Raw genomic sequence first — 115,343 nt, forward strand, 5'->3', positions numbered from 1 at the left:
CGGTGGCCCAGTTCGTCTACCGCCACTCCCTGCTCGGGGTGCTCGTCTCCCTCGCGCTGTGCTTCCTGCTGGTGCGGCACCGGAGCCAGTTCGCCGCCCTCCCCGACCCGAGGAGCCGCTGGAGGGCGCTGGCCAACTTCGTCCTCCTCGGTGCGGGTTCGCTCGCGCTCGGCCTCGTCGTCGTCAGCGTGCACCCCGGCCGGGTCGTGGGGAACCCGTCCATCGCCGACCGGCTCCAGCACGTGCTCTACGGCCTGTTCGGCCTGGAGGGACCCGTGGACTACGCCGGGGCGACCTCCTGGACGGTGGCGTACTCCCTGGGCGCTCTCGGCCTGCTGACCGCCGTCACCACGATCTACTTCGCCTTCCGCCCCGAGCACCCGGCCGCCCGCCTCACCGAGGACGACGAGGCCCGGCTGCGCGCCCTGCTGGCCAAGCACGGGGGCCGCGACTCGCTGGGGCACTTCGCCCTCCGCCGTGACAAGGGCGTCGTGTTCTCCCCCAGCGGCAAGGCCGCCGTCTGCTACCGCGTGGTGTCCGGGGTGATGCTCGCCGGAGGCGATCCGATCGGCGACGTGGAGGCCTGGCCGGGTGCCATCGAGCGCTTCATGGACGAGGCCCAGGCGCATTCCTGGACCCCTGCGGTGATGGGCTGCAGTGAGACCGGCGGCGAGGTGTGGACCCGGGAGACCGGACTGAGCGCTCTGGAGCTCGGCGACGAGGCGGTGGTGGATGTCGCGGATTTCTCCCTCGCCGGGCGTGCGATGCGCAACGTACGCCAGATGGTGAAACGCATCGAGCGCAACGGTTACGAGACACGCGTCCGGCGCGTACGCGACATCGGTGACACCGAACTCGAACGCATCCGCAGGGCTGCCGCCGACTGGCGCGGCACCGACACGGAGCGCGGCTTCTCCATGGCGCTGGGCCGGATCGGCGACCGGGCCGACGGCGACTGCGTCATCGCCACCGCCCATCTGGCGGAAACCGGCGCGGAGGAATCGCCGTACGGCGATCTGAAGGCAGTACTCCACTTCGTGCCGTGGGGCGCGGACGGTCTGTCGCTGGAGCTGATGCGACGCGACCGCTCGGCCGACCCCGGCATGAACGAACTCCTGATCGTCGCCTCCCTGCAGGCCGCCCCCAGGCTGTCCGTCGCACGCGTATCGCTGAACTTCGCCATGTTCCGCTCTGCCCTCGCCCGCGGTGAGCGGCTGGGCGCAGGGCCCGTGCTGCGCTGCTGGCGCGGGCTGTTGATCTTCCTGTCGCGCTGGTTCCAGATCGAATCGCTGTACAGGTTCAACGCGAAGTTCCAGCCCCGCTGGGAGCCCCGTTTCGTGGTCTTCCGCACCAGCCGCGACCTGCCCCGGATCGGCCTCGCCGCCCTGCAGGCCGAGGGCTTCGTGAGCCTCGCGCTGCCCCGCCCCTTCCGCTCCCGCCGCCCCCGCCCCTGCGGCCACCGGCCCGAGCAGCGTGCGGAGCGCGGCGTCCGCGCGGCCTGACGGACCCGTTCCCGGGCCTAGGCTGGTCGTATGAGTACGTTGCGAGGACGGGGCACAGTGCAGGGACTGCCGGAGTGGGACCGCTGTGCGGTCATGGGGGTCGTCAACGTGACGCCCGATTCCTTCTCCGACGGGGGCCATTGGTTCGACACCACAGCCGCGATCAAGCACGGCCTCGAACTGGTGGCCGAGGGTGCCGATCTGATCGACGTCGGCGGCGAGTCGACCCGCCCCGGCGCGAGCCGGGTGGACGAGTCGGAAGAACTCCGACGGGTGATCCCCGTCGTGCGGGAGCTGGCCTCCGAGGGCGTCACGATCTCCGTGGACACCATGCGGGCCCGCGTCGCCGAGCAGGCCGTCGCCGCCGGCGCGGCCCTCGTCAACGATGTGAGCGGCGGCCTCGCCGACCCGGACATGGTCCCGGTCGTCGCCGCGGCCGGTGTGCCCTTCGTCGTCATGCACTGGCGCGGTTTCAGCGAGTCGATGAACAGCAGGGCGGTGTACGAGGACGTCGTCGCCGAAGTGATCGCGGAACTGCGCACGCGCATGGATGCCGTGATCGCGGGCGGCGTCGCCCCGGAGAAGCTGGTGATCGACCCCGGCCTCGGCTTCGCCAAGGACGCCTCGCACGACCTCGCGCTCATGGCGCACCTCGGCGAGCTGCGCGACCTGGGCCGGCCGGTACTCGTCGCCGCCTCCCGCAAACGCTTCCTCGGGCACGTCCTGGCCGGTGAGGGCGCCGCCCCACCGCCCGCCCGCGAGCGCGACGCAGCCACGGCCGCGATCTCCGCTCTCTCCGCCCGTGCGGGCGCCTGGGCGGTCCGGGTGCACGAGGTGCGCGCCACGGCCGACGCCGTGCGCGTCGCCCGTGCCGTCGAGGGGGCGGCGTGACCGGCCCGCGCGAGGAGTACGAAGAGGCGGCCGCCGACATCGAGTCCGTCGAGCAGGCCAATACGGCGTTCTACGAGGCGATGGAGCGAGGTGACTTCGACGCGCTCTCGGCCCTCTGGCTGCCGGGCGAGGACCTCACCATCTCCTGCGTCCATCCGGGCTGGCCGGTGCTCACCGGCCGCGGAGAGGTGCTGCGCAGCTACGCGCTGATCATGGCGAACACCGAGTACATCCAGTTCTTCCTGACCGACGTCGGGGTCGCGATGACCGGAGACACGGCTCTGGTGACCTGCACCGAGAACATCCTCAGCGGCGGCCCGGCGGAGGAGGGCAACTCGCTCGGCCCGCTCGTCGGCCAGCTCGTCGTCGCCACCAATGTGTTCCGGCGCACACCGGACGGCTGGAAGCTCTGGTCCCACCACGGCTCACCGGTGCTGGCCGAAACCGACGAGGAGGACGACGAGGAGTCGTCCTCCTGAGCGCGTGGGCCCTCATCGAGGATCGGAACCCACGCACCGGAACCCACGGGCCGGAACCCACGCACCGGAACCCCGAGGGCGGGGCCCGGGGGGCACGGGGCGATCGGGCTCGTGTGATCAGCGGATCACGTTCAATTGATTGAGCCCCCGGATCTCGGGGTATACGCGGCTACCGACCTCCGTGCGGTCCGGCCCGCGTCCCCCGCGGGCGGGCACTGTCCGTGCTCGCAGGTAGATTCGAAAGAAGGCACTTCGCCGCCCGCACGCGGCCGGGTGACCCTACGACCAACAACAGCAGGAGTGATTCGCGTGGATCGTGTCGCGCTGCGCGGCCTCAAGGCCCGTGGGCACCACGGCGTCTTCCCCCGGGAACGGGAAGAGGGCCAGACCTTCATCGTGGACCTGGTGCTGGGCCTCGACACCCGCCCCGCGGCAGCCGCCGACGACCTGACCAAGACCGTGCACTACGGCGTGGTCGCGGAAGAGGTCGTCGACATCGTCAAGGGTGAGCCGGTCGACCTGATCGAGACCCTCGCTGAACGCATCGCGCAGCAGTGCCTCAAGCACGACGGGGTCCAGGAGGTCGAGGTCGTCGTCCACAAGCCGGACGCCCCGATCACCGTGCCCTTCGACGACGTGACCATCACCATCACCCGGAGCCGAACGTGACTGCATTTTCCACCGAGGGGCAGAGCGATCCGACCGTCCAGCCGGTTCCCGCCGCCGTGGTCGAGCAGGTGGACGCAGCGGACATCACCCTCTCCAATCCCAAACGGGCCGTGATCTCCCTGGGCTCCAACCTCGGCAACCGGCTGGAGACGCTCCAGGGCGCCATCGACGCCCTGGAGGACACCCCCGGCCTGCGGGTCAAGGCGGTCTCCCCCGTGTACGAGACGGAGCCCTGGGGCGTGGACCCCGGCTCCCAGCCGTCGTACTTCAACGCGGTGATCGTCGTGAAGACCACGCTGCCCCCGTCCTCCCTGCTGGAGCGCGGCCAGGCCATCGAGGAGGCCTTCGACCGGGTCCGCGAGGAGCGCTGGGGGCCGCGCACCATCGACGTCGACATCGTGGCGTACGCCGATGTGGTGTCCGACGACCCACTGCTCACCCTCCCCCACCCGCGCGCCCACGAGCGGGCGTTCGTCCTCGCCCCCTGGCACGACGTGGACCCCGACGCCCAACTGCCCGGCTCCGGCCCGGTCGCCGATCTGCTCGCCGGTGTCGGACGCGACAGCGTGCTCCCCCGGGCCGACCTGGAACTCCGGCTGCCCGAGTAGTCGTTAGGCTCAACGCATACGGACATCCGGTACGGGCGTCCGACACGGGCAACGGCGGCGAAGGGCGGCACTCTCGGTGAAGCAACTACGGCTCGGGCTACTGGCCGGACTCTTCGCCGGAGCCGGCGTGCTGTCCTGGGGCGCGGCCCGCCTCTGGGACTCCCTGGGGACCTTGCCGAGCGTGCCCCTCGCCGCCCCCATCGTGCTCGCGGTGATCGCTGTCGTCCTGCTCGCCACGGCTCTGTCGATCCGTGCGCGTCTGCGCGCGCAGCGGGAGCGCCGACCCGGCGCGAAGGGCGTCGAGCCCTTGATGGCGGCACGCGCGGTGGTCTTCGGTCAGGCGAGCGCGCTCGTGGCTGCCCTGGTCTGCGGGCTGTACGGCGGCGTGGGCGTCTTCCTGCTCGGCTCACTCGACGTCCCGCCCCGCCGCGACCAGGCCATCTACGCGGGCTTCGCGGTCCTGGCCGGCGTGGCCGTCGTCGCTGCCGCCTTCTTCCTGGAGCGCGTCTGCAAACTCCCGGAGGACGGGGACGACAGCAAGAAGACCGCAGCCGCCTGACGGGCCTCCCCAGGCCTCGGGCGCGCGCTGGGTCGCCGGGCCACGGACCCGGGACAGGCGCCACGGAAACCGGGCCACCGAAGCCGGACCAGGGGCCAGGAAGCCCGGCCGAGGCAGCCGTGCTGCCGCGCAGGTTCGCCGGCGCGGGCTACGGGACCCTGGCCACCGGGTTCTCGATCAGGGTGATCCGGTTGCCGTCAGGGTCGTGGACCGCCGAGAACCGCACACTCCCGGAACCCGGCTGCACCTCTCCCGAGGTGATTCCGCGGTCGGCGAGGTCCGACAGCGCCTTGTCCAGGTCGTCGACGACGAGGTTCACCAGCGACCCGCCGGCGTGCTCGGGCGACTGGAAGACCTGGAGCCAGGCGTCCGCCGAGATGTGCCAGTCGGCCAGCCCGTCCATCGGCCTGGTGTCGGCCGGCCGGCCCAGCAGCCGCTCGTACCATTCGACCGCCGGCTCGATGGCCATCACCGGCGCTACGGCGAGCACGTGTGTGAATGACATGGGGCGTCCTCTCACTGTGGATCCGGCCGTCCGGCCGCTTCCACTCATGTCGACTCCGCCCGGGCCGCGAACTCATCGCACAGCCGTCCGGCCCGTCGGGGCTCAGCGCGCCATGATGAGGCTCATCGCCTCCGCACGCGTCGCGGGATCCCGCAGCTGGCCGCGGACCGCCGAGGTGATCGTCTTGGCGCCGGGCTTGCGGATGCCACGCATCGACATGCACATGTGCTCGCACTCGACGACCACGATGACCCCGCGCGGCTCCAGGATCGCCATCAGGGAATCGGCGATCTGTGTGGTGAGCCGCTCCTGGACCTGGGGACGCCGGGCATAGACATCGACGAGTCGGGCCAGCTTGGACAGCCCCGTGATCTTGCCGCTGGTCGCCGGGATGTACCCGACGTGGGCAACGCCGTGGAAGGGCACCAGGTGGTGCTCACAGGTGCTGAACACCTCGATGTCCTTGACCAGCACCATCTCGTCGTGACCGAGGTCGAACGTCGTCGTGAGGACGTCCTCCGGCTCCTGGTGGAGCCCGGCGAATATCTCCTTGTACGCGCGCGCCACCCGCCCCGGTGTCTCGCGCAGCCCTTCTCGGTCCGGGTCCTCCCCGACCGCGATGAGGAGCTCACGTACGGCGGACTCGGCCCGCTTCTCGTCGAAAACGCCGATCGAGCCCTGCCCGTCCAGCGTCACCGGGTCGGTCATCTGTGCCTCGTTCCTCTGTGCTGTCGCAAGCGCATGGTCGCCCTGACATCGCAGGCATGGCCCGGCCATGTCGCAGGCATACGAAAAAGCCGCGCCCCCACAGGCTAGAACCTGGGGGGCGCGGCTTCCATTCCGGGCCTGGCGGTGCGTCCGTGACAGGGGCCACACCAGGTCGGACAGGGGTACTAGCTCTCGGGACGCTCCTCCGGAACCGCTTCCGTGGAGGTGCCGAGGTCCTTCGACGTGATGTCCTTCGGGGCGATCTCCGCCGGGGTGGCCGAACCGTTGGCAGTGCTCGTGCCGTTGGTCAGTGCCAGCTCCTTGGGAGACAGGACCGGCGGACGCGTCGACGGGGTACGCCGGGCGGAACCGGTCCATGCCGGGCGGGCCGGACGCCTCACGATCGGGGCGAAGATCTCGGCGATCTGGTCCTTGCCGAGCGTCTCCTTCTCGAGAAGCTCAAGAACCAGTGCGTCGAGGATGTCGCGATTCTCTACGAGGATCTCCCACGCGTCGTTGTGCGCGGTCTCGATGAGCTTCTTGACCTCTTCGTCGACGAGCGCCGCGACCTCTTCCGAGTAGTCGCGCTGGTGGCCCATCTCCCGGCCCACGAAGGGCTCGGTGTTGTCGCCGCCGAACTTGATCGCGCCGAGACGCTCCGTCATGCCGTACTGCGTGACCATCGCGCGGGCCGTGGCAGTGGCCTTCTCGATGTCGTTCGCAGCGCCGGTGGTCGGGTCGTGGAAGACCAGCTCCTCGGCCGCGCGCCCGCCCAGCATGTATGCCAGCTGGTCGAGCATCTCGTTGCGCGTCGTGGAGTACTTGTCCTCTTCCGGAAGCACCATCGTGTAACCGAGGGCGCGGCCGCGGGAGAGGATCGTGATCTTGTGGACCGGGTCCGACTGGGGGGAAGCCGCCGCAACCAGGGCGTGGCCGCCCTCGTGGTACGCGGTGATCTTCTTTTCCTTCTCGGACATGATCCGGGTCCGCTTCTGCGGACCCGCCACGACGCGGTCGATGGCCTCGTCGAGCATCTCGTTGTCGATCAGCTTCTTGTTGCTGCGCGCCGTGAGGAGCGCCGCTTCGTTCAGCACGTTCGACAGATCGGCACCGGTGAAGCCGGGCGTACGACGGGCGACCGCGTTGAGGTCGACGTCGGGGGCGACCGGCTTGCCCTTCTGGTGCACCTTGAGGATCTCGAGGCGCCCCTGCATGTCCGGCCGGTCGACGGCGATCTGCCGGTCGAACCGTCCCGGGCGCAGCAGCGCCGGGTCCAGGATGTCCGGCCGGTTCGTGGCGGCGATCAGGATGACGCCGCCCTTCACGTCGAAGCCGTCCATCTCGACGAGCAGCTGGTTGAGCGTCTGCTCGCGCTCGTCGTGGCCGCCGCCCATACCGGCACCGCGGTGGCGGCCCACAGCGTCGATCTCGTCGACGAAGACGATCGCCGGAGCGTTCGCCTTGGCCTGCTCGAAGAGGTCACGCACCCGGGAGGCGCCGACACCGACGAACATCTCGACGAAGTCGGAACCCGAGATCGAGTAGAACGGCACGCCGGCCTCGCCCGCGACTGCACGAGCGAGCAGCGTCTTACCCGTACCGGGCGGCCCGTACAGCAGGACGCCCTTGGGGATCTTGGCGCCGACGGCCTGGAACTTCGCCGGCTCCTGGAGGAATTCCTTGATCTCGTACAGTTCCTCGACGGCCTCGTCCGACCCCGCCACATCGGCGAAGGTCGTCTTCGGCGTGTCCTTGGTGATGAGCTTGGCCTTGGACTTGCCGAACTGCATGACCTTGGAACCGCCGCCCTGCATCTGATTCATCAGAAACAGGAAGACGACGACGATCAGGACGAAGGGCAGCAGCGAGAGAAGGATCGAGACGAACGGGGACTGCTTCGACGGCGAGACGGTGTAACCCTTCTCGATGTCACCGCTCTCGAACTTCTGCTGCAGCGTGTTGGCGAGCTCGACGCCCTGGTTGCCGATATAGCTCGCCTGGAACTTGCTGCCGGACTCGCCCTTGAGCTTCTGGCCGTCCTTCAGCTCGATCTTGAGAATCTGTTCGTCACCGGTGGTCAGCTTGGCCTGCTCCACCTGGTCCTTGCTGATCGCCTGGATCACCTTGCCGGTGTCCACCGTCTTGTGGCCGCCGGACGAGCCGACGACCTGCATCAACACGACCACGGCGAGGACGGCCAGCACGATCCACATGACCGGCCCACGGAAGTATCGCTTCACGTCCATCCATACGGAGCGAAGACGCCCCGTCCCTCCTGCCCGTAGGTAAATGCTGCTGTGAGAAAAGACTGTTCTTCGGACGGTACCCCAGCATTGTCACCCGCGACCGCAGGGGACGTCCGACAAACCGGCCTTCGAAGGCTCCAACGGCGGGAAAGCGACGAGGGTTCCCCAGAGTTCGGCCGGGTTCGGCGGGGTCCGTACCCCTCGTCCGTGCGTCGGTACGCCTCGTCCGTGCGACGGATCCCTACGCCACTTCCGGACACAGGGTCGGCACACCCGTCCGAACGCCGCGTCCGGACGGGGACTCAGCCGCCGTAGACGTGCGGGGCGAGCGTGCCGACGAAGGGAAGGTTGCGGTACTTCTCCGCGTAGTCCAGCCCGTAGCCGACGACGAACTCGTTGGGGATGTCGAAGCCGACCCACTTCACGTCGATCGCGACCTTCGCGGCGTCCGGCTTGCGGAGCAGGGTGCAGACCTCCAGGCTCGCCGGTTCACGCGAGCCGAGGTTGGTCAGCAGCCAGGACAGCGTCAGACCGGAGTCGATGATGTCCTCGACGATCAGGACGTGCTTGCCCTTGATGTCGGTGTCGAGGTCCTTGAGGATCCGGACGACGCCCGAGGACTGCGTGCCCGCTCCGTACGAGGAGACGGCCATCCAGTCCATGGTGATCGGGGTGGACAGCGCGCGCGCCAGGTCCGCCATCACCATCACCGCGCCCTTGAGCACGCCGACGATGAGCAGGTCCTTGCCCGCGTACTCCGCGTCGATCTTCGCGGCCAGCTCGACGAGCTTCGCGTCGATCTCTTCCTTGGTGAGGAGCACCGACTGAAGGTCGGTGCCCATGTCCTTCTCGTTCACCCGCGTCTCTTTCTCTGCCTTCCGGACCCGGGCTGTTCCCCGGGCCGGACCGGCCGTTTCGCCTGCACTTCAGCCGCTTGCGCTTCAGCTCTGCCGAATCACCAGTCTGCCACCCTGCCGCAGCGCTTCGACGCGGCCGGGCAGGTTGATGGCCCCCTGGCCGCGCCAGCCGGTGATGAGCCGGTCGACTTCCTCGATGTGACGGGCGAAGAGCGAACCGGCCGGGGATCCGGCGTCGATCACTGCTCGGCGCAGCACCCGGCGGCGTACAGCGGGCGGCAGGACGGAGAGCTTGGCGCACTCCAGGCGTCCGTCGTCGTCGCGCACCGAGCGGTCGGCCTCGGCCGCCCAGGTGTCGAGGGCGTCGGCATCGTCACGGGAGAGCTGAGCCGTACGGGCGAGGGCTTCGACGACACCTTTGCCCAGCGCCTTCTCCAGGGCGGGCAGACCTTCGTGACGCAGCCGGGAGCGGGTGTAGGCGGGGTCGACGTTGTGAGGGTCGTCCCAGACGGGGATCGACTGGACCAGGCAGGCCTTTCGGGCGGTCTGCCGGTCGAGCTGGAGAAAGGGACGACGGTAGCGGCCCGCGGGACCCGATGCGGCGGCCATCCCGGAGAGCGAACGGATGCCGGATCCACGGGCGAGGCCGAGGAGGACGGTCTCGGCCTGGTCGTCGCGGGTGTGGCCGAGGAGGACGGCGGCGGCGCCGTGGCGCTCTGCGGCGGCGTCCAGTGCGGTGTAGCGGGCTTCACGGGCGGCGGCCTCGGGCCCGCCGTCGCGGCCGACGTGAACGGCGACGGCCTCGACCGGGTCGAGCTGCATCTCGGCGAGGCGGGTGACGACCTCGGTGGCGCGGAGCCCGGAGCCCGGCTGGAGGTTGTGGTCGACGGTGATGCCGCCGGCCCTGACGGGAAGCTTGCGCGACTCGAAGGCGAGGGCGGAGGCGAGCGCCATCGAATCGGCACCCCCGGAGCATGCGACGAGCACCAGCGGGGTATCGGGCCGTTCGGGAAGCGCGGCCCGTCGCGGGCCCGCTCCGGCTTCGGCGAACTCGGCACGGCCGACCTGTTCGGTGTGGCGGTTGTAGTCGGTGACGACGTCGTGGAGTACGCGGCGGACCGCCAGGCGTATCGCCGCGACCGCAGGATGGGGACCCATGTCCGGTGCCCTTCGGTGAGGTTCTGGGAGGGTGCCTCGGAGTGCCGGGACGCAGAGATCCCGTTACTCAGAGTGCGTCGATGGTGACAGAGCCAAGCTGTCCATCGAGCATTGCACGCCTTCCCATGCCCCTATGGTCCCTCGGATGGGTGATTGGAGGGGCAATCCTGTGCCATCGGGCGGGCCATGATCACGAATCTGCCTTACGGTGCACCCTCGCGACCCAGTCCGCCGGTTCGGCGATCTCCGCCTTGGTGGGGAGGGTGTTGGGCGAGGTCCAGACGCGATTGAAACCGTCCATACCGACCTCGTCGACCACGGCCCGGACGAACTTCTCGCCGTCGCGGTACTGCCGCAGCTTGGCGTCGAGGCCCAGGAGCTTGCGCAGCGCCAGGTCCAGACGGCTCGCACCGCGCGCCCTGCGCTGCTGGAACTTCTCCCGGATCTCCGCGACGGAACCCACCACTTCGGGTCCCACCCCGTCCATCACGAAGTCCGCATGCCCTTCGAGCAGGGACATCACCGCGGTGAGGCGGCCGAGGATCTCGCGCTGGGCGGGCGTCTGGACGATCTCGACGAGGCTGCGCCCGCCGTCGTCCTCCCCCTGCTCGCCCTCGGGGCGGCTGCTGCCCGAGAAGGACTGGGCGGCCTCACGGAGGCGTTCCAGAACGGTCATCGGGTCGACGTCGGTCTCGTCGAGGAACGACTGGATTTCGCCCTGCAGATGGTCGCGGAGCCAGGGCACCCCGGTGAACTGGGTGCGGTGGGTCTCCTCATGGAGAGCCACCCAGAGCCTGAAGTCGTGCGGGTCGACATCGAGTTCGCGTTCGACGTGGACGATGTTGGGGGCTACGAGCAGCAGCCTGCCGCCGCCCTTGGTGGAGGCGGGCAGCTCGCGGGTGGCGGGCGCGAAGGTCTCGTACTGACCGAGCACCCGGGAGGCGAGGAAGGACAGCAGCATGCCGAGTTCGACACCGGTCACCTTGCCGCCGACCGCGCCGAGCACCGCACCGCCGGGGCCGTTGCCACGCCTCTCCTGCATCTTCCCCAGCAGGGGACGCAGCAGTTCACGGAAGCCGGCGACGTTCGCCCTGATCCAGCCCGCCCGGTCGACGACCAGGACCGGGGTGTCCTCGGGTTCGTGCCCCTCCGGGATCATCCGGGTGAACGAACGGACGTGCTCCTCCGACGCCTTGGCATGTCGGCGGAGTTCCGCGACGACGGCGCGTGCCTCCTCGCGACTGATCTCGGGTCCCGGCCGCACAAGCCGGGTCGCGGTCGCGACCGCGAGATTCCAGTCGACCATCTCGGCACCACCGACGCTCGTCATGCGTCAACCGTACGTGAGACGGCCCCCCGGTGGTGGGGTGTCAGCCGCTCATCGGGTGCCTTTGGTGAGGGTGGTGGCCAGGGCGTCGAGAGAGGTTTCGGCATCGCGCGGGGATGTGGTGCCCGATGCCAGGAAGGCGAAGGCGAGCAGCCGGCCCTGCGCGTCGACCGCGGTTCCCGCGAGGGCGTTCACCCCGGTGAGCGTGCCCGTCTTGGCCCGGATCAGGCCGGTGCCGCGGGAGGTCGCGGGGTAGCGGCTGCCGAGCGTTCCGCTGAAGCCTGCGACCGGCAGACCGGTGAGGGCGGGCCTGAGTTCGGGGTGGTCCGGGTCGGCGGCGAGGGCCACCAGGGCCGCGAGCAGGCCGGCCGTCACCTTGTCGCCGCGGTTCAGGCCGCTGCCGTCGGCGAGATTCGTGCCGGCCAGCGGCAGTCCCAGCTTCTTCAGCCGGTCGGTGACGGCACGCCTGCCTCCGGCGAAGGATGCCGGTCGGCCCGCCTTGAGGGCGGTCTGGCGGACGAGGGCCTCGGCGATGTCGTTGTCGCTGTTGGTCAGCGCCCGTTCGACGAGGGCGGAGAGCGGCTTCGACAGGTGCGTGGCCACGGTCCTGGCCCCGGCTCCGGCCCGCCCGGAGGAGGGGGCGGACCGCGTGGCGACACCGGCCTCGTCGAGCAGGTCAGCGAAGGTGCGGGCGGCGTCACCGGCCGGGTCGCCGGTACGGGGCGCGGGGCCGCGGTCGCTGCCGTCGAGCCGGCCCTCGTCGATCATGAGCGCGCTGACGGGCGCGATGTTCTCGTTGGGGCCGATGGGGTGCAGAGCGGGGCCCGAGTAGCGGGACGTGTCGTACTTCAGCTCGACGGCCGCGGTACCGCCGTCGCGCAGGGCGTGCGCGGTGTCGACGGCCAGGCCGCGCAGCGCGGCCTTGTCGAGGGTGGGGTCGCCGCCGCCGACGAGGGTGACCGTGCGGGAGTCCGCGGACACCCGGACCGTCGTCGCGATGCGGTGGCCCGGACCGAGGGCGGAGAGCGCGGCGACGGTGGAGGCGATCTTCACGGTGGAGGCGGGCGTCATGGGGGTGGCCGCGCCACGCGCGTACAACTGCTCGCCGGTGGCCGTGTCGACGACGACCGCGGTGCGTACGGTGCCGAGCGCGGGCGCGTTCAGAAGGGGCGTGAGGGCGGCCTTCAGACCGCTCGCGCCCGCCGGGGCGGTCAGTCCGGTCGTGGCACCCAGGGGGGTGAGTACGGCAAGGGCGCTGGGTGCGGGCTCCGGCGCGGTGGGCTCGGACCGCCCGTGATGTGCGCCACCTGCGCGCTCCTGGGCGACCGCCCGGTCCTGCTCGGCCTTACGCTGACCGGAGTCCCAGGGACCGGCGGCCAGCACGGCTCCGGCGGCGACCACCAGGCCGAGCACCGCGGAGCCTGCCACGAACCGCAGGTCGTTCGGCCCGTTCCCTCGCTTCAAGTACGTCAAGTCTTTCCACTTGCCCCACCTGTTCAACGGTTCGTTCGACGGTCTTTCCACCGGCTCGGCCACCGTTGACCAGCCCCTTTCGCGAGCACTCGTCTGCGTGAGGGACACTTAACCACCAGTCGTATGTGTTGATCATGGAGGAGCCACCCGTGGAGTTCGACGTCGTTATCGAGATCCCGAAGGGTTCGCGGAACAAGTACGAGGTGGATCACGAGACCGGCCGGATCCGCCTGGACCGTCGACTCTTCACCTCGACCAGCTACCCGGCGGACTACGGTTTCGTCGAGAACACCCTCGGCGAGGACGGCGACCCGCTGGACGCGCTGGTCATCCTGGAGGAGCCGACCTTCCCCGGCTGCCTCATCAAGTGCCGCGCGATCGGCATGTTCCGGATGACCGACGAGGCCGGCGGCGACGACAAGCTGCTGTGCGTCCCGGCGTCCGACCCCCGGGTGGAGCACCTGCGCGACATCCACCACGTGTCGGAGTTCGACCGCCTGGAGATCCAGCACTTCTTCGAGGTCTACAAGGACCTGGAGCCCGGCAAGTCCGTCGAGGGCGCCGACTGGGTCGGCCGCACCGAGGCCGAGGCCGAGATCGAGGCCTCCTACAAGCGCCTCGAGGCGCAGGGCGGCGCGCACTGACGTGATCCTTCCGGTTCCGCTTCCGGGCGGAACCGAACGGATCGCGGCGCATCGGGCCGATCGGCCCCGCTGACCGTACGAGGAACGGGCGGCGCACCTCTCACCGGTGCGCCGCCCTTTCGCGTGACGGCCCATGTCCGTGCCCATACTGGGCAGGAGCGCAGCCGAGGACATGCGCAGCCGAGCAGGAACGAGGTCGAGTGGTGGCGGAACAGGGCGGTCCGGAGGACCAGAAGCCCCAGTCCGACGAGGCGCGCAGCGCCTTCGTCCCACCTGCCGGGGTGGAGCAGCCTTCGCCCCCGTCGGAGGACGACCACCCCACATCGGAATTCGCCCTTCCGGCCGGTCTGCACACCGATCCGTCGGCGTCCTCCGGACCGGGCCAGGGTTCCGCTTCCGGCTCGGGCGGCAGCGCGGCCGCCGAGGCCCTGAGCTCCGCGTTCGTCCCGCCCAGCGGGTACAACGCGCAGCATCACCCGCCCGTCTTCACTCCGGCGCACGGCATTCCCATGGTCCGGCTGACCAAGGAAGCCCCTTGGCAGGACCGGATGCGCACGATGCTGCGGATGCCCGTGACCGAGCGTCCGGCACCCGAGGGCGTGCAGAGGACCGACGATTCGGGGCCCGCGGTCCCCCGTGTGCTCGACCTGACGCTGCGTATCGGGGAGCTGCTGCTCGCGGGCGGCGAGGGTGCCGAGGACGTCGAGGCGGCCATGTTCGCGGTGACGCGCTCGTACGGTCTCGACCGGTGCGAGCCGACGGTGACCTTCACCCTGCTGTCCATCTCGCACCAGCCGTCGCTGGTCGAGGACCCCGTGACGGCGAGCCGTACCGTCCGCCGCCGGGGTACCGACTACACCCGGCTGGCCGCCGTCTTCCAGCTGATCGACGACATCACGACCACGGAACACGTCGAGGTCTCGCTGGAGGAGGCCTACCGGCGCCTTGCCGAGATCCGCCGTAATCGGCACCCGTACTCGGGCTGGGTGCTGACATCCGCGGCCGGCCTGCTCGCCGGTTCGGCATCGGTGCTGGTCGGCGGTGGTGTGCTGGTGTTCATCGTGGCGGCGGCCGGCGCCATGCTCGGGGACCGGCTGGCCTGGCTCTGCGCCGGCCGCGGGCTGCCCGAGTTCTATCAGTTCATGGCCGCCGCCATGCCGCCCGCCGCGATGGGTATCGCGCTGACCCTCACCCATTCGACCGATGTCCGCCCGTCCGCGGTGATCACCGGTGGGCTGTTCGCACTGCTGCCGGGGCGGGCCCTGGTGGCGGGTGTGCAGGACGGCCTGACCGGTTACTACATCACCGCAGGTGCCCGGCTGCTCGAAGTCATGTACTTCTTCATCGGCATCGTCGCCGGTGTGCTGCTGATGCTCTATCTGGGTGTCCAGCTCGGTGCCGAGCTGAACCCCGAAGCGAAGTTCGTGCCCAACGACCGGCCGGTGGTGCAGATCCTGGCCTCGATGGCCCTCAGCCTGGCCTTCGCGATCCTGCTCCAGCAGGAGCGCTCGACGGTGCTCGCCGTGACCCTCAACGGTGGCGTGGCCTGGATCATCTTCGGGGCGATGGCCCGTACCGGCGACATCTCGCCGGTGGCGGCGACGGCGGTGGCGGCCGGTCTGGTGGGACTGTTCGGCCAGTTGTTCTCCCGCTACCGGTACACGTCGTCGCTGCCGTTCATCACTGCGGCGATCGGCCCGCTGTTGCCGGGCTCCGCGACGTACTTCGGTCTGCTGGGTGTGGCCCAGAACGAGCTGGACACCGGGCTCGCCTCGCTCTCCACCGCGGTGGCGACGGCGCTGGCCATCGCCATCGGGGTGAATCTCGGGGGCGAGATCTCCCGGCTGTTCATGCGGGTACCGGGAGCGGTCGAGGGCCCGACCCGCCGGGCAGCCAAGCGGACCCGCGGCTTCTGATACGCGAACGGCGCCCCGTCCCGTAGCGGGATCAGGGCGCCGTGTGCCTCGCCGGATGCGCGGTCAGCGCTTGGCGTGCCGCCCGCGCTGGCCGGAGGCGCCGCCCGGCCCGTTGCCCTGCCCGTTGCCCTGCCCGTTGTCGTACGGACCCGCACCCGGGCCACCGCTGTACGGACCGTTGCCCGGGCCACCGTTGTACGGGCCGTTGCCCGGGCCGTTGTACGGACCCGCACCGGGGCCGCCGCCGTACGGGCCGTTGTCCGGGCCGCCGTACGGGCCGTTGCCGTACGGGCCCGCGCCGGGGCCGTCGCCGGAGGGGCCCCGACCCTCGCCCCGGTCCTCGCGCCGGGCCTCCGCCGCGGCCTCCTTCTTGGACCTGCTGCGGGCGCGCAGGAACTCGATCGCGATCGGCACCACCGAGATCAGCACGATCAGGATGAGGATGAGCTCGATGTGCTCGTGCACGAAGTCGATCTTGCCGAGAGCGGCGCCGAGCACCGTGACCCCGACGCCCCAGAGGAGGCCGCCGATGATGTTGTACGTGATGAACGAGCGGTAGTTCATCCGGCTCACACCGGCGATGATCGGCGTGAAGGTCCGGACGACCGGGACGAAGCGGGCCAGCACCAGCGACTTCGGTCCGTACTTCTCGAAGAACTCGTGGGCCTTCTCCACGTTCTCCTGTTTGAAGAGACGGGAGTCCGGGCGCCTGAAGAGGGCCGGGCCCACCTTGCGGCCGAAGAGGTAGCCGACCTGGTCACCGATGATCGCCGCCAGGGCGACCAGGGTGCAGACCAGCCAGAGCGGGTACTTCAGGTCGCCGGTGGTCACCAGCAGACCCGTGGTGAACAGCAGGGAGTCGCCCGGCAGGAAGAAGCCGATCAGCAGCCCGGACTCGGCGAAGACGATGAGCAGGAGGCCGGGAAGCCCGAACGTGTTGAGCAGGTAATCCGGGTCCAGCCAGCTCGGGCCGAGCGCAAGCGTATTCAAGGGTCCGGGCTCCAGGATCGATCGATGGCGGCTGCGTGGCCGTTCCAAAGCTACCAACGCTGCGGGGCGCCTCTGGGTTCCAGTGGCGTAAGCAGGGATGCGTGCGGTACGAACCGGGGCAAAGCTGTCCTCAGGAGGTGCCACCCCATGGGCATTGAGGACTACGGCGGCGGACAGACGGCCCGGGCGGACGTGCTCGTCGTCACGACGAATGACGTACCCGGCTACCAGGTGACGCAAGTCATCGGCGAGGTCTTCGGGCTCACCGTCCGCTCCCGCCATCTCGGCAGCCAGATCGGCGCGGGGCTGAAGTCGATGGTCGGCGGCGAGCTGAAAGGGCTGACGAAGACCCTGGTCGAGACCCGCAACCAGGCGATGGAACGACTCGTCGAGCAGGCCAGGGCACGCGGCGCCAACGCGGTGCTGATGATGCGGTTCGACGTGAGCGAGGCGGCCGACGTGGGCACGGAGGTCTGCGCCTACGGAACCGCGGCCGTGATCAGCGAGACCTGACCGGCAGGGTCCGCACGCCCCCGCCCTCTCCCGACCCGCTTCCCGGAGGTTCCCCGCATGCCCACGTCGGTCAACGTCGCCGTCGTCTACTACTCCTCGACCGGCACCGTCGCCACGATCGCCCAGGCCATCGCCAAGGACGCCGAGAGCGCCGGCGCCGAGGTGCGGCTGCGCAGGGCCGCCGAGCTCGCCCCGCAGGCCGCCATCGACTCCAACCCTGCGTGGGCCGCGAACGCGAAGGCGACGGAACACATTCCCGAGGTCTCGCCGGACGACATGGTCTGGGCGGACGCGGTGATCCTCGGCACACCCACCCGCTACGGCAACGTCACCGCCCAGCTCAAGCAGTTCCTCGACACCCTGGGCGGCCTCTGGCAGGCGGGACAGCTCGCCGACAAGGTCTACAGCGGCTTCACCTCCACCAGCACGGCCCACGGAGGCCAGGAGTCCACGCTGCTCGCGCTCTACAACACGGTCCACCACTTCGGCGGCATCCTCGTCGCCCCCGGCTACACGGACCCGTCGAAATTCGTCGACGGCAATCCGTACGGCACCTCGCACGTCGCGGGGCAGGGCGACATCCCGGTCGGTGAGGAGACCCTGACCGCGGCCAGGGTCCAGGCCGAACGCGTCGTGAAGTTCACCCGGGCCATCAAGGCCGGCCTAGCGGCCGAGAACTGAGAAGGACTTCCGCAGATGGCTCTCCACAAGGGTTCCCACGGCAAGGCCCCGTCCGACGAGCAGCGCAGACTCGCCCTGAACCCCTTCTTCGGGGAGGCGGACCCGACCGCACCGATGGCCACCGCGCCACCCAGGCACCAGCTGCCGGACGGCCCGCTGCCGCCTTCGACCGCCCACCGGCTCGTCCACGACGAGCTGATGCTCGACGGCAACTCCCGGCTGAACCTGGCCACGTTCGTCACCACCTGGATGGAACCCCAGGCCGATGTGCTGATGAGCGAGTGCCGCGACAAGAACATGATCGACAAGGACGAGTACCCCCGCACCGCCGAACTGGAACGGCGCTGTGTGGCGATGCTCGCCGACCTCTGGCACGCCCCGGACCCGGAGACCGCCGTGGGCTGCTCCACCACCGGTTCCAGCGAGGCCTGCATGCTGGCCGGGATGGCGCTCAAGCGGCGCTGGGCGGCGAGGAACAAGGACCGCTATCCGGCGACCGCACGGCCCAATCTGGTGATGGGCGTCAATGTGCAGGTCTGCTGGGACAAGTTCTGTACGTTCTGGGAGGTCGAGCCCCGCCAGGTCCCCATGGAGGGCGAGCGCTTCCATCTGGACCCGCAGGCGGCCGCCGATCTCTGCGACGAGAACACCATCGGCGTGGTCGGCATCCTCGGCTCGACGTTCGACGGTTCGTACGAGCCGATCGCCGAGCTCTGTGCCGCGCTGGACGATCTCCAGGAGCGCACCGGGCTCGACATCCCCGTCCATGTGGACGGGGCCTCGGGCGGGATGGTGGCCCCCTTCATCGACGAGGACCTGGTGTGGGACTTCCGGCTGCCCCGGGTCTCCTCGATCAACACCTCCGGGCACAAGTACGGCCTGGTCTACCCGGGGGTCGGCTGGGCCCTGTGGCGCTCGCCGGCCGAGCTGCCCGAGGACCTCGTCTTCCGGGTGAACTATCTGGGCGGCGACATGCCGACGTTCGCCCTGAACTTCTCCCGGCCCGGCGCGCAGGTGGTGGCGCAGTACTACACGTTCCTGCGGCTGGGCCGGGAGGGATACCGGGCGGTTCAGCAGGCGTCCCGGGATGTGGCACGCGGGCTGGCCGAGGCGTTCGAGGCGCTGGGCGACTTCCGGCTCCTCACCCGGGGCGACGAACTGCCGGTGTTCGCCCTGACGACGGGGTCCGGCGTGGACGCGTACGACGTCTTCGACGTGTCGAGACGGCTGCGTGAGCACGGCTGGCTGGTGCCCGCGTACACCTTCCCCGCCAACCGCCAGGACCTGTCGGTCCTGCGGGTGGTGTGCCGCAACGGGTTCTCCTCGGACCTCGCGGAGCTGCTCATCGAGGACATGCGCAGACTCCTGCCCGAACTCCGCAGCCAGTCGGCCCCGTTGAGTCGAAAGCACGGGCCGCAGACCGGCTTCCACCACTGAGGGCGGCGCCGGTCAGCGGCTGAGCCGGGCGAACTTCCGTACGGCCAGCGGGAAGAACAGGGCGGTCAGCGCCACCGGCCAGGCCACCGAGAGCAGTTCGGCGTTTTCGGCAGCCCAGGTCCCCCCGGCGCCGCCCGGGTTGCCGAACAGGTCGCGTACGGCCGTCGCCGTGGCCGACATCGGGTTCCACTCGACGACCGCGCCCAGCCAGCCCGGCATCGACTCCGGCGACGCGAAGACGTTGGAGAGGAAGCCGATGGGCCAGACCAGGATCTGCACCGCCTGCACCATCTCCGGCTTCCCCGCGACCATGGCCAGGTGGATGCCGATCCACAGCATCGCGAACCGCAGGAGAAGCAGCAGCCCCACCGCCCCCAGTGCGGCGGCCCACCCGTTGTGCCAGCGCCAGCCGACGGCGTACCCCACACCGATCATCACGGCCAGCGCGGCCACCGACTGGAGCATGTCCGCGACGCTCCGTCCGACCAGGACAGTGCCGGAGACCATCGGCATGGAGCGGAACCGGTCGATGACCCCCTTGTTGAGGTCCTGCGTGACGGCGAGCATCGTCCCCTCCAGGCCGAAGGCCATGGTGAGCGCGAGCATGCCCGGTACCAGGAACTCGGTGTTGTCCCCGTCGACGCCCTGGCCGCCGCCTACCAGGTAGTTGAACATCAGGAGCAGCATCACCGGGAAGACCAGGCCGACGACCATCTGCACCGGCTGCCGTGCCCAGTGCGCCAGTTCGCGCCGGGTCATCGTCCAGGAGTCGGTCAGCGCCCAGCCGATGCCGCTCGCTCCCGCCGCTGCCGTACTCATAGCGCCACCGCCGCTTCCGTTGCCATGTGCACCGCTTCGTCCGTCCCGGTGAGGGACAGGAACACCTCGTCCAGCGTGGGTCGGCGCACCGCGATGTCCTCCGCCTCGATGCCCGCCTCCTCCAGGGCCCGTACCGTCCGGGTCAGGGTCGCCATCCGGTCCGGAGCCGGGGCGCTGAGCAGCCGCCTGTCCGCGTCCACGCTCACGTCTTCGCCCAGGAGTCGGGCGGCGGCACCGAGCCGGGCCGCGTCGTGGACGACCACGTCGATACGGTCGCCGCCGACCATCGCCTTGAGCTGGTCGGCCGTGCCTTCCGCGATGGCCCGGCCCTTGTCGATCACCGAGATCCGGTCGGCCAGCTGGTCCGCCTCCTCCAGGTACTGCGTGGTCAGCAGTACGGTCGTGCCGCCCGCGGCCAGTGAGCGCACGGCGCTCCACACCTCGGTCCGGCCGCGCGGGTCGAGTCCGGTCGTGGGCTCGTCCAGGAAGAGCACCTCCGGATCCGTGATCAGGGACGCGGCCAGGTCGAGGCGGCGGCGCATGCCTCCGCTGAACTGTTTGACCGCCTTGCGTCCGGTGTCCGCGAGCCCGAACCGCTCGAGGAGCTCGTCGGCCCGCACGCCCGCGCGGCGTGCGCCCAGGTGGTACAGCCGGCCGAACATCTCCAGGTTCTGCCGGCCGCCGAGCTCCTCGTCGACAGCCGCGTTCTGGCCGAGCAGCCCGATCCTCCGGCGGATCTCGGCGGCCTTGTCCCGCACGTCGAACCCCGCCACCTCGGCCCGGCCCTCGTCGGGCCTGAGCAGAGTGGACAGGATGCGTACGGCGGTGGTCTTGCCCGCCCCGTTGGGGCCGAGCACTCCGTGCACGGCGCCCCTGCGGACGGTGAGGTCCAGTCCGTCCAGGGCCCGCTTCTCCCCGTACCGCTTGTGAAGTCCTTCGACGACGATCGCGTCGCTCACGCTCCCACCAGCCCTCCGGATCACGTAGTCAAACTTGACTAGCCTGTCGAAGGTAAGGCACCCGACAGCATTCGTCAAACTTGATTAGACGGAGTCGCCCGGATCGGGGATCCCCGTCGCGTACGGGTTCTCCTGCCCCTCGGACAGCACCCCGACGAAGGGTTCCCCCTCACCCGCGAAGGTGTACGCCCCGCCCTCGATCCGCTCGATCAGGCCGCGGGTCCACGCGGCGCCCGCGTCCGCCGAGTGGATCCACAGATGCATGATCTCGCCGATGTGCCCGAGCGACTCGGGGCCGTCCGCCGGCGTGTAGTACTCCGTGACCGAGGCCCGCCAGCCCTCGATGGCGGCGATGCGCTCACGGAGCAGGGCGACCGCCTCGGACCGCTCGAGGTCGACGATGAAACCGATGCCCGCCGAGAGCACGTCCATGTTCTGGTCGTACGACGTGAGCGCCGCACGCAGCAGGGAGAGGAACTCCTCGGTGCCCCGCTCGGTGATCTCGTACTCGGTACGGGGCGGGCCGCCGACCGTGGAGGGGGCGGTCTCGTGCGCGAGGAGCAGTCCCTGCTTCGCCATCTGCTTCAGCGCGTGGTAGATCGAGCCCGGCTTGGCGCTGGACCACTCGTGCGCGCCCCAGTACTCGAGGTCGTTGCGGACCTGATAGCCGTGCGCGCGGCCGTGCTGACGTACGGCACCGAGGACCAGCAGCCGGATCGCGGACATACCACCCACCCCTTGTATTCAACTTTGACTAGGGTAGCCCGCCTCCTCGGCGACGAGCTGGAGGGCGCTCCTGCCGTCCAGCGATTCGCGGATGATGTCGGCGTGCCCCGCGTGGCGTGCGGTCTCCTCGACGAGATGGACCAGCAGCCAGCGCATGGAGCAGCGCTCGCCCTTCGGGTACCAGGGCGCCTCGGGGAGCGGGAAGGTGTCGTTCATGCTGTCGACACCGTGGATGAAGGCCTCGGTCTCCGCAGCGACCTTCGCCCAGAACTCGACCACCTGGGGAACGGTCTCGTCCCCGACGAGGCGGAAGCTGTCGGCCCAGGTCTCCGCGTCGCGCTGCCTCTCGTTCGGCAGCTGCTGGGCCAACCGCAGCCAGTTCAGCTCCGTCTCGGCCACGTGCTTGACCAGCCCGGACAGCGAGAGCTCACTGACACTGGGCCGGCTTGCCGCCTGCTCCTCGGTGAGCCCCAGCACGGAGCGCCGGACCGCACCGCGCTGCGCCTCGACGAAGGCCAGGAGCGCACCGCGCTCGTCGCCGGGAGCCTCTGAGGAAACGTGAGTGACCATGATGTCTGCCTTCGGTGGTACGTGACGGTATTGCCTACCCCGTCAACGTACGGACCCATCAGGCCGGCCTCCGACCCCAACCCGCGGGTGTCAGAAGGGAAAAACCGTTCGCCCGTGCTGGATCGAGATCCACCTCTGGGTGGTGAAGGCCTCCACCGCGGCCTCTCCGTTCAGCCGCCCCATGCCGGACATCTTCTCGCCCCCGAACGCGACCAGCGGATCGTCCTGCACGGTGGCGTCGTTGACGTGGAACATCCCGCTCGCGATGCGCCGGGCGAACCGCACCCCGCGCTCCGCGTCCGCCGTGTGCACCGCGCCGCTCAGACCGTAGGGACTGTCGTTGACGATCCGTACGGCCTCGTCCTCGCCGTCGAACGGTACGAGCAGCGCGACCGGACCGTATATCTCCTGCTCGAGCAGTGGCGAGTCGTCCGGCAGACCGGACAGCACGGTGGGCTCGACGAGACTGCCGCGAGTGCGGCCCCGTACGAGCGCGGTCGCTCCCGCCGCGAGCGCCTCGTCGACCAGCGCCCTGAGCGCGTCGGCCTGGAACTCGCTGACGACCGGGCCGATCCGGGTGTCCGGGTCGCGCGGGTCTCCCGTCGTGAGCGCGGCGACCGCCGCGGTGAACCGCTCGGTGAACTCCCCCTCGACCGACCGGTCGACCAGGATGCGGTTGGCGGCCATGCTGACCTGCCCCTGGTACAGGAAGCGGCTGAAGACGGCCGCCCGGACCGCGTGGTCGATGTCCGCGTCCTCCAGCACCACCAGGGCGCTGTTGCCGCTCAGTTCGAGGATGGTCTTCTTGAAGAGCCCGGCTGCGGTGGCCGCGACATGGCGTCCCACGCGGTCCGAGCCGGAGAACGAGATCACCTTGGGTACGGGGTGCTCGATGAACGCGTCGCCGATCTCCGCACTGTCGGTGATCACGACGTTGAGCAGCCCGGCCGGCAGCCCGGCGTCCTCGAAGATCTTGGCGACCAGCCCTCCGCCGACGACCGGGGCGTTCTGGTGGGGCTTCACCACCACCGCGTTGCCCAGCGCGAGAGCGGGGGCGACCGTCTTCATCGTCACCAGGAAGGGGAAGTTGAAGGCGCTGATCACACCTATGACACCGACAGGCAGCCGGTAGACCCGGTTCTCCTTGCTGTCGGCGACCGAGGGCAGCAGCCGCGCCGCGGGGCGGAGCGTCTGACAGACCGCCTCACGCAGGAACTCCTGGGCGGCACCGACCTCGTACTCGGCCTTGAACCGCGTGCCGCCGAGCTCGTCGATGATCGCCTCGACGATGTCGTCCCTGCGCTCGCCCACCAGGCGTACGGCGTTTTCGAGAACGGCCCTGCGCTCGTACGCCGTGGTCGCCGCCCACTCGGTCTGGGCACGCTCGGCAGCGCGGTAGGCCCGGTCGACCTCCGCCGCGGTGGCCACCGTGATGGCACCGAGCTTTTCGCCGTTGTAGGGATTGAAATCGATGATGTCCCACGAGCCGCTGCCGGTCAGCCACTCGCCGTCGATGTACTGGTGGGCCAGTTCATTGAAGAAGGACATGCAATCCCTTACTGCAGGCGCAGACTCCTGTCGGTAGCTCATCGTACGTGCGAATCACGTCAGTTGAAGGAGACCGCGAAGGAGATCCCGGCTCTCTTCGGGCCCCGGGCTCTCCTCGTGGAGCCGGGCCATGGCCTTTTCGTACTGGGCGACTTCCTCGGCCTTGTCCAGATAGAGCGCACTTGTCAGCTGTTCCAAATAGACAATGTCCGACAGGTCGGATTCCGGAAAGCTCAGCATGGTGAATGCGCCGCTCTCGCCCGCATGGCCGCCGAAACTGAAGGGCATCACCTGAAGCGTGATGTTCGGCTGTTCCGACATGTCGATCAGATGCCGCAACTGGGCGCGCATCACGTCGCGCTCACCGTAGGGACGGCGCAGCGCCGCCTCGTCGAGCACCGCGTGGAACCGTGGCGCCCGCTCGGAGACGAGCACCTTCTGACGCGCCAGTCGCAGCGCGACCCGACGGTCGATCTCCGCCGCGGGAGCGCCGCGCATGCCGCGCGAGACGACAGCATGGGCGTACGCCTCGGTCTGCAACAGGCCGTGGACGAACTGGACTTCGTAGATCCGGATGAGCGAGGCCGCCCCCTCCAGACCGATATACGTCTGGAACCAGCCGGGCAGCACATCGCCGTAACTGTGCCACCAGCCCGCCACATTGGCCTCACGGGCCAGGCCGAGGAGGGAGTCCCGCTCCGCCTCGTCCGTGACTCCGTACAGCGTGAGCAGGTCCTCGACGTCCCTGGCCTTGAAGCTCACCCGTCCCAACTCCATGCGGCTGATCTTCGATTCGGAGGCGCGGATGGAGTAGCCGGCCGCCTCACGGGTGATGCCGCGCGACTCGCGCAGGCGCCTGAGCTGTGAGCCCAGGAGGATGCGCCGCACCACAGATCCACTCGACTCGCCTGCCGGCACTGGTCCAACCCTCCCCATCGCTTCCCGGACTCCGGGGTCCCCCCGAACCCCGGAGCCGGATTCTGCCACCAAAACGCTTCAGCCCGTACTCATTCGATTACGGAAATGGCAAGAGTTCCGGAAAGCTCCGAAACTTGATGCCGGAAGAAATGAGTCAGAACCGGCACGCTACCGGGCAGGTCCGGCGCGTGCACGTGCATCTGCCCTTGCATCTGCCGTGCGCATTCGGAACCATGGTCCTCGCGCACCTGCGTGCTCGTTCGTGTTGTGCCGCTGTACCCCGCAGTACCGCTGCAACCAGCAGTGCCGCTACAGCCGCGAATCCCGGGAGTGCCTCGCATGGGGACGAATGGATCGACGATGCTCGAGCCGTTACGGCAGGGGCTTCCACCCATCGACCCCTCGGCGGTCGCGGGTTCGGCCTCCTGCGCGCTGCCGGCCCGGTTCGAAGCGGTGGGCGGCGCGCGGAAGTTCACCCGTACGACTCTGACCTCATGGGATCTCGGCGACCGGTTCGACGATGTCGCCCTGGTCGTCTCCGAGCTGGTCACCAACGCGCTGCGGCACGCCCTTCCCGCCGACCTCGCGCGTGAGAGCCAGGACTCGTCCGTGCGGCTGCATCTGATGCGCTGGACCTCACGGCTGGTGTGCGCGGTGCGCGATCCCAGCGACAGGAGCCCGGTGGCGGGCGAGGCCGCCGACTCGGCCGAATCGGGCCGGGGTCTCTTCCTGGTGGAGTCGTTCAGCGACGGCTGGGGCTGGCACCCCTCCCCCGTACTGGCCGGCGAGCAGCAGACGGCGGACGCGCGCCGCGGCAAGGTGGTCTGGGCACTGTTCCGCCTGTCGGACAGGACCGCGGCGGACGGTGCGGTTCCGGAGTGCCCGCTCCTCGGCAGCGCGGTGCCGGCCGAGGCAATTCCCGACAGCGTGTAGGCAGGGCGGCGGAGCGAGTTTTTCAGCCGCCCGTCGCCAGATGGTCGAACTCCCCGTCCTTGACGCCCAGCAGCAGCGCCTCTATCTCGGCCGGCGTATAGACGAGTGCGGGCCCGTCGGGGTGGCGCGAGTTGCGCATCGCCACATTCCCGCCGGGCAGTTTCGCGAACTCCACGCAGGACCCCTGGGAGTTGCTGTGTCTGCTCTTCTGCCAGACGACTCCGCGAAGCTCTGTGGCCGCCATGCCGTTGTACACGTGGTGCACAGGACGCTCCCCGAGTTGCAAGGTGCAAGTGTCAACTAGCTCGGATCATAGCTCTGTTCATATGCCAATGCATGAGCAGATGCACGTGCACGGGGGGTGTGCACGCGATTACAGCTTTTCCGGCCGACCGGTGTGCCCCTGCTGAGAGAGAGACGAACGGCACGCCTATTTGGCTCCCTCTTCCGGAAGTTGTTCCCTTCTCCCCTGGTAGCTTGGCGCGGACTTTTGACCGCGAATCAACAAGGGGGAACTCCACATGGACAGGCTCGTACGTTCCGGCGCCGTCCTCGCCGCCGGCCTCGTCGCCGCTCTCACGCTGACCGCGTGCGGCAGCGGGGACGACAGCGACAAGGGGAAGGAGTCCGGCGCCGGATCCGATGCCGGGCAGAGTGCGACACCCGGCGCCGGCAGCGAGGACAGCGGCACCCCGGGCGCCGAGGCGGCTGCGCTGGACGGCACATGGGCCGGCCTGTCCGACGGCAAGGCCGTCGCCCTGTCCGTCGCCTCGGGCAAGGTGGCGCTCGTCGCCGACCAGCATGTCTGCCAGGGCGACGTGAAGGACATGGGCGAGGTGATGCTCGCACTGACGTGCACCGACGGGAACAAGGACCGCACCATGGGGTCCATCGAGTCCAACGACGGCAAGACGCTCGTCGTCTCCTGGGACACCGGAGCCAAGGACACCCTGACGAAGACCGATCCCGGCAAGCTGCCGACCGGACTGCCGGACGTCCCCGCCCCCTGACGCACCGCCGGCCCCGCATCCTGTCGGGCGGCTTCGGCCGCCCGGTCGGACGTCGCCCGGCCGGCCCTCAGACCCTGCGCTTGCCCTTGGGGAGGTCCAGGCCCCGCGCGAACTCCTCCAGGGCGTCGAGCAGCATGGCGGCCCCGCTGCGTACGAAAGCGTTGGGCGGCGGCACCGCCTCCGGGTGGCCCTCCGGCCTGTCCCAGCCCGCGAGCACCTGGCGCACCGGTTCCCAGTCCGGCACACGGCGCTCCCGCACCGCCTTCGCGCCCTGTTCGCTGACCCGCCGCAGTGTGGCCGCCAGGTCCGCCGCCCCCGGTACCGGCATGGCCGTGGCGGCCGGCAGATGGGCCTCCAGCAGCATCGTGACCCGGCCGAACTGGGCGAGCGCGTGCTGGGCCTCGTCGGCGGAGAGGCGTGAGATGCCGCGGTGGCGCACGGGTTCGTGCCGGGCGGTCGCCAGCGCCTCCTGCCACGCAACGCGCGCCTCACGGGTGGCGAGCAGCGCGTTGCGCACATCGGTGTCGCTCCGGGCCGCCGGATCGGCGTACCCGTCGAGGACGGTCGCCGCGTACCGCGCGTCCGTGATCAGCCAGCGGGCCAGCCGGTTGCGCAGCCGCGGGGTCTCCCAGGCCGGATAGACGGCGTACGAGATCATCGCGAGCATGCCTCCGGCGAGCGTGAGGACCACCCGTTCGGTGACGGTCTGCGACCAGTCCTCCCCCGCCATTCCGAGCAGGAAGACGACATAGGCGGAGACGCAGGCCTGGGCGACCGCGTATCCGCTGCGCATCAGCAGGTACATCAGCCACGCGCAGATCACCGCGAGGACGGCGGCGAGCGTCACGCCCGGCTCGACCGCCTGGACGAGGCCGGTGGCGAGGGCCACTCCGACGACGGTGCCGCCGAACCGGGCGACGGACCGGGAGTAGGTCTGCGAGAAGTCCGGGCGCATGGCCATCACTGCTGCCAACGGCACCCAGTAGCCGTGCCCGAAGGGCAGTGCGGCGCCCAGCAGGAAGCCGAGGGTGGCGACCGCCGAGAGCCTGACGGCGTGCCGCAGGACCGGCGACTCCCTGCGCAGCTCGCTGCGCATCGCCGTCAGCGCCACCGGGACGAGCCGCAGCAGGCTCTGGCGGCGCCGGGTGTCCGCGGCGTGCCCGGCCGGCTCGCGGGTGCCGGCGCCCTCGGCGATCTCGATGACGTCCGCGAGCAGTGCGTCGAGCCGGTCGGCGGCGCGGCGCGGCGGCCCGGCCAGGATCACCTCGTTGTCGGGGGTCCCCAGGACCCCCAGGTCGGTGGCGGCGAGGTGGACGGGCTCCCCGTGCCGGACCGCTTGGGCCGCCGCGTCCAGTACGGATCCGGCCGCGCCCAGCAGCTCCCGCACCCAGACCCGTTCCAGCCCGTCGCCGGGCACTCCCAGTGCCGGGTCCGCCAGTGAGGCGAGGACCGGCCGCAGCCGCTCGGCGACGCCTCGGGCGCCGTGCAGTTCGACGGGAAGCCGACGGGCCTCACGCGGGGTGATGGCGGCAGCGCTGCGGGCGGTCATCAGCGGTACGGGGTCGAAGGGCGCGACCGGGTCGTGGCGCAGCCTGCGGGCGTAGTCGGCCTCGGCGGCGAGCGCGTCGGCGAGCGCGTCGCGCTGGGCGCCCCATCTGCGTACCGGGAACAGCACGATCAGGGCCGCCTGGACCAGCCCCCCGAACGCCATCATCGCGGCGTGCGCGGCGGCTTCGGCGACGGAGCCGGGGAGAGTGATCGTGACCAGCATGATCGCGACGTTGGATCCCGCGAGGATGCCGGCCGTGGGGCCCACGGCCCAGGTCATCCCGGCGGCGAACGTCCAGAGCGCCAGCAGGACCAGGAACACGGCGGGCTGCGTGATGCTGACGTAACCGACGAACGTCGACACGGCCAGGCTGCTGCCGGAGATCAGGGCGAGCACGGGCCGGGGGCGCCAGCTGCGCTCGAAAGTGGCGATCGCCGCCTGGAAGGCCCCGAAGGCGGAACTGGCCGCGATCACCGGGCCGAAGAAGGCGAGGGACAGCCCGACGACGAGGGCGAGGCCCGCGGCACCACGCAGAGCGATCAGCGGTTCGAGACGCTGCCGCTCGATACTCAGCCCCGAGCGAGCGGTCTCCTTCAGCGCCCGGAGCCAGCTCATGAGGGCGAGCCTAACCGCATTCCCCCGCAAGCCCGACTTATTCCGCCCCAACGGTGCTACCGGTCGATTTCGGTCTCTCTGTCGCCCATCCTGGCCCGGTCCGCTGCCGCTGTCCCGTGGGTCCAGCCCTCGGCGTCCGTGACGCCGCGCACCCGGGCGGTGGTGGTCCGCGGGAACATCCGCTCGGCCGTGTCCGTGACCGCGACGTCCCGGGCCGCCAGCACCGGCAACAGACCACCGGAGACGTCGCCGGCCTCCCTTGCCCCTCGGCTGCCGGCGTCTGCGGCCGCCGTGACGCGTGCGGTGTCGTCGGCGAGCCGGCTGCCCAGACGCTGGGCGTACGCCATCAGGAAGGACTGCCTGAAGGTCTTGGTCCGCTTGCGCCCGCCTGCCCTCTGCCCGGCCTCCGCCTTCGTCATCGCGGCCGTGCCCTGCACCAGCAAGGAGGTGAAGAGCAGTTCCACGGCTTCCAGGTCCGGCTCGAAGCCGACGACCGTGGTGAAGCCGAGATCGCTGTTCCACACGGCCCGGCAGCGGTTCGCGGAGGCGATCGAGTCCAGCAGGATCGCCTTCGCGCTCTCGTACGGGGCATCGACCCCGATCCGGCAGGCTCCCGGCGTACCGGAGCTGTGGGTACGGGCGGCGAGCAGGGCCTCGTCGATGCTGTGCCGGGCCATCAGTTCCTGCGCCTTGGTGGTGAGCGCCTCCGCCTCCTCCGGGAAGCCGGTCGCCTCCGCCTTGGCGAGCAGTGCGCGGATCCGGGTGAGCATCCGGGGTTCGCCGTGGGCGGCCGGCCGGTGAAGGTCGTCGGCAGCGGTGCCGGGCGGCGGGCCCACCGGCTCGATCACCGGCAGCGTCAGGAGGAGGCGGTAGAGCTCCAGCAGCCCGGAGGCGTACGTGAAGCGGTCGGGCCGGTTGCGCGGTGCCGGGGCGGGCAGCCCGGCGAGCTGGTCCGCCCAGCGCGGCGGAAGCTGTCCGTAGCGCGCCGTCTCCGCGGTGATCAGCGCGGCGGCGAGCCCGGCCCCGGACTCGTCCAGCTCGCGCCGGACGATCCGTACGACATCGGCGGGCTGCCAGCCCCGCGCCCAGGCGCGCCGCAGGAAGTCCTCGCCGCGGAGGTGCAGCGCGTCGTCGGCCGACGGATCGGCGGCGAGGAGGGATGCCCCGGCGTCGAGTCCGGCGTCACCGTCCGAGTAGAGGGCTTGCGCGCATGCCTGGTCGATCACCGGTTCCATCAGGTCAGGGTAGGCGCGACGGGGCGGCCGGGGCCGGGCGGGACGGGCGGTGCAGGGGCGCCGCGGCTCTCAGTGCGCCCCGGGAAGCAGCACGAGCTTTCCGCGTACGTGACCCGCCTCGCTCAGCTCGTGCGCCCTCGCCGCGTCACGGAGCGCGAACGTCTGCGCGACCGGGATCCGCAGCTCCCCGACCGCGGCCAGTTCTGCGTACTCCGCCAGCCGTTCGGCCTCGTCCGGACGGCCGCCGCCGCCCGCCGAGAAGGCCACGCCGTACTTCGCCGCGTCCGCGTCGGCGATGGTGACGATCCGGTCGGTCGTACCGCCGCGCAGCTCGACCGAGGCGGCCAGCGCACCCTTGCCCGCCGCGTCGAAGACCGCGTCCACGCCCTGCGGGGCGACCGAGCGGACCCGTTCCACGAGCCCGTCCCCGTACTCCACCGGGATCGCGCCGAGCACCCGCAGGTAGTCGTGATTGGCTGGCGATGCCGTCCCGATGACCGTGGCGCCCCGGGACGCGGCCAGCTGCACCCCGGCGGAACCCACCGCTCCGGCCGCTCCGTGCACCAACAGGGTGTCGCCCTCGGTCACCGCGAGCTCGTCCAGGACCCGGGCCGCGGTCGCTGTCGCCACCGGCAGGGCCGCGGCCTCCTCCCAGCCCAGCCCCTCCGGCTTGAGCGCGACGGCGTCCGCATCGGCCAGGACGTGGGCGGCGTACGCGCCGGTGGCGCTCCGGCCGAAGACCTCGTCGCCGGCCGAGAAGCCCGTGACGCCCTCACCCGTCTCGTCGACGACTCCGGCGAACTCACTGCCGGGTGTGGCGGGCAGCGGGGTGGGGAACGCCGCCTCCATCCATCCGTTGCGGATCTTGTAGTCGACCGGGTTGACCCCGGCAGCCCTGACCGCCACCCGGATCTGCCCGGGTCCCGCGTGGACGTCGTCGGTCCGGACGAGGCGCAGTACCTCCGGGCCGCCGAACTCCTCGTACACGATCGCTTCCATCACCTGTCTCCTCCGCACTTCGCCGCGCACCGGGACACGCAGCGCGTCCCCCACCGATACTCGCGGCTGCCCCCCGCGCCCGCCCGGCGAGGCGGGTCCGCCGGACCCCTGTCGATGTCAGTGCCGGGTGCCAGACTCGGACCATGACCGAACGTTGGGCCCTGGCCACCGCGGAGGGGGGCGCCGCCCTCCTGGTGCCGCTGGAGCGCGACGGCCTGCCCGCCGGACCGGTCGTGTCCGAGCCCGACCTCGTCGAGTCCGTCCGCTCCCGCCCCCAGGTGTTCCGCTGGGTCTGGCGGTCGACCGCGGAGATCTACCCCAGGCTGCTCGCGGCGGGCGTGCGCGTCGAGCGCTGTTACGACATGGAATGTGCCGAGCTGCTCCTGCTCGGCCACGAGGGGCGGCTCGGGGAACCCCGCTCCGCCGCAGCCGCCTGGGCCCGGCTGCGGAATGCCGCAGTACCGCCGGATCCGCCGGCCCGCTCCGCGGAGCCCGGTTCCCAGTCCTCACTCTTCGAGCCGCAGTCCGGTACGGACGTGCCGTTCGAGGCGCTGCTCCAGGTCTACGCGGAGCAGCTGCGCCGCCACGACGCGACGGAGCATCCCGACAGGATGCGGCTGCTCACGGCCTCCGAGTCGGCCGGAATGCTGGTCGCCGCCGAGATGAACCGGTCCGGGCTCCCCTGGCGGGCCGACGTGCACCGGGAGGTGCTCCACGGCCTTCTGGGCGACCGCTACGCGGGCGGCGGCGAGCCCCGCAGGCTGGCCGAGCTGGCGGAGGAGGTGTCGGCCGCGTTCGGCAGACGGGTGCGCCCCGATCTGCCCGCCGATGTGGTGAAGGCCTTCGCGCAGGCCGGGATCAAGGTGAAGTCGACCCGGCGCTGGGAGCTCGAGGAGCTGAACCACCCGGCGGTCGAGCCGCTGATCCAGTACAAGAAGCTGTACCGCATCTGGACGGCCCACGGCTGGAGCTGGCTCCAGGACTGGGTCCGCGAAGGACGCTTCCGCCCCGAGTACCAGCCGGGCGGCACCGTCAGCGGGCGCTGGACGACCAACGGCGGCGGGGCCCTGCAGATCCCCAAGGTGATACGGCAGGCAGTCGTCGCCGACGAGGGCTGGCGCCTGGTCGTGGCGGACGCCGACCAGATGGAGCCGCGGGTGCTGGCCGCGATCTCCCGCGACCCGGGGCTGATGGAGGTGGCCGGCCACGACGGAGACCTCTACAAAGCCCTGTCCGACCGGGCGTTCCAGGGCGACCGCGAGCACGCCAAGCTCGCGCTGCTGAGCGCCGTCTACGGTCAGACCTCCGGCGACGGCCTCAAGAACCTGGCGGCACTGCGGCGACGGTTCCCGCACGCCGTCGCCTATGTCGACGACGCCGCGAAGGCGGGTGAGGAGGGCCGCCTCGTCCGTACGTGGCTGGGCCGGACGAGCCCGCCGGCGGCGGGGGCGGGCGAGGACGAGGAGGCGGGCATCCCGCAGGAGAGCGAGGACCCGTCGGCCGGGGAGAGCTCCGGGGAGTACGGGTTCGTCCCGGGGTACGCGTCGTCGAACACCCGGGCCCGGGGCCGCTTCACGCGCAATTTCGTCGTCCAGGGCAGCGCCGCGGACTGGGCACTGCTGCTCCTGGCAGCGCTGCGGCAGACGCTGGCCGCCGGTCACCTGCGGGCCGAGCTGGTGTTCTTCCAGCACGACGAGGTGATCGTGCACTGCCCTGCCGACGAGGCGCCCGGGGTGGTGGACGCGATCCGGGCGGCCGGGGAGCTGGCCGGACGGATCGCGTTCGGTGAGACGCCGGTGCGCTTCCCGTTCACGACGGCTGTCGTCGAGCGGTACTCCGACGCCAAGTAGCGGCCGTTCCCGCCGGGCCGGTGGCCGTTTCTGCCTCACCGGTGGCCGTTTCCCGCCAGGCCTGTGGCCGTTCCCGGTGCAGGGAAGCCGGAAGGCCAGGACCGGGATCCCGGTCCTGGCCCCTGCCGCGTATCTACCCGCGTTCCCACAGCGCGGGGACCCGCGGCGGTTCCCACCCGGCCATGGCCGAGTGTGCCTGGAGGCAGCGATAGGCCACACCGCCGTGGGTGACGCCGTCCCCGGCGCGGTAGGAGGTCCCGACCGCCCACGTACCGCCCGGGGAGCCGGTCGGCGGGCCCGTCGGCGGATCGGTCGGATCCGGCTGCTGGTCGACATCGACTACGAAGTCGAACGTGCCCTGCTTCCCGGATCCGACGGCGCGGACGTTCATCAGCAGCGCAGGATCGTAGAGGGGATCCGTGGTGTTGCGAGGCTCACCGGGAAAGTACAGCTGGGTCGTCAGAACGGACCTGCCGGGCGCCTGGGCCTTCACGTGGATGTGCCGGGTACGTCCCGGATACAGGCCCGCCACCACGGTGGTCAGCGTGAAGGAGCCGTCCCTACCGGTGAACTGGTGGCCACGGAAGGCGAATCCCCGCATGTCGTACGCCCCGTTGGCGTCGGCCTGCCAGAAATCGAGCAGCACTCCGGCGACCGGCCTGCAGGCCCGGCCGAAGACGTAACCGCTCACCGTGAGACGGGTACCCGCGGTGCCCGGGGTCACCAGGACGGTACGGAGCGGTGAGTCGGGCTTGAAGTACGGGCCCTCCATCTGCGGCGGGGTCGGGTCGTCGCCGTCGTCGCAGGCCGGAGTGAGGGCCGAAGGGCTCCCCGCGGAACCCGTGTCACGGGCGAGAGCGACACCACCGCCCGCGATCAGTGGGGCCGCGCTCGCGGCAACGGCCGCTTTCAGGAGGCTCTTGCGGCTGATCCGGCGGTCGCCGGGAGTGCCGTCGGGAGTGCCGTCGAGGGCTTCTGGAGTCATGGCTGGGTCCTCGGAGTTCCTCGGAAGGGGGAAGCGGAACGGGGAAGGCGAGAGGCCGGGTGCGGTGGCCCGGGATCAGAGGCGCTGCCAGAGGGCGGGCACGTTCGGCGGCTGCCACCCCGTCTGGGCCCGGTGGCCCTGCAGGCAGCGGTAGCCGGCACCGCCGTACGTGACCGTGGCGCCGGCCGCGTACGTCGTGCCTGCCGCCCAGGTGCCGCCCGGCTCGGTCGGCGGGTCCGTCGGGTCGGTGGGCGGGTCCGTCGGCGTGCCGCTGGTCATCAGGGTCAGCCCGTAGACCTGGAGCGCGGCGTTGACCGGCTGGAAGTACGTCGTGCCGCCCGAGGAGCAGTTCCCGGAGCCGCCTGACGTGACCCCCTGGGCCTGGCTGCCGGAGATGAACGAGCCTCCGGAGTCTCCGGGTTCGGCGCACACGCTGGTCCGGGTCACCGGGGAGATGGTTCCCTCGGGGTAGGTGACGCTGGTGTTGCGCTGCTGGATCGTGCCGCAGTGCCAGCCGGTCGTCGATCCGGAGCGGCAGACCGAGGAGCCTTCGAGCATCTCGGTGGAACCGGCGACGGTCACGTCCCCCCGGCCGTATCCGTTGACCAGGGCGCGCGGGGTCCAGTTGGCGTTGGTGGCGACCCAGGCGTAGTCCCGGCCGGGGAAGGTGGATGCCTGGAAGGAGCCCTGGGCCTGCTGGTTGACGCCGGTGGTCGTTGTTCCGGCCCTGCCGCAGTGCCCGGCGGTGACGAATCCGTTCTGTGTGCCGCGCTTGACCGGGAAGCCTATGGAACAGCGGCCCGAGCCGTTCATGTAGTACGCGTCGCCGCCGCGCAGGTCGGCGAGGGCGCGGGGCTGTTCGCCGGACCGGTTGACCTTCACCACCGAACGGGACACCCCTGCGGCGGCGAGGAAGGTGTCCGCCGCGGAGGTGTCCGCCGCGTTGACGACGACCCGGTTGGTGCGCACGTCGACGTACCAGGACGGCACGCCCTCGGGGGTGGTGTTCCGAGCCGCGTCGTCGAGGGCTGCCTTGGCTGCTTCGAGCCGGTCCAGGCTGTGGCCGACGACTTCGGCATGGGCGCCGGCCCCGGAGATCCGGGCGGCTTCGGAGGCGTCTGTGGTGGCGACGACGAGAGTGGCGCCGTCACCGCTCACCCGGGCTCCGGCGAAGCTGGCGCCGAGGGACTTCTCCAGCCCCGCGGCGGTGACCGCCGCCCGGTACTCGTTGCCTGTCCGGGCGGCTGCCTCGCCGGCGGCGAGGCCGAGGTCGCGCTGCAGGGCCTCGGTCAGCCCGGGCGGGAGCGTGCCGGGCGCCGCGGCCCGGGCGGCGGCGCCGGCCGGGTCCGCCGATGCGACAGCGGTCAGGCCTGCGAGGGCGAGCGCGCCCACCGTCAGGGCGGCGGTACCTGCGGCGAGTGCGCGTCTGCGGAGCATGGTTCTCTCCACGTAACTCTCCTTGGGGTAAGGGATGTCGAGCCCCCGGCCACGGGGCACTGCGGGGGTGGGGAACTGCCGGAAACGTAGCCGCGCCACACGTCTGCCGAGGAGATCCCGTCCGCCCCCTCCCATCGCGTTATGGGGTGCCCGCGAGCGCGCCCAAGAGCCGCACCCGGACGCGCTCGGAGCCGTGCGCGGACGTGTCCCGAACCGTTCCCCGACGTGTCCCGAGCCGTACCGGAGTACGGTCCGGCGCCCGCTATAGGCTCCGCCCATGGCGACGCACGAGCACGAGATCACCGAGCCCGTCGACCTCTGCCTGCCCGACGGCAAGCTGAATCCGGCAGCGATCGGCTGGTCCAGGCAGCCGCTGCACCGGGCCAATCTGCGTGGCTGGGGCCGGACCAAGCGGTGGGAGTACTGGTGCGTGACCACGCCCACCCACCTGGTGGCACTGACCGTGAGCGACCTCGACTTCCTGGCGCTGAACGCGGTCTATGTCCTGGAGTACGGGCCCCGGGGCCGCGAGTTCGAGTGTTCTTCGATCGTCCCCGCCGGCCGTGGCGTCCATCTGCCGGACACCGTCGCGGGTGCACCGGGCTCCGAGGACGTGGTCGTCGGACCCGCACGGCCGAGCGGCGGCAAGGTGCGGATCGAGCTCCGCGACGAGAACGCCGGCACCCGGCTGCGGGCCCGCTGCCTGACCCGCGACCGGCTGCCGCTGGAGGCCGACATCCTCGTCTCGCGCCCGGCGGGGCACGAATCGCTCTCCGTCGTCGTGCCGTGGAGCGAACAGCGCTTCCAGTACACCTCCAAGCACACCGCGCTCCCTGCCGCGGGCCGGGTCCGCATCGGCTCCGAGATCCTGGAGTTCGGCGCCTCCCGGACGAAGAACGCGGCCGACAACGACACCTGGGCCGTCCTGGACCACGGCCGGGGGCGCTGGCCGCGCGCGGTCGACTGGAACTGGGGTGCCGCGTCCGGCCGTACGGACGGGCGCACGCTGGGTCTCCAGTTCGGCGGCCGCTGGACGGCGGGGACGGTTTCCACCGAGAACGGCCTGTGCGTCGACGGCCGGCTCACCAAGATCGGCGAGGAGCTGGACTGGCGCTGGTCCACCGCCGATCCCCTCGCCCCCTGGACCGTCCGTACGAAGTCGTCCCGCCAGGTCGATCTGACGTTCACCCCGTTCCACAACCGGTCCACCCGCACGGACGTCGGATTGATCGCCAACCGCACCGACCAGTGCTTCGGCCACTACGACGGCCGGGTCCGGACCGACGACGGCACCGAGATCGCCGTGACACAGCTGCTCGGCTGGGCCGAGGACGTCCGTATGCGCTGGTGACTCCCCCTCGCGCGGCGGCCCGGGTAGGTTTCCCTCATGCACATAGGCCATCTGCTGGGCTCAGGACGCACCGCCGATGTGTACGCACTCGACGAGTCCTGGGTCCTGCGCCGCTACCGTGACGGCGCCGACGCCACCGCGGAACTGGCAGTGATGTCATACCTGTCGGCCTCCGGGTTCCCGGTCCCTCGTATCGGACCGCCGTCCGACCCGGCGCTGCCCACGGACCTGGTCCTGCAGCGGCTGACCGGCCCGACCATGGCCGAGGCGCTGCTGGCGGGCACGCTCACCGAGGCCGAGGGAGGCGAGTTGCTGGCCCGGCTCCTGCGGGACCTGCACGCGATCCCGCCGCGGCTCTCCCAGGATCCCGAGGACCGGATCCTCCACCTGGATCTGCATCCGGAGAACGTGATGCTGACCCCGCAGGGCGCCGTGGTGATCGACTGGAGCACGGCCTGCGAGGGACCGCCCGCCCTGGACCGGGCGATGTCCTCCCTGATCCTGGCCCAGGTGTCGCTCGACCCGTCGTTCGCCGGTGAGCGCGTCCGGGTCCTGCTCACGACGATGCTGGCCCGGCTCGCGGACGACGGCGGTGTCCCCTCAGGCGCCCTGGCCCGTGCCACCGCCCGGCGCGCGGCGGATCCTCGGCTCACCGCGCGGGAGTCGGCGGTCCTGGACGAGGCGGCTGAACTGGTCTCGGCGCTCGCGGGCTGACGGGGCCCCGGCCGTCGTCGCCGGGATCCGGAACGAGCGGTTCTAGGGACGGTCCCGGAGATAGGCCAGCACCGCCAGCACGCGACGGTTCGTCGCGTCCGTCAGTGAGAGATCCAGTTTGGTCAGGATCGAGCCGAAGTGCTTGCTGACCGTGCCTTCGCTGACACTCAGCGCCTCGGCGACCGAAGCGTTCGACCGGCCCTCGGCCATCAGGGCCAGCACCTCCTGCTCCCGCGCGGTGAGCCTGGACAGCGGGTCGCGGCGGTGCCTGAGCAGCTGCCGCACCACCTCCGGGTCGACGACGGTGCCGCCGTCCGCGACCCGCTGGAGGGCATCGACGAACTCCTCGACGTTCCCGACGCGCTCCTTCAGCAGATAGCCCACGCCCCGGCCGTCGCAGGAGTCGAGCAACTCCTCGGCGTAGGCCCGCTGGACGTACTGGCTGAGGACGAGGACCGGCAGGTGCGGACGGGTCTCCCGCAGGGCGACCGCGGCTCTGAGCCCTTCGTCGGTGAAGCCCGGTGGCATCCGTACGTCCGTCACCACGATGTCCGGGGTGTGCGCGGTGACGGCCTCGGTGAGCTCGTCGGCGCTGCCGGCACCCGCAACCACCTGATGGCCGAACCGCTCCAGCAGACCGATGAGGCCCTCCCTGAGGAGCACACTGTCCTCGGCCAGCACGATACGCAGCATCAGACCCTCATTCGACCAGGTGGGCGGGGGAACAGGGGGCGTCCAGCCGGAACACCGTCGGCCCGCCGGGCGGGCTGGAGATTAGCAGCTGACCGCCCACCACGGAGATACGGTCGGCCACGCCCTGAAGGCCGCTGCCCCCCGCGGTCCCGGCCCCACCGGTTCCGTCGTCCCGGACCTCGACGGTCAGCCGTTCCCCGTCGGTCCGGCCCGTCACCCGTGCCCGGCTCGCCCCGCTGTGCTTGGCCACATTCGCCAGTGCCTCGCAGACCGCGAAGTACACGGCGGTCTCCACCGGTTGCGGAAGCCTGCCCGGAATCTCGAAGTCCACATCGACCGGCAGGGCCGAGCGGTCGGCGATGTCCTCGATCGCGGCGGCCAGGCCCCGGTCGGTGAGCACCTGGGGGTGGATGCCCCGGATGAGTTCCCTGATCTCCACAAGGGCCACCCCTGCCTCCTCGTGCGCCTTGGCCAGCAGGCTGCCCAGCGGCTCGGCGGGAGCTTCGAGCCTGGCCAGGCCGAGCGTCATCGAGAGGGCGACGAGCCGCTGCTGGGCACCGTCGTGCAGATCGCGTTCGATCCGGCGGCGCTCCGCCTCGAAGGCGTCGACGAGCCGCATCCGGGAGCGCCCCAATTCCTCCAGGCGGCTGTCGAGTCCGCCCGGCCCCGCGGACAGCAGGGCCCGGGTCAGCGCGGCGCGCGCCACGGCAGCCCACCCCAGCGGGTAGGCGAACAGCGGCAGCAGCACCAGCCCGAGGAGCGCCAGCGCGAACGCCTGGGGGTACGAATCGGCCAGCCACAGCTTCATGACCCGCACCTCGTCCCCGCCGGTGACGGTGGCCATGACGACGGGCGTCGCCAACAGCCCGCCGCAGAGGGCCAAAACAGCGCCTGCCACCAGCCCCTCCAGGGGCCACAGCACGAAGGCGAACAGCAGCACATACCCGAACTCCCGCCAGGTGGCCTGCTCCCGGAGCCGGGTGCGCAGCCAGGCCGACAGGCCGGTGCCCTCAGGCGCACGGTGCGAATCGCCGAGGGGAACGGGGTCGATCAGCAGCAGCCTGCGCCGTTCCACCGCAGCCACCGGAATGCCGATGAGGGCGAGCATCAGCAGGAGCGGGATGCCGACGAGTACGAGGGTCAGCGCGCTGCCCACCGCCGCCAGCAGCACGACCGACACGAGGAGGGCGGCACCGATCGGAACGCTGCTCAGCAGGTGGAGCGCCGCGCGCCAGGGCCGGCCGCCCAGAAGGTAGCAGGGCTGCCGAAGGGCCTGCCGGAGGGTGAGGGAGCTCATGAGCGCACGGTAGACAGCGCGGGACCGGTGCCACCACCCGCCTGGCAGGGGGCCGGAGGTGGAGCTGACTCCACCCCGCAGACCCCTCCTCGCTGCGATGTGCGCGCCGGGCGCCGCCGGTTGACTCGACCCCATGAAGAACCAGCCAACTGCCGTCCGGCTCGACTCGGTCACCCGGTCCTTCGGTAACCCCTCCGAGGCGGTCACCGCCCTCGACGCGGTCAGCCTGACCATCCCCCGGGGCTCCTTCACGGCGATCATGGGCCCGTCCGGTTCCGGGAAGTCGACGCTGCTCCAGTGCACGGCCGGACTCGACCGTCCGACGGCCGGCCGGGTGTTCCTCGGCGACACGGACCTGACCGGGCTGAACGAGCGGAAGCTGACACTGCTGCGCCGCGAACGGATCGGCTTCGTCTTCCAGGCCTTCAATCTTCTGCCCGCGCTCACCGCGGAGCAGAATGTGTCGCTCCCGCTCCGGCTGGCGGGCCGCAGGCCCGAACGGACCGAGGTGCGCGCGGTCCTGGAACGGGTCGGCCTGGGCGACCGGGCCCGGCACAGGCCCGGCGAGCTGTCCGGCGGGCAGCAACAACGCGTCGCGCTGGCCAGGGCGTTGGTCACCCGCCCGGAGGTGCTCTTCGCTGACGAGCCGACGGGCGCCCTCGACTCGCAGACCGGCCGGGAGGTCCTGACGCTGCTGCGGACGATGGCCGACGGCGGCCAGACCGTAATCATGGTGACGCACGATCCGGTGGCCGCCTCGTACGCGGACCGGGTGGTGTTCCTGGCCGACGGTTCGATACGGGACGAGCTGGACGACCCGACGGCAGAACAGGTCGCCGCCCGTATGACCGCCCTGGCGGTGATCCCGTGCTGATCCTGGCACTGCGCTCGATGCGGGCGCGCTGGGTCACGTTCGTCGGTTCCTTCGTCGCGCTCGCCCTGGGCGTCGGCCTGATCGCCATGACGGGCCTGGCACTGGCGGCCACGTTCGACGCCCCGGAGCGCGCCCCGGAACGGTTCGCCGCCGCCCCGGTGGTGGTGCGCCCTTCGGAGACCCTGCGGGTCGCCACGCCGGTCGGGGACCGTACCGCCCGGCTCTCCGACCCCCGGCCCGTGCCCAGGAGTCTCGCCGCCGCGCTCACCGGTCTGGGCCGTACAGCCGAGGACCGGAGCTTCCCGGTGGAGCTCGCCGGGGAGAGCCTGACCGGCCACCCGTGGTCCATCGCCGCCGCCACCCCGTACCGCCTCACCGCGGGCCGTGCTCCCCGGACGGCCGACGAGATCGTCGTGACGGGGGGCGGCGCCACGGTCCCGTGCATCGGCGAGCACGTCCGGGTGACCGCGCCCGGGCACACCCGGGCACGGACGGTTGTCGGCACGGTCGCGGACGCCGGCTTCGAGACCGCGGTGTTCTTCAGCGATGCCGAGGCCGCCCGTATCCACCCGGACGTCGACGCCGTGGTGGTGCACGCCGACGCCGACGCCGTACGCGGGCTGACCGGGTCCGTTCCCGGCCTGAGCGTCCTCACCGGCGACGACCGGCGCCGGGCCGACCCCGATCCCGACCGGGACACCGAGGCGCTGACCGCCGTCAACGCGATGCTCGGAACGGCGGCCGGCATCACCGGCTTCGTCTCGGTCTTCGTCGTCGCCTCGACGTTCTCCTTCACGGTGGCCCAGCGCAGAAGGGAGTTCGGGCTGCTCCGCACCGCAGGAGCCACCCCGGGGCAGGTGCGGCGCATGGTCGTCGCCGAAGCCTGCGTGATCGGTGTCCTGGCCGCAGCCGCGGGCTGTCTGCTGGGCGAAGCAGCCGCGCCGCGGCTGGCCGCGTGGCTCGTCGACGAGGGCCTCGCCCCCTCGTGGTTCGCCATCGGGGACGCGAACTGGCCGCTGCACACCGCCTTCTGGACAGGCCTCGGCGTGGCACTCGCCGGAGTGGTCGTCTCCTCGCACCGGGCAGGACGCGTCCGGCCCGTGGAAGCACTCCGCGAAGCCGCTGTGGACAGCGGGCCGATGCCACCGAGCCGTCTGCTGCTGGGGGCGGCGGTCCTGCTGACCGGTCTGGGACTGATCTTCTGGTCCCTGGCGACCGACCCGGGTGACGTACTGAAGCGGAAGACGTACATCCTGCAGCCGCTGTGGCTCATCGTGGGCTTCGCCCTGCTCGCCCCCCTGTTCCTGCGCCCCCTGACACGCCTGCTCACCTGGCTGCCCGCCCGGCTCCCCGGCGCCACGGGCTGGCTCGCCCGGCAGAACACCTCCACCTCGGTCCGCCGCACCGCGGCGGTCGCCGCACCCGTCCTCGTCACCGTCGCCCTGGCCACCTCGCTGCTGGGCACCGTGGCCACGATCAACGGGGCCAAGGCCGCCGAGACGGCGGCGCAGACCCGCGCCGACTACGTGGCCGGCGGGGACGGCCCGCTGGACCCGCGCTTCGTGCAGCGGGTACGGGGCATCCCCGACGCCGTGAGCAGCGCCTCCCGTTCCACGTCCGTCACCGTCCTGGAGGAGGGCACCGCGCTCATCAGGTCGGACGCCAGGGCGGTCGATCCGGCCGCCCTGGCCGCGACCGCGCACCTCCCTCTCGTCTCCGGCCGCATCGGCGACCTCGACGACGACTCCATCGTCGTCAACGAGGAATGGGCGACCCGGACCGTCGGCCGCCGGGTGAGCGTCTGGCTGGGCGACGGCAGAGAGGTGTCGCTGCGTATCGCGGCGGTACTGCGGGTCGGCACGGGAAACAACGGCGTGTACGTGACCCCGAAGAACGCGGCGGGCGCAGCCGTCGACCGTGTCGACATCACACTCCGTGCCGGAGCGGACCGTTCAGCCGTCGGCGCGCTGCTCGGGGAGACCGGGCGGGCCACCGGCACCCCGGTCCTCACGAAGAACGACTGGATGGCTGCGCACCACCCGGGAACCAGCGGGAACACCCGCGCGGGCCTGCTGCTGATCCTGGGGATCGCCCTTCTGTACACGGGTATCGCGCTGGCGAACACCCTGGTCATGGCCACCTCCGACCGGATGCGCGATCTGGCCGTGCTCCGTCTGACCGGCGCCACGAAGGCACAGGTCGTCGGACTGGTCGCGGCCGAGGCACTGATGGTGGTGGCGGTGGGCACCGTCCTGGGCGGCGCGGTGGCCGGGCTGAACCTGCTGGGCGTCAAAGGTGCACTGGAACTGCTCTCCGTGAGCGCCCCGGTGATCGTGCCCTGGGCGGGGCCGGCAGCGGTGGCGGCCGCGAGCGCCGTACTGGCGACGGTCTCCGCCGTTCTGCCCGCGCTCGCCGCGATGCGTACCCGGCCGGCAGGGACGGCGGGCGCCCGCGAGTGAGCCGGTGCCGTTCAGCTGTTGAGCCCGTACGCCAGCGTGATCACCGGGAACGGCCACACCACCGCACCGAGCAGGGCCAGCCTGCCCATCGGGGTCATGCGGCGCAGCGGAGGGGAGCGGTACAGGCCGGTCAGCAGGGCAGCCCCCGCGGCGAGCGCACCGGCCGCGCCCAGCAGGAACGACGTGGGGGACTCTCCGGAGGCCGCTCCCCAGAGCGCCGCCATCAGGACCAGGAAGCCCAGGACGCCCAGGGCGGCGAGGGGCACGCACCAGATGAGGGAGACCAGGACGACCTGTCGGGTGCGTGCGGGGCGGGGGCGGGCCACGGGCCGGGCGGGTGCGGAGGGTGCGGGGGGTGCGGGGAACATGCGCGGCTACCTCTCGACACTGCGGAATACGGGCTTCCACCTTGCGGGGGACGGCCCTGCCGCGGCATGCGCGCACGTACTCAGCCGCACGGTCCACGGCACTCATTCCGCACCCGGTGTCCCCGGCGGAACCGCTCTACTCGCCCGTCACGACCGGCAGTTCCGACGGCCGGCCCCAATCGCTCCACGAACCGTCGTACACGGACACCTCGCGGTACCCGGCGAGTTCGGCGCCCAACGCCAGGACACAGGCGGTGACGCCCGATCCGCAACTGACCACCAGGCGTTCCCGTTCCCCCGTCAACGCCGCGTAGGAGGAACGCAGTTCGTGAGCGGGAAGCATCCGGCCGTCGCGCTTGATCTCCCCGAACGGCAGGTTCAGCGCCCCCGGCATGTGGCCCGGCCTGAGCCCCGGCCGCGGCTCGGCCCCCGTACCGGCGAACCGCTCCCGGGAACGCGCGTCAAGGACGGCGGAACGCGGGTCCGCCAGGGCGGCCGCCACCGCACCGCTGCCGACGAGCATTCCGTCGCGCGGGCGGGCGGTGAAGTCACCGGCACGCTCGGCACCTCCGGGCGACCGGCCCCCCGCCTCACCCGCCTCCTGCGCGTTTTCAACCGGCAGCCCGGCCGCCGTCCACGCGGGCAGGCCGCCGTCGAGCACCGCGACCCGGTCGAAGCCCATGGCCCGCAGCATCCACCAGGCGCGGGCACTGGAGTAGATCCCGGCAGCGTCGTAGACGACCACGGTGTCCGTGTCGTCGACCCCGAGCGCGCGCATCTCCTCCGTGAAACGGCGGGCACCGGGCATCATGTGCGGCAGCGGCCCGGCGCCGTCGGACATCGCCCCGTCGATGTCGAAACGCCGCGCCCCGGGAATCCGCCGCCCGGCCTCGCGGTGCGCACCCACCGAGGCGTCGAGGACCACGAGGCCCTCAGCCGCGATCCGCGCCGCCAGCCAGTCGGCGCCGACGAGCGGCCCCGGAAGGCTCCCGACGTCATCGCTCGTTCCCGCGTGGTCGGTCATGCCCGTTCTCCCCTGGTCGTCCGAAGTCAGTTCTCGTCCGCCATGCGTATCAGCCTCACCACGCGCAGCAGATCCCGGTGATGAAAATACGTGGCCGGGTCATCCCGGTGGGCGGGCGGCGCCAGATGCCGCGCCAGTGCATCGGCGCAGGCTGCCAGGCGAGCCCGCTCCCGCTCTCCCGCACCCCCGTGCGCCTCCAGGCAGTCGGCGGCACAGCGATCCAGGGCGCGGCTCAGTTCATCGGTGCGCCCCGCGCTCCGCAGCCGTACGCGCCAGTGGCCCACGGCGTGCAGCGCCGCCTCGCGCCTCGCGCCGTACCAGTACTCCGGACTGTTCGGATTGCGCTCACGGAGGCCCGGGGTGCGCAGCCCGCGCCGTTTCGCCTCTGCCCGCTCCTCCGCGTACGCCCTCAACTCCAGCTGCCACGCGGCCCTGCTCGTCCCGATCATGTCCAGGGCTCGCAGCAGGGCATCCTCGTCCGTGCGGAAGGGGCCGGCCTCGTGCGCGAGATAGCTCACCGTCGCCTCGAAGCCGATCGGCCGGTACAGCTGCACGCAGGAGCGGAGCGAGACCACTCGGTGCCCGTACGGCAGGGAGGAGTCGCGGACCTTGCGTGCGAAGTTCGTGAAGCCCATCCACGGGAGGCTAACCGGGCCTTCGGGCTTAAGACCGAATTAAAGGCGCCTTAAGCGATCCGGCCTCTGTAACGCTCTCTCAAGTAAGGCCAGGTCAGGGCGATTTCATCGTTAAAACCACAGTTGGCCGAGCCGAGGCATCTGCGTACCATCAGGCTCCGTCGGCGGCGAACACCGTAGGACGAGAGCGCTCTCAGAACACGCTCCCGCACGAGCTCCCGCACATACCCCGCCGGCTCCGCGTCCTGCTCTTCCCCACAGAAAAGGTACGTAGCCCATGGCCGCACATCGCGCACGCAGATGGTCACTAGGCGGAATGGTTCTCCTGCTCTCCGCCGCACTCTCCGCCGCACTCCTGATCACCACGACCGGGCCCGCCGCCACGCCGGCCAACGCCGCCTCCGCCGCCGCGCAGACGTGGGCCGACGAGTTCAACGGGGCCGCAGGCAGCGCGCCGGACTCCTCGAAGTGGACCCTGGAGACAGGAGGTTCGGGCAACGGCAACAACGAGCTGCAGTACTACACCAACAGCACCCAGAACGCGTCCCTGGACGGCAACGGGAACCTGGTCATCACCGCTCGCAAGAGCAGCGGCTCCGGCCTCCAGTGCTGGTACGGGGCCTGCCAGTACACCTCGGCCCGTCTGAACACCGCGAGGACCTTCACGCAGGCGTACGGCCGCTACGAGGCCCGGATCAAGATCCCGCGCGGTCAGGGCATCTGGCCGGCCTTCTGGATGCTCGGCGACGACCTCGGCAGTGCGGGATGGCCGAACAGCGGCGAGATCGACATCATGGAGAACGTCGGCTACGAGCCCAACACCGTCCACGGCACCATCCACGGCCCCGGCTACTCCGGCGGTGCCGGCATCGGCGCCTCGTACAGCCTGCCGGGCGGCAGGGCCTTCGCCGACGACTTCCACACCTTCGCGGTCGACTGGAGCCCGAACGCCGTCGTCTGGTCGGTGGACGGTCAGACCTATCAGACCCGCACGCCCGCCGATCTGAACGGCAACAAGTGGGTGTTCGACCACCCCTTCTTCATCATCCTGAACCTGGCCGTCGGCGGTAACTGGCCGGGTAGCCCGGACGGTTCCACCGCCTTCCCGCAGACCATGACCGTCGACTACGTACGTGTCTCCACCTCCGACGGTTCCGGCGGCGGCACCGGGAAGACCGGCCCGATCAAGGGCATCGGCGGCATGTGCGTCGACGTCGCGGGCGCCTCGAACGCCGACGGCACCCCGATCCAGCTGCACGGCTGCAACGGAGTCGACGCCCAGAAGTGGACCCTGAGCACCGACGGAACGGTGCGTGCGCTCGGCAAATGCCTTGATGTGCAGGGCGGTTCCACCGCGGACGGTGCGGTCGTCCAGCTCTACACCTGCAACGGCACCGGGGCACAGAAGTGGGTCCACACCCAGGCCGGCGACCTGACCAACACCGGGGCGAACAAGTGCCTCGACGCCACGGGCGGTTCCTCCGCCGACGGCACCCGGCTCCAGATCTGGACGTGCACCGGGGCAGCCAACCAGAAGTGGACCGTCGGCTGACCCCAGGAGTCCGGGGCCCTCGCGCACGTAAGGGCCCCGCACACCCCTGAGTCCGGCTCCCGCACACCCCCCTTGAGTCCGGCCCTCGCACACCGTCGGGGGCCGGGCCCTCGCACACCCTCTTGAGTCCGGCCCTCGCACACCCTCTTGAGTCCGGCCCTCGCACACCGTCGGGGGCCGGGCCCTCACACCATCGGGGCCGGGCCCTCATCGTCGGGGGCCGGGCCCCCACAGCTCCCCACACGTACCGCACGAAGGCGAGAACCCTCACATGACCCCCCGCCACCAGCGCAACGTCTCCCGCCGCAAGCTGCTCACCGCTCTTGCAGGAGCCGCTGTGGCCGTCCCCGCCATCGCCGTGATCGCCCCGCACGCCCTCGCCACGGTCGACTCCGACGACTCGCCCGACTCGGCCGACGGCGGTACGAAGGCCGCGGTCGGCGCCCTCCCGCTGACGATCGTCAACAACTCCGGCTCGTTCGAGAACTCCTCGGTGTTCGTCTACATCGTGGGCAACCAGGACGGCAAGCAGGTCCGGGTCACACCCGAGGGCACCCTGGCTCCGATATCCCTCTCGGACAACGGCGCGGACGGCTTCACCGACTACGCCATCGCCCTGTCCGGCAGCGGCGAGACGAAGCTGTCGCTGCCGTACATGTCCGGCCGCATCTACGTCGCCCTGGGCGACCGGCTGAAGTTCAAGGCGGTGGCGGACGGCAACGGCAACGCTGCCCTCCAGTACCCCGCGGGCTGGGTGACCTCCGACCCCAACTACTCCGTGCTGCACGACTGCGCGGAGTTCACGTACAACTCCTCCGGGATGTTCTGCAACACCACCATGGTCGACATGTTCAGCGTCCCCATGAGCATCGGCCTGACCGGCGCCAAGGACCAGACGACCGGCACCCTGCGCGAGGGCGGACGCGCCCGGGCCTTCGCCGCCGTCAGCGCGATCCCCGAGTTCGCGCCCCTCGTGGTGGCCGACCGGCGCATCATCGCCCCCGGGCACGGCCTGGACGCGGGGATCTTCGCCAAGGACTACTTCGCCCCGTACATCGACGAGGTGTGGAGCACCTACACGGGCAAGGACCTCACCGTGACCACCAACGCGGGAGCCTTCACAGGCCGGGTCCGCGGCGACAAGTTCGTGTTCGGCGGCCCGGCATCGGTCTCGTTCAACCGGCCGACCACCCGCGACGTGCTCTTCTGCGACGGCAACCTGGCCGCCCCCAACGACGGCACCACCGGCCCGGTCGCCGCCGTCCTCGGTGCGGGCTTCAACCGCTCCACCCTGGTCAGCAACCCGTCCCAGCCCACCACGGACCCGGCCGCCTTCTACCGGTCCTCGCAGCTGACCAACCACTATTCGGCGGCCATCCACGCGGCAACCCAGGACGGCAAGGCGTACGGCTTCGCCTTCGACGACGTGGCCGACTTCGCCTCGTACATCCAGGACACCGCGCCCACGGGTGCCCGGCTGACGCTGACGCCGTTCTAGACGTCTGACGCCGTTCCGGACGCCGGCAGCCGCTCCCGACCGCTGCCGGTGTCCGCGCCGTCCCGGTAGCGGGCGAACTCCCACGGATCGTGTGCGGAGAAGACCTCGACCTGGTCACCGTGGTCGCGGACCAGCTCGCGCAGCCTGGCCCGGGTTCCGATCCGCAGATCACGGTGCACCTGTGACTGCGTCTGAACGATGTCCAGCAGCGGGTGCGTTTCCCCGGGCTGCCCGATCTCGCGGTGGTAGTAGTAGGCGTCGCCGCAGTGGAGGAGCCACCGGTCGCCGTTCAGGACGGCGACCCCGGTGTGGCCGGCGGTGTGACCGCCGAGCGGGACGAGTCCGATCTCCGGCGGCAGCCCCTTCGGCTGCAGTGCGGTGAATCCGAACCACTGCTCACCGGGCTCGGAATCGTAGGTGATCCAATGCGGTTCGTGTGCCCAGTGAGCGTTCCGATAACGGAAGTTGGGCGCCTCGGAGAGCGCCGCTTCCAGTTCGGAGGCGAGGACGTGGACGTGGGCGTCGGGAAAATCTGGGAGCCCACCGCTGTGGTCCACGTCCAGGTGGGTGACGATGATGTGGCGCACGTCGGACGGCGCGTACCCCAGCCGGGCAATCTGCCGGACGGCTGTCTCCTCCTCGTCGAGCGCCGGTTGTGCCATGTCGACCCAGTCGGTGCCGAGGGTCCCGGCCGGGTCCCGGATGTCACCGAGGCCCAGTCCGGTCTCGACGAGGACCAGGCCGTCGGCGTCGGTCTCCAGCAGCAGACAGTGGTTCACCGCGGGTGCGGGCTCCGGGCCGTCGTAGGTGGCCTCGATCGTCAGAACCGAACCGCAGTTCAAGTGATGAATCTTCATGTCCCCTAGGCTGCAACTTGAACTGCGATTCAAGTCAAGGAGGCGTGGTGGACACACCGTTGCTGGACATCGCCGAGGTCGCCCAGAGGTCCGGGCTGGCGCCGTCGGCTCTGCGGTTCTACGAGAAGAAGGGCCTGATCGCCTCGGCGGGCCGCAACGGCCTGCGCCGTACCTACCGTCCCGACGTGCTCGACCACCTGGCACTGATCACGTGCGCGCGCAGCGCCGGATTCTCGGTCGCCGAGATCGGCCGGTTCCTGGTGGCGCGGCCGTCCGACGCATCGCTGCACGTCCGTATGGCCGCGAAGGCCCGCGACCTCGACGAGCAGCTGGGCCGCCTCACGCGACTGCGCGACAGCCTTCGGCACGCGGCCGTCTGCGACCACGAGCCGATCGTCGACTGCCCGGAATTCAAGCGGGCCGTCGGCAACGTATCCGCACCGGCGATCGGCCCAGCCTGATCCGCTCCTCGCCGCGCTCGCCACCGGGCCGGCTCCTGCGCCGCACCCGGAAAAAGCAAAAGCCCCAGGTCACGGCGAGTGAGTCCTGAGGCTTCCACAGAGCCGCCTTCGGGATTCGAACCCGAGACCTACGCATTACGAGTGCGTTGCTCTGGCCAACTGAGCTAAGGCGGCACCGCTCTGTCGCACCATGGTGCGGTCAGCAGCGACGCCAAGTCTACACAGTTTCGAAGGGTGCTCCGCACCGCCTGCCCCCGCGGCCTTGTCCGCAGGTCAGGAGCACTTCTTGCCGTCCTTGGGCGGGGTGCCTTCGAGCAGGTACGTGTTGATCGCCGTGTCGATGCAGTCGCTTCCCCGGCCGTATGCCGTGTGCCCGTCGCCCTCGTAGGTCAGCAGGGTCGCGGAGGAGAGCTGGTCCGCGAGGGCCACGGCCCACTTGTAAGGGGTGGCGGGGTCGCGTGTGGTGCCGACCACGACGATCGGGGCGGCCCCCTTCGCCTCGGTGCGGTGGGGGGCACCGGTGGCGTCCACGGGCCAGGAACCACAGTTCAGGGCGGCCCACGCGAAGCCCCTGCCGAAGACCGAGGAGGCCTTCTCGAAGGCGGGGACGGCTTCCTCGACGGCGCCGGGGCCGGAGAAGGCGGGGGGCAGGTCGAGGCAGTTCACAGCGGCGTTGGCGAACATCAGATTCGCGTACTTGCCGCTCGGATCGCGCTCGTAGTAGCTGTCGGCCAGGGCGAGGAGCCCGGATCCGTCACCGTGCCGGGCCCCATCGAGTGCCTCGCGGAGCTGCGGCCAGGCGGCCTCGTCGTACATCGCGGCGATCACACCGGTGGTCGCCAGGGACTCGCCCAGTTGCCGGGTCTCGCCGGTCGGCACCGGATTCTCGTCCAGGTCGGCGAAGAGCTTCTTCAGGGCGGTCGCCGCGTCCGCTGCGGACGTGGTGCCGAGGGGGCAGTCCGGCTGCTTCACGCAGTCGGCGGCGAACGACTGGAACGCCGCCTCGAAGCCGGCGGTCTGGTCGCGGTTGATGTCGACCGCGGGGAGCGAGGGATCCATCGCCCCGTCCAGGACGAGGCGGCCCACCCGGTCGGGGTACAGCTCGGCGTAGGTCGCGCCCAGGAACGTGCCGTACGAGGCGCCCACGTAGTTCAGCTTCTCGTCGCCGAGCAGGGTGCGCAGGATGTCCATGTCGCGCGCCGTCTCGACGGTGGAGACATGCGGGAGGATCTCGCCGGACTTCTTCTCGCAGCCGTCAGCGAACGCGTCGAAGGCCTTGTTCAGCTTCGCGATCTCGGCGTCGTCGTCCGGAGTCTGGTCCACCTGCGTGTACGCGTCCATCTCCTTGCCCGTCAGACACGTGACCGGCTCGCTGCGGGCCACCCCGCGCGGGTCGATCGCGACCATGTCGTACCGGGCACGGACGGGGGCCGGGTAGCCGATGGCCGCGTACCCCTGGACGTAGTCGACGGCTGAGCCACCGGGGCCGCCCGGGTTCACCAGGAGCGATCCGATCCGCTTGCCGGGTCCGGTGGCCTTCTTCCGGGAGACAGCCAGCTTGATGTCTCCGTCATCGGGCTTCTCGTAGTCCAGCGGCGCCTTCATCGTGGTGCACTGGAAGCCCTCCACCCCGCAGTCCCGCCAGCGCAGCGTCTGCCCGTAGTACGGCTCGAGGTCCTCCGGGACAGCCGTACCGGTGGCCGACGCACTGGGCGCCGAACCCCCGCTGCTGCAGCCGGAGACGAGGAGGCCGGCAGTGCCGAGCGCGGTGGCGAGAATGCGGAGCAGGCGCCTGGTGTCCATCCCCGGAGCGTAACCGCCGGGTGATGACTCAACCGATTCCCTACTCATACGGATGAATTCGCGCACCCTGCGGGCTGACCGCGGGTGTCAGCCCGCCCGCAGCGCCATCGTCATCGCCTCCACCGCGAGCAGCGGCGCCACGTTACGGTCCAGGGCTTGTCGACAGGCGAGCACGGCCTCTATCCGACGCAGGGTGCGCTCGGGGCCCGAGGACTCGGCGATCCGCTCGAGGGCGTCCCTCACATCGGTGTTGGACAAGGCGATCTGCGAACCGAGCTGGAGCGCCAGGACATCGCGGTAGAAGCCGGTGAGGTCGGTGAGCGCGAGATCGAGGCTGTCGCGCTGTGTACGCGTCCTGCGACGCTTCTGCTTGTCCTCCAGCTCCTTCATCACCCCCGCCGTGCCGCGGGGCATCCGGCCCCCGGCGACGCCGCCGAGCGCGGCCTTCATGTCCTCGGTCTCCTTGACGTCGACCTCCTCGGCCACCTGCTTGGCGTCGTCGGTGGCCGTGTCGATCAGTTCCTGGGCCGCTTTGAGGCAGCCTCCGACGTCATGGACGCGGAGCGGGAGCTTGAGAACGGCGGCGCGGCGGGCGCGGGCCCGCTCGTCCGTCGCGAGGCGGCGCGCCCGCCCGATGTGACCCTGCGTGGCACGGGCTGCCTCGGCAGCACGCTCGGGGTCGATGCCGTCGCGCCGGATCAGCACATCGGCGACGGCCTCGACGGGGGGCGTACGCAGTGTGAGGTGGCGGCAGCGCGAGCGGATCGTGGGCAGCACGTCCTCGAGCGAGGGCGCGCACAGCAGCCACACCGTCCGGGGTGCGGGCTCCTCCACCGCCTTCAGCAGGACGTTTCCCGCACCTTCGGTGAGGCGGTCCGCGTCCTCCATGACGATGACCTGCCAGCGGCCGACGGCCGGGGAGAGCTGGGCGCGACGGACCAGCTCACGGGTCTCCTTCACGCCGATCGAGAGCAGGTCCGTGCGGATCACGTCCACGTCCGCGTGCGTACCGATCAGCGAGGTGTGGCAGCCGTCGCAGAACCCGCAGCCCGGTGCCCCGCCCAGCGCCCGGTCCGGACTGGTGCACTGGAGCGCGGCGGCGAAGGCACGGGCGGCGGTGGACCGTCCCGAGCCCGGCGGGCCGGTGAACAGCCAGGCGTGGGTCATCCTCGACCCCGGAGGCACCGGCTCCCCGGCGGAATTGGCGGTGACCAGCGCATCGGCGTCCCGGGCGGCGGCACCGAGCTGCTCCTGCACTCGGTCCTGTCCGACCAGGTCGTCCCATACGGTCATGGGTCACCGCCCTTCCGGTGGTGTGGTGCTGGGAAAGCCGGTTCCCATTGTGCGGGAAGGGTCTGACAATCCTGACTTTCCGGCTTCCGGGCATTGACGGCTCCGGGGTCCGGGCGGCCCGGGGCCCGGGCGGCCCGGGAGCCGGACGGCTCCCGAGCCTCGGGAGCTCGCGGACTCCCCGGCTCCTGGGCCTCACGGTCTCGCGCTTCCGGGTTCCGGGTTCAGGGCTCGGGTTCCGGGTTCGGGGCTCAGGTTCCGGCCCCGTTCCCGGTCAGCGGCGCGGCCGGCGCCCGTCCCGCCCGGAGGTGCCCGGGTCGTCGTCCTGGCCGCCGAGGAGTTCGTCGGCCAGGGACGGCAGATCGTCGAGCGGCGTCTCCTCCGCCCAGTCGGAACGAGGACGCTTCTTGGCGCCCGTACGGCCCTGAGCAGCACGCCCGGCCTGCGGGTCGTCGCTGACCTGGGGCAGTTCGCGGGTGCGCTCGTTCTCGTTCTCGCCCGGCGCGGCACGGCGCTCGTCCCGGAAGACGCCCGGCGGCACCCGGTCCGCCGGGTCCTCGTCCCGCACGGGCGGCAGGACAGCGGTCTCGTCCGCGTCACGGGCCGGACGGACCGGACGGTCTGCCGGACGGTGCGCCGGACGGTCTGCCGGACGGTGCGCCGGACGGTCCGACGGCTGGGCGAGCGGGACCGGCTGCGTGATCTCGTTCGGATTCACGACCGGGGTCGGAACCGTGAGCTCGTTGTCCGGTGCGGACGGCGCGGACCGCTTCCTCGCGGCCTCGTCCGCCTCGGCCCGGGCAGCCTCGGCCTCCGCACGGGCAGCAGCCTCGGCCTCGGCGCGGCGGCGGGCCTCCTCGGCCCGTACCAGCGCCTCCTCCGCCTTGCGCTGCTTCTCCAGGCGCAGTTCCTCCGCCTCCTGGCGCAGCCTGGCCTCCTCCTGCGCCTGCCTGCTCAGCCGCGCCTGCTCGGCCTCGCGCACCCGCTCCTCGGCCTCGAGGCGGGACCGCTCCTCCTCCGCACGGCGACGGGCGTCCTCGGCGCGCCGGCGGGCCTCCTCGGCCTGCCGCTCGGCCTCGCGCTGCCGCGCGTCCTCCTCCTCGCGGCGCCTGCGCTCCTCCTCCTCGGCGCGGAGCTTGGCGAGCTGCGCCTGCCGCTCGCGCTCCAGCCGCTCCTCCTCCGCCTTACGGGCGGCCTCTTCCTCGGCCTTGCGCCTGGCCTCCTCCTCGGCTGCCCTGCGGGCCTCCTCCTGAGCCCTGACCTCGGCCTCGGAGAGCGGGAGGAGCTGGTCGAGCCGGTGACGTACGACCGTGGTGATCGTCTCCGGCTCCTGGCCGGCGTCCACCACCAGGTACCGGGACGGGTCGGCCGCGGCAAGGGTGAGGAAGCCGGACCGAACCCGGGTGTGGAACTCGGCCGGCTCGGACTCCAGCCGGTCCGGCGCCTCCGTGAAACGTTCCCGCGCGGTCTCCGGGGCGACGTCGAGGAGCACCGTCAGATGCGGAACGAGACCGCTCGTCGCCCACCGCGAGATCCGGGCGATCTCGGTCGGGGAGAGGTCGCGGCCCGCGCCCTGGTAGGCGACGGACGAGTCGATGTAGCGGTCCGAGATGACGATGGCGCCGCGCTCGAGCGCCGGGCGGACGACCGAGTCGACGTGCTCGGCGCGGTCCGCGGCGTACAGCAGGGCTTCGGCCCGGTTCGACAGTCCGGCCGACGACACGTCCAGCAGGATCGAACGCAGCCGCTTGCCGACCGGAGTCGCCCCCGGCTCGCGCGTCACGACGACCTCGTGGCCCTTGGCCCGGATCCACTCGGCGAGCGCCTCGACCTGAGTGGACTTCCCGGCCCCGTCACCGCCCTCCAGAGCGAGGAAGAAGCCGTTCGAGGCAGGCGCGACCGCCGGGTCGCCACCACGGAGCGCCTCCCGCAGATCACGGCGGAGCGGCACCCCGGCGCGGTCGTCCGTCTTGGCGAGGACGATCACGGCGACCGGCAGCAGCAGGGCGCCGATGAGCATCAGCGCGAACGCGGCCCCGCCGTGGGCGAAGACGAAGTCTCCGGAGCCCAGCCGGTGCCGGCCGATGGCGGCGGCGAGGAGCGGGCCGCCCACCGCGCCGAGCGCGACCAGCACCCGGACGACTGCCTGGAGGTGCTCGGTGCTCCTGGCCTGCCGGAACTCCTCGGTCTCCTGCTCGACGATCACATGCCCGACGTGCGCGGCGACACCCGCCGAGTAGCCGGCGAGCAGGGCGATCAGCAGCCCGGTCGCCGTGTCCGGCACCAGGCCGAGCGCGAGGAGCGCGATGCCGGTGACGGCTGTGGACAGGGCCAGCAGCCTGCGCCGCGACAGGGCAGGAAGCACCTTCTGCGCGGTACGGATTCCGAGCGCGGTGCCCCCGGTCAGGACGAGGATCAGCAACGCGAAGGTGGCAGGTCCGCCGCCCATGTCTGCCGCGTGCAGTACGGAGACGGCCGCAGCGGCGGAGATGGCTCCGGCGACCGCGGCGGACGCGGCGACGACGAGCGGTGCCGTGCCCGTGCGGCCCTTGTCCCGGCCCGTTCCGGTGGTCGGCCTGCGCAGGCCCTCCAGCGGAGAACGCGGGCGGGGCGTCGGAATGCCCGGCAGTTCGAGGAAGTACAGGGTCGAGATCGAGGCAGAGAAGAGGCCTGCCGCGACGTACGAGCCGAGGGCGGCCTGGTGGAAGGAGAACCAGTCGAGCCCCGTCCCGAGCAGATTGCCGACCAGTGTCGCGACCACGAGGACGGCCGCGGCCGCGGGGATCGCAAGGAAGTTCGTCCGCAGGGAGAGCCTGCGCAGAGCGTCGAGGTGGTCGGGCAGGGGGCGCACCGTGGCGCCCTCCGGGGGCGGGGCGGGGAGCAGTGCGGGGGCCGCGCTCTCCTTCGCCACCGTCCACAGGCGCTCTCCGACACCGGTCACGAAGACGGTGATCAGGATCATCATGAGCGCCTTGTCCGGCATCCAGTCGATCCACAGCGGCGCGACGACCAGCAGCGCGAGCCGCAGCCCGTCCGCCCCGATCATCAGCCAGCGGCGGTCCACCGGACCGCCGGGCGCCGTGAGCGCCGTCAGCGGCCCCAGGAGTACGGCTCCGAAGAGCACGGTGGAAATAATCCGGGCACCGAACACGGCGGCGACGGCAAAGGCCGCCCCGCGGTATCCGGCCCCGAATGAGCCCTCAAGGACCGCCGCCTGCAGCGACAACAGCACAAGCACAAGAACGGCGAGTGAATCGCCGATACTGCCGACGAGCTGGGCGCTCCACAACCGCCTGAGCGGGGGAACACCCAAAAGGGCTCGTACGGCGCGCTCGCGTGAGTCTGCGGCAAGTGTGTCGGAGGTGGGGCTCACGACCGGTAGCTGCTCGGCTCGCGTCATCCGCCCAGCCTATCGGGAGCGGTGCGGTGCTCGGGGGCCGCGTCCGAACATATGGCCGCCGGCTGCGGGCTGGGGCTCTCGCGGCAAGGCCCGGCTCATGGTGGGCCTGACGCGCGGTGCGCTCGCCCCACCCCCGCCTTCCCCGCCCACGCTTCAGGCCCGGGCTCCCGCCCGGACCCTCCACAGCATGATCTTCCTGAACCCAGGGGTGGAGCTCCAGCCCTTGGGGTTCAGGAAGCGCGGATCAGTCCTCCGAGGACGACGCCGCGGGGGCGGTCTTCTTGGCCGGAGCCTTCTTGGCCGTGGCCTTCTTCGCCGTCGTCTTCTTCGCCGCGGTCGTCTTCTTCGCGGCCGTCGTCTTCGCCGCGGTCGCCTTCTTCGCGGGCGCCTTCTTGGCCGGGGCCTTCTTCGCCGTCTTCTTCTTGGCGGGTCCCTTGGCGCGCTTCTCCGCGAGGAGCTCGTAGCCGCGCTCCGGCGTGATGTCCTCGACGCTGTCGTCGGTCCGCAGCGTCGCGTTCGTCTCGCCGTCGGTGACGTACGCGCCGAAGCGCCCGTCCTTGACGACGACCGGAGCACCGCTCACCGGGTCCGTGCCCAGTTCCTTCAGCGGCGGCTTGGCGGCGGCCCGCCCGCGCTGCTTCGGCTGGGCGTAGATCGCGAGGGCCTCGTCGAGCGTGATGTCGAAGAGCTGGTCCTCGGACGTGAGCGAGCGCGAGTCCGTCCCCTTCTTGAGGTACGGACCGTAGCGGCCGTTCTGCGCGGTGATCTCGACGCCCTCGGCGTCCTCACCGACGACCCGGGGCAGCGACATCAGCTTGAGCGCGTCTGCCAGCGTCACCGTGTCCAGCGACATGGACTTGAAGAGGGAAGCGGTCCGCGGCTTCACCGCGTTCTTGCCGGTCTTCGGGGTGCCCTCGGGCAGTACCTCGGTGACGTACGGGCCGTAGCGCCCGTCCTTGGCGATGATCTGATTGCCGGTGACCGGGTCCGCACCGAGCTCGAAGTCGCCGCTCGGCTTGGCCAGCAGCTCCTCCGCGTACTCCACGGACAGCTCGTCGGGTGCCAGGTCCTCCTGCACATCGGCGCGCTGGTGCCCCTCGGAGTCCTTCTCACCTCGCTCGATGTACGGGCCGTACCTGCCGACCCGGAGCTTGATGTCGTTGCCGACGGGGAAGGAGGAGATCTCCCTGGCGTCGATCGCACCGAGGTCGGTGACGAGCTCCTTCAGACCGCCGAGGTGGTCGCCGTCGCCGTTGCCCGCGTCGGAGGCCGCCCCCGCACCGGCCGCGCCTTCGGCACCGGCGCCGAAGTAGAAGCGCCGCAGCCACGGCACGGACTGGGCCTCACCCCGCGCGATGCGGTCGAGGTCGTCCTCCATGCGCGCGGTGAAGTCGTAGTCGACGAGCCGGCCGAAGTGCTTCTCCAGCAGGTTGACCACGGCGAACGAGAGGAACGACGGCACAAGAGCCGTGCCCTTCTTGAACACGTAGCCGCGGTCCAGGATGGTCCCGATGATCGAGGCGTACGTCGACGGGCGGCCGATCTCGCGCTCTTCGAGCTCCTTGACCAGCGAGGCCTCGGTGTAGCGGGCCGGCGGCTTGGTGGCGTGGCCGTCGACCGTGACCTCGTCGGCGGTCAGCGCGTCACCCTCGGCGACCTGCGGCAGGCGCCGCTCGCGGTCGTCGAGCTCGGCGTTCGGGTCGTCCGCGCCTTCGACGTACGCCTTCATGAAGCCGTGGAAGGTGATCGTCTTGCCGGACGCGGAGAACTCGGCGTCCCGGCCGTCGCTCGCCCGGCCGCCGATCTTGACGGTGACGGAGTTACCGACGGCGTCCTTCATCTGGGATGCGACGGTCCGCTTCCAGATCAGCTCGTACAGCCGGAACTGGTCGCCGGTGAGGCCGGTCTCGGCCGGGGTGCGGAAACGGTCGCCGGACGGGCGGATCGCCTCGTGCGCCTCCTGGGCGTTCTTGACCTTCCCGGCGTAGACGCGGGGCTTCTCCGGGAGGTAGTTCGCCCCGTACAGCTGCGTGACCTGCGCGCGGGCCGCGGAGATCGCGGTGCCCGAGAGCGTCGTGGAGTCGGTACGCATGTAGGTGATGAAGCCGTTCTCGTACAGCTTCTGCGCGACCTGCATGGTGGCCTTGGCCCCGAAGCCCAGCTTGCGGCTCGCCTCCTGCTGGAGGGTCGTCGTACGGAACGGCGCGTACGGCGAGCGGCGGTACGGCTTCGACTCGACGGACCGTACGGCGAACGTGGAGTCGGCGAGCGCGGCTGCCAGGGCCCGGGCGTTCGCCTCGTCCAGGTGCAGCGTCTGGGCGGAGCCCTGCTTGAGCTGTCCGTCGGGGCCGAAGTCGCGGCCCTGGGCGATACGGCGCCCGTCGACCGCGCTGAGGCGGGCGGTCAGCGTCGAGGGGTCGGACGCGTCACCGGTGCGGCCGGTGGCGAACGTACCGGTGAGGTCCCAGTACTCGGCGGAACGGAAGGCGATGCGCTCGCGCTCCCGCTCGACGACGAGGCGGGTGGCGACGGACTGGACACGGCCCGCGGACAGCCGCGGCATGACCTTCTTCCACAGGACCGGCGAGACCTCGTAGCCGTAGAGGCGGTCAAGGATACGACGGGTTTCCTGGGCGTCGACCATGCGCTGGTTCAGCTCGCGCGGGTTGGCGACGGCTGCCCGGATCGCGTCCTTGGTGATCTCGTGGAAGACCATCCGGTGGACCGGGACCTTGGGCTTGAGCACTTCCTGCAGGTGCCACGCGATGGCTTCGCCCTCGCGGTCCTCATCGGTGGCGAGGAAGAGTTCGTCGGATTCGGCAAGGAGCTGCTTGAGCTTCCTGACCTGGGCCTTCTTATCGGCGTTGACGACATAGATGGGCTGGAAGTCGTTGTCGACGTCGACGCCGAGACGGCGTACCTCACCCGTGTACTCGTCCGGCACCTCGGCCGCGCCGCTCGGCAGGTCGCGGATGTGCCCGACGCTCGCCTCGACGACGTATCCGGGGCCGAGGTAGCCCTTGATCGTCTTCGCCTTGGCAGGCGACTCGACAATGACGAGTCGGCGGCCTGCGGTCTCGCTGGTCGGGGACAACTTCGCTCTTCTCTCCGGTCGGCTCTCGTGGGGCATCCGGGCAGCGCAATGACGCTGCTCCCGGTGCTGTCGCTGCGGAGTGTGACGGTACAACCCGCCCCCGTGTCAAACGGCAAAAGCCCGCAACGGCCACTCGAACGGTAACCCGACTTCCGCCATTCCTGCCGCCCGGACTGCCCGGTCCGCGCTTCGCAGCACTGTCGCCTGCGGGTTTCGGGGTGCTGTCGCGGTGCCTGCGGGGCGGTGGCAGGGCCGGTGAGTCGGCCCTGCTGGAGATCTGGATCAGATGCGGGTGAAGCACCACACGCCGAGGACGAGGAAGAGTACGCCGAAGAGCGTGGCGAGAGCGGTGGAGGCGACGGGGCTCACACCGTGCGCCACCGGCGCACGGTGGATGGTGCGCGCCCCTGTCCAGATCAGGAGGGCGGTGCCGAACAGCGCGAATGCCGATCCGGCGAAGACCGCTGTGACGCTCTCCATGTCCCGTACCCCTCGAACTCGTCGCATCGGCTGTCGCACGGGTACCAGGCACCGGCCCGCACTCAGGGGACGGTGCCACGCCGGGGCGTCGCCGATGCGAACCCCGGGTGAACAACACGCCCCGAAGGCGATGTGCATCACGTCGGGAATCGCGCGGCGGCGGCTCCCGCGCTCCCATGCGGCGAGCGAAGCCACGAGCAGCTCACGACTCTCCCCGGCCGCAAGCTCCCCCCGGGGCGCCCGCGGGCCGACCCGCCGACTGCGGCCACCTGTCCGGCGGCTCCGCGGCATGAGTGAGCGGAAGCACGTCCTTGGCGGCCCGCAGGTGCCCGGGCAGGGTGGCGCGCACATTCGCCCCGGTCGGCAGGGCGTAGGGATCCAGCCACATGCGACACGAGGAAGGCATCCCGTCATCGAAGCCCGAGCGCCCGAGGGCCGGCCCGAACGCCGAGCAGCCCGCGGACGCGGCGAGCAGGACGGTGGCCAGGGCCGGGCACCGCCCTGAGCGGAATCCGGAGACCGAGCCGCAGCGAGGCAGCCGTAAGCGTGAAGACGCTGTTCAGCCGGCCGTTGAGCGCATACGGCAGGGCGCGGTCGAATCAGAGCGGAGCGCAGCGATAGGAGCTGAGAAGGGCCGCGCCAGGGTGCCGTACCAACTCTCACGTGCGGTGGCCACGTGCCGTCGGAGACGCATGCTGTGCAGAAGGGTCACGGCGTTGCCGAGCGGATGGAACCGGTCGTCGGCGACCGCGAGCCGTCGCCCTGTGAAGAGGGCCTGCGAGCGCGTCGGCGATGCACAGCAGAAGAAGGGGCGCCGCCGGCAGCGGTCCCGCCGTCCCGAGCGTCTGGACGCGGACGGGCACGGCGGCAAGGAAGCACGCCGGATGCTGTCGCGGCCGCCCTGTTCGCCTCGACTCCTGGGAAATCGCGTTCCTGGACACGCGACTTGAGCCGGGAGGGGTGCCGAGTGCAACGGTCGCGCCGCCCGCAATCACCTCTGCCGGTTGCGCGACCCGTCGGCTCAGCCATGTACCGGGTCGTCAGAAGCACAGTGGTGCCGCTGGTGGGCAGCTCCGCGACGGGGTGCCCGCCTCGTCCGGCTCGATCCGGGCCGCGGGCCTCCACCGCGCTCACGCGCTTCCCCTCACGGGCTCCAGGAAGCCCTCCTCCACCAACAGCCGGATCGCCTGCGGGGTACGGTCGCGCAGCAGCACCGGGTCCTCGGCCATGAGCTGGGCGATGGCGTCCAGGATCCTGCCCGCGGGCAGCGAGCCGTCGCACACGCCCGCGAAGCCGGCCCCGACCGCATCGACCTTGGTGGCCCGTCGCATCCCGCGGTTCTGACGCAGCACCACGTGCTCCGGGTCCTCGGCGCCCGGCAGGCCGACCTGCTCCTGCACCACCTCGGCGGAGAGGGTGAAATGCGCTGCCAGCAGCGCGGCGTCGTCATGCTCACGCAGATAGTCCTGCCGGACGAAATGGGCCTCGACGGCCGGTCCGAGCGGCTGCTCCACGGAATGCGGCCACTCCTCGATCACGACCGACGGGTCGCCCGCAGCTGCGGCAGCGGACTTCCTGAGCGTGATCCACCCGAACCCGACGGCCTTGGTGCTGAGGGCCTCGAACTCGTCCAGCCAGGCCTCGTACCGCTCGGCGTAGGCCGCAGGTTCCGTGCGGTGGTCGCCGCTGTCGCGCAGCCAGAGCTCGGCGTACTGCGTGATGTCCTGTACCTCGCGCTGCACGATCCATGCGTCACAGCCCTGCGGCACCCAGGAGCGCAGCCGGTCCTGCCACTCCTCGCCCTCCACGTGCTGCCAGTTGGCGAGGAACTGCGCGTAACCCCCCTCGTTCAGACGGTCGCCGGCCTGCTGCACCAGCGTCCTGCACAGGTCGTCGCCGCCCATGCCGCCGTCGCGGTACGTCAGCCGGGCTCCCGGCGAGATGACGAAGGGCGGGTTCGAGACGATCAGGTCGTACGTCCGCGTGCCGACCGGCTCGTACAGGGAGCCCACGCGCAGATCGGCCGGAGCGGCGCCGGACAGGGCGAGAGTGAGCCGCGTGAACTCCAGGGCGCGGGGATTGACGTCCGTGGCCGTTACCCGGGTGGCGTGCTGGGCGGCGTGGAGAGCCTGGATTCCGGACCCCGCACCGAGATCGAGGGCGGAGGCGACGGGCCTGCGCACGGTGATCCCGGCGAGCGTCGTGGACGCCCCGCCGACTCCGAGGACGACCGCCTCCTCGTGCGAGCCGATCCCGCCCGCGCCGCCGACAGCACATCCCAGGTCCGAGACGATGAACCAGTCCTCGCCCTCGGGCCCGCCGTACGGCCGGACGTCGACGGTCGCTGTGACGAGGTCTCCCTCACGGATCACCCAGCCGTCCTCCACGCACTCCTCCAGCGGGAGCGCTGCGGCTGCGCGGGCGGCCGGGACGGGGCTCTGCAGAAGGAACAGCCGCACGAGCGTGTCGAGCGGCGAATCCCCGCGGGTGGCCCGGAGTGCCGGGACGGTCTCGCTGCGGGCGAGCGCGGCGTAGGCGGGCGCGCCGAGCCGCTCCAGGAGGCCGTCGGCGGTGAACGCCGCAGAGATCAGGGCCTCGCGGAGCCGGGGGGTGCGGGCGGATGCGGGAAGGCTGGTCGTACTCACCCGCCCATTGTGTCCGCTCCCACGCGCAACGGCAGCGGTCCGGCACCCACGAGGGGCGACCGGACCGCTGCGAGCGCGGTCCGGCGGCGGCTTCTCATCCGCGGCACGCCCCTCGCTCGGAGCCGATTTCTCGTTCGGCTACGACCTTCTTCTCTGCTTCCCGCTCCGCTACGACTTCTTGCTCGCCGAGGCGGAGGGCGACGCCGACTTCGATGCCGAGGGCGAGGCCTTCGCTGCCGAGGCGGACTTCGATGCCGAGGGCGATGCCTTCGCTGCCGAGGCGGACGGAGCGGCCGCGGGCGGGGCGGAGGCCGTCGGCTTCTGGCAGCCCTTCTGCTTCGCCATCGCGGAACCGACCTCGCCGGACTGGAGCTTCTTCAGAGCCTGGTCGCCGTTGGTGCTGATCTTGTTCAACTCGTCGGCGATGCCCTTGAGGCCGTCGGCAAATTTCGCCTGGTCCTCCGTGTCGAGCGCGTCGACCTTCGTCTTCAGGCCCGCATAGGCCACGGAGGAGGCGTTGAGCTCCTTCACGGCCTCCTGCTGCGTGGTCTCGCCATCGTCCACGGGCGGCGGGCCCGCGGAGTCCACGGCTGTGCCCAGCGCCTTGTACGCCTGCGAGATCTGCTGGAAGGCGGCCGAGTCGGTCTTCTGGACGTCGGCGGGCTTGCTGTTGTCCGCCGTCTGCTGCTGGATCGCGGCATTGGCGTTCGCGATCTTCTGCAGCTGCGGCTGGACCTGGTCGCAGACCTTCTTCGCCCAGTCGTTCACCTTGTCGTCGCCGTCATCGCTGCAGCCCGACAGTGTCAGTACGAGTACCGCTCCGCCGGACAGTGCGGCTGCAAGCTTCTTGTTCACCGGATTGGGTCCCTTCCAAGGCTCTCGGCCCCGGAACTTACACGCCAAGTGGGCGACATTCTGGCGCCGGGCATCCGATGTACGTGCTTTTGCAGCCATTTGCACCAAGGAGAACGAGGGAGATACAACTCACCTGAACGCCCGGCCACTCGTGCTGACACTCCCTCGCACGAGTGGAGTCTCCCGAGCACGGAGAGGGGCGGACGGCACATCAGAATGTGCCGCCCGCCCCTGCTCTGACCAGGTGCTACCTACGCGGGCACCCGCCCTTCTCCGTACCGCTCACGAAACAGCAGCAGGATCAGTGGACTTGGCGGGGCGTCCACCGTCGTCGTCGGATCCGTCGTCGTCACCCATGGCGATCCCGCGCCGCTTGGAGACGTAGACCGCTCCGATGATGACGACGATGGCGAACACCGCGACCACCGCTCGCACTCCCGCACTCGCGTCATCGCCGTAGCTGAACTGCACCACCGCAGGGGCGATGAGGAGTGCCACCAGGTTCATCACCTTCAGGAGCGGGTTGATCGCCGGACCAGCCGTGTCCTTGAACGGGTCACCGACCGTGTCACCGATGACCGTCGCGGCATGGGCCTCACTGCCCTTTCCGCCGTGGTTGCCGTCCTCGACGAGCTTCTTGGCGTTGTCCCACGCCCCGCCGGAGTTGGCGAGGAAGACGGCCATCAGGGTCCCGGTGGCGATCGCCCCCGCGAGATACGAGCCGAGCGCGCCGACACCCAGGGTGAACCCGACCGCGATCGGGGCCAGGACGGCGAGCAGCCCGGGGGTCGCCAGCTCGCGCAGCGCGTCCTTGGTGCAGATGTCGACGACGCGCCCGTACTCCGGTTTCTCCGTGTAATCCATGATCCCGGGATGCTCGCGGAACTGACGCCGCACCTCGTAGACCACGGACCCCGCGGAACGGGAGACCGCGTTGATGGCCAGCCCCGAGAAGAGGAACACGACGGCGGCGCCGAGGATCAGACCGACCAGGTTGTTGGGCTGCGAGATGTCCAGGCTCAGTCCCAACTCCCCCGCCTCGGCCCCGACGTCGTCGACCGCCGTCGCGATCGCGTCGCGGTACGAGCCGAAGAGCGCCGAAGCCGCAAGCACCGCGGTGGCGATCGCGATGCCCTTGGTGATCGCCTTGGTGGTGTTGCCGACGGCGTCCAGGTCGGTGAGGACCTGGGCCCCGGCGCCTGTGACGTCACCCGACATCTCGGCGATGCCCTGAGCGTTGTCGGAGACCGGGCCGAAGGTGTCCATCGCCACGATGACACCCACGGTGGTGAGGAGGCCGGTCCCGGCGAGGGCCACAGCGAAGAGCGCCAGCATGATCGATGTCCCACCGAGCAGGAACGCCCCGTAGACACCGAGACCGATCAGCAGCGCGGTGTAGACGGCAGACTCCAGGCCGATGGAGATGCCGGCGAGAATCACGGTCGCCGGGCCGGTCAGGGAAGACTTCCCGATGTCCCGGACGGGACGGCGGTTGGTCTCGGTGAAGTAGCCCGTGAGCTGCTGGATCAGTGCGGCGAGCACGATGCCGATGGCGACCGCGACCAGGGCGAAGACCCGCGGGTCGCCGCCGTGCGAGGAGATCGCACCGTCGGTGACCCCGTCCAGGTCCGCGTACGAGGACGGCAGATACACGAAGACCGCCACCGCGACCAGGACCAAGGAGATCACCGCGGAGATGAAGAACCCACGGTTGATGGCCGTCATCCCGCTGCGGTCGGCTCGCCGGGGGGCGACCGCGAAGATCCCGATCATCGCGGTGAGCACACCGATCGCCGGAACGATCAGCGGAAAGGCCAGCCCGGCATCGCCGAAGGCAGCCTTGCCGAGGATGAGTGCGGCGACGAGCGTCACCGCGTACGACTCGAAGAGGTCGGCGGCCATCCCTGCACAGTCACCGACGTTGTCGCCCACGTTGTCCGCGATGGTGGCGGCGTTACGCGGATCGTCCTCGGGAATGCCCTGCTCCACCTTGCCCACGAGGTCGGCACCCACGTCGGCGGCCTTGGTGAAGATGCCACCACCGACCCTCATGAACATGGCGATCAACGCCGCGCCGAGGCCAAATCCCTCCAGCACCTTGGGCGCGTCGGCGGCGTAGACGAGGACGACGCAGGAGGCGCCGAGCAGACCGAGGCCCACCGTGATCATGCCGACCACACCGCCCGTACGGAAAGCGATCTTCATCGCTTTGTGCGAGACGACGGTGAGATCCTTTTCCGGCTCGCCCTCCGCAGGAGTCGCTTCACGCGCAGCAGCGGCAACACGCACATTGCTTCGCACGGCGAGCCGCATACCGATGTATCCGGTGGCCGCCGAGAAAAGCGCCCCCACCAGGAAGAACAACGAGCGGCCCGCACGCTGTGACCAGTTGTCGGCCGGCAGCAGCAGAAGCAGGAAGAACACGACGACGGCAAAGATGCCGACGGTACGCAGCTGCCGGGCCAGATAGGCGTTCGCGCCCTCCTGGACGGCAGCCGCGATCTCCTTCATCCGGTCGGTGCCCTCACCGGCCGCCAGGACCTGGCGAACCAGCAGCTGGGCCACGACCAGTGCGGCGAGGGCCACGGCCGCGATGACGACGACGATCAGCCGGTTGTCATCAGTGAGTACCGCGGCTGCGAGTGAGGTGGGCCGGCCGGAAGGTACGGAAACGTGCGTCAGTTCTGCGAGTGGGGTGTTGAAGAACTCCGCCATACGTCCTCCTTGACGCTCAGCGCTCAAGACGTGGACGGATTGTAGGGAGCAGAAGCGGATCAAAACAGTGGGTGGTCAATGAAATCGGCTACCGCCCACCCAATGACAAATGATCTCTTCCGGGATTCCACCCGAATACAGTAATGGGACAGCCGCATGGCACCCGTCGGACATTCATAGATCATCGATCAAGCGCACATGAAAAAGGCCCTGCTCAGCAGGGCCCGAAAATTTTGATCACACGTCTCGCAGGAAGCCGCGGCACACCTCAGGGAAGCACGACCGCCGACGCCGTCGGCCACGTCATACGGATCACTCCGCCATCCGTGCCCGAACGGACTTCCACGTCGTCGACCAGCCCGCTGATGACGGCGAGACCCATCTCGTCCTCGACATCGGCATCCGGCTCGTCGAGTCCCCCGGCTCCGCCGCCGTTCGCTCCCGCCGGTGAGGTGTCACTGCCGGGGCCGGGCACTCCGTCGCCGACCTCGATGGAGAACGCCTTCTCCTCCTCGGTCAGAACGACGGTGACCGGAGCGGTGATGTCATGACTGCGGTGCAGCCCGACAGCGCGACTGCACGCCTCGCCGACGGCGAGTCTGACCTCGTCGAGCACCGCCTCGTCGACGCCTGCCCTACGTGCCACGGCGGCTGCCACGAGGCGGGCCGTCCTGACGTGTTCGGGCTGAGCGCTGAAGCGGAGTTCAACGGTTGGCATGCCATCCCCCTCAAACGTACGGGCGTGCTTCTCAGGGGCCCGGGCGTGGCGCCCGGTACCCCTGCTCTCAACTCTCCACCGGAAACCGACGAAGCCGGCAGTCGACCAAAAGGGTCGACCGCCTGCTCCTGGCGGCCCGTCTGCTGCCGCCCGTCGGCCTGTCACAGCCTGCCGACCGGCCTAGGAACGGCCGGCCTGCACCGACGTCAGTCGGTGGCCGCCACAGCCTCGTCGACCGTGGTGTGAATGGGAAACACCTTGGTCAGACCGGTGATCCGGAAGATCTTGAGAATGCGCTCCTGGTTGCACACCAGTCGCAGCGAGCCCTCATGGGCCCGGACACGCTTCAAGCCGCCCACGAGCACGCCGAGGCCGGTGGAGTCGAGGAAATCGACACCTTCCATGTCGACAACCAGGTGGTAGCTGCCGTCATTCACCAACTCGACCAACTGCTCGCGCAGCTTGGGCGCGGTATACACATCAATCTCGCCACCGACCTCGACGACCGTACGGTCGCCACCAGGGCCGGACACATTGCGAGTCGACAGGGACAGGTCCACGGATCCTCCAGCACCTTGCTATCGAGCGGTCGCCCCTCAGTCTCCCCGACGGAGGCCAGGGGACGGATCGCCAGCCGCGATGGCATTCAATCACTTACCAGCAGCCATGCACGACGCCTTGGGACCATTGTCCGTCACGCCAGTGACACACTCGATGCCGATGGCCAAGAATCACCGTCCCAGTCGACCGCCCGCGAGCGGGGGTTCCCGCCCCTCTCCCGACACGGTCCTCGACCGGCTCGCCGCAGGGGCGGGCCGGGCTGCGCGCATCACTCATACGGAGCACTTGCCCCCGCGCGCGGGAACCCATGCCATCTGGCCGGATCGCATCCGGCCAGAAGTGATCGCGGCAATTGCCCGGGCCGGAATCGACCATCCGTGGGCGCACCAGGCCGCCGCCGCCGAGTACGCCCTCGACGGCGAATCCGTCGTGATCGCCACCGGAACGGCGTCCGGCAAGTCCCTCGCCTACCTCGCCCCGGTCCTGAGCACCCTCCTCGACGGCTCACAGGCCCCGAACGGCCGAGGCGCCACCGCCCTGTACCTCGCGCCCACCAAGGCCCTCGCCGCCGACCAGCGGCGCTCGGTGAAGGCGCTCGCCGCACCGCTCGGCACCACCGTCCGCCCGGCCGTCTACGACGGCGACACGCCGGTCGAAGAACGCGAATGGGTGCGCCAGTACGCCAACTACGTCCTGACGAACCCCGACATGCTGCACCGGGGAATACTTCCCTCCCACCCCCGCTGGGCCTCCTTCCTGCGCGCCCTGCGCTTCGTCGTCATCGACGAATGCCACACCTACCGCGGCGTGTTCGGGTCCCACGTGGCCCAGGTACTACGCCGTCTGCGCCGCCTGTGTGCCCGCTACGGCTCCGATCCGGTCTTCCTCCTCGCCTCCGCCACCGCGGCCCAGCCCTCGGTCGCTGCGGGCCGTCTCACGGGCCTGCCCGTCAAGGAGGTCGCCGACGACGCCTCGCCCCGCGGCGAGACGGTCTTCGCCCTCTGGGAGCCGCCGCTGACGGAGCTGCACGGCGAGAAGGGGGCTCCCGTCCGCCGTACCGCCACGGCCGAGACCGCCGAGATCCTGACCGATCTGACCCTCCAGGGAGTCCGCTCGGTCGCCTTCGTACGCTCCCGGCGCGGCGCCGAGCTCATCTCCGTCATCGCCAAGGAACGCCTGGCCGAGGTGGACCCCTCCCTGCCGAAGCGGATCGCCGCCTACCGCGGCGGCTACCTGCCCGAGGAGCGCCGCGCCCTGGAGCGCGCCCTGCACTCCGGGGAGCTGCTCGGACTGGCCGCCACCACGGCCCTGGAGCTCGGCATCGACGTCTCGGGCCTGGATGCCGTCGTCATCGCCGGATATCCGGGTACCAGGGCATCCCTGTGGCAACAGGCCGGGCGCGCCGGACGCTCCGGCCAGGGCGCCCTGGCCATCCTCGTAGCCAGGGACGACCCGCTGGACACCTTCCTCGTCCACCACCCCGAGGCCCTGTTCCAGCAACCCGTGGAGTCGACGGTCCTCGACCCGGACAACCCGTACGTCCTCGCCCCGCACCTGTGTGCCGCGGCCTCGGAGCTCCCGCTCACCGAAGCCGACATCGCCCTCTTCGGCCCCGCGGTGCCCGAACTGCTGCCGCAGCTGGAGGCGGCGAAGCTGCTGCGCAGACGGGCGGCGGGCTGGCACTGGACCCGCCGCGAACGGGCCGCCGACCTCACCGACATCCGTGGCGGCGGCGGTCGCCCTGTCCAGATCGTCGAGGAAGGGACCGGCCGGCTGCTGGGCACCGTCGACGAATCGGCCGCACACACCGCGGTTCACGAGGGCGCCGTCCACCTCCACCAAGGACGCACCTACCTGGTCCGGAAACTGGATCTGGAGGACTCGGTGGCCCTCGTCGAGGAAGCCGTCCCGCCGTACTCGACCACCGCCCGCGACACCACCGCCATCGCCGTGCTGGAGACCGACACCGAGATCCCGTGGGGCGACGGACGGCTCTGCTTCGGCTCGGTGGAGGTCACCAACCAGGTCGTCTCCTTCCTGCGTCGCAGGGTGATCACGGGAGAGGTCCTCGGCGAGACGAAGCTCGACCTGCCGCCCCGCACCCTGCGCACCCGTGCCGTGTGGTGGACGGTCACCGAGGATCAGCTCGATGCGGCCAGGATCAATCCCGAGATCCTCGGTGGCGCCCTCCACGCCGCCGAACACGCTTCGATCGGGATGCTGCCGCTCTTCGCCACCTGCGACCGCTGGGACATCGGCGGTGTCTCCGTACCGCTTCACCCGGACACGCTGCTCCCGACCGTTTTTGTGTACGACGGCCACCCGGGCGGCGCCGGATTCTCCGAACGGGCCTTCCACACCGCCCGCACGTGGCTGACGGCGACCCGCCAGGCCATCGCTTCCTGCGAGTGCGAGGCGGGCTGCCCCTCCTGCATCCAGTCCCCCAAGTGCGGCAACGGCAACGAACCGCTGCACAAACGGGGTGCCGTTCGCCTGCTCACCGAACTCCTCAGAACCGCACTCCCGGACCCCGGAGACGACCGTCCCGAGACGAAGCCCGCCGAAGGCTAGACACTCGTACGGCGGTCCGGGCCGGGCAGGTGGTGCAGGGCTGTGTCGGCGCCCCAGGGCTGTGCCTGCGTTTCAGGGCTGAGCCGACGTTTCAGGGCTGAGTCGACGTGCCGGGGTCGCAGGGCAGAGCAACAGGTCCGCAGGGCCGGGCCGGTGCCGGGTTCCCGGGGCGGTGTTCTGAGCCGGTGGGGGTTCCTGAACGTGGTGGAGTCTCGGGCGGGTCCCGGGCCGGTGGGGTTGCGGAACGTGGGGGCGGAGTCCCGGGGGGGCGAACCGGCGGGCGTTGCGGCACGCAGCAGAATCCCGGGCGCCGCAGAGCTGGTCGGTGTCGCAGACCCAGTCGGCTTCGCTTCTCCGGCCGACGCCGGCGTGGCGGACGGCGGCAGAAGCTGGCCTTACGGCAGTGGCGTGGCAGACAGCGGTGCGGCGGCGGCCGACAGCGGCGGCGGGTTGGACGGCCCGGCCACCGATGGCCCCGCTCGGGACCTGACCTGCGGCGTGTACGGGCCAAAGCGCGCGCGGGCCGTCACGTCGGCAATCTCGCCCTGGATCGCGCACCGCACCACCTCCGCCCCCTGTGCGCCCGCTACACGCCTCGCCGCCCCGCATGCCTCAGATGCGCCGCGCAGCGCGCCGTCCGCCGCAGCGAGGGCCGCCAGGTCCGCCGCACCGGCCGCCTTGTGGCGGGCAGCCACGGCCTGCCCCAGCGCAAGCACCACCGCGAACACCGCGCACAGCGTCGCCGTCGTCATGGCAACCCATACGGTCGCCAGCCCTTGGTCCCGAGGCCTGGCCCTCTCCCCCGGCCCGCGCCTCTCCCCAACCCCCTTCACGCCTCTTCCCCTTTCACGACTCCGCGCCCGCCGGCTCGGCTCCGACCATGTCCTCAGCCGACGCAACCGCTACTGCACTCAACGTCAGAGCAAGCGGCCCCGGCCCCGGCGTCGGAGCCTCCACCCGGACCTGCCACAGCTCCCCGGTCCGCTGCACAGCGACCCGTGCCCGGCCCGGCGCCGATTCCCGCACCGCGGCGAGCACCGCCGCCTCCGGCTCCGAGCGTGCCGCCGCACGCGCCCCGGCCCGTGCGGCGTCCACACATCTGATCTGGTCCGCGGCCGCAACCAGTGCCCACACCAGGGCCAGGGCGAACGCCACCAGCACGGGGATGGCCATCGCAGCCTCCGCCGTCACAGCGCCGCGATCCCGATCCCGGCCCCTGGGTCGGTCCCGGTCCCGGCCGCGGTCCCCGGGTCGGCCCACCATCCGGTCCGACTCAGAACTTCGCATCGAGCGCGTCCTTGATCAGCGACTGCATCGCCGCCAGGACAGGCCCGCTGGTGACCACCTTGTAGAGCACTGCCGCGAACGCACAGGCCGCGATGGTTCCCACCGCGTACTCGGACGTAGTCATCCCTCGGTCCTGCCGGCGGGACCGGACAGACCTGTCCATCCACACACGGCGCACCACGCTCAGCGCTCGACCCATGACGTTCTTTCCCATCTCGGCCCCCGTTGATCTTCGAATTTGGTTCAGAGCGGATGCCCGAACAGGGCACCCGTGACTTCTGTCAATTGCCGTGCAGCAGGCCTGCCGCAAGCCCGATCACCACCGGCGCCACCCCCACCGCCAGAAAGGCGGGCAGGAAGCAGAGCCCGACGGGGGCGGTGATCAACACGCCCGCACGCTGGGCACGTGCCACGGCGGCACTCGCCCGCTCGGCACGCATCTCGTCGGCCAGGCGGGAGACCGCCTCCGCTGCCGGCGCCCCCGTCGCCCCGGCCCGTTCCAGACAACGGGCCAGTGGGCCGGCGCCCGGTATTGCTCCGAACCGCCCCCACGCATCGGCTGGTTCGCCCCCCAGCCGGATCTCAGCCGCCGTGCGGGCCAGCCGGTCGCCGACCGGACCGCCTATGGATTCCCCAACAGCCTCCGCAGCCTCCCGCGGACCGGCGCCCGCCGAGATGCAGGCCGTCAACAGATCTGCCGCCAGGGGCAATTGCCGGGTCACTACCGCGGCCTCGGCCGCCGCTTCCCGAGCACCGGCCTCTCGACCTCGCGCGGATCGCTGCCACCGCCACACCCCGTAGGCCGCAACGAGCCCGACCACCCAGCCGGCCGGCCCACCGACGAGGATCCAGCCGGTCGCCCAGACGCCCAGGAGCATCGCCCACCGCTGGGCACGGCCCCTGCCCCCCACTCGCTGGAACCGCCACACCCGCCGCGGACTTCCGGAGCAGACGGCCAACAACAGCGCACCCCGTCCGCGTATCGCCCGCTCCTGCCGCCTTCCGGCAAGGGCCAGGGCCGCATACACAGCCGCGCCCAGAACCGCTCCGGCAACACCGAGCCGGTGTACCTCTTCGGGGAGCCAGCTCACGGCGCCTCCCCTGCCCGGACGATCCGCCCCGCCCAGAACAGCCCCGCCGCCTCCAGCAGGCCACCTGTCACCAGACAGGCCAGTCCTCCCGGGCTGTGCAGCAGCACCCTCAGCGGGTCCGCACCGAGCGCCGCCCCCAGCCCCAGGCCCACCACCGGCAGCAAGGCCAGCACCACGACCGTCGACCACGCGCCCGCCAGTTGCGCCCGCAGCTCCTCCCGCCGACGCCGCTCGGCCTTCAGGGCCGCTTCCACACGGTCCAGACCGGCGGCGAGACCTGCCCCGCCGTCGACCGCCACCCGCCAGCAGGCCGCCACCCCTGCGAGCCCGTCCAGGCCTGGTCCGGCCGACGCCTGACGTAATGCGCCGGGCACATCACCGCCGAACCGCGCAGCCGCCAGCACCGCGGCCTCCGCCCTGCCCAAAGCCCTCGCGTTCCGTCCGGCGGCGAGCAACGCCTGCCCCGGCTCGCGTCCTGCCCGGAGCTCACCCACCACAGCCCCACAGAGCGCCGCCACCGCTTCGGCCGCCCGCTCCCGCTCACCCCGCAACGCCCGCCGCCGCAGCCATCGCCGCACCAGAGGCACCGCCGCCGCCCCCGCGAGCAGGGGCAGCACCGATTGCCCAAGCACCGCGAGAAACACCACTACAGGGGCACACAGCCATTCACGTCTCGTATCGAAGTGGGTCCGGACCACGGCCCAAACGGCCCCAAGCCCCCACCGCTGCGGTCCTCCCGCCCCGAACAACGCCCGCGCCCGCCGCACTCCCGGATCCCGTAGCACCGTCAACCCGCCCGCCAGGCCCGCGCAGACGGCCATGACCAATGCCAGTGCGTGCATCAGGGGACCCGGGCCGGCAGTTGTCACAGCGCACCCCCGACGAGCGACCCGAGCTGCTCCCAGCCGCGGTCCCGGACGAATCCATCAGCGCTCCAGCGCAGCGCGGGCACCGTGACCACGAGACCCGCCGGATCCCGCTCCAGCACGTGCACTTCGGCGAGCTTCCGCTGCCCCGCGCGGTCCCGTACGAGATGGAGCACCACGGACAGCGCGGCCGCCAACTGGCTGTGCAGCGCGGCCCGGTCGAGCCCCGCGGCAGTCCCCAGGGCTTCCAGGCGGGCCGGGACGTGCTCTGCAGCGTTGGCGTGCACCGTGCCGCATCCACCTTCGTGTCCGGTGTTCAGCGCGGCCAGCAACTCCGTCACCTCGGCGCCTCGAACCTCTCCCACCACCAGCCGGTCGGGTCGCATGCGCAGGGCCTGGCGAACCAGGTCCCGCAGCGTCACCCGCCCCGCCCCTTCCTGATTGGCAGGGCGCGACTCCAGGCGCACCACGTGCGGGTGGTCCGGGCGCAGTTCCGCCGAATCCTCGGCGAGCACGATGCGTTCCTGCTCCCCGACTGCGCCCAGGAGGCTCGACAGCAAGGTCGTCTTGCCCGCACCGGTCCCTCCGCTGATCAGGTACGAGACCCTCGCCTCGACCAGCGCCGTCAGGAACCGGTCACCGCCGGGCGGAACCGTGCCCGCCCCGACAAGCTCCGCAAGAGCGAAGGCCCGGGGCCGAACCACCCGCAGCGACAGGCATGTCGATCCCACGGACACCGGCGGCAGCACCGCATGCATCCGCGTCCCGTCGGGCAGCCTCGCGTCCACCCACGGCCGAGCGTCGTCCAGTCGGCGTCCTGCTACAGCGGCGAGCCTCTGCGCCAGTCTCCGGACGGCTGCCGCATCCGGAAAAGTGACTCCGGTCAGCTCGAGTCCGCCTCCCCGGTCCACCCACACCCGGTCCGGCGCGGACACCAGTACGTCGGTCACCGCCGGGTCAGCCAGCAGCCTTTCCAGTACTCCCGTACCGACCAGTTCGCCGCGCAACTCCTCGGCCGCTCCCAGTACTTCCGCATCGCCGAGCAGGCGGCCCTGCGCCCTGAGGGCGGCCGCCACGCCGGCCGGGGTCGGTGCCTCGCCGCTGCGGGCAAGGCGCTGGCGAACCGCGTCGAGCAGTGCCTCTGTCATGACACGCCTCCCCCGGAACGCCCTGCGACAAGGCCGCCCCCGCTGCCCGGGGCGTCCGCCAGATCCCAGAACGCCGTACAGAACCGGGCCAGTGGACCGCGGGGATCGGACCCCGGCGGCCTGCCACCGTCCTGTGACGCCGACAGCCCGGTTTCCCGGGGCAGATCTCCGACAAGGGGGAGGCCGAGCGCGTGGGCCACCCACTGCTCGTCGAGCCCTGCCGCATAGGGGCCCCGCGCGACGACCCGGAGGTCCTCCAGCACCATTCCGGCCGCCGACGCGACGCGTTTGGCTGCCGCCACCGCCCTGAGCTCTCCAGGCACCACCAGCAGCCCGAGATCCAGTTGTGCAAGAGCCTCGGCGACACTTGCGTCGACCCTGCGCGGCAGGTCCACGACGACCACCCCGCCGAGCCGGCGTGCGGCCGCGAGGACCGCCTGCATGGCCTGCGGCGGGATGACCACCTCGTCGTCCCGCCCCCAACTGAGCACGCGCAGGCCGTGCAGCGCGGGCAAGGACTCTTCCAGTGCGCCGCTGCCGACCCTGCCTTTGGAACGGGCGAAATCCGGCCATCGCATTCCGTCGTTCCCTTCACCCCCGAGCAGTACGTCGATGCCGCCACCCAAGGGATCACCGTCGATCAGCATTGTTCGCCTGCCCGACCTGGCTGCCGTCACCGCGAGCGCGCAGGCCAGCGTGGACGCGCCGGAGCCGCCCCGTCCTCCCATCACACCAACGGTGAGCGCGGGACGGCCGACGCCTTCCGCCGCATTGGCGATCTGGTCGACGAGCCAGGCCTCGGAATCGGGAAGCCGCAGGACGTATTCGGCCCCGATCTCCACCGCCCGGCGCCACACGCCCGGGTCGTCCTGGTCCCGCCCGACGAGCATCACCCCCCTCCTTCGGGCCGCGCCCCGACACCGGAGGGCCGCGTCATCACCCACCAGGACCATCGGGGCCTGTTCCCAGCCGCCCCTCCGTCCGAGGGGACCCTGATGAACTTCCGGCACCGCCCCGGCAGCCGCGCACAGCCTCAGCAGGTCGTCCAGCAACTCCACGTCCTCGGTCACGATCAACGGTCCGCCCCGCCGCTCGTCATCGATCCGCAGACCTTCTTGTACGAGGGATCCAGCCACGATCTCCGCCCCCTTCTCACTGCCCCTTCAGCACGGTTCGCGGCGATCTCGGACCGATCCGAGAAGCGCGATTCCGGAACCCGCGGACTTCGCGGGTGGAATCAACATGCAACTCCTCGGAAAAACATGTGGATCTTGCTCAAAAGCTGTGGACAACTTCAGCGTTGTGAATATCTCGGTAGCTCATACCGGCGACTTTCGCAGCGCATCCCTCCCACTACACAGCGTGACGGGACATGCTTGAGTGAGCCCTCGACAGAGTCCGGGCCCGTACAGGTGCGAAGGGAGGGAAGGCTTGATTCCAGGTGGCAGAAATGCGTCCGGACATGCGACGACCCCCGCCGGGGGGGAGAGCGGGGGTCGTCCCCACGGCCGACTCGGGGGGGGAGGAGTCGGACCGGGTTAGCACGGTCGCGAACGATCCGTGACTTCCATGGTGTACCCGAGAGCCTTCTCAGGCAAACCCACCCGCCGGAGTTTACGCCGAATGGTGGGCCCCTATGCTCACGTTTGTGGAAAACTGCTTCTCGCCGCGCACCGCAGCCTTCTTTGACCTGGACAAGACGGTCATTGCGAAGTCATCGACGCTGACCTTCAGCAAGTCCTTCTACCAAGGCGGGCTGATCAACCGCCGTGCCGTACTGCGCACCGCGTACACACAGTTCGTCTTCCTCGCCGGGGGCGCCGATCACGACCAGATGGAGCGGATGCGCGAATATCTCTCAGCACTCTGCAAGGGATGGAACGTCCAGCAGGTCAAGGAGATCGTCGCCGAGACTCTTCACGACCTGATCGACCCGATCATCTACGACGAGGCGGCAACCCTCATCGAGGAACACCACGCGGCCGGGCGGGACGTGGTCATCGTGTCGACCTCGGGCGCCGAAGTCGTCGAACCGATCGGCGAGCTGCTCGGCGCCGACCGCGTCGTCGCGACCCGGATGGTGGTCGGCGATGACGGCTGCTTCACCGGCGAGATCGAGTACTACGCCTACGGGCCGACGAAGGCCGAGGCCGTCAAAGAGCTCGCCGCATCGGAGGGATACGACCTTTCGCGCTGCTACGCCTACAGCGACTCCGCCACCGATGTACCGATGCTGGAGTCCGTCGGCCACCCCCACGCGGTCAACCCTGACCGAGCATTGAGGCGCGAGGCCGTCCTCCGGGAATGGCCGATTCTCGTCTTCGATCGACCGGTCCGCCTCAAGCAGCGACTGCCCGCGTTCTCGATGCCGCCGCGCCCGGCTCTCGTGGCCGCCGCAGCAGTCGGAGCCGCCGCCCTCGCCGCGGGACTGGTCTGGTACACCAACCGCCGCCGCGCCGCCTCAATCACCACCTGACGGCTGCCACCCCGACCGGACACCGGAAGGAGCCTCACGACGGCTGGGCAGCCACAACCGGACAGTGTCCGACTCACCCTTATTTGAACCTAAAAGTAAAGAAGTGCGGCCAGGACTTCCGCTACTCCCGGTCCTGGAGTACAAAGGATTCAACGGCCCGCGAGACCAAGGACGTCCGAGAGGATGACCTTCGAACGCAGAGTTGGCCCCACGGACCGCGCATGAAAGCCGAGCACCCACGCGACGTCGACCCGTCGATTACGGGCCAGCCGCACCAGGTAACGGGCAAAGCACCTGACCTGATGGGCATATATCGAGGACGCTTGGTAACTGGGCGGACATGCCAGCGGCGGTACCGGAATCGGTACCGCCGCAACCCTTTTCCGGCACCGCGCCAAGCGCGTTCGCCGGGCGCCGGTGCCTTACGCAGCACCTCGCTGCAGTGCTTCGCACACCGCCGTCGACTCCCTGGTGCCCAGCTCCACCGAGCGCCCACAGTGTGCGATCCAGGCGGCCATGCCCTCCGGCTTCCCGGAGAGGTAGCCTTCGAAGCCCGCGAGGTACGCCGCCCGCCCCTGCTCCGCATGGCCCACTTCGGCGGGGCAGATCGACTTCGGGTCGAGTCCGCTGCCGATCAGCACGATCCGTTCAGCGGTGCGGGCCACCAAGCCGTTGTGCGAGCCGAAGGGGCGCAGCGCCAGCAGTTCACCGTGCACGATCGACGCCGTCACCAGCGCAGGCGCCTCACTCCCGGCGATGATCAGCTGAGACAGCCCTTCCAGACGCCCTGCGACTTCATCGGCGTCCGGAACAGGCGCTTCGATGAGCGGCTCGTCCACCGACTCACCCGACAGCCGAGGGCGCCCGACGGCATCGTCACGAGTCGCCCCACCGGCCGCCACCAGATGCAGCCGCGCCAGAACCCGCAGTGGCGACTGCCGCCAGATGGAGAGCAACTGCCCCGCCTCCGCGGTCAGCCTCAAAGCGGCCCCGATCGTGCGCGCCTCGTCCTCGCCGCTGAAGTCCGTACGCCGCCGAACCTCCTCCAGATTCCAGTCCGCGCCCGAGAGCGCCGCTGAGCCACGCGCACCCCGCAAGGCCGCCTCCGCGGTGACCTCGTTACTGCGGCGACGCATGACACGGTGGCCGTACACCCTGTCCACGGACTTGCGTACGGAGTCCACCGCATCGGCGACGCCCGGCAGGGCGCCCAAGGCAGCAAGCGGGTCTGAGGCAGTCGTACTCATAAGTAGGGAGGCTACGCGCCCCCTGCACGGTTCCTCCCCCGGAGTGGCCTTCTTCACGAACCTTGACAGCGGGGAGCGACAACACCGCTACCCTAGGTGAACATGAAGATCGCTTTCGTGGGGAAGGGCGGCAGCGGCAAGACCACGCTGTCCTCGCTCTTCATCCGCCACCTCGCTGCCAATGAAGCCCACGTCGTCGCGGTGGACGCCGACATCAACCAGCATCTCGGGGCCGCGCTGGGCCTGGAAGAGACGGAGGCCGCCGCCTTGCCCGCCATGGGGGCGCAGCTGCCTCTCATCAAGGACTACCTGCGCGGTAGCAACCCGCGCATCGCGTCCGCCGAGACGATGATCAAAACAACACCACCGGGCGAGGGCTCACGGCTGCTGCGGGTCCGCGAGGACAACCCCGTCTACGAAGCCTGCGCACGGACGGTGAGGCTCGATGACGGGGACATCCGGCTGATGGCCACCGGCCCGTTCACCGAGTCCGACCTCGGGGTGGCCTGCTACCACTCCAAGGTCGGAGCGGTCGAGCTGTGCCTCAACCACCTGGTCGACGGTCCGGACGAATACGTAGTGGTCGATATGACGGCGGGATCGGACTCGTTCGCCTCCGGGATGTTCACGCGTTTCGACATGACATTCCTGGTGGCCGAGCCGACCCGGAAGGGAGTCTCCGTATATCGCCAGTACAAGGAATACGCACGGGACTTCGGCGTCGCCCTGAAGGTCGTCGGCAACAAGGTGCAGGGCGAGGACGATCTCGAATTCCTGCGCGAGGAGGTCGGCGACGACCTGCTGGTCGGCATCGGCCAGTCCAACTGGGTCCGGACCATGGAGAAGGGCAGGCCGGCCCCGTTCGATCTGCTCGAGGCCGACAACCGGATGGCCCTCCAAGCCCTGCAGAACGCCGCGGAGGACTCGTACGAACAGCGCGACTGGGAACGCTACACCCGCCAGATGGTGCACTTCCACCTGAAGAACGCGGAGAGCTGGGGCAACGAGAAGACCGGTGCCGACCTGGCCGCCCAGGTCGACCCCGCCTTTGTACTGAAGGAACGCTTCACGGACGTAGGCGCCGCCCAGCCGGCCTGACCGCCGCCCAGCGCCCTCCCTACCACCCAGCCGGCCTGCCCACCGGCGGAGGCGGCCCACCGACCGGCTGACGAACCCTGGACCCAGTCGGCGAGCCCCGGACCCGTCGGTGGGCCCGCGACCCGCCGACGCGCCGGTCGACCGGCCGGGCATGCTCCGGACGAGAAGCCCTATTCCGCGCTCCTGTCGGCGTCTTCACCTGCCGACCGGTCGGCAGGTCCGGCCGGTACGGGGCTGCCAGCGGGCTTCCTCGGAGCGGCCCCTCCGAGGAAGGACGCCCATCCCTGCTGGGGCTCCTGACCGACCTTCAGTGTTCCGAGCCTGGCCAGCGTCGCCGGGTCCTGCGCATCCAGCCAGTCGGCAAGCTGACGGAAGGAGACACACTGCACATCCTGCTGGGTGCAGACGGTCTTGATCGTCTCCTCGATGGCACGCATATAGGTGCCACCGTTCCAGGACTCGAAGTGATTGCCGATGATCAGAGGTGCACGGTTGCCCTTGTACGAGCGAGCGAAGGCCTGAAGCAGACCGTCCCGCATCTGGTTGCCCCAGTACGCGTGCTGGTTCGGGTCCCCCTGCGTCGTGCCGGACTGGTTGAACATGAAGTTGTAGTCCATCGAGAGGGTCTCGAAGGCGCGGCCGGGAACCGGCACGAGCTGGAGGGGGAGATCCCAGACGCCGTCCTTCTTCGCCGGCCAGACCTGGTTGCCGACCCCGCTCGAGTCATAGCGGAATCCCATAGTCCGTGCCGCTGCGACCATGTTCTTCTGCCCTTCGAGGCAGGGCGTGCGTGCGCCGACAAGTTCCTTGTCGTAGTCGAAGGGCAACGGGGCTTCGGTCTTGAGCAGCGGGGCGTTGGTCTTCCAGTTCTTGACGAAGGACTTCGCCTGGCTGATCTCGCTCTTCCACTCCTCGACGGTCCAGGTGCCCACACCACCGTCCGGACCGCAGAAGTGCCCGTTGAAGTGGGTGCCGATCTCGTTGCCGTCGAGCCAGGCGGCACGCAGTTCGTCCAGCGTGTCGCGGATGCCCTCCGTGTCGTTGAAGCCGATGTCGGAGCGGCCGGCCGAATGCTGCGGCGGGTCGTAGAGGGCCTTCTTCTCCTCCGGCAGCAGATACACACCGCTGAGGAAGTACGTCATCTTCGCGTCGTACTTCTTCGCGACACTGCGGAAGTGCGAGAAGAGCTTCTGACTGTCCTCCCCCGCGCCGTCCCAGGAGAACACCACGAACTGCGGCGGCTTCTGGCCTGCCTTCAGGCGCTTCGCCACGGGGAGTTTCGGCTGAGCTCCGGTGTAGGCCGTCGAGCCGTCACCGATGACCTTGACCGCGCCCTTGGGCGCTGCCGCCGGGGAGTGCTCCCCCGCGTCGGCCTCTGACTTCTTTGCGGTGCCGGTACCACCGGCACCGGTACCCGAGCAGCCCGCCAGGCCGGCGATCAATGCAGTGGCTACGGCGCCCAGGGCGATCCTCTTCGTGGCGGCCATCATTACGTCCACCCTCTTCCTTGCAGAAGTCGTGCGTTGAAGTGCCACACGGCGCCGTCAACGTCGCACGCAGCTCTGCGGGAATCAGTACGACAAGCCGGATGAAAAGCTGCTTATTCACTTGAATGAGTGACTCAATGGGCTATCTGATCGAAAACATGGACACAGTTCTTTACTCTCCATTACGATCCGTTTACTGAGAGTTGAGAAATCCCGCCGCTGCACGCCGTGACCCACGGCCGCGTCATCAATGTCCGCGACCGCGCTGCCCCGGAGGAGACGGGAACATGTCTGCCTGCGTCCCCACCCGCGACGACCACACATCCCGCAGTTCGCGCCCGCCCCGAGCCTCGGGAATCAAGCGAACTCACAGCCCCCCACCACCGCCCCGAGGCCGTCGTTTCCGCGTCTCGGGCAACAATCTGTCCGCATCGATCACTGTCTTTCTGATCGCCGTCCCCATGTCGCTCGGCCTCGCCGTCGCCATGGATGCTCCGCTCGAGGCCGGACTGGTCTCAGCGGCCATCGGCGGCATCGTCGCCGGACTGCTCGGCGGCGCTCCTCTCCAGGTCAGCGGCCCGTCCGCCGGACTGACCGTGGTCACAGCCGAGCTGATCCAGATCTACGGCTGGCGAACCACCTGCGCAATCACCATCGGTGCAGGGCTCCTGCAGATCCTGTTGGGCTCGTTGAGAGCCGCCCGCAGTGCACTGGCCGTCAGCCCTGCCATCGTCCACGGCACTCTCGCCGGCATCGGTGTGGCCATCGCGCTCGCCCAGCTGCACATCGTGCTCGGCAGCACACCGCAGAGTTCCGTCCTCGACAACGCCCTTTCACTGCCTGCTCAGTTGACGCAGCTCAGCCCGGCCGCACCTCTCATCGGCGGACTGACCGTCGCTCTGCTTGTCCTGTGGCCACGGCTACCGGGACGCATCGGGCTCATGGTGCGCCGGATTCCGGCAGCACTCGCCGCCGTGGCGATCGCGACGGCCGTGGCCGCCGTGGCCACACCCGGAATCGCCCGGGTCGATCTGCCGTCCTGGAGCTCGCACGCGCTGCCCGAGCTGCCGCAAGGGTCTGCCGCCGCCCTGGCCACCGCAGTCCTCACGGTCATGCTGGTCGCCAGCCTGGAATCCCTGCTCTCCGCAGTCGCCGTGGACAAACTGGCTGCCGACCGGGCGGCCGCCCCGCCCAAGGACGGCACGACACCAGCCACACCCGTGAAGCGCTCCGATCTCGACCGTGAGCTGCGCGCCCAGGGCGTCGCCAACGCGCTGGCGGGAATGTTCGGCGGGCTCCCCGTGTCCGGGGGTGCGGTGCGCAGCTCGGCGAATGTACGGGCGGGGGCGACGGGGCGATCCGCCACGGTGCTGCACGGCTTGTGGGTGCTGCTGGCCGCCATGCTGCTGGTCGCAGCTCTCGAGTGGATCCCACTGGCTGCGCTCGCCGCTCTGGTGATGGTGGTCGGCATCCAGATGGTCAGCTTCGCTCACATCCGTAACGTTCATAAGCACCGCGAATTCCCGGTGTACGGAGCCACGATCACCGGCGTGATCCTGGCCGGCGTCCTCAAGGGCGTGGCGATCGGAATCGCCGTAGCCGTCGTCATCGCCCTGCACCGGCTGGCCCGCACCAGGATCACCGTGTCGAAGCGGGAAGGCAGGTACGTGGTGACCGTCCGGGGGCAGTTGACCTTCCTGGCCGTTCCCAGGCTCAGCCGGACGCTCGGGCGGCTCCCCCAAGGGGCCGACGCGGTCGTCGAGTTGGACGGATTCTTCATGGACCACGCGGCGTACGAGACGATCCAGGAGTGGCGTACCAGCCAGATCGCCCTGGGCGGCCGGATCGTCTTCACCGGGCGGTCCGGGGGCCGGATCGGGGAGCCTGCGTCAGCGGCTCATTCCTGCTGCCGCCCATGGACCCCGTGGCGCAACCACCACTGCCACGACCGGTCCGAGCACACCATCGAGAGCGCAGCCTCCACGGCGACGGCCTCCACAGCCGCCCCCGCCCCGACTGCCGCCAGCGCCGACCGGCGCGGCGCCCATTGGCTACTCAGAGGCCTCAGCTCATTTCAGCGCACCACGGCCCCGCTGGTTCGCGAAGAGCTGGCACGACTGGCCGCCGAGGGCCAGCGGCCCTCCCAGCTGTTCATCACCTGCGCCGATTCCCGCCTGGTGACAAGCATGATCACATCAAGCGGCCCGGGGGACCTCTTCACCGTGAGGAACGTCGGCAATCTCGTTCCGCTGCCGGAGGAGGAGGGCGAAAGCAGCGACGACTCCGTGGCTGCCGCGATCGAGTACGCGGTGGATGTGCTGAAGGTCGAGTCGATCACCATCTGCGGTCACTCCGGATGCGGCGCCATGCAGGCTCTGATGGGGGGCGCGCCGGATGCTCCCAGAACCCCCCTGTGGCGTTGGCTTCGGCACGGCCTGCCGAGCCTCGATCGCATGAAGTCCCGCCACCACACCTGGGCGCGTATCTCCGGGCGGCTGCCCGCCGATGCGGTGGAGCAGCTCTGCCTGACCAATGTGGTCCAGCAGTTGGATCATCTGCGGGCCCATGACTCGGTCGCGCGCCGACTCGCCGCAGGAACCTTGCAGCTCCACGGCATGTATTTCCACGTCGGCGAGGCACAGGCGTACTTGCTGACCGAGGGAGAAAGTTCCGGCACCGGCCCGGACGAGGTCTTCGCCCGCGTCGCACCCGGCCCGGAACCCGGCACCGAGCCCAGCTGGGACCCCAGCCGGGGGCCCGGCCCCGAGCTCACCGCCGAACTCGCCCCTGAGCTCGCCCTTGAGCGCACCCCTCAACCCTGCGGTCCCCCTGTCCGAGCTGCCCACGCCGTACCCGGCACAGCGGTCGACGCCTGAACCGCATGTGTCCCAGGTCCGTGAGACCTTGTGGTCCCGCTTCCACAGTGCACAAACCCACCTGTGGAAGCGGGGCGTGTGCCCCCATACACGAGACACAGGTCTAAACCAATTCCCGGCAGACACTTGTCACCTGGCCTGCGGCCTGATGAGCTGTCCCCCGGGACACAACGGACACCCTGGGAATGGGAGATGTCGTGAGCAACGAAAGCCTGGCCAATCTGCTCAAGGAGGAGCGGCGGTTCGAACCGCCTGCCGATCTGGCCGCGAACGCCAACGTGACAGTGGAGGCGTACGAGCAGGCCGATGCGGACCGGCTGGGCTTCTGGGCCGAGCAGGCCCGCCGCCTGACCTGGGCCACTGAGCCGACCGAAACGCTCGACTGGAGCAACCCGCCCTTCGCGAAGTGGTTCGCCGACGGCAAACTCAACGTCGCGTACAACTGCGTGGACCGCCACGTCGAAGCGGGGAACGGTGACCGGGTCGCCATCCACTTCGAGGGCGAGCCCGGTGACAGCCGCGCGATCACCTACGCGGAGCTGAAGGACGAGGTCTCCCGCGCCGCCAATGCCCTCACCGAGCTCGGTGTCGGTAAGGGCGACCGGGTCGCCGTCTATCTGCCGATGATCCCCGAGGCAGCCGTCGCGATGCTGGCCTGCGCCCGTATCGGCGCCGCCCACTCGGTCGTCTTCGGCGGATTCTCCGCCGACGCCATCGCGGCCCGCATCCAGGATGCGGACGCCAAGGTCGTCATCACCGCCGACGGCGGCTACCGCCGTGGGAAGCCGACCGCGCTCAAGCCCGCCGTGGACGACGCCGTCGCCCGTTTCGACAGCGTCGAGCACGTGCTCGTGGTCCGCCGCACCGGGCAGGACACCGCCTGGACCGAGGGCCGGGACGTCTGGTGGCACGAGATCACCGGCCGGCAGTCCGTCGAGCACGCCCCCGAGGCCTTCGAGGCGGAGAACCCGCTCTTCATCCTCTACACCTCGGGTACGACGGGTAAGCCGAAGGGCATCCTGCACACCTCGGGCGGATACCTCACGCAGGCGGCGTACACGCACCACTCGGTCTTCGACCTCAAGCCCGAGACGGATGTGTACTGGTGCACCGCCGACATCGGCTGGGTCACCGGACACTCCTACATCGTCTACGGCCCGCTCGCCAACGGCGCGACCCAGGTCATGTACGAGGGCACACCCGACACCCCGCACCAGGGGCGCTTCTGGGAGATCGTCCAGAAGTACGGCGTCACGATCCTCTACACGGCACCGACGGCGATCCGTACGTTCATGAAGTGGGGAGACGACATCCCCGCCAAGTTCGACCTGTCGTCGCTGCGTGTCCTCGGTTCGGTCGGTGAGCCGATCAACCCCGAGGCATGGATGTGGTACCGCAAGCACATCGGTGCCGACGCCTGTCCGATCGTGGACACCTGGTGGCAGACGGAGACCGGCGCGATGATGATCTCGCCGCTTCCCGGGGTCACGGCGACCAAGCCCGGCTCGGCGCAGCGCGCACTGCCCGGCATCTCGGCCACCGTTGTCGACGACGAGGCCCGCGAGGTACCGGACGGCGGGGGCGGCTACCTCGTCCTGACCGAGCCGTGGCCGTCGATGCTCCGCACCATCTGGGGCGACGACCAGCGTTTCATCGACACCTACTGGTCACGCTTCGAGGGCAAGTACTTCGCGGGCGACGGTGCGAAGAAGGACGACGACGGTGACATCTGGCTGCTCGGCCGGGTCGACGACGTGATGCTCGTGTCCGGGCACAACATCTCCACCACCGAGGTCGAGTCGGCTCTCGTCTCGCACCCCTCGGTCGCCGAGGCGGCCGTGGTCGGTGCCAATGACGAGACGACCGGTCAGGCAATCGTCGCGTTCGTGATACTGCGCGGCACCGCCACCGCCTCCGAGGAGCTCGTCGCCGAGCTGCGGAACCACGTCGGCACCACGCTCGGCCCGATCGCCAAGCCCAAGCGGGTGCTGCCGGTCGCCGAGTTGCCGAAGACCCGGTCCGGCAAGATCATGCGGCGCCTGCTGCGAGACGTCGCCGAGAACCGTGAGCTGGGCGATGTCACCACGCTCACCGACTCCTCGGTGATGGACCTCATCCAGACACAGCTGCCGACGGCGTCCACGGAGGACTGAGCCGATCCAGTTTCTTTCGTACGGCTCGTAGGGGCATCCGGCAACGCGCCGGGTGCCCCTTCGCGCGTCCAGGGTGAAGATGCGCTTCGATGGGCGACGAGCACTGGATACGTCCATCGGCACCCCGGGTACAGTGACGACCGCGGCCTCTTCGTCAACGGAACAGGCCGACAACCTCATATCAAATTTTCACAGGGGCGCCGGGAAGTCTGGTCGGCACGTGCATCTGCCATGCCATCGCTGCCGTACCCGACCCGGAGGTCTCCCCTCGTGGCCGCGCCTGTACCCCCTTCCCCCCGCCGTACGCTGCTCGGCCGCCTCTCCCTGCCCGAGAGGAACTACGTCGCCGAGGCGTTGAGGGCCGAGACGGTCGGCGGCGTCATCCTTCTGGTCGCTGCCGTCAGCGCGCTGATCTGGGCGAACACCCTCGGTTCCAGCTACGCGGCCGTCAGCGACTTCCACTTCGGCCCCGCATCGCTGGGGCTCGATCTCTCCGTGGCCCATTGGGCGGCCGACGGACTCCTCGCCGTCTTCTTCTTCGTCGCAGGCGTCGAACTCAAACGCGAACTGGTCGCGGGCGAACTGCGCGACCCCCGGGCAGCGGCCCTGCCCGTGGCCGCCGCTCTGTGCGGCATGGCCGTTCCCGCCGTCGTCTACACCCTTGCCGCCGTGTTCGGGAGAGGCTCCGCAGCCGGCTGGGCGGTGCCCACCGCCACCGACATCGCGTTCGCACTGGCAGTTCTCGCGGTCATCGGCACGACGCTGCCGGCGGCGCTGCGCGCGTTCCTGCTCACCCTCGCCGTGGTCGACGATCTGTTCGCGATCCTCATCATCGCGATCTTCTTCACCGAGAACATCAACTTCCTGGCCCTCGCGGGGGCCTTCGCCGGTCTGGCCGTGTTCTACCTCCTGCAGCGCGTGGAAGTCCGTGGCTGGTACGTCTACCTGCCGCTCGCCCTGGTGATCTGGGGGCTGATGTACAACAGCGGCGTCCACGCCACGATCGCCGGTGTCGCCATGGGGCTCATGCTCCGTTGCACCAGGCGCGAAGGTGAGTCCCAGTCTCCCGGCGAACACATCGAGCACCTGGTGCGCCCCTTTTCCGCCGGGTTCGCCGTGCCGGTGTTCGCACTGTTCTCGGCCGGTGTCACCCTCAAGGGCGATGCCCTGGCGGGCGTCTTCACCCGGCCCGAAACACTCGGTGTGGTCCTCGGCCTGGTCGTCGGCAAGACGATCGGCGTCTTCGGCGGCACCTGGCTCGTCGCCCGCTTCACCAAGGCGGAGTTGAACAAGGACCTGGCCTGGGCGGATGTGCTCGCCGTGGCCGCACTCGCCGGGATCGGCTTCACCGTTTCGCTGCTCATCGGGGAGCTCGCCTTCGCGGGCGACGAGGGCATGATCAACGAGGTCAAGGCCGCGGTCCTGCTCGGTTCCCTCATTGCCGCCGTACTCTCCGGTGTACTGCTGAAAGTCCGGGTACGCAGATACAGGGCTCTGTACGAGGCGGAGGAGCTCGACGAGGACGAATCGGGAGTGCCCGACATCTACGAGCAGGAGGACCCGGAGTACCACCTGCGGATGGCTGCGCTCCACGAGAGGAAGGCTGCCGAGCACCGCCGCCTTGCCGAACAGGCGGGGGCAGCGAGCAGCAAGCCGGACAGTCCGGCATGATCTGACATCGGATGTACTGAAGAGGAGAGGGAGTCAGGGATGAGCGACCCCGGCAACTACGCGGGCAGCGCGGACCGTAGTCTCGGACAGCTGTTCGCTTCCGCGACGGCTGAGATGTCTGCGCTGGTGCACGACGAGATCGCCCTGGCCAAGGCCGAGGTACGCCAGGACGTCAAGCGGGGCGTGATCGGCAGCGTGGCGTTCATCGTCACGGGCGTGCTGATCCTGTTCGCGATCCCCGTGCTCAGCTTCGCGGCAGCCTATGGGATCCACAATCTGGGGCTGGGGCTCGCCTGGTCGTTCCTGATCGTGGGCGGCGCGTTCATTCTGCTGGGGATCCTTCTCGCCCTGTTCGGCCTCGCCAAGTTCAAGAAGGTCAAGCCGCCGGAGAAGTCCATCGCTTCGGCCAAGCAGACCGCGGCGGTCCTGCAGGGCGTCAAGCCGCACCCCCGTCCCACCGAACCCGTAGGTGCGATCGGCCGGGCGCCGGGCAGCACGCTCGCGGACAGGGCCATCGAGAGCCGCCCGGTCCAGGACAAGGCGGCCGCTGTGGCACGCTCGTCGACATGACCGACCCCGATTTCAGCGCATCCGGCCCGTACGGCCCAGTGGGACCGTTGGGACCGGCTGCCGGTTCCGGCGGTCCCGTACGTCTCGACGGTCCCTGGACCCACCGCGATGTGGCGGCCAACGGTGCACGCTTCCATATCGCCGAGCTCGGCGACGGGCCGCTCGTGCTGCTGCTGCACGGCTTCCCGCAGTTCTGGTGGACCTGGCGCCATCAGCTGACTGCGCTCGCCGATGCCGGTTTCCGCGCGGTCGCGATGGACCTGCGCGGGGTGGGCGGCAGCGACCGCACGCCCCGGGGCTACGACCCGGCCAATCTGGCGCTCGACGTCACCGGTGTGATCCGCTCGCTCGGCGAGCCGGACGCGGCGTTGGTCGGACATGACATGGGCGGCTATCTCGCCTGGACGGCCGCGGTGATGCGGCCCAAACTCGTACGACGTCTCGTGGTGTCGTCGATGCCGCATCCCCGCCGGTGGCGGTCCTCGATGCTCTCCGACTTCGCACAGTCCAAGGCCGGTTCGCACGTCTGGGGTTTCCAGCGGCCTTGGGTGCCGGAGCGTCAGCTCGTCGCGGACGAGGCGGCGTTGGTCGCCCGGCTGATCCGTGACTGGTCCGGTCCGCGGACCCTGGGCTTTCCCGACGACAAGACGGTGGACGTCTACCGCCGCGCCATGTGCATCCCTTCGACGGCTCACTGTGCGATCGAGCCCTACCGTTGGATGGTTCGTTCGCTGGCCCGTCCGGACGGCGTCCAGTTCAACCGGCGCATGAAGCGCCCCGTGCGCGTACCGACGCTGCATCTGCACGGTTCACTCGATCCGGCGATCCGCACACGTAGTTCCGCGGGGTCCGGCGAGTACGTCGAAGCCCCGTACCGTTGGCGACTTTTCGACGGTCTGGGGCACTTCCCCCACGAGGAGGATCCGGTCGCGTTCTCGACCGAACTCATCAACTGGCTCAAGGATCCCGAGCCCGACCGGTAGCCGACGGGCACAGGTGCCCGACGAACAGCCAATTGCCTGCCGCATAAGCCAATTGGCTGACTCCCACGCGATTACCGACCTTGGGTCACGGGCAGACGTCGGGGTATGGGCTGGACGCGCGACTTCAGTGACGCAGCACGCAACCGCCGCTCGACCGCTCCTGCTGGTCCGAGCACTCATGAGGGGGGCGGCTCTCCGAGCCGGGTGCACGATGTGAGCGATTTCCATGATCTTCGGCTGGGCATTCCGCGTATTCTGCACCGCCGGGCCCGATGGGTCTCGGCGCGGCTGCGGCATCCCCGTGGATGACACAGCAGTCGTCCGACCCGCCACGGCGTAGACACCGGGCGGGCTGTGCCCGCGACGTACCCGGCGCACCTGCCTCGCACACGCGCCGGGTGTCGCGCTACTTCCCGGTCAGAGCGCGCAGCCCTGACTGTCGACCTGCTGGTTAGCTGCCCTGCCGAGCTCGATGTCCTCGCGGATTTCGTCGGCCGTCAGCGCGTAGCCCGTGTCCGGGTCGTCGAGCGACTTGGCGAACACCACTCCGTAGACCTTGCCGTCCGGAGTGAGCAGCGGTCCGCCGGAGTTGCCCTGACGCACGGTCGCGAACAGGGAGTACACATCGCGCCTCACGGTGCCCCGGTGGTAGATGTCCGGGCCGTCGGCGTCGATGCGGCCCCGGATACGGGCGGAGCGTACGTCGTAGGCGCCGTTCTCCGGGAAGCCGGCGACGATGGCGTCGTCGCCGCTCTCCGCGTCGCTGCGGGTGTCGGAGAAGCGCAAGGGCTCCGCGTCGAGGTCCGGGACGTCCAGTACGGCGATGTCGCGCTGCCAGTCGTAGAGGACGACCTTCGCGTCGTACAGCCGGCCTTCGCCGCCGATCTGCACGGTCGGCTCGTCGACGCCGCCGACCACATGGGCGTTGGTCATCACGCGGCGGTTCGAGAAGACGAAGCCGGTGCCCTCCAGGACCTTGCCGCAGCCCGGCGCCATGCCGACGACCTTGACGATGGACTTCTTGGCGCGGGCGGCGACGGGGCTGCCCGCAAGCGCCGGGTCCGGGGCCTTGACCTCGGTGATCGGTTCATTGGCGAAGGGGCTGAAGACCTGCGGGAAGCCGTTCTGGGCCAGGACCGAGGAGAAGTCCGTGAACCACGTGGAGGCCTCATCGGGCATCACCCGGGAGACTCCGAGCAGGACCGAGGAACTACGGACCTCCTTGCCCAGGGTCGGCAGTGACGTGCCCGCAAGTGCGGAGCCGATCAGCCAGGCGACCAGCAGCATGGCCACCACGTTGACCAGCGAGCCGCCCGTGGCGTCCAGGGCGCGCGCGGGCGACCACGTGATGTATCGGCGGAGTTTGTTACCGAGGTGGGTGGTGAACGCCTGTCCTACGGAGGCGCACACGATCACGATCACGACCGCGACGATGGCAGCTGTGGAGGAGACTTCCGACCCGTCGGTCATCTGATCCCAGATGACCGGCAGCAGGTAGACGGCGACAAGACCGCCGCCCAGAAACCCGATCACGGACAGAATGCCGACGACGAAACCCTGGCGGTATCCGATGACCGCGAACCACACGGCGCCGACCAGCAGCAGGATGTCCAGCACATTCACCGTCTATAGCCTCGCAGATTCGTCACCTGGCCCGTCCGGTTCGACGGGGTCCGGGCCAGGCCCGGAACAGCGCAGCACGGGAGTCAGCCTGTCATGCGCGCCAGTCGAGCGGCACCTGCTTGGCCCTGTCCCAAGGGCGTTCCCACCCCGCGTAGTGCAGAATCCGGTCGATCACACCGGCTGTGAATCCCCAGACCAGGGCGGATTCGACCAGAAATGCCGGACCCCGGTGGCCGCTCGGATGGACGGCGGTGGCCCGGTTGGCCGGATCCGTGAGATCCGCCACGGGGACGGTGAAGACGCGGGCGGTCTCGGCCGGGTCGACCACGCCGACGGGGCTCGGCGTCCGCCACCAGCCGAGGACGGGCGTGACCACGAAGCTGCTCACCGGAATGTAGAGACGGGGCAGGACACCGAAGATCTGGACACCGCTCGGATCGAGGCCTGTCTCCTCCTCGGCCTCCCGCAGCGCCGCCCTGAGCGGTCCGGTGGTCGCCTCGTCACCGTCCTCCGGGTCGAGAGAGCCCCCGGGGAAGGACGGCTGGCCTGCATGGGAGCGCAAGGATCCGGAGCGCTCCATCAGGAGCAGCTCGGGTCCGCGCTCTCCCTCCCCGAAGAGGATCAGGACGGCCGACTGGCGGCCGGCTCCGCTCTCGGGCGGCAGAAACCTGCTGAGCTGCTGGGCCTGGACGCTCTGCGCCGCGCTCGCAACGGGGTCCAGCCAGCCGGGCAGCCCTTCAGTGGTGACGGTGACCACGCTGTCGTGGGGCGCCGCGCTGCCGTGGGGCGCACCTGTCTGCGACGCGTCCGTTCGCGTCGTGGCCGCCTGTGTCGTGGCCGCGTTCCCTGCGGCCCGTGTCCTTTGTGCGTGCGTCATGGGCACCCCCGTCGTTGCAACGCCTGTCGTCTGCCATTTCGTTCCGGATACGGGTGGGGCACCCGCGGGGACGGATGGCCGTCACCCGGCTCCCAGGGGTGGGGCGGGCATGCCCGGGTAGTCCGGGGGCGGGCTGAGGCGCTGGCCGGGATATCCGCCCATCTCGTACTTGAGAAGCTTCCTGGCCTTCTCCGGGTCGGTCTCGCCCTCACCGTACGAGGGGCAGAGCGGGGCGATCGGACAGGCGCCGCAGGCGGGCTTGCGGGAGTGGCAGATGCGGCGGCCGTGGAAGACCACGCGGTGCGAGAGCATCGTCCACTCGCTCTTCGGGAAGATCACCGCGATCTCCGCCTCGACCTTTTCCGGGTCCTCCTGCTCCGTCCACTTCCAGCGGCGGACCAGTCGCCCGAAGTGGGTGTCCACCGTGATGCCCGGTACGCCGAAAGCGTTGCCGAGGACGACATTGGCCGTCTTGCGGCCGACGCCGGGCAGCTTCACGAGATCGGCGAGGCGGCCGGGGACCTCACCGCCGAAGTCGTCCCGGAGGGCCGCCGACAGGCCGATCAGGGACCTTGTCTTGGCCCGGAAGAAGCCGGTCGGCCGGATGATCTCCTCGAGCTTCTCGGGTGCGGCGGCAGCCATGTCCTCGGGCGTCGGACAGGCGGCGAAGAGTGCGGGAGTCGTCTGGTTGACCCTCAGGTCGGTGGTCTGGGCGGAGAGCACCGTGGCCACCAGGAGCTCGAAGGGGTTACGGAAATCCAGCTCGGGATGGGCATACGGATAGAGCTCGGCCAGCTCGCGGTTGATCCTGCGGGCACGGCGGACCATCGCGAGGTGCGATTCCGGTTTCGCCGTCCTCTTCGCTGCCGTGGACGCCCCGGCCGGGCGCTTCGCGGCATTTTTCCGACCCCGAACGGGCTGTTCGCCCACAGCGGAATTCTTGTCCTCCGACACCCCATCAGCCCCCTTGGCCTGCGCTCTCACCGGCTTTCCGGACACTCGGCCAGCCTAGGGCCAGGCGCCGACATCCGCCCCGGTCACCGCCCATCCACGCCCAATCGGCCCCCCTGCCGTAGGGTCCGGCACGCCCGTGCGTCAAACTGGTTTGTGATTGATCGCACGGTTTTACCGTCCGGCATCATGGGGACCACGGTTCCCTGAACAGGCCGACAAGGAGAGAACTCGTGGACGACGTTCTGCGGCGCGCCCCGCTTTTCGCGGCGCTCGATGATGAGCAGGCCGCGGAGCTCCGCGCCTCGATGAGTGAGGTGACCCTCGCGCGCGGTGACGCGCTGTTCCACGAGGGCGACCCGGGCGACCGCCTGTATGTGGTCACCGAAGGCAAGGTGAAGCTCCACCGCACCTCACCCGACGGACGCGAGAACATGCTGGCCGTCCTCGGTCCCGGCGAGCTGATCGGAGAGCTGTCGCTCTTCGACCCGGGCCCGCGCACCGCCACCGCGACCGCGCTCACCGAGGTCAAGCTCCTCGGCCTCGGCCACGGCGACCTGCAGCCCTGGCTGAACGCGCGCCCCGAGGTGGCCACCGCGCTGCTGCGCGCCGTCGCCCGAAGGCTGCGCAAGACCAACGACCAGATGTCCGACCTGGTCTTCTCCGATGTGCCGGGCCGTGTCGCCCGTGCACTCCTCGACCTGTCGCGCCGCTTCGGCGTCCAGTCGGAGGAGGGCATTCACGTCGTGCACGACCTGACCCAGGAAGAGCTGGCCCAGCTGGTCGGCGCCTCCCGCGAGACGGTCAACAAGGCACTCGCGGACTTCGCGGGCCGCGGCTGGCTGCGCCTCGAGGCACGCGCCGTGATCCTGCTGGACGTGGAGCGGCTGGCGAAGCGTTCGCGCTGAGCGCCGACGCCCACCGGGTACGAAACCGCCGAGAGGCCCCACCGGACGGTGGGGCCTCTCGCGTGTCCGGGAAGGGCCCGATCACTCGATCAGCCCGTGTTCGACCAGGTACTCCAGCTGGGCCCGCACCGACAGCTCCGCGGCAGGCCACAGCGAACGGTCCACGTCCGCGTACACCGCCGCCACCACCTCCGCCGGTGTCCGGTGACCGGCTTCCACGGCTGTCTCCACCTGGGCCAGCCGGTGTGCACGGTGGGCGAGGTAGAACTCGACCGCCCCCTGGGCGTCCTCCAGCACCGGACCGTGCCCCGGGAGCACCGTGTGCACCCCGTCGTCGACCGTCAGCGAGCGCAGTCTCCGCAGCGTGTCGAGGTAGTCGCCGAGCCGGCCGTCCGGGTGCGCGACGAGCGTCGTGCCGCGTCCGAGAATCGTGTCGCCCGTCAGCACCGCACGGTCGGCCGGCAGGTGGAAGGAGAGCGAATCCGCGGTGTGCCCCGGGGTCGGCACGACCCGGAGCTCGAGCCCACCGGTGGTGATCACGTCACCCGCCGTCAGCCCCTCGTCGCCCAGGCGCAGCGCCGCGTCCAGGGCGCGCACCTTGGTACGGGTGAGCTCGGCGAAGCGCGCCGCACCCTCGGCGTGATCGGGATGGCCGTGCGTGAGCAGCGTGAGGCCGACGCGCCGCCCGGACTTCTCCGCGGTGTCGATGACGGCCCGCAGATGTCCTTCGTCGAGGGGACCCGGGTCGATGACGACCGCGAGATCGGAATCCGGCTCCGCGACGATCCAGGTGTTGGTGCCGTCCAGAGTCATCGCCGACGCGTTGGGCGCGAGGACGTTCACCGTACGGGTGGTGGCCGGGCCGGAGAGGACGCCGCCGCGGGGCTGTCCGGGAAGCGCTGCCGCGTCGCTCATACGGAATCGCCCCCGGCGCCGCCGGTCGGGAGGTGTTTGGTGAACTCCTCGTGCCCCGGCCAGCTCAGCACCAACGCGTCGCCCTCCATACGGGCCTGTGCGAGCACAGGAGTCAGGTCCTGGGAATCCGCTGCCTTCAGCGCCTCTGCGGCCGTTCCGTACGGCCTCAGCGCCCGCAGCGTGGCCACCGTCGGCGGCATCATCAGCAGTTCGCCCTTGTCGTAGCCGTCGGCGGCCTCGCCCGGACTGATCCACACCGTCCGGTCAGCCTCCGTGGAAGCGTTGCGGGTGCGCTGGCCCTCCGGGAGCGCGGCCACGAAGAACCAGGTGTCGTACCGGCGCGGTTCGAACTCCGGAGTGATCCAGCGCGCCCACGCGCCCAGCAGGTCGGAGCGAAGGACCAGGCCCCGCCTGTCGAGGAAGGCGGCGAAGGACAGCTCACGGGCCACCAGTGCCTCGCGATCGGCCTCCCAGTCGGCACCCGTGGTGTCGCTCACGACGGTGTCGGCGGTGGGTCCTGCCAGCAGGACGCCCGCCTCCTCGTACGTCTCACGGACCGCCGCACAGACGACGGCCTGCGCCTCGGTGACCGTCTCCACACCCAGCCGTTCGGCCCAGTGCTCCAGGGAGGGCCCCGCCCACCCCACGAGGTGGTCGTCGTCGCGCGGGTCGACCCCGCCACCCGGATAGGCGTACGCACCCCCGGCAAAGGCCATGGAAGTGCGCCGGCGCAGCATGTGGACGGCCGGACCGGTGGTGTCCGTCCCGGACGGGCCGTCCCGCAGCAACATCACCGTGGCCGCACGCCTGGGGTCCACGGCCGTCAGGTCGCCGCTGGCGAGGGCCCTGATCCGTGCGGGCCATTCCGGTGGGTACCACTGACCATTGGGCATGGCCGGAGGCTATCCGGAACCGCGCCGATGTTCGAGGGCTCCCCGGCTCCGTAACTGCCCCTTACACGCAGCATCCCGCCCGGTCGGAGGGACCGGGCGGGATGACAGGGCGGTGAGGGTACGGCTCAGGCCTCGACGAGCTCGACCTGGACCTCGATCTCCACCGGTGCGTCCAGGGGCAGTACGGCGACGCCCACGGCGCTCCGCGCATGCACGCCCTTGTCTCCCAGGACCGCGCCCAGGAGCTCACTCGCGCCGTTGACCACGCCCGGCTGCCCGGTGAAGTCGCTGGCCGAGGCGACGAAGCCCACGACCTTCACGACCCGGGCGATCCGGTCCAGGTCCCCGGCGACGGACTTCACGGCCGCGAGGGCGTTGAGCGCGCAGGTCTTCGCCAGCTCCTTGGCCTCGTCCGGCGTCACCTCGGCGCCGACCTTGCCGGTCACCGCGAGCTTGCCGTCCACCATCGGCAGCTGCCCGGAGGTGTACACGTACACCCCGGACTGCACGGCCGGCTGGTACGAGGCCAGCGGCGGGACGACGCCCGGGAGCGTCATGCCGAGCTCGGCGAGCTTCGCCTCGACGGCGCCCGCCACTACGGCTTCTCCCGCTTCAGGTACGCCACCAGCTGCTCGGGGTTGTTCGGGCCGGGAACGACCTGGACCAGCTCCCAGCCGTCCTCGCCCCAGGTGTCCAGAATCTGCTTGGTCGCGTGCACGAGAAGGGGCACGGTCGCGTATTCCCACTTGGTCATGAGCCGACTGTAATGCCTGGCACAGGCGGTCTCGTGCGTAGCCTGCCTGCCGACTGGTTAGGCTCGAAGACGTGAGCAGGTTCCAGGTCGTCAGCGGCAAGGGCGGGACCGGTAAGACCACGGTCGCCGCCGCACTCGCGCTCGCCCTCGCGACCGAGGGCAGGCGCACCCTCCTCGTCGAGGTCGAGGGCAGACAGGGCATCGCCCAGCTCTTCGAGTCCGAGGCCCTTCCGTACGAGGAACGCAGGATCGCCGTGGCGCCCGGCGGCGGGGAGGTCCATGCGCTGGCGATCGATGCCGAACGCGCGCTGCTCGACTACCTCCAGATGTTCTACAAGCTTGGCGGTGCCGGCCGGGCGCTGAAGAAGCTCGGCGCCATCGACTTCGCCACCACCATCGCGCCCGGCGTCCGGGACGTCCTGCTGACCGGTAAGGCCTGTGAGGCCGTGCGCCGCAAGGACAAGCAGGGCCGGTACATCTACGACTACGTGATCATGGACGCGCCGCCCACCGGCCGCATCACCCGCTTCCTCAACGTGAACGACGAGGTGGCGGGGCTCGCGCGGATCGGCCCGATACACAATCAGGCGCAGGCCGTGATGCGGGTCCTGAAGTCTCCCGAGACGGCGGTCCACCTGGTGACACTCCTCGAGGAGATGCCGGTCCAGGAGACCGCGGACGGCATCGCGGAGCTCCGGGCCGCCGAGCTGCCCGTGGGGCGGGTCGTGGTGAACATGGTGCGCCCCCATCTGCTGGACGAGGACGCGCTGCGGACCGCGTCGGGGGGCCGCCGCAAGGAGATCGCGAAGACGCTGACCAGGGCGGGCGTGACGGGTTCCGCCGGGCTCGTACGGCCATTGGTCGCACAGGCCGCCGAGCACGCCCAGCGGGTCGGCCTGGAGCGCGAACAGCGCGCGGTGCTTGCCGGGCTGGGGCTCCCCACCGCCGAACTGCCACTGATGGGCGAAGGGGTGAGCCTCTCCGCGCTGTACGAGCTGGCGGCGGAGTTCCGTAAACAGGGTGTGGGCGACGAGACGGTGGACGCGGCGGGGCAAGGGCCCGCAAGGGGCGCGCGGCGCCCCGGACAAGGGGTGGGTTCATGACGCTTGGCACGGACATCGCACCGGGGCTGGACACCGACGCGCTTCTCGACGACCCGGGGATCCGGATCGTCGTGTGCTGCGGCTCGGGCGGCGTCGGCAAGACGACGACCGCCGCGGCGCTCGGTGTACGGGCGGCCGAGCGCGGACGCAAGGTCGTCGTCCTCACCATCGACCCGGCCCGCCGGCTCGCCCAGTCCATGGGCATCGACCAGCTCGACAACATCCCGCGCCGGGTCGAGGACATCGGCGGCGACGGCGAACTGCACGCCATGATGCTCGACATGAAGCGCACCTTCGACGAGACCGTCGAGGCGCACACGGACGCCGAGCGGGCCCGCGCGATCCTGGAGAACCCCTTCTACCAGTCCCTGTCGGCCGGTTTCGCGGGCACGCAGGAGTACATGGCGATGGAGAAGCTCGGGCAGCTGAGGGCGCGCGACGAGTGGGACCTGATCGTCGTCGACACCCCACCGTCCCGCTCCGCACTCGACTTCCTGGACGCGCCGAAACGTCTCGGCTCGTTCCTGGACGGAAAGTTCATCCGCCTCCTGATCGCCCCCGCGAAGATCGGCGGGCGGGCCGGGATGAAGTTCCTCAATGTCGGCATGTCGATGATGACGGGGACGCTCGGCAAACTGCTCGGCGGACAGTTCCTCCGGGACGTACAGACCTTCGTAGCGGCGATGGACTCCATGTTCGGCGGATTCCGTACCCGGGCCGATGCCACGTACAAGCTGCTCCAGGCCCCCGGCACGGCGTTCCTCGTCGTGGCGACGCCGGAGCGGGACGCGCTGCGCGAGGCCGCGTACTTCGTGGAACGGCTGGCCGCGGAGGAGATGCCGCTGGCCGGTCTGGTGCTCAACCGGGTGCACGGCAGCGAGGCCGCGCGGCTCTCCGCGGAGCGGGCGCTGGCCGCCGCGGAAAATCTTGACGGCGTCGGCATTGTGGATCAGACGGCCGGGAAGGCTGGCCTTGGTGACCCGGCGGACCCGGCGGCCGTCACCTCTCCCGAAGCCTCCGAGTCACCGCTCTCCCCCGGGCGGAACGAGTCCACGTCACACAACCAAGAGCCGCACCAGAAGCTGCAGGAACCGCACGCCCAGAAGTCGCATGGCGCGAAGCCGCATGCCCCGTCCAAGGAGCCCGAGCACACGGAGGAGGACGACGCCTCCATCGCCGACGTCGTTTCCGTCGAGCAGCTGACCGCGGGTCTGCTGCGGCTGCATGCTGAGCGGATGCAGGTCGTCGCGCGCGAGCAGCACACCCGCGACCACTTCACCGCGCTGCACCCCGAGGTCCCGATGGCCGAGGTGGCCGCGCTGCCTGGTGATGTGCACGACCTCTCAGGCCTTCGGACCATCGGGGAACGGCTCGCGGCCGGTTCCGTCACCGCTCCGGCCGGAGCTGCGTAGGACCGCCGCCGGGCTCCCCTCACGGGGCTGCCCCGCGCACGGGACTACCCGACGGCTGCGTACGTCTCGTGCAGTTCGTCGTCCTCCAGACCGACCGCCGCGGGCAGCAAGCCCGTGGACCGCTCGTACTCACTGCGTGCGGTCTCCAGCAGACGCCGCCAGGACGTGACTGTGGGCCGTCGGCGCAGCAGTGCGCGGCGCTCCCGCTCCGTCATTCCGCCCCATACGCCGAATTCGACGCGATTATCCAGCGCATCGGCCAGGCACTCGGTCCGCACCGGGCAACCGGTGCACACCGCCTTGGCCCTGTTCTGCGCTGCCCCTTGTACGAACAGTTCATCCGGATCGGTAGTGCGGCAGGCTGCCTGCGCACTCCAGTCGGTTACCCAGCCCATGCCGGCGCCGTCCTCTCCCGAATCGAGGCTCCCCCACGGCGGCAGCGGCATATTCACCGCTGCCAGTTGAGGACGTTACGGAAGCAGGCGACAGCACAACACCCCCTTCGGGCCCAATCTTGAATGGCCCGAACGGACTATGCGTACGCGGCAGATCACCCAGGGGAGTGAGGTGAGGACATGCGGGACTATCCCGGCAGAACTGGGACAGTAAGCCCAAGTCGCAACGGACATTCGGTGACACATGAGGCGAATTCGGGAACGCCTCGGCATGTGGCTGAGTTGCGCTGGGCCGTGCAGGGGGGTTGCTGCAAAACCGGACTGCTGTGACAGTTGAGAGCAGCTTAGGCCAAGGCCTGTATGTGTGTCCGGCGAATGAGAACGTAGCCACCTCGCGTTGTGATGCCGTCAGATTCGCGGGATGCCGGCTCGAACACGGCGCCGTCGTAGAGCCGCTGGTGCCACTCGTCGGCGTCCGGCCCAGGAGCAGTGGCCGACACCGGGCCGGGGCCCGCCTCGATGAGGTGCGGGAGGATCCGGACGACGCCGCAGCTGTCGTCCGGACCGGATCAGGCAGGTCAGGCGACCACCGCCACCTTCCGCGACGCCCGGGCCCGGACTGGCGCCGGCATGCGTCCGGAGCCCACGTGCCCGCCACCACCCGTGAGCGCCGGTACTGCGTCGAGGCCCCGGCCCGCCGGCCGCGCCCGGATGTCACGGTCTGGTACTCGAACGCTCCGAGGAGCCCCCGCCCCTGCGGAACGTCGCCGACTTCGGATTAGGCTGCCCTCATGCCAAAGAAGCGCTCAGGCGGGGGTCTCACCACGACCCAGCAGGCCGCCAAGTTCCTCGGTGTCGCCGCGCTGTCCGGAGCTGTGCTGGCAGGCATCGCTCTGCCGGCCGCCGGAGCGCTGGGCCTCGCAGCCAAGGGGACGGTCGAGGGATTCGACGAGATCCCCTCCAACCTCAAGACTCCGCCGCTGAGCCAGCGGACCACGATCCTGGACAGCGAGGGCGGTCTCATCGCGACCGACTACTCCCGCGACCGGACCGTCGTCCCGCTCAAGGACATCTCCCCGTACATGCAGGACGCGATCATCGCGATCGAGGACTCCCGCTTCTACGAGCACGGGGCCGTCGACCTCAAGGGCATCCTTCGTGCGATGAACCGCAACGTGCAGGCCGGCGGCGCCGCGCAGGGCGCCTCGACCCTCACCCAGCAGTACGTGAAGAACGTCTTCGTGGAGGAGGCGGGCGACGACCCGGACAAGGTCGCGCAGGCCACCCAGCAGACCCTGGGCCGCAAGGTCCGTGAGCTGAAGTACGCGATCCAGGTCGAGGAAGAGCTCGGCAAGAAGAAGATCCTGGAGAACTACCTCAACATCACCTTCTTCGGGCAGCAGGCCTACGGCGTCGAGGCCGCCTCCCAGCGGTACTTCTCCAAGCACGCGAAGGACCTGAAGGTGGAGGAGGCCGCGCTGCTCGCCGGCCTCGTCCAGTCGCCGACCCGGTACGACCCGGTCAACGACACGGAGGAAGCCACCAAGCGCCGCAACATCGTGCTGCAGCGGATGGCGGCCGTCGGGGACATCTCGCAGGACGAAGCCGACAAGGCCATCGCCAACCCGATCAAGCTGAAGGTCAGCGAGCCGAAGAACGGCTGCATCACGGCCGTCGCCGGCTCCGGCTTCTTCTGCAACTACGTACGCCAGATCGTCCTCAACGACCCGGCTTTCGGGAAGACCGACGAGGAGCGGGCCAAGCTCTGGAACCTCGGTGGTCTGACGGTCAAGACGACGCTCGATCCGAAGGCGCAGCGGGCCGCCAACGAGGCAGCGACCTCGAAGGTGAACAAGGACGACAAGGTCGCCGCCTCGGTGGTGCAGGTCCAGCCCGGCAGCGGCAAGATCCTCTCGATGGCCCAGTCGCGCCCGTACGGCCTGGACCAGAAGAAGCACCAGACGATGCTCAACCTCGGCGTCAGCAACAAGATGGGCGGCAGCACCTACGGCTTCCAGGTCGGCTCGACCTTCAAGCCGATCACGGCCGCCGCGGCCCTGGAGAAGGGCATCAGCCCTGCTCAGAGCTTCTCCACCGGCTGGAAGCTCTCGGTTCCGCAGAACTCGTACCGCACCTGCTCGGGTGCCCCCGCCGGCGGTGGCAACTGGGACCTGCAGAACGAGATGGAGTCCGAGAAGGGCGCCTGGGACATGACGGGTGCGCTCGGCAAGTCCATCAACACCTACTTCGCCCTGCTGGAGCAGAAGGCCGGTCTGTGCGAGACGGTCGAGATGGCGAAGAAGGTCGGCTACGAGCGGGGCGACGGCAAGGAGATCGAGGAGCACGCCTCGATCACCCTCGGCGGCGAGGTGAGCACCCCCCTGTCGATGGCCTCCGTGTACGCCACGTTCGCCAACCGGGGCACGTACTGCTCCCCGATCGCCATCGAGGCGATCATCGACCCCGACGGCAAGAAGATCGACGTACCGAAGTCCGAGTGCGCCCGGGCGATGAGTGAGCCGACGGCGGACACGATCAGCCAGATGCTCAAGGGCGTGGTCGAGGACGGCACCGGCACGCTGGCCGGTCTCACCGACCGCGACAACGCCGGCAAGACGGGTACGACCAACGACCGTCTGGACGCCTGGTTCGTCGGCTACACCCCGAACCTCTCGACGGCGGTGTGGGTCGGCGACGACATCGGCGAGAAGACCACCAAGATGTACAACATCACCATCGGTGGTCAGTACTACGACAAGGTCTGCGGTGGCTGTCTTCCCGGCCCCATCTGGAAGATCGCGATGACCGGTGCGCTGAGCGCGTCGGAGACCCCGTCCTTCAACCCGATCTCGGTGCCGCGTGCCAAGCCGAAGGAAGACAAGGACAAGAACAAGGGCCGGGACCGGGACCGCGAGGACGGCGACGACAGGCCGGGAACCGACGACCCGATCGGCGGCATCACCTTCCCGCCCGGCATCATCGGCGGAAACGACGGTGGCACGCGCGGCGGAGGCAACGGCCCCTGACCCCTCAGGCCGGACACGGACATGAAGGAGGGCGCTCCCCGGACCGGGGGGCGCCCTCCTTCGTCACTCCGTACGTCTCGCCGGCTCTCAGCCCGCGAGGAGCTTCTTCACCGTGGCGGCGACGCGGCCGCCCTCGGCGAGCCCCGTCACCTTCGGGTTCACGATCTTCATGACGGCACCCATCGCGCGCGGCCCCTCGGCCCCGGCAGCCTTCGCCTCCTCGACCGCGGCGGCGACGATGCCCGTCAGTTCCTCGTCCGTGAGCTGCTTGGGGAGGTACGCGTCGAGCAGCTCGCCCTCCGCCTTCTCCCGCTCGGCCGACTCGGTCCTGCCGCCCTGCGCGAAGGCCTCGGCCGCCTCGCGGCGCTTCTTCGCCTCCTTGGCGATCACCTTCTGCACCTCGTCGTCGGAGAGCTCGCGGGACGTCTTGCCGCTGACCTCTTCCTTCGTGATCGCGGTGAGGGTGAGCCGGAGGGTGGACGAGGTGAGCTCGTCACGCGCCTTCATGGCCGTGGTGAGGTCTTCCTTGAGCTTGGACTTGAGCGTGGTCATGCGGCGATTGTGACAGGTACGGGGCACCTGCCGCCCGCCGGTTTTCCTCTCGCCGCACCGTGTCTGCGACGATGGGCACATGCGCGCACGCTACGGAGTACCCCTGAAAGTCACGGCAGTCGGCGCAGCGGTCGGTGCCGCCGGCCTCGTGTACGCCGCCGGATTCGAGGCCCGCTCGTTCCGCCTGCGACGGATCACGATCCCCGTACTCCCGCAAGGAGCACGCCCGTTGCGCGTACTCCAGGTCTCCGACATCCACATGGTGAGCGGTCAGCGCAAGAAGCGCGCCTGGCTGCAGTCGCTGGCAGGCCTGCGCCCGGACTTCGTGGTGAACACCGGCGACAACCTCTCCGATCCCGAAGCGGTACCCGAGCTGCTCGACGCACTCGGCCCGCTCATGGAGTTCCCCGGGGTGTACGTCTTCGGCTCGAACGACTACTACGGCCCCAAGCTCCGCAACCCGGCCCTCTACATCCTGGAGAAGATGCAGGGCAAGCACGGCCTCAACGGAAACGCCCCGGCGGTCGGCGTTGTCCACAACCCGTGGGAACCGATGCGGGACGCCTTCGACGCGGCAGGCTGGCTCAACCTGTCCAACACCCGCGGACACCTCAAGCTGGACGGCCTCGAACTCGGGTTCACCGGCCTCGACGACCCGCACATCAAGCGGGACCGCTACGCCGAGGTCTCCGGCGGCCCCGCAACGGGCGCCGACCTGTCGATCGGCGTGGTCCACGCCCCGTACCTGCGCTCCCTGGACGCCTTCACCGCGGACGGCTACCCCCTGATCCTGGCGGGCCACACCCATGGGGGCCAGCTCTGCATCCCCTTCTACGGCGCCCTGGTCACCAACTGCGACCTGGACACGGACCGGGTGAAGGGCCTCTCCAGCCACACGGTCGGCGACAAGCGCGCCTACCTCCACGTATCGGCCGGCTGCGGCACGAACCGCTACACCCCGGTCCGCTTCGCCTGCCCGCCGGAGGCGACCCTGCTGACACTGACCCCCCGCGACTGATAGTGACCGAGTGCTCACAGTGGTTTGGTGGCGACCGAGACAAAACCGGATTTCGCCTCCGGGCACCGGTGGGCTAAAGTAATCGATGTCGCCGGGCAACCGGTGGGCATCGGGGTGTAGCGCAGCTTGGCAGCGCGCTTCGTTCGGGACGAAGAGGTCGTGGGTTCAAATCCCGCCACCCCGACAGCTGAAACACCAGGTCAGAGGCCACCTACTGAAATCAGTAGGTGGCCTCTTTCGTGCCTGGGGGCCAAACCGGGGGGTGGACAGTAGTGGACGTTCGCGGCCATCCAGCCGGCTACGGCACCAGCCAGCCCTTGCCGGCCTGCACGTCGAATCGCGTTCAGGAGGAAGCGGTCAGGCGGGGGCCATGCCGCGAACTTCGGACAGTACCGCCGTACAGGATTCGATGTACTGGATCGCGGCCGCCCTTGTGACCCCGGTGTTCTCGTAGCGCACCTGGTCGCCGAGGTCGATGAGTCTCTGGGCCAGGGACAGGGTCCGTGCCGACACACCTATGCGTCCTAGCGCGCCGATCAAGGATGACTCGGTGATGGAGGACTCGCCATTCATGTTTCGCAGGAACAGGTAGATGTACGACTCCATCCGGGCATGCGCCGTGACGACGGCTGTGGCAGGCAGGTTCTCCACCATCCGGAACGCATCGTCGAAGAGCGGGTCGATCCTGCGGTCCCCTGCCAGGTCCTCGGCGGAGATGCGCTCGGGGACGAGCCGGTGCAGCGTCTCTGTGCCGTCGCCGTCGGGTGCCGCCCCAAGCATCTGCGGGCCTGGCACCGGGTGTGCGCGGCGACGAACTTCGCCAGGGGCGATGCTGCGGGGGCTGCTCTCCTGTACTTCTTCGGCAATCTCCGCCACCTCGCGGATCATGGCCTCGAACTCCGCCGCCCCTCCCAACGTCTCTATGCGCCTCATCCGGGAGAAGAGTTCGCGCAGCTGTCTCCGAAAGGCGAGCACGCATCCCAGCGCTACAGCGGGCCACACGAGGGTCTCCACGTAGGTGCGCACCATCTCGGCGATCTCCATCTCCGCATGATGCACGGACGGTTATCGCTTAGGTAGAGGTGGCTTGAGTCATTTCCAGGGCTGTTCGGCGCGTTTGGAACCTTGCGCATCGGCTGACAGTCGAGGGGGCCCAACGGGGACCAACGCCGGAAGCCTTCCTCGTACTCTCCTGGACGTAACCTTGCGCGCCAGCCTGGGTCAAACGGCAAGCACGTGAGGTCACTTGAGCCCGCGATCGCGTTCGGGCGAAAGAGGTCGTGGGTTCAGATCCCGCCACCCCGACAGCTAAAACAGCAGGTCAGGCCCGGTCTCCTTCAGGTCGCGCCCCTCGACCTCGGCCGGCGGTAGAACTCGTCGACGGGCCTCCGAACCCGGGGTCGAGTTCGTACACGTCCTGACGGACGGGCACGTTCCTCAGCCGCCGCCCGCGCCGATCGGCCAGGAGGCACCAGGGGCACAGACCGCGAACTCCGCAGGTCAGCCCTCATCCGCGTACAAGGCCTTCCGCAATGGGCCCCGCCCTCCGCGTGACCGCGCCCCAGGGATAGCCTGCTCGCCCCTTGAAGGAAACGGGAGGCCCTGTGCACGACGTCGCCTTCTTCGTGTCGGGCCCTCTGCACCTGTATTGCCTCTTGGTCTTCGTGTGGGAACTGGACCGTCAGACCCGTGGCCGGGCCGCGAGGAAGCCGTGGATCTTCTCCGTGGTTGCAGCGATGGCTCTTGCCGAACTGCTCGACGGCTGAGTTGCTCACCGGAAGCCAGCGGCGCCGCACTTGGGCCGCGACGACCGCGACTTCCGGTGGGTCGTCCATGGCGGACCGAGGGCTGCGACGAACGTGCTGGTGCCGTCCCGCCGCAACTCGGTGGCGGACCGAGCGTCGCGTCGGGCAGGATCGCGCGCATGGTCTCGGTAGTGCAGAACGTGGCAATCGACTGTGCGGATGCCTATGAGCTGGCGCGGTTCTGGAGTGAGGCGCTCGGTTCTCCGCTGCATCAGGATGACAAGCCGGGTTCGCCGGAGACCGAGGTGATGCTGCCCGAGGGCCCGGTGCTGCATTTCAACCAGGTGCCGGAACCGAAGACGATCAAGAACAGGTTCCACCTGTGCCTGCGTCCGGAGACCACGCGCGAGGAGGAGGTCGAGCGACTGCTGGAGCTCGGGGCCACCCTCGTCGATGATCGCCGGGAATCCGATGGCGCAGGCTGGGCTGTCCTCATGGACCCCGAGGGCAACGAGTTCTGTGTTCTCCGCAGCGAGACCGACCGCGCAGCGATCTCTTCTTGACGCTCACTCACGCACCGGCCGGATGACCCGTGGCAGCTGGTCAAAGCCATCCGTCGACGGCCGCGACGAGGATGGTCGTCTCGTAGCGCGCTCAGGTCCCTGTGGCGTTCCTCACAGCGAAAGCACCCGCAGTGAAAGCAACTGCACCCTTTCGTCTTTTCTGTCTGTCACAGTGCCGCGGCGCCGACAGGAACGAGTGAAGAAACCGTGATGAGTGATCGTTGTCGCGGCCATACGATCACCTCAAGTCGCATCTGCGTGTCCCATTCCGCTGCGACCCCTTCTTTCTTTTTTCGGACCCCGAAGGGCTCTTGTGAAGATTCGCCGGATTCTTGCCACAGCTGTTGCCGCCACAGTGACCACACCTGCCCTCCTGCTGTCGGTCACCCCCGCGTTCGCCGACGACAAGCCTGCTTCGCATACGCAGGAGAAGCCGTCCATCGCGGAGCTGGAGAAGGCCGCCGCGGCAGCGCAGGCGGTGTACGACGCCGCCGTACTGGCCGAGAAGGCCGCCTACGCGGCTCTGGAAGCGTTCGAGTCCGACACCCACCCGCTGACCGTGGCGGTCGAGGCAGCCAAGACCGCTGCGGCCTCGGCGGCTACGGCCAAGGCCGAGGCCGACCAAGCGGTCATCGACGCCCAGACGGCGATCGATGACCTTCCGGAGACGGCCACCGAGGAGGAGAAGACCGCTGCGGCGACGACTCTCACCGAGGCGGAAAGCGCCGCCGTGACCGCCGCCGGTGCCAAGGCCGCCGCCGATGCCGAGGTCGCCGAAGCCGACGAGGCGCGTGACGACGCGCGGGTCGCCGCGGCCCGGGCAATCGGCGAGGCGCAGAAGGCCACCAAGAAGGCACTCGCGGACAAGACCGCCGCCGACGAGGCGCTGGCCAAGGCGAAGGAAGAGGAGGGCGAGGAGGGCGAGGACTGCGTCCCCGAGGCCAAGCTCACCACGGTCGTCACCGGTCTGCCGTCCACGGTCGTCGCCGGCACGAAGGTCAACTTCAAGCTCCGGGTGACCAACGGCACCAAGAAGACGATGGACGAGGTGCTTCCCTTCGCCTACGTCCACGCGACCGACGAGAGCGGTCTCGACGACATCGACGAACTGGTGCACCTGCAGTGGTCGTCCGCCTCGTCCTCGAAGTGGGAGACCGTCGACAACGAGCACTACATGGACGCCATCAGCCCGCTGAAGGCCGGCGCCCACGCCGACGTGAAGATGCGCCTCACGATCGACGCCTCGGCCCCCGCGGGCAACGGCGTCACCTTCGTCGCCGGTGACTACTTCAACGACAACGGCACCTGCGGCGGGACCCCGGACCTCGAGGGCTACGAGTTCCTGATCGCCGCCGCCGGCACGAAGCCCGGCAAGGTCCCGGACGCCGAGCCCACCACGTCGGACCTCACGCCGCAGACCGGCGCGTCGGCCAGTCCCGTGAACGGCAGCCTCGCCGCCACAGGCGCGTCCTCCGCGACGTCGCAGCTCGCCCTCGCGAGCGGCGCGGCCCTGGCAATCGGCGCGGGCGCGGTGTTCGTCGTACGACGTCGCAAGACCGGCTCCCACGCCTGACGCATGAGCCGGGGCGCCGACCAGGCACCCCGGCTCACGTGCTGACCGCCCAACGGGCCCGACACCGAACGGTGTCGGGCCCGTTGTCGTGACATGGCGGGCGGCCGGCTGCCGGCGGCGCACATCTGCGTGCGCTGGTTGAGAATGGCCCCGTGGAACCCACCAGTCCGATCATCGTTGCCCTGGATTTCGACAGTCGCCGAGCTGCTGAGGCACTCGTCGACCGACTCGGCCACGAGTGCCGTTTCTACAAGGTCGGGCTGGAGTTGCTCACGGCGGCTGGCCCCGACCTCGTCAGGCACCTCGTCGCGCAGGGCCATGAGGTGTTCCTGGACCTGAAGCTCTTCGAGATTCCGAACTCCGTTGCCGGAGCCGTACGTGCCGCAGGCGCACTGGGTGCATCGATGGTGACCGTCCACAGCATGGGCGGCACCGGCATCATGGCCGCCGCGGTCGCCGCCGCACGCGATTTTCCGCGCTTGCGGGTCCTGGCCCTGACCGTCGTCACCAGCATGACCGGCACCGACCTCGCCGACATCGGAATCGGCACGTCTGCCGAGGAGCAGGTGCTGCGCCTGGCGGGGCTGGCGGAGAAGGCCGGATGCCATGGCGTGATCGCGTCGCCGCAGGAGACCGCGCAGTTGCGCGGCCTGCTGGGCCCCGACTCCCTGATCGTGACTCCAGGAATCACGCTGCCCGGTGAGTCCCGGACGGAACACGCCCGCCCCGGTACACCCGGTGCTGTCCTCGCCGCCGGTGCCTCGTACATCGTCGTGGGGCAGTCGGTCACACGGGCGGCAGACCCTGCAGCAGCGCTCCGGCGGGTCCGCGCCGACGCGGGGCTGTAACCCCAAGCACCAGCGGTCCAGGTGCCTTCGGAAGGGGTTCCCGTACGCGTCACGAGGCACACTGGCCGACATGCCCCTCTCGTTGCACCACATCGTCATCGACGCCCACGACCTGCCCGCCCTGGCCCGGTTCTGGGCCGGGGTGCTGGGCTGGCGCATCCTCTCCGAGCGGGAGCGGGAGGTGGTGATCGGGCCGGACGAGTCCGCCCCGGTGGGCATCTGCTTCATGCCGGTGACCGACCGCAAGGTGGTCAAGAACCGTCTGCACCTGGATTTGACCAGCGGCGCGAAGGACCGGGAGGCGGAGATCGAGCGCGTCCTGGCACTCGGTGCCCGCAGGGTGGACGTCGGGCAGAGCGGCAGCGAGTCGTGGACCGTCCTGGCGGATCCGGAGGGGAACGAGTTCTGCGTCGTCCGCCCGAAGGAGACTCTCATCGGCTAGACCCTGGTGCGCCGTAACGGCGAAGGCTGCCGTCGGAATGCGCGTCAGCCGCGCTCCCCCAGCTGTCTGTGTGCGGGTTGCCTGTGGGTTGGAGCCCGCCCGATACGCGACAGCAGGCCCTGGCCTTGCGGACAAGATCTGACCTAATGATTTCCTACGGTCGTGCCATGACACAGACGCAGAAGATTCTTGTCACCGGCGCCACCGGAACCGTCGGCCGTCAGGTCGTCGCCGAACTGGTCTCCCTCGGCCACACGGTCCGCGCCCTCACTCGCGATGCGTCGAAGGCCGCCTTCCCGGCCGGCGTCGAGGTCGTCCAAGGCGATCTGACCGACCCCGACAGCCTCATCCCGGCCCTGGACGGCGTCACCGGCCTCCACCTGATCACCTTCGGCGCCTACTTCGCTCCGCTGGAGACAGGCTCGCGGATCATGGAACTGGCGCGCGCGGCCGGGGTGCGCCGGGTCACCGTGCTGCACGGCGGTGGGTCGTCGCCGCTGGAGGACGTCGTGCGTGCCGACGAGGATGTGGAGTGGACCGTGCTCATGCCGGTCGAGTTCATGGCCAACGCCCTGGAGTGGGCGGGCGGGGTCGCAGCCGCGGGGGAGGTTCGCGAGCCGTTCGTGTCCCGGCTCAGCGCCATGGTCCACGAGGGCGACATCGGCTCCGTTGCCGCGGTCGCGCTCACTGAGGAGGGACACGGGGGCCAGGAGTACGTGCTCACCGGCCCCGAGCTGCTGACCGTCGGCGACAAGGTGGCGACGGTCGCCGCCGCCTGCGGCAGGGAGATCGCCCTGGTCGAGCTGACCGAGGAGGAGGCTGTGGCGCAGTGGCGGGCGGCGGGCCACCCGGAAGAGGTCATCGGCTTCCTGCTCGAGGCGTACGGGAACACCCCGGAGGTGGGCCGTACGGTCGTCGACACGGTCGAGAAGGTCACCGGACGCCCTGCCCGTACGTTCGCCCGGTGGGCTGCGGAGCACGTGGACGCCTTCGCGGCGCAGCCCCTCTCGTCGTAGCCCGGCACCCTGCGGGACGCCGCGTGGTGACCGGCTGACGGACGACGCACAGCTGCGCCGCCCGGCGCGAACGCGGGCGGCGCAGTGACGTGTGAACGGCCGGGCGGCGGCGCGGCATCCTCGGCGTGCCGCCGTCGGGGTGAGCTGCGTCAGGCAGCCGCGGCGGCGGTCTGCTCGGCGACCTGGCGGATGACCTCGGTCAGCGAGGTGACGACCTCGGCGTCGTCGGCCGGGTGGATCTCGGCGAAGCGGGTCACGGAGCCGGGGATGGACAGCTTGGCGTCCTCGAGGACGGCGCCGCCCGCGATGCCGACTGCCTTGCGGGCGTCGTCCTGGGCCCAGACGCCGCCGAACTGGCCGAAGGCGGTACCGACCACGGCGGCCGGCTTACCGGTCAGGGCGCCCGCACCGTAGGGGCGCGACAGCCAGTCGATCGCGTTCTTCAGCACGGCCGGCATGGTGCCGTTGTACTCCGGCGAGAACAGCAGGAAGGCGTCGGCCTGGCCGGCCGCCTCACGCAGTCGGGCGGCTGCGGCGGGGACGCTGCCCTCGACGTCGATGTCCTCGTTGTAGAAGGGCACCTCGGCGAGGCCCTCGAACAGCTCGACGTCGGTGCCCGTGGGCGCGTGCTTGGCGGCGGCCTCGGCGAGCTGACGGTTGTGGGAGCCGGCGCGGAGGCTGCCGACGAGGGCGAGGATGCGTACAGACATGGGGAACTCCTGGGAGACGGAGACTGCGAAGCAAGCGGACCACGGTCCGTTTAAAGTTGTACCACCTAAACGGACCGCGGTCCACTTTTTCTTCCCTGGCGTTACGCTGAGGACATGAACGGTCCCGTCCCTCCGCCCTCCAGGCCGCACGAACCCGGCGAGGAGCGGACACACCTCCCGCTCGCACCGGCCGGTGAGCCGCCGGAGCAGCTGCGGGCGGACGCGGCGCGCAATCGCACGCGCCTGCTGGACGCCGCCTCCCGCCTGCTGACCGGGTGCGGCGCGGCGAACCTCACCATGGAATCGGTGGCCCACGCAGCGGGAGTGGGCAAGGGCACCGTCTTCCGGCGCTTCGGCGACCGCACCGGCCTCCTCCTCGCGCTCCTCGACCACCGCGAAGGGCTGCTCCAGGCCGCCTTCCTCTCAGGACCGCCACCCATGGGCCCGGGCGCCCCCGCAACGGAGCGGCTGCATGCCTTCGGCCCCGCTGTCATGCGCCACGAGCGAGATCACCATGAGCTGATCCTGGCCTCCCGCACCGATCCGCTGCGCGCCTACGCCGTCCCGGCCAACCGTCTGCGCCTGAGCCACATCACCATGCTGCTGCGCCAGTCGGATGCGGTCGGCAACCCGGAGCTCCTCGCACACACCCTGCTGGGATCGATCGACACCGCCCTCGTCCACCACCTGACCCGCGAACGCGGCATCGCGCTCGATCAGTTGGAGCAGGCCTGGCACGACCTGGTCAACCGCCTCGTGGAGACACCGCAGCAGCCCTAGGAGCCTCCCTGGCCGCGCGCCTGGATCAGGGCGTGCGTGCCGCTGGTGCGCCAGGCCCCACCCGATGCGTCGAGCGCACTCACCGTCTGCGGGTCCAGCCCGACGACGACGTCGGACTTCAACGTGCGCAGCGCGGCCACGGGCCCGGGGAAGTACGCCGTGCGGTCCGCGAAGGGCGTCGTCGGGTCCCACAGCCGGTCACCCACGAGGCGGCGGTAGTTGAGGTCGCCCTTCAGGATCGTGAGCGCCCCGGCCCCCCATTCCTTCCGCAGGTCCTCGGGCATCTCCTCGTACGGCAGGGGCGCGCAGAAGAACGCATGGGCGCGTACCTCCAGGCGCCCCTCCCCCATCGCCTCCCAGAGACGCCGACCGATCCCGCCCGCAGCACCAGGCGCCCGGACGAGGCGGCGCAGGGAGTCGATGACATCGGCGGTCGTCGCGTCGGAGACGTAGTACGGGCCGGGCTTCACGTACAGCACGGCACGCTCCGCGCGACCTTGTCGCAGCAGGTGGTCGATCAGGATCAGGTCGGGGATCAGCTCCCGGCCGGCATTGTCCGCCACCACGGAAACAGTCGCCTGGGCGCCCGCGGGAAGCAGCGACCACAGCAGGTCGCTGTCGTCGGCGACCAGCCCGGGGTCGGCGTCTCCCAGCGGTTCGTCCGCCGCGACCCGAAAACCGAGATCGGCGCGGTTGCCCCAGAGCGAGGCGTGCAGCAGAGCCGTTGCCCGCTCGTCGGCCGGAGCGTCGGCGAGCCGGTCCAGGGAACGGAGCTCGTCGTCGACCGCGGTGCCGTTCAGTTCCGCCAGCTTGAAGGGCGCGAAGGGGTCGACGCCCTGCCACGGCCCTTCGTCGACGTACTCGACGGCCGCGAGGAGTCTGCGATAGAAGTAGCTCTCGGCCCAGAGGAACGGGGCGTCGAACCACGACCGCCCGAAGTGCTCTCGCCCCCAGTCCTGCCAGATTCCGTGGTCCGGTGCCGCTGCGTCGAGGGGTTCCACGACCCCGTGCGTGATCTCGTCCAGCAGCGCGTCGAGCGCCTGGTGCTGCCGGGGACCGTAAGGAAAGGCCTCGCGCACCTGCCGGATCAGCGCCGGATGGCGTTCGGCCAGCACGCTCCTGGCGAACGAACCGGGCTCGTTGCCGAGGATCACCGGTGCGCCGGTGTCTCCTGCCGTCTCTGAAGCCGCTCGCGTATCGCCCATGCGCCCCAGTCTGCCGGGTCACGGGGCAGGCAGGTCGTAAGGGGCGGGCAGGCGGTACGGGGCGGGCGCGTCGACGAGCACGTCTTCATCACGGCCTCGGGCGACACGTGGCACCTCAAGGAGGACCGCCCCGGCATCAACGCCGGGCAGAGGACGGCCGACATCGATCACAAGGTCGAGGTGATCAGCCGCGCCGGTGCGGCAGCACGCGGGAAGAGGCCGAGCGGCGACTGCACCACCGGCCCGTAAGCCCCATCGCCCCCTGTGCGCACGCTGCTTGACCGAACGGGCGGGCGCCTCCACCCCGGCGCCCGGACCCACCGAACGCATCCGGGATGCGGCACACGGGCGCCGCGAGGGCTGGTTACGATATGTCTCGGCTCAGATGACTTACCCCAGAAAGGGAACCTGCACCCATGCCGGCCGAGACATTCGAGTTCCAGGTAGAAGCGCGTCAGCTCCTGCAGATGATGATCCATTCGATCTACTCGAACAAGGACGTCTTTCTGCGGGAGCTCATTTCCAATTCCTCTGACGCACTCGACAAGTTGCGCCTTGAAACTCTCCGTGACGACACACTCAAGGCGGACTCCTCCGACCTCCATATCGCCGTCGAGGCAGATAAGGAACAGCGCACACTGACCGTGCGCGACAACGGAATCGGAATGTCGCACGATGAGGTCGTGCAGCTGATCGGAACGATCGCGAACTCCGGAACGGCCACATTCCTGATGGAGTTGAAGGAGGCCAAGGACTCCGCAACGTCCGAGGAACTCATCGGGCAGTTCGGTGTCGGCTTCTATTCGAGCTTCATGGTGGCCGACGAGGTCACGCTCCTCACCCGGCGCGCGGGTGAGAGCCAGGGCACGCGCTGGACGTCCAGCGGCGAGGGCACGTACACCGTCGAGTCCGTCGACGACGCCCCGCAGGGCACCTCGGTCACTCTGCGGCTCAAGCCGGAGGACGCCGAGGACCAGCTCTTCGACTACACGTCACCCTGGAAGCTCAGGGAAATCGTCAAGCGGTACTCGGACTTCATCACCTGGCCCATCCGCATGGCCGCCGCGACGGCGGGCGAGGACGGAGCAGCGCCCGAGATCGAGACGGTCAACTCGATGAAGGCGCTGTGGGCACGGTCGAAGAACTCCGTGACCGATGAAGAGTACAGCGAGCTGTACAAGCACATCAGCCACGACTGGACCGACCCGCTCGAGACCATCCGCATGCAGGCGGAGGGCACTTTCGAATATCAGGCCCTGCTTTTCCTGCCGTCCCACGCACCGCAGGACCTGTTCATGCAGGGGCACAAGCGCGGAGTTCAGCTCTACGTCAAGCGCGTGTTCATCATGGATGACTGCGAAGCGCTCATGCCGACGTATCTCCGCTTCGTGAAGGGCGTCGTCGACGCGCAGGACCTGTCGCTCAACGTGTCGCGTGAAATCCTTCAGCAGGACCGCCAGATCGAGCTGATGCGCCGCCGGCTGGTCAAGAAGGTGCTCTCGACGGTGAAGGACATGATGTCCGCCGCCCCGGAGAAGTACGGGACGCTCTGGAAGGAATTCGGCCGGGTTCTCAAGGAAGGCCTGCTCCAGGACTTCGAGAACCAGGACACGATCCTGGAGATCTCCTCGTTCGCCTCGACCCAGGACGAGGAAGGGCTGACCACGCTGCGCTCGTACGTGGAACGCATGAAGGAGGGTCAGGAGCAGATCTTCTACATGACGGGCGAATCACGCGCGGCCATGGAGAGCTCGCCCCACATGGAGGCCTTCCGCGCCAAGGGCTTCGAAGTCCTCCTCCTGACGGATCCGGTCGACGAGGTCTGGGTCCAGTCCGTGCCGGCGTTCGACGGCAAGCAGCTGCAGTCGATCGCCAAGGGCGAGGTCGACCTCGACACCGACGAGGAGAAGAAGCAGGTCGAGGCCGAGCGCGAGAAGCAGCAGCAGGACTACGCCGGACTGCTGACCTGGATGACGGAGCAGCTGGGCGAGAACGTGAAGGAGGTCCGGCTCTCCTCGCGGCTCACCGTTTCACCGGCCTGCATCGTCTCGGACACGCACGATGCCACCCCGGCCCTGGAGAACATGTACCGCGCCATGGGCCAGGAGGTGCCGCACATCAAGCGGATCCTCGAGCTCAACCCCTCCCACCCGCTGATCAGCGGGCTGAAGAAGGCGCACGCCCAACAGGGGGACGGTGCGGAGGCCGGTACGGAGCTGGCCGAGGCGGCCGAGCTCGTCCACGGGCTCGCCCTCCTGTCGGACGGTGGCGAACTGAGCGATCCCTCGCGCTTCAGCAGGCTGATGGCGGACCGGCTGGAACGCACGCTGTAGACAGACCCGCACGACGCACGGACCGTGGCCGCCAGGTGTTCCTGGCGGCCACGGTCGTGTTCGAGGCGGAGCGCACCTTCCGCTTCGGAGGTCCGCGGCAGCCGAGTTCGGGGACGGCCGCCGCGTCCGGGGCTACCGATGTGTTCGGCGACGGCCGCTACGTCCGGGGCTGCCGACGTGCTCGGCGACGGCCGCTACGTCCGGGGGCTACCGACGCGCCCGGGGAGCGGCAGGCGTGCTCGGCCGACGGCAGTTGTGAAGGCGGATTCCCACGGCGTACGGGAGCCGGGTGGCCGCGCACCACACCTCTCGTGGTGACGCAGAGGAGTCACGGGGATGGTGCAGATGATCCACAACTTCACCCATTCGGGGGCCAGTTGAAGGTTTATCTACGCGCGGAGCATCGACCCCCGAACGATCATTCGGGCATATCAGACGACTTTCTGCAGCGCCATTACCGGCGGGTACCGGCAGCTGCTACAAACGTGCTCGCCCCACGAACTCCCCACCCATCCCCCACACTTCGAAGGGCTGGCAGTCATGTCAGTACGCACCTTCTGGGCCTCCGCATCCACCCTCGCCATCGCCGCCGTGGCCGCACTCGGCATGGCGCAGCCGGCTTCCGCCGCCGGCGACAACTACGTAGCTCTCGGTGACTCCTACTCCTCGGGCGTCGGTGCCGGGAACTACACCTCGGAAAGCGGTGGCTGCATGCGCAGCACCAACGCCTACCCGTCCCTCTGGGCGGCTGCGAACGCTCCGTCGTCGTTCAAGTTCGTCGCCTGCTCCGGTGCGACGACGGGCTCCGTCTCCAGCGGTCAGCTGGGCGCGCTGAGTTCATCGACCACACTGGTCAGCGTCACGGCCGGCGGCAACGACGTCGGGTTCGCGGACGTCATGCAGACCTGTGTGCTGCAGAGCGAGGCCACGTGTGTGAGCCGGGTGAACACGGCGGTCTCGCAGATGCAGAACTCGCTGCCGACAAGCCTCAACTCGCTCTACGGAAGCATCCGCTCAAGGGCGCCGCAGGCGCATGTGGTCGTGCTCGGGTACCCGCGCTTCTACAAGCTCTCGGGCAGCTGCATCGCCGGGCTCACCGAGACCGAGCGCGGGGCGATCAACAACGCGTCCAACGTCCTGAACGGAGTGCTCGCCAAACGGGCTGCGGACGCCGGGTTCACCTTCTCCAGTGTGGTGGACGAGTTCACGGGGCACGAGCTCTGCTCGGGTGACGCCTGGATCCACAGCGTGTCGATCCCGATCTCCAACTCCTATCACCCCAAGGCGATCGGGCAGTCGAACGGGTATCTGCCCGCCTTCCGCTCTGTGGCGTAACGCGCGTAGAAACCTGACGCGGGCGGCGGCATCACCGGGTTCGTGCGTTCCGGTGGTGCCGCCGCCCTGCCAGCACCCCCGGCGGCGGTTCAGTACCTCTCCACAAGGTGCTCCCGGCCTGCCGGCGGCTCGTAGGACTCGGGCCAGAAGTCCGTGACCGCGGTGATCCGCCCCTGGGCGTC

The 115,343-nt window shown here is 70.0% G+C and carries 102 protein-coding genes and 2 tRNA genes (2 of these 104 cut by a window edge); 45 read left to right on the plus strand and 59 right to left on the minus strand.

The window, feature by feature from the left end; genetic code table 11:
• The 6 genes from ABZS61_RS05575 to ABZS61_RS05600 all read left to right on the plus strand — a co-directional run.
• A protein-coding gene (locus ABZS61_RS05575) for a phosphatidylglycerol lysyltransferase domain-containing protein (RefSeq protein WP_356416577.1) crosses the window boundary here: on the plus strand, positions 1–1,502 show its 3' portion. The gene continues 334 nt to the left of window position 1, outside the view; the window shows 1,502 of its 1,836 coding nt (coding positions 335–1,836); the start codon falls outside the window, past its left edge; it ends in the stop codon at positions 1,500–1,502.
• Positions 1,503–1,595: 93 nt separating this feature from the next.
• Positions 1,596–2,393, plus strand: a complete 798-nt coding sequence (folP, locus tag ABZS61_RS05580) for a dihydropteroate synthase (protein WP_356417153.1) — start codon at positions 1,596–1,598, stop codon at positions 2,391–2,393.
• Complete coding sequence (locus ABZS61_RS05585; RefSeq protein WP_356416580.1) at positions 2,390–2,872, plus strand: nuclear transport factor 2 family protein; 483 nt, start codon at positions 2,390–2,392, stop codon at positions 2,870–2,872. The genes folP and ABZS61_RS05585 overlap by 4 nt, the downstream gene beginning before the upstream one ends.
• Before the next feature lie 309 nt (positions 2,873–3,181).
• The gene (gene folB, locus ABZS61_RS05590; RefSeq protein ID WP_329209760.1) at positions 3,182–3,541 is read left to right on the plus strand and encodes a dihydroneopterin aldolase; all 360 of its coding nucleotides are present in this window, start codon (positions 3,182–3,184) and stop codon (positions 3,539–3,541) included.
• Positions 3,538–4,149 (plus strand): 2-amino-4-hydroxy-6-hydroxymethyldihydropteridine diphosphokinase, encoded by a 612-nt coding sequence (gene folK, locus ABZS61_RS05595; protein ID WP_351165780.1) that lies wholly within the window; start codon positions 3,538–3,540, stop codon positions 4,147–4,149. Before folB ends, folK begins: the two co-directional genes overlap by 4 nt.
• A gap of 76 nt (positions 4,150–4,225) precedes the next feature.
• A complete protein-coding gene (locus ABZS61_RS05600) occupies positions 4,226–4,708 on the plus strand; it encodes a DUF3180 domain-containing protein (RefSeq protein WP_356416584.1) in 483 nt (160 codons plus the stop codon).
• Between the two features lie 148 nt (positions 4,709–4,856).
• Here the strand turns inward: ABZS61_RS05600 and ABZS61_RS05605 are convergent, their stop codons facing one another.
• The 7 genes from ABZS61_RS05605 to dacB form a co-directional block, all read right to left on the minus strand.
• On the minus strand, positions 4,857–5,213 hold the full coding sequence (locus ABZS61_RS05605; RefSeq protein ID WP_356416587.1) for a VOC family protein: 357 nt from the start codon (positions 5,211–5,213) through the stop codon (positions 4,857–4,859).
• A gap of 102 nt (positions 5,214–5,315) precedes the next feature.
• On the minus strand, positions 5,316–5,921 hold the full coding sequence (gene folE / locus ABZS61_RS05610) for a GTP cyclohydrolase I FolE (protein WP_031091001.1): 606 nt from the start codon (positions 5,919–5,921) through the stop codon (positions 5,316–5,318).
• Positions 5,922–6,106: 185 nt separating this feature from the next.
• Entirely contained in the window at positions 6,107–8,167 is a 2,061-nt protein-coding gene (gene ftsH / locus ABZS61_RS05615; RefSeq protein ID WP_356416590.1) for an ATP-dependent zinc metalloprotease FtsH, read from the minus strand.
• 302 nt (positions 8,168–8,469) lie between these two features.
• On the minus strand, positions 8,470–9,009 hold the full coding sequence (gene hpt, locus ABZS61_RS05620) for a hypoxanthine phosphoribosyltransferase (protein ID WP_329215242.1): 540 nt from the start codon (positions 9,007–9,009) through the stop codon (positions 8,470–8,472).
• A 99-nt stretch (positions 9,010–9,108) separates the two neighbouring features.
• Entirely contained in the window at positions 9,109–10,182 is a 1,074-nt protein-coding gene (tilS, locus tag ABZS61_RS05625) for a tRNA lysidine(34) synthetase TilS (RefSeq protein WP_356416593.1), read from the minus strand.
• 190 nt (positions 10,183–10,372) lie between these two features.
• Complete coding sequence (locus ABZS61_RS05630) at positions 10,373–11,512, minus strand: zinc-dependent metalloprotease (protein ID WP_356416596.1); 1,140 nt, start codon at positions 11,510–11,512, stop codon at positions 10,373–10,375.
• Between the two features lie 48 nt (positions 11,513–11,560).
• On the minus strand, positions 11,561–13,045 hold the full coding sequence (dacB, locus tag ABZS61_RS05635) for a D-alanyl-D-alanine carboxypeptidase/D-alanyl-D-alanine-endopeptidase (RefSeq protein WP_356416599.1): 1,485 nt from the start codon (positions 13,043–13,045) through the stop codon (positions 11,561–11,563).
• Between the two features lie 86 nt (positions 13,046–13,131).
• On the opposite strand from dacB, the gene ABZS61_RS05640 reads away from it, so the two are divergent.
• A complete protein-coding gene (locus ABZS61_RS05640; protein ID WP_014155500.1) occupies positions 13,132–13,626 on the plus strand; it encodes an inorganic diphosphatase in 495 nt (164 codons plus the stop codon).
• 200 nt (positions 13,627–13,826) lie between these two features.
• The gene (locus ABZS61_RS05645; protein ID WP_356416602.1) at positions 13,827–15,542 is read left to right on the plus strand and encodes a threonine/serine exporter family protein; all 1,716 of its coding nucleotides are present in this window, start codon (positions 13,827–13,829) and stop codon (positions 15,540–15,542) included.
• A 63-nt stretch (positions 15,543–15,605) separates the two neighbouring features.
• Here ABZS61_RS05645 and ABZS61_RS05650 read toward each other — a convergent pair whose 3' ends face one another.
• The gene (locus ABZS61_RS05650) at positions 15,606–16,532 is read right to left on the minus strand and encodes a DedA family protein (protein WP_356416605.1); all 927 of its coding nucleotides are present in this window, start codon (positions 16,530–16,532) and stop codon (positions 15,606–15,608) included.
• Positions 16,533–16,679: 147 nt separating this feature from the next.
• On the opposite strand from ABZS61_RS05650, the gene ABZS61_RS05655 reads away from it, so the two are divergent.
• From ABZS61_RS05655 to ABZS61_RS05665, 3 genes are read left to right on the plus strand one after another with little or no spacing between them, the layout of a single operon-like run.
• Positions 16,680–17,045, plus strand: coding sequence for a YbjQ family protein (locus tag ABZS61_RS05655; RefSeq protein WP_356416608.1), 366 nt, complete (start codon positions 16,680–16,682; stop codon positions 17,043–17,045).
• A gap of 57 nt (positions 17,046–17,102) precedes the next feature.
• Entirely contained in the window at positions 17,103–17,726 is a 624-nt protein-coding gene (wrbA, locus tag ABZS61_RS05660) for an NAD(P)H:quinone oxidoreductase (protein ID WP_356416611.1), read from the plus strand.
• Between the two features lie 15 nt (positions 17,727–17,741).
• Positions 17,742–19,163: a glutamate decarboxylase gene (locus ABZS61_RS05665; RefSeq protein ID WP_356416614.1), complete on the plus strand. Its 1,422-nt coding sequence runs from the start codon at positions 17,742–17,744 to the stop codon at positions 19,161–19,163.
• Positions 19,164–19,175: 12 nt separating this feature from the next.
• Here the strand turns inward: ABZS61_RS05665 and ABZS61_RS05670 are convergent, their stop codons facing one another.
• From ABZS61_RS05670 to ABZS61_RS05695, 6 genes are all read right to left on the minus strand, one after another.
• The gene (locus tag ABZS61_RS05670) at positions 19,176–19,982 is read right to left on the minus strand and encodes an ABC transporter permease (RefSeq protein WP_356416617.1); all 807 of its coding nucleotides are present in this window, start codon (positions 19,980–19,982) and stop codon (positions 19,176–19,178) included.
• A complete protein-coding gene (locus ABZS61_RS05675; RefSeq protein WP_356416619.1) occupies positions 19,979–20,941 on the minus strand; it encodes an ATP-binding cassette domain-containing protein in 963 nt (320 codons plus the stop codon). Before ABZS61_RS05675 ends, ABZS61_RS05670 begins: the two co-directional genes overlap by 4 nt.
• Positions 20,942–21,025: 84 nt before the next feature.
• The gene (locus ABZS61_RS05680) at positions 21,026–21,667 is read right to left on the minus strand and encodes a PadR family transcriptional regulator (RefSeq protein ID WP_356416622.1); all 642 of its coding nucleotides are present in this window, start codon (positions 21,665–21,667) and stop codon (positions 21,026–21,028) included.
• Positions 21,668–21,685: 18 nt separating this feature from the next.
• Positions 21,686–22,237: a DinB family protein gene (locus ABZS61_RS05685; RefSeq protein WP_356416625.1), complete on the minus strand. Its 552-nt coding sequence runs from the start codon at positions 22,235–22,237 to the stop codon at positions 21,686–21,688.
• 90 nt (positions 22,238–22,327) lie between these two features.
• Positions 22,328–23,785 carry an aldehyde dehydrogenase family protein gene (locus tag ABZS61_RS05690; RefSeq protein ID WP_356416628.1) on the minus strand — a complete coding sequence of 486 codons (1,458 nt, stop codon included), beginning with the start codon at positions 23,783–23,785 and terminating at the stop codon, positions 22,328–22,330.
• 54 nt (positions 23,786–23,839) lie between these two features.
• On the minus strand, positions 23,840–24,721 hold the full coding sequence (locus ABZS61_RS05695) for a helix-turn-helix transcriptional regulator (RefSeq protein WP_356416631.1): 882 nt from the start codon (positions 24,719–24,721) through the stop codon (positions 23,840–23,842).
• 342 nt (positions 24,722–25,063) lie between these two features.
• On the opposite strand from ABZS61_RS05695, the gene ABZS61_RS05700 reads away from it, so the two are divergent.
• Positions 25,064–25,636, plus strand: coding sequence for an ATP-binding protein (locus ABZS61_RS05700; protein ID WP_356416634.1), 573 nt, complete (start codon positions 25,064–25,066; stop codon positions 25,634–25,636).
• Between the two features lie 22 nt (positions 25,637–25,658).
• Here the strand turns inward: ABZS61_RS05700 and ABZS61_RS05705 are convergent, their stop codons facing one another.
• A complete protein-coding gene (locus ABZS61_RS05705; protein ID WP_056793446.1) occupies positions 25,659–25,901 on the minus strand; it encodes a DUF397 domain-containing protein in 243 nt (80 codons plus the stop codon).
• 256 nt (positions 25,902–26,157) lie between these two features.
• Between ABZS61_RS05705 and ABZS61_RS05710 the strand changes: the two genes are divergently transcribed.
• Positions 26,158–26,646 carry a hypothetical protein gene (locus ABZS61_RS05710; protein WP_356416638.1) on the plus strand — a complete coding sequence of 163 codons (489 nt, stop codon included), beginning with the start codon at positions 26,158–26,160 and terminating at the stop codon, positions 26,644–26,646.
• Between the two features lie 67 nt (positions 26,647–26,713).
• On the opposite strand, the gene ABZS61_RS05715 is transcribed toward ABZS61_RS05710, so the two are convergent.
• The 3 genes from ABZS61_RS05715 to ABZS61_RS05725 all read right to left on the minus strand — a co-directional run bounded on the left by ABZS61_RS05715 (position 26,714) and on the right by ABZS61_RS05725 (position 31,044).
• Complete coding sequence (locus ABZS61_RS05715) at positions 26,714–28,810, minus strand: FUSC family protein (RefSeq protein ID WP_356416641.1); 2,097 nt, start codon at positions 28,808–28,810, stop codon at positions 26,714–26,716.
• A gap of 56 nt (positions 28,811–28,866) precedes the next feature.
• Entirely contained in the window at positions 28,867–30,045 is a 1,179-nt protein-coding gene (locus tag ABZS61_RS05720) for a DUF2786 domain-containing protein (RefSeq protein ID WP_356416643.1), read from the minus strand.
• 69 nt (positions 30,046–30,114) lie between these two features.
• Positions 30,115–31,044, minus strand: a complete 930-nt coding sequence (locus tag ABZS61_RS05725) for an NADP-dependent oxidoreductase (RefSeq protein ID WP_356416645.1) — start codon at positions 31,042–31,044, stop codon at positions 30,115–30,117.
• A gap of 143 nt (positions 31,045–31,187) precedes the next feature.
• Here ABZS61_RS05725 and ABZS61_RS05730 point away from each other — a divergent pair, with 143 nt between their 5' ends.
• The gene (locus ABZS61_RS05730) at positions 31,188–32,894 is read left to right on the plus strand and encodes a bifunctional 3'-5' exonuclease/DNA polymerase (RefSeq protein WP_356416648.1); all 1,707 of its coding nucleotides are present in this window, start codon (positions 31,188–31,190) and stop codon (positions 32,892–32,894) included.
• Positions 32,895–33,027: 133 nt separating this feature from the next.
• Here the strand turns inward: ABZS61_RS05730 and ABZS61_RS05735 are convergent, their stop codons facing one another.
• Positions 33,028–33,879 carry a carbohydrate-binding protein gene (locus ABZS61_RS05735; RefSeq protein ID WP_356416651.1) on the minus strand — a complete coding sequence of 284 codons (852 nt, stop codon included), beginning with the start codon at positions 33,877–33,879 and terminating at the stop codon, positions 33,028–33,030.
• Positions 33,880–33,954: 75 nt separating this feature from the next.
• Entirely contained in the window at positions 33,955–35,328 is a 1,374-nt protein-coding gene (locus tag ABZS61_RS05740) for an alpha-lytic protease prodomain-containing protein (protein ID WP_356416654.1), read from the minus strand.
• 265 nt (positions 35,329–35,593) lie between these two features.
• Between ABZS61_RS05740 and ABZS61_RS05745 the strand changes: the two genes are divergently transcribed.
• Together ABZS61_RS05745 and ABZS61_RS05750 are read left to right on the plus strand one after the other, a co-directional pair.
• Entirely contained in the window at positions 35,594–36,667 is a 1,074-nt protein-coding gene (locus ABZS61_RS05745) for a DUF2804 domain-containing protein (RefSeq protein WP_356416656.1), read from the plus strand.
• Between the two features lie 36 nt (positions 36,668–36,703).
• Positions 36,704–37,381 (plus strand): aminoglycoside phosphotransferase family protein, encoded by a 678-nt coding sequence (locus tag ABZS61_RS05750; protein ID WP_356416658.1) that lies wholly within the window; start codon positions 36,704–36,706, stop codon positions 37,379–37,381.
• Between the two features lie 42 nt (positions 37,382–37,423).
• Here the strand turns inward: ABZS61_RS05750 and ABZS61_RS05755 are convergent, their stop codons facing one another.
• Both ABZS61_RS05755 and ABZS61_RS05760 read right to left on the minus strand, forming a co-directional pair.
• Entirely contained in the window at positions 37,424–38,074 is a 651-nt protein-coding gene (locus ABZS61_RS05755; RefSeq protein WP_356416661.1) for a response regulator transcription factor, read from the minus strand.
• 7 nt (positions 38,075–38,081) lie between these two features.
• A complete protein-coding gene (locus tag ABZS61_RS05760; protein WP_356416664.1) occupies positions 38,082–39,371 on the minus strand; it encodes a sensor domain-containing protein in 1,290 nt (429 codons plus the stop codon).
• A gap of 133 nt (positions 39,372–39,504) precedes the next feature.
• Here ABZS61_RS05760 and ABZS61_RS05765 point away from each other — a divergent pair, with 133 nt between their 5' ends.
• Positions 39,505–40,245, plus strand: coding sequence for an ABC transporter ATP-binding protein (locus ABZS61_RS05765; protein ID WP_356416667.1), 741 nt, complete (start codon positions 39,505–39,507; stop codon positions 40,243–40,245).
• Positions 40,239–42,704 (plus strand): ABC transporter permease, encoded by a 2,466-nt coding sequence (locus ABZS61_RS05770; RefSeq protein ID WP_356416669.1) that lies wholly within the window; start codon positions 40,239–40,241, stop codon positions 42,702–42,704. Before ABZS61_RS05765 ends, ABZS61_RS05770 begins: the two co-directional genes overlap by 7 nt.
• Before the next feature lie 11 nt (positions 42,705–42,715).
• Here ABZS61_RS05770 and ABZS61_RS05775 read toward each other — a convergent pair whose 3' ends face one another.
• The 3 genes from ABZS61_RS05775 to ABZS61_RS05785 form a co-directional block, all read right to left on the minus strand.
• Entirely contained in the window at positions 42,716–43,072 is a 357-nt protein-coding gene (locus ABZS61_RS05775; RefSeq protein ID WP_356416673.1) for a hypothetical protein, read from the minus strand.
• A gap of 136 nt (positions 43,073–43,208) precedes the next feature.
• Positions 43,209–44,096, minus strand: coding sequence for a sulfurtransferase (locus ABZS61_RS05780; RefSeq protein ID WP_356416675.1), 888 nt, complete (start codon positions 44,094–44,096; stop codon positions 43,209–43,211).
• A 26-nt stretch (positions 44,097–44,122) separates the two neighbouring features.
• Complete coding sequence (locus ABZS61_RS05785; protein WP_356416677.1) at positions 44,123–44,731, minus strand: hypothetical protein; 609 nt, start codon at positions 44,729–44,731, stop codon at positions 44,123–44,125.
• Between the two features lie 277 nt (positions 44,732–45,008).
• Here ABZS61_RS05785 and ABZS61_RS05790 point away from each other — a divergent pair, with 277 nt between their 5' ends.
• Entirely contained in the window at positions 45,009–46,283 is a 1,275-nt protein-coding gene (locus ABZS61_RS05790) for a family 16 glycosylhydrolase (protein ID WP_356416679.1), read from the plus strand.
• Positions 46,284–46,554: 271 nt separating this feature from the next.
• Positions 46,555–47,781, plus strand: a complete 1,227-nt coding sequence (locus ABZS61_RS05795; RefSeq protein ID WP_356416681.1) for a beta-1,3-glucanase family protein — start codon at positions 46,555–46,557, stop codon at positions 47,779–47,781.
• Here the strand turns inward: ABZS61_RS05795 and ABZS61_RS05800 are convergent.
• On the minus strand, positions 47,778–48,638 hold the full coding sequence (locus tag ABZS61_RS05800) for an MBL fold metallo-hydrolase (protein ID WP_356416683.1): 861 nt from the start codon (positions 48,636–48,638) through the stop codon (positions 47,778–47,780). The genes ABZS61_RS05795 and ABZS61_RS05800 overlap by 4 nt on opposite strands.
• A 47-nt stretch (positions 48,639–48,685) precedes the next feature.
• On the opposite strand from ABZS61_RS05800, the gene ABZS61_RS05805 reads away from it, so the two are divergent.
• A complete protein-coding gene (locus ABZS61_RS05805; protein WP_356416685.1) occupies positions 48,686–49,099 on the plus strand; it encodes a MerR family transcriptional regulator in 414 nt (137 codons plus the stop codon).
• Between the two features lie 100 nt (positions 49,100–49,199).
• Here ABZS61_RS05805 and ABZS61_RS05810 read toward each other — a convergent pair.
• The 11 genes from ABZS61_RS05810 to ABZS61_RS05860 all read right to left on the minus strand — a co-directional run bounded on the left by ABZS61_RS05810 (position 49,200) and on the right by ABZS61_RS05860 (position 66,659).
• Positions 49,200–49,273: transfer RNA gene (locus tag ABZS61_RS05810), tRNA-Thr, on the minus strand.
• A 99-nt stretch (positions 49,274–49,372) separates the two neighbouring features.
• Positions 49,373–50,902 carry an alpha/beta hydrolase gene (locus ABZS61_RS05815; protein WP_356416688.1) on the minus strand — a complete coding sequence of 510 codons (1,530 nt, stop codon included), beginning with the start codon at positions 50,900–50,902 and terminating at the stop codon, positions 49,373–49,375.
• 87 nt (positions 50,903–50,989) lie between these two features.
• Positions 50,990–52,195, minus strand: a complete 1,206-nt coding sequence (locus ABZS61_RS05820) for a DNA polymerase III subunit delta' (RefSeq protein WP_356416690.1) — start codon at positions 52,193–52,195, stop codon at positions 50,990–50,992.
• 271 nt (positions 52,196–52,466) lie between these two features.
• Positions 52,467–55,592 (minus strand): dTMP kinase, encoded by a 3,126-nt coding sequence (tmk, locus tag ABZS61_RS05825; protein ID WP_356416692.1) that lies wholly within the window; start codon positions 55,590–55,592, stop codon positions 52,467–52,469.
• 244 nt (positions 55,593–55,836) lie between these two features.
• Complete coding sequence (gene topA / locus ABZS61_RS05830; protein WP_356416694.1) at positions 55,837–58,686, minus strand: type I DNA topoisomerase; 2,850 nt, start codon at positions 58,684–58,686, stop codon at positions 55,837–55,839.
• Positions 58,687–58,968: 282 nt separating this feature from the next.
• The gene (locus ABZS61_RS05835; protein WP_356416696.1) at positions 58,969–59,166 is read right to left on the minus strand and encodes a hypothetical protein; all 198 of its coding nucleotides are present in this window, start codon (positions 59,164–59,166) and stop codon (positions 58,969–58,971) included.
• A gap of 1,130 nt (positions 59,167–60,296) precedes the next feature.
• Positions 60,297–61,811, minus strand: coding sequence for a methyltransferase (locus ABZS61_RS05840; protein WP_356416698.1), 1,515 nt, complete (start codon positions 61,809–61,811; stop codon positions 60,297–60,299).
• 168 nt (positions 61,812–61,979) lie between these two features.
• Positions 61,980–62,666: a small secreted protein gene (locus ABZS61_RS05845; RefSeq protein ID WP_356416700.1), complete on the minus strand. Its 687-nt coding sequence runs from the start codon at positions 62,664–62,666 to the stop codon at positions 61,980–61,982.
• 282 nt (positions 62,667–62,948) lie between these two features.
• Positions 62,949–65,381 carry a sodium-translocating pyrophosphatase gene (locus ABZS61_RS05850; protein WP_356416702.1) on the minus strand — a complete coding sequence of 811 codons (2,433 nt, stop codon included), beginning with the start codon at positions 65,379–65,381 and terminating at the stop codon, positions 62,949–62,951.
• Positions 65,382–65,649: 268 nt separating this feature from the next.
• Positions 65,650–66,099 (minus strand): ATP-binding protein, encoded by a 450-nt coding sequence (locus ABZS61_RS05855; RefSeq protein WP_356416704.1) that lies wholly within the window; start codon positions 66,097–66,099, stop codon positions 65,650–65,652.
• A gap of 206 nt (positions 66,100–66,305) precedes the next feature.
• Positions 66,306–66,659, minus strand: coding sequence for an STAS domain-containing protein (locus ABZS61_RS05860; protein WP_003967428.1), 354 nt, complete (start codon positions 66,657–66,659; stop codon positions 66,306–66,308).
• Between the two features lie 79 nt (positions 66,660–66,738).
• On the opposite strand from ABZS61_RS05860, the gene ABZS61_RS05865 reads away from it, so the two are divergent.
• Entirely contained in the window at positions 66,739–69,231 is a 2,493-nt protein-coding gene (locus ABZS61_RS05865) for a DEAD/DEAH box helicase (protein WP_356416706.1), read from the plus strand.
• 395 nt (positions 69,232–69,626) lie between these two features.
• Here ABZS61_RS05865 and ABZS61_RS05870 read toward each other — a convergent pair whose 3' ends face one another.
• The 7 genes from ABZS61_RS05870 to ssd form a co-directional block, all read right to left on the minus strand.
• Positions 69,627–70,064 (minus strand): Rv3654c family TadE-like protein, encoded by a 438-nt coding sequence (locus ABZS61_RS05870; RefSeq protein WP_356416708.1) that lies wholly within the window; start codon positions 70,062–70,064, stop codon positions 69,627–69,629.
• Between the two features lie 13 nt (positions 70,065–70,077).
• Positions 70,078–70,494 carry a TadE family type IV pilus minor pilin gene (locus tag ABZS61_RS05875; protein ID WP_356417154.1) on the minus strand — a complete coding sequence of 139 codons (417 nt, stop codon included), beginning with the start codon at positions 70,492–70,494 and terminating at the stop codon, positions 70,078–70,080.
• Between the two features lie 10 nt (positions 70,495–70,504).
• A complete protein-coding gene (locus ABZS61_RS05880; RefSeq protein WP_356416710.1) occupies positions 70,505–70,681 on the minus strand; it encodes a DUF4244 domain-containing protein in 177 nt (58 codons plus the stop codon).
• A 118-nt stretch (positions 70,682–70,799) separates the two neighbouring features.
• Positions 70,800–71,609 (minus strand): type II secretion system F family protein, encoded by an 810-nt coding sequence (locus ABZS61_RS05885; protein ID WP_356416712.1) that lies wholly within the window; start codon positions 71,607–71,609, stop codon positions 70,800–70,802.
• Positions 71,606–72,451 (minus strand): type II secretion system F family protein, encoded by an 846-nt coding sequence (locus tag ABZS61_RS05890; protein ID WP_356416714.1) that lies wholly within the window; start codon positions 72,449–72,451, stop codon positions 71,606–71,608. Before ABZS61_RS05890 ends, ABZS61_RS05885 begins: the two co-directional genes overlap by 4 nt.
• A 23-nt stretch (positions 72,452–72,474) precedes the next feature.
• Positions 72,475–73,623, minus strand: coding sequence for a TadA family conjugal transfer-associated ATPase (locus tag ABZS61_RS05895; protein WP_356416717.1), 1,149 nt, complete (start codon positions 73,621–73,623; stop codon positions 72,475–72,477).
• Positions 73,620–74,759 carry a septum site-determining protein Ssd gene (gene ssd / locus ABZS61_RS05900; protein WP_356416719.1) on the minus strand — a complete coding sequence of 380 codons (1,140 nt, stop codon included), beginning with the start codon at positions 74,757–74,759 and terminating at the stop codon, positions 73,620–73,622. Before ssd ends, ABZS61_RS05895 begins: the two co-directional genes overlap by 4 nt.
• A 500-nt stretch (positions 74,760–75,259) precedes the next feature.
• Here ssd and ABZS61_RS05905 point away from each other — a divergent pair, with 500 nt between their 5' ends.
• On the plus strand, positions 75,260–76,099 hold the full coding sequence (locus tag ABZS61_RS05905) for an HAD-IB family hydrolase (protein WP_356416721.1): 840 nt from the start codon (positions 75,260–75,262) through the stop codon (positions 76,097–76,099).
• 422 nt (positions 76,100–76,521) lie between these two features.
• Here ABZS61_RS05905 and ABZS61_RS05910 read toward each other — a convergent pair whose 3' ends face one another.
• Positions 76,522–77,346 (minus strand): oxidoreductase, encoded by an 825-nt coding sequence (locus ABZS61_RS05910; RefSeq protein WP_356416723.1) that lies wholly within the window; start codon positions 77,344–77,346, stop codon positions 76,522–76,524.
• 102 nt (positions 77,347–77,448) lie between these two features.
• On the opposite strand from ABZS61_RS05910, the gene ABZS61_RS05915 reads away from it, so the two are divergent.
• Positions 77,449–78,444, plus strand: coding sequence for an ATP-binding protein (locus tag ABZS61_RS05915; RefSeq protein ID WP_356416725.1), 996 nt, complete (start codon positions 77,449–77,451; stop codon positions 78,442–78,444).
• A 170-nt stretch (positions 78,445–78,614) separates the two neighbouring features.
• Here the strand turns inward: ABZS61_RS05915 and ABZS61_RS05920 are convergent, their stop codons facing one another.
• Positions 78,615–79,934, minus strand: coding sequence for a hypothetical protein (locus ABZS61_RS05920; protein WP_356417155.1), 1,320 nt, complete (start codon positions 79,932–79,934; stop codon positions 78,615–78,617).
• A 284-nt stretch (positions 79,935–80,218) separates the two neighbouring features.
• On the opposite strand from ABZS61_RS05920, the gene ABZS61_RS05925 reads away from it, so the two are divergent.
• From ABZS61_RS05925 to ABZS61_RS05950, 6 genes are all read left to right on the plus strand, one after another.
• On the plus strand, positions 80,219–82,807 hold the full coding sequence (locus tag ABZS61_RS05925) for a SulP family inorganic anion transporter (RefSeq protein ID WP_356416727.1): 2,589 nt from the start codon (positions 80,219–80,221) through the stop codon (positions 82,805–82,807).
• A gap of 185 nt (positions 82,808–82,992) precedes the next feature.
• Positions 82,993–84,960, plus strand: coding sequence for an acetate--CoA ligase (gene acs / locus ABZS61_RS05930; protein ID WP_356416729.1), 1,968 nt, complete (start codon positions 82,993–82,995; stop codon positions 84,958–84,960).
• Between the two features lie 231 nt (positions 84,961–85,191).
• Complete coding sequence (gene nhaA / locus ABZS61_RS05935; protein ID WP_356416731.1) at positions 85,192–86,631, plus strand: Na+/H+ antiporter NhaA; 1,440 nt, start codon at positions 85,192–85,194, stop codon at positions 86,629–86,631.
• A gap of 39 nt (positions 86,632–86,670) precedes the next feature.
• A complete protein-coding gene (locus ABZS61_RS05940; RefSeq protein ID WP_356416733.1) occupies positions 86,671–87,201 on the plus strand; it encodes a phage holin family protein in 531 nt (176 codons plus the stop codon).
• Positions 87,198–88,184 (plus strand): alpha/beta hydrolase, encoded by a 987-nt coding sequence (locus tag ABZS61_RS05945; RefSeq protein WP_356416735.1) that lies wholly within the window; start codon positions 87,198–87,200, stop codon positions 88,182–88,184. Before ABZS61_RS05940 ends, ABZS61_RS05945 begins: the two co-directional genes overlap by 4 nt.
• 105 nt (positions 88,185–88,289) lie before the next feature.
• A complete protein-coding gene (locus ABZS61_RS05950) occupies positions 88,290–88,493 on the plus strand; it encodes a hypothetical protein (RefSeq protein ID WP_351165640.1) in 204 nt (67 codons plus the stop codon).
• Between the two features lie 108 nt (positions 88,494–88,601).
• On the opposite strand, the gene ABZS61_RS05955 is transcribed toward ABZS61_RS05950, so the two are convergent.
• The 3 genes from ABZS61_RS05955 to nth form a co-directional block, all read right to left on the minus strand.
• Positions 88,602–89,807, minus strand: a complete 1,206-nt coding sequence (locus ABZS61_RS05955; protein ID WP_356416738.1) for a MarP family serine protease — start codon at positions 89,805–89,807, stop codon at positions 88,602–88,604.
• Positions 89,808–89,898: 91 nt separating this feature from the next.
• On the minus strand, positions 89,899–90,684 hold the full coding sequence (locus ABZS61_RS05960; protein WP_356416740.1) for a CoA pyrophosphatase: 786 nt from the start codon (positions 90,682–90,684) through the stop codon (positions 89,899–89,901).
• A gap of 81 nt (positions 90,685–90,765) precedes the next feature.
• A complete protein-coding gene (gene nth / locus ABZS61_RS05965) occupies positions 90,766–91,614 on the minus strand; it encodes an endonuclease III (protein WP_356416742.1) in 849 nt (282 codons plus the stop codon).
• Between the two features lie 254 nt (positions 91,615–91,868).
• Between nth and ABZS61_RS05970 the strand changes: the two genes are divergently transcribed.
• Positions 91,869–92,543, plus strand: a complete 675-nt coding sequence (locus ABZS61_RS05970; protein ID WP_014046869.1) for a Crp/Fnr family transcriptional regulator — start codon at positions 91,869–91,871, stop codon at positions 92,541–92,543.
• An 81-nt stretch (positions 92,544–92,624) separates the two neighbouring features.
• Here the strand turns inward: ABZS61_RS05970 and ABZS61_RS05975 are convergent, their stop codons facing one another.
• The 4 genes from ABZS61_RS05975 to ABZS61_RS05990 form a co-directional block, all read right to left on the minus strand.
• Positions 92,625–93,458 carry an MBL fold metallo-hydrolase gene (locus ABZS61_RS05975; RefSeq protein WP_356416744.1) on the minus strand — a complete coding sequence of 278 codons (834 nt, stop codon included), beginning with the start codon at positions 93,456–93,458 and terminating at the stop codon, positions 92,625–92,627.
• Positions 93,455–94,351, minus strand: coding sequence for an NUDIX hydrolase (locus tag ABZS61_RS05980; RefSeq protein ID WP_356416746.1), 897 nt, complete (start codon positions 94,349–94,351; stop codon positions 93,455–93,457). The genes ABZS61_RS05975 and ABZS61_RS05980 overlap by 4 nt, the downstream gene beginning before the upstream one ends.
• Positions 94,352–94,476: 125 nt before the next feature.
• A complete protein-coding gene (locus ABZS61_RS05985) occupies positions 94,477–94,947 on the minus strand; it encodes a RidA family protein (protein ID WP_356416748.1) in 471 nt (156 codons plus the stop codon).
• Positions 94,947–95,105, minus strand: coding sequence for a DUF4177 domain-containing protein (locus tag ABZS61_RS05990; RefSeq protein ID WP_019992579.1), 159 nt, complete (start codon positions 95,103–95,105; stop codon positions 94,947–94,949). The genes ABZS61_RS05985 and ABZS61_RS05990 overlap by 1 nt, the downstream gene beginning before the upstream one ends.
• 71 nt (positions 95,106–95,176) lie before the next feature.
• Between ABZS61_RS05990 and ABZS61_RS05995 the strand changes: the two genes are divergently transcribed.
• Positions 95,177–96,208: an ArsA-related P-loop ATPase gene (locus tag ABZS61_RS05995; protein ID WP_356416750.1), complete on the plus strand. Its 1,032-nt coding sequence runs from the start codon at positions 95,177–95,179 to the stop codon at positions 96,206–96,208.
• Complete coding sequence (locus ABZS61_RS06000; protein ID WP_356416752.1) at positions 96,205–97,620, plus strand: ArsA family ATPase; 1,416 nt, start codon at positions 96,205–96,207, stop codon at positions 97,618–97,620. The genes ABZS61_RS05995 and ABZS61_RS06000 overlap by 4 nt, the downstream gene beginning before the upstream one ends.
• Before the next feature lie 44 nt (positions 97,621–97,664).
• Here the strand turns inward: ABZS61_RS06000 and ABZS61_RS06005 are convergent, their stop codons facing one another.
• Complete coding sequence (locus ABZS61_RS06005; RefSeq protein ID WP_329209618.1) at positions 97,665–98,015, minus strand: WhiB family transcriptional regulator; 351 nt, start codon at positions 98,013–98,015, stop codon at positions 97,665–97,667.
• A 791-nt stretch (positions 98,016–98,806) separates the two neighbouring features.
• Between ABZS61_RS06005 and ABZS61_RS06010 the strand changes: the two genes are divergently transcribed.
• Positions 98,807–101,041 carry a transglycosylase domain-containing protein gene (locus ABZS61_RS06010; protein ID WP_356416755.1) on the plus strand — a complete coding sequence of 745 codons (2,235 nt, stop codon included), beginning with the start codon at positions 98,807–98,809 and terminating at the stop codon, positions 101,039–101,041.
• Positions 101,042–101,128: 87 nt separating this feature from the next.
• Here ABZS61_RS06010 and ABZS61_RS06015 read toward each other — a convergent pair whose 3' ends face one another.
• Entirely contained in the window at positions 101,129–101,593 is a 465-nt protein-coding gene (locus ABZS61_RS06015) for a GatB/YqeY domain-containing protein (RefSeq protein ID WP_351165615.1), read from the minus strand.
• A gap of 79 nt (positions 101,594–101,672) precedes the next feature.
• Here ABZS61_RS06015 and ABZS61_RS06020 point away from each other — a divergent pair, with 79 nt between their 5' ends.
• The gene (locus ABZS61_RS06020; RefSeq protein ID WP_356416757.1) at positions 101,673–102,611 is read left to right on the plus strand and encodes a metallophosphoesterase; all 939 of its coding nucleotides are present in this window, start codon (positions 101,673–101,675) and stop codon (positions 102,609–102,611) included.
• A gap of 110 nt (positions 102,612–102,721) precedes the next feature.
• Positions 102,722–102,795, plus strand: a tRNA-Pro gene (locus ABZS61_RS06025).
• Between the two features lie 173 nt (positions 102,796–102,968).
• Here the strand turns inward: ABZS61_RS06025 and ABZS61_RS06030 are convergent.
• On the minus strand, positions 102,969–103,655 hold the full coding sequence (locus ABZS61_RS06030; protein ID WP_356416759.1) for a hypothetical protein: 687 nt from the start codon (positions 103,653–103,655) through the stop codon (positions 102,969–102,971).
• Positions 103,656–104,215: 560 nt separating this feature from the next.
• Here ABZS61_RS06030 and ABZS61_RS06035 point away from each other — a divergent pair.
• The 6 genes from ABZS61_RS06035 (at position 104,216) to ABZS61_RS06060 (ending at position 108,798) form a co-directional block, all read left to right on the plus strand.
• On the plus strand, positions 104,216–104,377 hold the full coding sequence (locus ABZS61_RS06035; protein WP_356416761.1) for a hypothetical protein: 162 nt from the start codon (positions 104,216–104,218) through the stop codon (positions 104,375–104,377).
• A 158-nt stretch (positions 104,378–104,535) separates the two neighbouring features.
• Positions 104,536–104,919 carry a VOC family protein gene (locus tag ABZS61_RS06040; protein WP_356416763.1) on the plus strand — a complete coding sequence of 128 codons (384 nt, stop codon included), beginning with the start codon at positions 104,536–104,538 and terminating at the stop codon, positions 104,917–104,919.
• A gap of 313 nt (positions 104,920–105,232) precedes the next feature.
• Positions 105,233–106,492, plus strand: a complete 1,260-nt coding sequence (locus ABZS61_RS06045; protein ID WP_356416765.1) for an LAETG motif-containing sortase-dependent surface protein — start codon at positions 105,233–105,235, stop codon at positions 106,490–106,492.
• Positions 106,493–106,644: 152 nt separating this feature from the next.
• The gene (gene pyrF / locus ABZS61_RS06050; protein ID WP_356416767.1) at positions 106,645–107,340 is read left to right on the plus strand and encodes an orotidine-5'-phosphate decarboxylase; all 696 of its coding nucleotides are present in this window, start codon (positions 106,645–106,647) and stop codon (positions 107,338–107,340) included.
• A 70-nt stretch (positions 107,341–107,410) separates the two neighbouring features.
• Complete coding sequence (locus ABZS61_RS06055) at positions 107,411–107,782, plus strand: VOC family protein (RefSeq protein ID WP_356416769.1); 372 nt, start codon at positions 107,411–107,413, stop codon at positions 107,780–107,782.
• Between the two features lie 167 nt (positions 107,783–107,949).
• A complete protein-coding gene (locus ABZS61_RS06060) occupies positions 107,950–108,798 on the plus strand; it encodes an NAD(P)H-binding protein (RefSeq protein WP_356416771.1) in 849 nt (282 codons plus the stop codon).
• A gap of 149 nt (positions 108,799–108,947) precedes the next feature.
• Here the strand turns inward: ABZS61_RS06060 and ABZS61_RS06065 are convergent, their stop codons facing one another.
• Complete coding sequence (locus ABZS61_RS06065; RefSeq protein ID WP_356416773.1) at positions 108,948–109,508, minus strand: NAD(P)H-dependent oxidoreductase; 561 nt, start codon at positions 109,506–109,508, stop codon at positions 108,948–108,950.
• Positions 109,509–109,622: 114 nt separating this feature from the next.
• Here ABZS61_RS06065 and ABZS61_RS06070 point away from each other — a divergent pair, with 114 nt between their 5' ends.
• Positions 109,623–110,288, plus strand: coding sequence for a TetR/AcrR family transcriptional regulator (locus tag ABZS61_RS06070; protein WP_356416775.1), 666 nt, complete (start codon positions 109,623–109,625; stop codon positions 110,286–110,288).
• Here ABZS61_RS06070 and ABZS61_RS06075 read toward each other — a convergent pair.
• Positions 110,285–111,493: a damage-control phosphatase ARMT1 family protein gene (locus ABZS61_RS06075; RefSeq protein WP_356416778.1), complete on the minus strand. Its 1,209-nt coding sequence runs from the start codon at positions 111,491–111,493 to the stop codon at positions 110,285–110,287. The genes ABZS61_RS06070 and ABZS61_RS06075 overlap by 4 nt on opposite strands.
• 416 nt (positions 111,494–111,909) lie before the next feature.
• Between ABZS61_RS06075 and htpG the strand changes: the two genes are divergently transcribed.
• Both htpG and ABZS61_RS06085 read left to right on the plus strand, forming a co-directional pair.
• Positions 111,910–113,826 (plus strand): molecular chaperone HtpG, encoded by a 1,917-nt coding sequence (htpG, locus tag ABZS61_RS06080; RefSeq protein ID WP_356416780.1) that lies wholly within the window; start codon positions 111,910–111,912, stop codon positions 113,824–113,826.
• Positions 113,827–114,366: 540 nt separating this feature from the next.
• Positions 114,367–115,161: an SGNH/GDSL hydrolase family protein gene (locus ABZS61_RS06085; protein WP_356416782.1), complete on the plus strand. Its 795-nt coding sequence runs from the start codon at positions 114,367–114,369 to the stop codon at positions 115,159–115,161.
• A gap of 89 nt (positions 115,162–115,250) precedes the next feature.
• On the opposite strand, the gene ABZS61_RS06090 is transcribed toward ABZS61_RS06085, so the two are convergent.
• Positions 115,251–115,343, minus strand: partial view of a nuclear transport factor 2 family protein gene (locus tag ABZS61_RS06090; RefSeq protein ID WP_356417156.1) — the end only. The gene runs 267 nt beyond the window's last position; 93 of the gene's 360 nt are visible here — the last part of the coding sequence; its start codon lies off the right edge, out of view — the gene reads right to left on this strand; it ends in the stop codon at positions 115,251–115,253.

This window comes from Streptomyces sp. NPDC005566 (assembly GCF_040605575.1).
Taxonomy (GTDB): domain Bacteria; phylum Actinomycetota; class Actinomycetes; order Streptomycetales; family Streptomycetaceae; genus Streptomyces.

Coding starts and splice junctions, on each gene's coding strand:
- ABZS61_RS06075 (WP_356416778.1), bottom strand. CDS start 111,493: ATGGGCGATACGCGAGCGGCTTCAGAGACGGCAGGAGACACCGGCGCA.
- ABZS61_RS06070 (WP_356416775.1), top strand. CDS start 109,623: ATGAACGGTCCCGTCCCTCCGCCCTCCAGGCCGCACGAACCCGGCGAG.
- ABZS61_RS05790 (WP_356416679.1), top strand. CDS start 45,009: ATGGCCGCACATCGCGCACGCAGATGGTCACTAGGCGGAATGGTTCTC.
- ABZS61_RS05880 (WP_356416710.1), bottom strand. CDS start 70,681: ATGGACAGGTCTGTCCGGTCCCGCCGGCAGGACCGAGGGATGACTACG.
- ABZS61_RS05980 (WP_356416746.1), bottom strand. CDS start 94,351: ATGCCCAATGGTCAGTGGTACCCACCGGAATGGCCCGCACGGATCAGG.
- ABZS61_RS05850 (WP_356416702.1), bottom strand. CDS start 65,381: ATGGCGGAGTTCTTCAACACCCCACTCGCAGAACTGACGCACGTTTCC.
- htpG (WP_356416780.1), top strand. CDS start 111,910: ATGCCGGCCGAGACATTCGAGTTCCAGGTAGAAGCGCGTCAGCTCCTG.
- tmk (WP_356416692.1), bottom strand. CDS start 55,592: ATGACGCGAGCCGAGCAGCTACCGGTCGTGAGCCCCACCTCCGACACA.
- ABZS61_RS06040 (WP_356416763.1), top strand. CDS start 104,536: ATGGTCTCGGTAGTGCAGAACGTGGCAATCGACTGTGCGGATGCCTAT.
- ABZS61_RS05865 (WP_356416706.1), top strand. CDS start 66,739: ATGGCATTCAATCACTTACCAGCAGCCATGCACGACGCCTTGGGACCA.
- ABZS61_RS05775 (WP_356416673.1), bottom strand. CDS start 43,072: ATGTTCCCCGCACCCCCCGCACCCTCCGCACCCGCCCGGCCCGTGGCC.
- hpt (WP_329215242.1), bottom strand. CDS start 9,009: ATGGGCACCGACCTTCAGTCGGTGCTCCTCACCAAGGAAGAGATCGAC.
- ABZS61_RS05670 (WP_356416617.1), bottom strand. CDS start 19,982: ATGAGTACGGCAGCGGCGGGAGCGAGCGGCATCGGCTGGGCGCTGACC.
- ABZS61_RS05940 (WP_356416733.1), top strand. CDS start 86,671: ATGAGCGACCCCGGCAACTACGCGGGCAGCGCGGACCGTAGTCTCGGA.
- ABZS61_RS05710 (WP_356416638.1), top strand. CDS start 26,158: ATGGACAGGCTCGTACGTTCCGGCGCCGTCCTCGCCGCCGGCCTCGTC.
- ABZS61_RS05715 (WP_356416641.1), bottom strand. CDS start 28,810: ATGAGCTGGCTCCGGGCGCTGAAGGAGACCGCTCGCTCGGGGCTGAGT.
- ABZS61_RS05875 (WP_356417154.1), bottom strand. CDS start 70,494: ATGGTGGGCCGACCCGGGGACCGCGGCCGGGACCGGGACCGACCCAGG.
- ABZS61_RS06000 (WP_356416752.1), top strand. CDS start 96,205: ATGACGCTTGGCACGGACATCGCACCGGGGCTGGACACCGACGCGCTT.
- ABZS61_RS05780 (WP_356416675.1), bottom strand. CDS start 44,096: ATGACCGACCACGCGGGAACGAGCGATGACGTCGGGAGCCTTCCGGGG.
- ABZS61_RS06015 (WP_351165615.1), bottom strand. CDS start 101,593: ATGACCACGCTCAAGTCCAAGCTCAAGGAAGACCTCACCACGGCCATG.
- ABZS61_RS05605 (WP_356416587.1), bottom strand. CDS start 5,213: ATGTCATTCACACACGTGCTCGCCGTAGCGCCGGTGATGGCCATCGAG.
- ABZS61_RS06060 (WP_356416771.1), top strand. CDS start 107,950: ATGACACAGACGCAGAAGATTCTTGTCACCGGCGCCACCGGAACCGTC.
- ABZS61_RS05795 (WP_356416681.1), top strand. CDS start 46,555: ATGACCCCCCGCCACCAGCGCAACGTCTCCCGCCGCAAGCTGCTCACC.
- ABZS61_RS05945 (WP_356416735.1), top strand. CDS start 87,198: ATGACCGACCCCGATTTCAGCGCATCCGGCCCGTACGGCCCAGTGGGA.
- ABZS61_RS05920 (WP_356417155.1), bottom strand. CDS start 79,934: ATGATGGCCGCCACGAAGAGGATCGCCCTGGGCGCCGTAGCCACTGCA.
- ABZS61_RS05680 (WP_356416622.1), bottom strand. CDS start 21,667: ATGTCCGCGATCCGGCTGCTGGTCCTCGGTGCCGTACGTCAGCACGGC.
- ABZS61_RS05895 (WP_356416717.1), bottom strand. CDS start 73,623: ATGACAGAGGCACTGCTCGACGCGGTTCGCCAGCGCCTTGCCCGCAGC.
- ABZS61_RS05925 (WP_356416727.1), top strand. CDS start 80,219: ATGTCTGCCTGCGTCCCCACCCGCGACGACCACACATCCCGCAGTTCG.
- acs (WP_356416729.1), top strand. CDS start 82,993: ATGGGAGATGTCGTGAGCAACGAAAGCCTGGCCAATCTGCTCAAGGAG.
- tilS (WP_356416593.1), bottom strand. CDS start 10,182: ATGGGTCCCCATCCTGCGGTCGCGGCGATACGCCTGGCGGTCCGCCGC.
- wrbA (WP_356416611.1), top strand. CDS start 17,103: ATGCCCACGTCGGTCAACGTCGCCGTCGTCTACTACTCCTCGACCGGC.
- ABZS61_RS05960 (WP_356416740.1), bottom strand. CDS start 90,684: ATGACGCACGCACAAAGGACACGGGCCGCAGGGAACGCGGCCACGACA.
- ABZS61_RS06010 (WP_356416755.1), top strand. CDS start 98,807: ATGCCAAAGAAGCGCTCAGGCGGGGGTCTCACCACGACCCAGCAGGCC.
- ABZS61_RS05990 (WP_019992579.1), bottom strand. CDS start 95,105: ATGACCAAGTGGGAATACGCGACCGTGCCCCTTCTCGTGCACGCGACC.
- ABZS61_RS05630 (WP_356416596.1), bottom strand. CDS start 11,512: ATGACGAGCGTCGGTGGTGCCGAGATGGTCGACTGGAATCTCGCGGTC.
- ABZS61_RS05800 (WP_356416683.1), bottom strand. CDS start 48,638: ATGAAGATTCATCACTTGAACTGCGGTTCGGTTCTGACGATCGAGGCC.
- ABZS61_RS05815 (WP_356416688.1), bottom strand. CDS start 50,902: ATGGACACCAGGCGCCTGCTCCGCATTCTCGCCACCGCGCTCGGCACT.
- ABZS61_RS05700 (WP_356416634.1), top strand. CDS start 25,064: ATGCTCGAGCCGTTACGGCAGGGGCTTCCACCCATCGACCCCTCGGCG.
- ABZS61_RS06005 (WP_329209618.1), bottom strand. CDS start 98,015: ATGGGCTGGGTAACCGACTGGAGTGCGCAGGCAGCCTGCCGCACTACC.
- ABZS61_RS05720 (WP_356416643.1), bottom strand. CDS start 30,045: ATGGAACCGGTGATCGACCAGGCATGCGCGCAAGCCCTCTACTCGGAC.
- ABZS61_RS05820 (WP_356416690.1), bottom strand. CDS start 52,195: ATGACCGTATGGGACGACCTGGTCGGACAGGACCGAGTGCAGGAGCAG.
- ABZS61_RS05760 (WP_356416664.1), bottom strand. CDS start 39,371: ATGAGCTCCCTCACCCTCCGGCAGGCCCTTCGGCAGCCCTGCTACCTT.
- ABZS61_RS05735 (WP_356416651.1), bottom strand. CDS start 33,879: ATGACTCCAGAAGCCCTCGACGGCACTCCCGACGGCACTCCCGGCGAC.
- ABZS61_RS05915 (WP_356416725.1), top strand. CDS start 77,449: ATGAAGATCGCTTTCGTGGGGAAGGGCGGCAGCGGCAAGACCACGCTG.
- ABZS61_RS05695 (WP_356416631.1), bottom strand. CDS start 24,721: ATGGGGAGGGTTGGACCAGTGCCGGCAGGCGAGTCGAGTGGATCTGTG.
- ABZS61_RS05890 (WP_356416714.1), bottom strand. CDS start 72,451: ATGCACGCACTGGCATTGGTCATGGCCGTCTGCGCGGGCCTGGCGGGC.
- ABZS61_RS05950 (WP_351165640.1), top strand. CDS start 88,290: ATGGGCTGGACGCGCGACTTCAGTGACGCAGCACGCAACCGCCGCTCG.
- ABZS61_RS06055 (WP_356416769.1), top strand. CDS start 107,411: ATGCCCCTCTCGTTGCACCACATCGTCATCGACGCCCACGACCTGCCC.
- nhaA (WP_356416731.1), top strand. CDS start 85,192: ATGCCATCGCTGCCGTACCCGACCCGGAGGTCTCCCCTCGTGGCCGCG.
- ABZS61_RS05975 (WP_356416744.1), bottom strand. CDS start 93,458: ATGAGCGACGCGGCAGCGCTTCCCGGACAGCCCCGCGGCGGCGTCCTC.
- ABZS61_RS05855 (WP_356416704.1), bottom strand. CDS start 66,099: ATGCCAACCGTTGAACTCCGCTTCAGCGCTCAGCCCGAACACGTCAGG.
- ABZS61_RS05755 (WP_356416661.1), bottom strand. CDS start 38,074: ATGCTGCGTATCGTGCTGGCCGAGGACAGTGTGCTCCTCAGGGAGGGC.
- ABZS61_RS06065 (WP_356416773.1), bottom strand. CDS start 109,508: ATGTCTGTACGCATCCTCGCCCTCGTCGGCAGCCTCCGCGCCGGCTCC.
- ABZS61_RS06085 (WP_356416782.1), top strand. CDS start 114,367: ATGTCAGTACGCACCTTCTGGGCCTCCGCATCCACCCTCGCCATCGCC.
- ABZS61_RS05835 (WP_356416696.1), bottom strand. CDS start 59,166: ATGGAGAGCGTCACAGCGGTCTTCGCCGGATCGGCATTCGCGCTGTTC.
- ABZS61_RS05910 (WP_356416723.1), bottom strand. CDS start 77,346: ATGAGTACGACTGCCTCAGACCCGCTTGCTGCCTTGGGCGCCCTGCCG.
- ABZS61_RS05725 (WP_356416645.1), bottom strand. CDS start 31,044: ATGGAAGCGATCGTGTACGAGGAGTTCGGCGGCCCGGAGGTACTGCGC.
- ABZS61_RS05730 (WP_356416648.1), top strand. CDS start 31,188: ATGACCGAACGTTGGGCCCTGGCCACCGCGGAGGGGGGCGCCGCCCTC.
- ABZS61_RS05785 (WP_356416677.1), bottom strand. CDS start 44,731: ATGGGCTTCACGAACTTCGCACGCAAGGTCCGCGACTCCTCCCTGCCG.
- folE (WP_031091001.1), bottom strand. CDS start 5,921: ATGACCGACCCGGTGACGCTGGACGGGCAGGGCTCGATCGGCGTTTTC.
- ABZS61_RS06020 (WP_356416757.1), top strand. CDS start 101,673: ATGCGCGCACGCTACGGAGTACCCCTGAAAGTCACGGCAGTCGGCGCA.
- ABZS61_RS05655 (WP_356416608.1), top strand. CDS start 16,680: ATGGGCATTGAGGACTACGGCGGCGGACAGACGGCCCGGGCGGACGTG.
- ftsH (WP_356416590.1), bottom strand. CDS start 8,167: ATGGACGTGAAGCGATACTTCCGTGGGCCGGTCATGTGGATCGTGCTG.
- folP (WP_356417153.1), top strand. CDS start 1,596: ATGGGGGTCGTCAACGTGACGCCCGATTCCTTCTCCGACGGGGGCCAT.
- ABZS61_RS05685 (WP_356416625.1), bottom strand. CDS start 22,237: ATGGTCACTCACGTTTCCTCAGAGGCTCCCGGCGACGAGCGCGGTGCG.
- ABZS61_RS05745 (WP_356416656.1), top strand. CDS start 35,594: ATGGCGACGCACGAGCACGAGATCACCGAGCCCGTCGACCTCTGCCTG.
- ABZS61_RS06030 (WP_356416759.1), bottom strand. CDS start 103,655: ATGGAGATCGCCGAGATGGTGCGCACCTACGTGGAGACCCTCGTGTGG.
- ABZS61_RS05750 (WP_356416658.1), top strand. CDS start 36,704: ATGCACATAGGCCATCTGCTGGGCTCAGGACGCACCGCCGATGTGTAC.
- ABZS61_RS05765 (WP_356416667.1), top strand. CDS start 39,505: ATGAAGAACCAGCCAACTGCCGTCCGGCTCGACTCGGTCACCCGGTCC.
- ABZS61_RS05905 (WP_356416721.1), top strand. CDS start 75,260: ATGCTCACGTTTGTGGAAAACTGCTTCTCGCCGCGCACCGCAGCCTTC.
- ABZS61_RS05690 (WP_356416628.1), bottom strand. CDS start 23,785: ATGTCCTTCTTCAATGAACTGGCCCACCAGTACATCGACGGCGAGTGG.
- ABZS61_RS05665 (WP_356416614.1), top strand. CDS start 17,742: ATGGCTCTCCACAAGGGTTCCCACGGCAAGGCCCCGTCCGACGAGCAG.